Origin of the sequence: Nocardia brasiliensis, assembly GCF_042691675.1 — a bacterium.
GTDB classification, from domain to species: Bacteria; Actinomycetota; Actinomycetes; order Mycobacteriales; family Mycobacteriaceae; genus Nocardia; species Nocardia brasiliensis_D.
Genome location: NZ_CP170507.1, coordinates 1,252,503 through 1,367,845 on the forward strand (window position 1 = coordinate 1,252,503; position 115,343 = coordinate 1,367,845).

A 115,343-nucleotide genomic window follows, 5' to 3' on the forward strand; every position below is an offset into this window, starting at 1 on the left:
CAGGACTACGCCGAGACCGAACAGCTCTAGGCCGCTGGGGTAGGCACCCCGGCACGGCCTCACACAAGGAGAACAAACAATGCCCAAGCCCAAGAAGGGTGCTCGCTTCGGCGGGTCGGCGTCGCACCAGAAGGCGATCTTCGCCAATCTGGCGACGGCGCTCTTCGAGCACGGTCGTATTTCGACCACCGAGGCCAAGGCCAAGGCGCTGCGCCCCTACGCGGAGAAGCTGGTCACCAAGGCGAAGGGCGGCACCCTTGCCGACCGTCGCGAGGTGCTCAAGGTGATCCGTAACAAGGACGTCGTGCACGAGCTTTTCGCCACGATCGGCCCCTCGTTCGAGGGTCGCGAAGGTGGCTACACCCGCATCACCAAGACGCTGCCCCGCAAGGGTGACAACGCGCCGATGGCGATCATCGAGCTGGTTCGCGAGAAGACCGTGACCAACGAGGCCGATCGCGCTCGCCGTGTTGCCGCGTCCAAGAAGACCGATCCGGCTCCGGCCGCTGAGGTTGTCGAGGCGGAGGCGCCGGAAGGCGCCGCTGACGAGGCTGTTGCCGAGACCGCCGAGGCCGAGGCCCCGGCTGCCGACGAAAAGGCCGGCGAAGCCAAGGCCTGACGTTCGCGTCGGAGTTCGTGAACGAGCCCGCCGCCCGCTATGCGGGTCGGCGGGTTTGTTCGTTGACCAGGAGATGAGTTGTGACGGTGGAGGATTCGGTGGGTTCAGCTGAGCAGACGGCTGCGGCGCCGTCCGTACCCGCCCGCGCGTCGGTCCGGGTCCGGCTCGACATCAGTTACGACGGAACAGATTTCACCGGCTGGGCGCGCCAGCCCGGGTTGCGCACCGTGCAGGGCGTGTTGGAGGACTCGCTGAGCAAGGTGTTCCGTGAACCGGTTCAGCTGACCGTCGCGGGCCGCACCGACGCCGGCGTGCATGCCGAAGGCCAAGTCGCCCACTTCGATACGGTCGCGGAGGTCGACCCGGGCAAGGTGGTGCATCGGATGGCGCGCTTCCTGCCGAGGGATGTGCGCATCAAGGATGTTCGCGTCGCTCCGCCCGAATTCGACGCTCGCTTCTCGGCGATTCGCCGGCACTATGTGTACCGGCTGACCACCGCCCCCTACGGCGCCGAGCCGTTGCGGGCGCGCAGCATCGTCGCCTGCCGCCATGACGTCGATGTCGACGCTATGCGTGCGGCATCGCGAAAACTGTTGGGTCTGCACAACTTCGCGGCCTTTTGTCGTCGCCGGGAGGGCGCGACGACCGTTCGTGAACTCCAGCGATTCGACTGGGAACGGGATGGTGATCTGCTCACCGCTCAGGTCAGCGCGGACGCCTTCTGCTGGTCGATGGTCCGCAGCCTGGTCGGTGCCGTCCTGGCCGTGGGGGAGGGCCGACGCACCCCGGAGTGGGCCGGCAGCCTGCTGAACGACACCGAACGCTCCAGCTCGGTCACCGTGGCCCCCGCGCACGGTCTGAGCCTGATCGCCGTCGACTATCCGGCCGACGCGGACCTCGCTGCTCGTAATGCGCAGACCAGGGAAGTGCGTACCGTGCCAGTCGGCGAAGGATGTTGCGGGGGCTGAACTTTCGTTCTCGGCGAAGTGCTCCCGCGCTGTCCGACGCGCGGTCGGGTGCAGCGCGGGAGCGATCGCTTCAGTTGGAAGATCCGGCTTCGATCGTCTTCTGGGATGATCCACCGGCGATTTCGATGCGGCGCGGCTTGGCCCGTTCGGCGATCGGGATCGTCACGGACAGCACGCCGTTGTTGTATGCGGCGCTGATCTTTTCGGCGTCGACGTTGTCGCCGAGGCTCACCTGGCGCATGTAGTTGCCGGTGAAGCGCTCGGAGGCAATCCATTGGACGCCTTCCTCGCTGGGCGCGCTGCGCTGCGCGCGCAGTGTCAGGGTGCCGTTGTCGACGCTGACGTCGACCGAGCCGGGATCGACCCCGGGGAGGTCGGCGTTGAGCACGTAGTGGTCACCCGCCTTGAACAGATCCATGGGCATGAATCGCGGCGCACGTGCGGATCCAACAGCTTCGCCGAGCAGCTGGCGCGCGACGGTGTCGATGTCATGGAATGGATCGAACCTCAGCACAGCAATCACCTCCATTTCACTAGTGGCGACGCCTGCCACCGCGGTAGGCGCCGGTAGCTGTGCACCAACAAATTTAGCACTCTCGGGTCGAGAGTGCTAACACTTTCGCGGAGATTTTCCGCCATGAATCGGCCCGGAATACCGGTCGCCGCACGAAGGTTCGCAGTGTCATGACATTCGATGCGCTCGGACGGTTCGGTGTATGGCGGGAGTACCTCGGGTTCAGCCCGCAGGACGCCCGCGAGCTGGAGGAATTGGGTTACGGCACGCTGTGGCTCGGCGCTTCGCCGCCCGCGGATCTGTCGACCGTCGAGCCGTTGCTCGAGGCGACCGAGTCGATCTCGGTGGCGACCAGCATCGTGAACATCTGGGCCGCGCCTGCCAAGCAGGTCGCCGAATCGTTCCACCGGATCGAGGCGCGATTCCCGGGGCGCTTCCTGCTCGGAATCGGCGCGGGCCACCCGGAGCACACCGGCGCGTACCGCAAGCCCTACGACGCCCTCGTCGAGTACCTGGACGAGTTGGATGCCGCGCAGGTTCCGGTGGCGCGCCGGGCGGTGGCCGCGCTCGGTCCCCGGGTACTGAAGCTGGCCGCGGCGCGGTCCGCCGGTGCGCTGCCCTATTTCGTGCCCGCCACGCATACCGAGCAGGCCCGCGCGACGATCGGACCGGACGCGTTGCTCGCGACCGAACACAAGGTCGTGCTGACCGACGATGTGCGGCAAGCGCGTTCGGTCGCGGCGGACAAGGCCGCGTTCTACCTCGGCCTGACGAACTATGTGTCGAACCTGCGCAGGCTCGGCTTCACCGACGACGAACTCGCGTTGCCCGCCAGCGACCGGGTGCTCGACGCCGTGGTCGCGCACGGTACGCCCGAGCAAGTCGCCGCACAGCTCACCGCGCACTTGGCCGCCGGGGGTGACCACGTGGCGGTGCAGATGCTCGGTGACGACTATCTTGCCGATCTGCGCACCCTGGCTCCGCTGCTGAACCCCCGCGGCTGAAGCCGGAAACCATCGTCCTAAGGGAACGTTAGAAAGGGTCTCGGACGGTTCCGTCGGGCTTGTGACTGCAGACACACTCGATCTCAGCTGACGCGCTGACGCGTCGAAGAAGGAGATCTTGTGACTACGACACAGCCCGCGAGTGAGCGCCGGGTCGTCGCGAACGTGCTTCGCGGATCCATCGGTAACCTCGTCGAGTGGTACGACTGGTACGTCTATGCCGCTTTCAGCGTTTACTTCGCGAAAACGTTCTTTCCCGCCGATGACCCGACCGCGCAGTTGCTGTCCACCGCAGCGGTTTTCGCGGTCGGGTTCCTCATGCGCCCGATCGGCGGCTGGATGCTGGGCCGCTACGCCGACAAGTACGGGCGTCGTTCCGCACTGACCCTGTCGGTGACGGTGATGGCCGGTGGCTCGCTGCTGATCGCCGTTACCCCCGGCTATCAGACGATCGGCATCGCGGCACCGATCCTGTTGTTGCTGGCCCGGCTGCTGCAAGGACTCTCGGTCGGCGGCGAATACGCCACCAGCGCAACGTATTTGTCCGAGGTGGCCTCCACCGGCAAGCGCGGGTTCTACTCGAGCTTCCAGTACGTGACCCTGGTCGCGGGTCAGCTCGTCGCGCTCGGCGTGCAGATCGTCCTGCAGCAGTTCCTCACCAGTGCGGAAATGAACAACTGGGGCTGGCGCATTCCGTTCGTGATCGGCGCGGGTGGCGCGCTTGTCGTGATGTGGTTGCGGCGCAGCATGGACGAGTCGGAGCAGTTCAAGGCCGCCGCCGCGGATCCGGAAAACCGGGTCTTCATCGGCGACGGGATTTCCGAGCACGCCTACCAGCTCGGCAAGGACAAGGCCGCCGAAGCCACCGCCGCCAAGCGGGGCGAGCCCAAGCCGCCGCCCGCCCGTGGTTCGCTGCGGATGCTGCTGCAGTACCCGCGGGAATGCCTGCTGGTGATGGGTCTGACGCTGGGTGGAACGGTCGCGTTCTACACCTACACGACCTACATGCAGAAGTTCATGATCAACACCTCCGGCATCTCCAAGGGCACCGTCGCCTGGATCAACTTCATCGCGCTGCTGGTGTTCGTGATCTTCCAGCCGCTGGCGGGTGCGTTGTCCGACCGGATCGGGCGGCGCAAGCTGCTCATCTTCTTCGGTGTCGCGGGCACGCTGCTGACCGTGCCGATCATGACGGTCCTCGGTAACACCAAGAACCCCATCGCCGCGTGGGCACTGATGATGACCGCGCTGGTCATCATTACCGGTTACACCTCGATCAACGCGATCGTGAAGGCCGAGCTGTTCCCGACCAAGATCCGTGCGCTCGGCGTCGGTCTGCCCTACGCGCTGACCGTCGCCATCTTCGGCGGCACCGCGGAAACGATCGCGCTGGCACTGAAGAAGGCCGGCCATGAATCGGTGTACTTCTGGTACGTCGCCGGATGTATCGCCATCTCGCTGACCACCTACTTCTTCATGCGGGAGACTTCGACTTCGTCGACCATCGAAGCCGAACTCTCCGCCGCCTCCGACGCCGATACTGGGGTCGACGCCGGGGCGACCGAGCCGGACCGTCCGTTGGCCACCGTGCGTGACTGACAGCCCGGCACACGCGCCGATCCACCCGTTATGGGAGGATCGGCGCGTGCGGCTTGCGGTGGTCGAAGATGACGACGGCGTTGGCGACGCGCTGGTGGAGGCGCTCAACGCTCGGGGCTACCGAGCGGAGCGCAAACGACGCGGCGCGGATCTCCTTACGTCGCACCGTGGTTACGACGCGGTGATCCTCGATCTCGGCCTGCCCGACGGCGACGGCCTGCACGTGCTTCGGCAGTTGCGCGAGGTGAGTCAGGTGCCGGTACTCATCCTGACCGCCCGCAGCGACGAGCGTTCGATCGTCCGGGGATTGCGCGGTGGCGCCGACGACTATCTGGTGAAACCGCCCCGCATCGCGGAATTGATGGCCCGGCTGGAGACCGTCACCCGGCGCGCGGCCGCCGCGGCGCAACCCGCGCAGGCGGTAGTGGAAACCGGGGACGTGCGGGTGGATCTTCAGGCGCGCGTCGTCGAGGTGGGCGGCGAGCCGATCACGTTGACGCAGAAGGAATTCGAACTGGTGGAGGCGCTGGTCGAGCGGCCCGGCGCCGCGGTGAGCCGCCAGCAGCTGATGGACCGGATCTGGGGCGACGCGTTCGTCGCGGTGTCGCGATCGCTGGACGTGCACATGACCGGGTTGCGCGCCAAGCTGAAACGGCCGGGACTGATCACGACTATTCGCGGATACGGGTACCGGTGGGGACAGTGACCAGGGACGTGCCATGCGGCGCCGCCTACTCATCGCGCTGACCGTTTTCGCCGCGATCGCGGTACTGGCGTTCGCGGTTCCGCTTTCGCTGACGGTCGCGACCAGCCGGACCCAGCAACTGGTGCTCGACCGGTCCGGCGACGCGGACCGGTTCGCGAACCTCGCCGCCGCGGCGTCGGCGACCGGAGACAGTCGCGCGCTGTCCGACGAGGTGGTCCGCTATCACGAGCTCTACGGCGAGGACGTGCTCGTGGTCGATGCCAAGGGAGCGACAACCGCCAATGGCGGTGCGAGTCTCGCCGATCCGGGTATCCGTGGCGCGGTGGCCGCGGCGCGGCGCAATCAGCGTCCACAGGCGGTGCGGCAGCTGACACCGTGGGGTGCGCCGACCATGCTCATCGCGCGGCCGGTCGGCACCGGGGTGCAGGTCAACGGCGCGGTGGTGATCCAGGCATCGACCGCCCGTGCGCGCGCCGACATCGCGCGGACCTGGGCGTTGATCGTGCTCGGCGGCGCGATAGCGATGGCGCTGTTCACCTTGCTCGCATTGACCTTGAGTCGCTGGGTGCTGCGGCCGCTCGCGGCCCTCTCGCACGCGGTCGCCGATCTCACCGCGACACTGCCCAAGCCGCGCGCCGAGCCGGTGACCGCGAAGCACCCCGCGTCGATCGCGCGGCGGCACGGTGGCCCACCCGAAATGCGGGCCGTCGCGGAATCTTTCGACGCCATGGCGGTTGCCGTAGCCGATTCGGTGGACGCGCAACGGCAACTCGTCGCCGACACCGCGCACGCCATGCGGAACCCGCTGGCAGCCTTGACGATTCGGCTCGATTCGCTGGAGCCCGCGATACCGGGCAACGCGGCCACCACCTTCCGTGGCGCCAGCGCCGAAGTCGAACGGTTGACCGCGCTGCTGGACGGCCTGCTCACCCTCGCCGTCGCCGAAACCCCCGCCGCGTTCGACGCGGCGCGCCTTGCCGAGGCCGAGAACCACTGCGACGCAGTTCAAGTGGTGGCCGACCGCTATGACGCGTGGTGTTCGGCCTACGAGTCGGCGGGGCAGGAATTGCGTATTACGCCGTCGACCGCGCACGCCGACGTCGCTGTCTCGGCCGATGTGCTCGCGCAGATACTGGATGTGCCGCTGAGCAATTCGTCCCGCTACGCCGGGTCCGGCGCGCGGACCGTGGTCACCGTGACCGCCGAGCCGGACTGGGTCACCGTCACCGTCCAGGACAACGGCACCGGCGTGCGCGCCGACGAGATCGATCGTCTCACCACTCGTTTCTTCCGCGGCTCGACCGCCGTCAGCGGCGGTTCCGGCCTCGGCCTGCCCATTGCCGCGGCCCTCGCGCAAGCCCGCGGCGGCACGCTCACCGTCGAACCGGTCCACCCGCACGGCCTCACCGTTCGTATCCGGCTGCCCGCGGCGGTGCGCGAATGACGGATCGGTGGAACTGGCCGAGGCCGGCGGTAGTCGGTGCTCGTGCTGCGTCGGGTCGGTCGGAGATGGCGATGATGGGACGGCGGGGGTTTCTCGCGCTGACCGGGATGGCGGCTGCGGCGGGTATCGCCGGGTGCGGACCGAGTGGGGGCGGGCCGCTGGTGCGGCTGGCGTCGGGGGAGGTCGGCGGTTTCTACCACGCCTTCGCGGGGTTGCTGTCCGCCGCCGCGGCGAAGACGGGGGATGTGCGGATCGAGCGGGTGACGACGTCGGGGTCGCAGGAGAACCTGGCGATGTTGGCGCACGGCGAGGTAGACGCGGCGCTGGCACTGTCGGATTCGGTGGGCGACACGACCGATCGGGTGCTCGCACTCGGCCGGGTGTACGAGAACTACCTACAACTGGTGGTGCGGTCGGACAGTCGAATCGGGAGTGTCGCGGAGTTGCGGGGGACCCGGGTGAACTTGGGTGCCGCCGGATCCGGAGCCGCGGTGACCGGCCACCGGATCTTGCGGGTGGCCGGCTTGGATCCCGAACAAGACGTGGAGATTTCGCATCGGCCGCTACGCGAGGCGGTGGCGGCATTGCTGGCCGGTGCGGCGGACGCGTTGCTCTGGGCCGGTGGCGTTCCGACGAGTGTGCTCGAGGTGCCGCAGCGCATGCGGCTGGTGGATATGGGTGAGCTGGCCGTGCCCATGCGGGAGCGGTTCGGTCCGGTCTACGACCGGGTGGAGATCCCGGCCGACGCCTATCCCGGTGGCGTCGCCGTACATACCATCGGCGTGGCGAACCTCCTGCTCGCCGCCGCGTCCATGCCGCCGGAGACCGCCGCATCGATCGTCGAGCTACTGGTGTACAAGGCCGATTCGCTGGTACCCACCGAGGCCGCGGGCACCCAATTCCTGGACGGCCGCTCGCTCATCGGCACCGCTCCGGTCCCACTGCACCCCGGCGCCGCCGACGTCTACCGCCGCTGGCACGGCTAGCCGCCCTCGTTACGGGCGATCAGGAGCGGACGAGGCGGGCGATGGCGTCGGTGGCCTCTTTGATCTTGGCTTCGGCCTCGGGCCCGCCCGCTACCGCGGCGTCCACCACGCAATGGCTGATGTGGTCTTCGAGCAACCCCATCGCCACCGCCTGCAGGGCCTTGGTCATGGCGGAGACCTGGGTGAGGATGTCGATGCAGTACTTCTCTTCCTCCACCATCCGCTGCAGCCCGCGCGCCTGACCCTCGATGCGGCGCAGGCGCTTGAGGTAGTCGTCCTTTGCGGTGATGTAGCCGTGCGCGGCATGATCGTGCGCGGCGTGGTCATGGGCAGTGGGTGTCACCGGGTGTCTCCTCGCTGGCTGCCGGTCTGCGGGCGGACCGGAATTCATACCCCCCTAGGGTACAGTTTTCCGGCGGACTTGTCAGTTCAGCGCCTGATCGCCGGGAGTTTCGGTACCCGTTGATCATCGGGGGCGCCGGGACGGGAGAATTGGTGCATGAGTTCGCATGCCAGGCCCGCGCTCGCCGTCATCGGCGGCAGCGGCTTCTACGATTTCTTCGACAACGAGGCGACGCACGTCGAGGTGGAGACTCCCTACGGCGCGCCGAGTGCGCCGATCGCGGTCGGTGAGGTCGAGGGCCGTCCGGTCGCCTTCGTGCCGCGGCACGGCAAGAGCCACGAGTTCGCCCCGCACACCCTGCCGTACCGGGCCAACCTGTGGGCGCTGCGCTCGCTGGGGGTGCGCCGGGTGTTCGCGCCGTGCGCGGTGGGCAGCCTGCGCGGCGACTGGGGCCCCGGCACCGTGGTGGTGCCGGACCAACTGGTGGACCGCACCTCCGGGCGGCCGCAGACCTATTTCGACGGCGGCGGCGTGCACGTCTCGTTCGCCGACCCGTACTGCGACGACCTCCGCACCGCCACCATCAAGTCCGCGAACGACGCGCTGCCGATGAAGGGCGCGGGCACGATGGTCGTCGTGCAGGGTCCGCGGTTCTCCACCAGGGCCGAGAGCCGCTGGTTCGCCGGGCAGGGCTGGGACCTGGTGAACATGACCGGGCACCCGGAGGCCGTGCTCGCCAGGGAACTCGAGATGTGCTACGCCGCAGTCGCTTTGGTAACCGACCTGGACGCGGGCTTGGAGGAGGGTGCTGGCGTGCACGCGATCGACGTCTTCGCCGAGTTCAAACGCAACCTGGCGCCCTTCAAGGAACTGATCCGCCGCTCGGTGGCCGCGGTCACCGAGACCGACACCTGCGATCGGTGCCGCGTCCATACCGGAGTGTCGCTGCCTTTCGAGCTACCCTGACCCATGCGGGGTGCCGAACAAGGGTGCGGTGAATGAGAGTGCTGGTCACCGGCGCGGCCGGTTTTCTCGGAACACACGTGAGCAAGGCCGTGGCTGCCGCGGGGCACGAGGTGGTCGGGCTCGATTTGATGCTCGACGCTGTGCACGGCGCGGACGCGGAGCCGCCGGCGGGTGTTTCGCGGGTGGACGTGCGGGATGCCGACGCCGTCGAGCCGCTGCTGGCGGGCGTCGACGTCGTCTGTCATCTCGCCGCGGTCACCGCGGGCACGGGCCCGGCCGACTTCGCGACACACAACGATCTGGGCACCGCGGTGCTGCTCGGCGCGATGGAGCGGGCCAAGGTGCGTCGCCTGGTGCTCGCGTCGTCGATCAGCGTGTACGGCGAAGGCCGCTATCGCAGCGTGCGCGGTGGACCGTTCTTTCCAGGGCTGCGCAGGCGCGCGGACCTGGACCGCGGCATGTTCGACCATCGGGCGCCACGCACCGGCGAGGTACTGACCTGGGAGCCGGTGGGTGAGGACGCGCCGCTGCGTCCGCGCGGAAGCTACGGCGCGAGCAAGGTGGCGCAGGAAAACTACGCCTTCGCCTGGGGTTTGCACGTCGGTGGCGCGGTGACCGCGCTGCGGATGAACCAGGTCTACGGCGTAGGCGCGCGAGCGGGCATGGTGGGACAGGTGCGCGCCGCGCTGGACGAGGGACGTGCTCCGCACGTCTTCGAGGACGGCGGCCAGGTGCGGGATTTCGTGCATGTGCGCGATGCCGCGGCGGCCGTGCTCGCGGCGATCGAGCGGGCGCTGCCGGGTTTCGTTCCGCTGAATATCGGTTCCGGCCGGCCGATCACGCTGTGGGAGGTCGCCTCGATCATGGCCAAGGCGCGCGGCGGTCCCGCGCCGGTGGTCACCGGGCAGTACCGGATCGGCGATGTGCGGCATTTTGTCGCCGATATCGAACGGGCCAGGCGGACTCTGGGTTTCACCGCGACGGTGCCGCCTGCCCAGGGGTTGGCCGAGGTCGCTCCGAGTCCGGCACAGGTCACGGCGGGCGGCTGAGGCGATCTTGGCAGTCAACCGGCTTGCGGACGCTCGATGATATCCAGTTGGACCAAGGCGAATTCGGGTGTCGGCGCGCCGGTGGTCCCGCCGGGCAGCGGTGATGCCTCCAGGTCGGCGACGAGCCAGTCGCCCACGTCGGTGGCCAGCCGTACTCCGGTCAGCGTCACGCGCTCGGCGCCGGATCGAAGGTCGTTGCGGGCAGCGATGATGCGATCCCGGTCGGTCGGATGCGGCACGGTGCGCTCGTCGGTGCCCCGGCCCCAGCGCAGCCCGGGCACGGGTTCGGTGACCCAGCGGATCAGCCGCACCTGGGCGAGGTCGACGATGGCGAGATAGAGGTTGGGCTGTGCGCCGCGGAGCAGGTCCAGAGTTGCCGCCTCGAACGATTTACGTTGGGGCGCAACGCTCTCGGTGACGTCGACGGCCAGGCCGAGCCACCGATACCGGTTCTCGTCGGGGTTGCGGGCGGCCAGCAGCAGCGTGCGCGGGCCGGTGTGGGCGCGCACTGTCGCCGTGTCGAGCCACCGGTCGCCGGGCGTGGATCTGGCCAGTGTGGCGACGAGGTCGAGGGCGCCGTCGAATCGTTCGATCAGCTCGAACGATTCCGCGCCGATCCACACGATGCGCCCGTGTTCGAAATGCGGTCCGAGGTCGTGTGGGAGTGCCTCGATCCGTCGGGCGCGGGCGTCGACGGCGAACGTGGCGACACCGACCGGCGGCGGCGGTTCACCGGTGCCGACCCAGAGCCGGACGGCGTGCACACGGTTGTCCGGGCCGCGTAGCGGAACCGCCAGGATGCGCTGGCCCGACCAGTTGTGCCGGGACTGCGGCAACTCCTGGTCGATGACCGAGCCGCTGTTGTATGCCGCGGCGACGAGCGGCTGTAACCGCGGGGAGACCGCGCGCTGGAACGACTTCCATTCCCGTGGCGCCGTCCCGACCGCGAGCAGTGACCAGGTGTCGGCGTGACCGAGCGTCTCGATCAGCAGCCAGCGTCCGAGTATCACAAATCCCCCCTCCCCGAGTCGAACACTATGCCACGGTCAGGCTGATAGCCAGTGCATATCGTGCCTGACCCGGCTGTGCGGCCGCGAAAGGGGGTGCTGCTTACGTGATCAGCGGGCGAAGGCGGCGGCGTGCGCCCGCGCCCACTGCTCGAAGGTGCGCGGCGCGCGGCCGGTGACCTCGCGCACGGTCGGATACAGCGTCTCCTCGTCCAGCGTGCCGTCGGCGAAGAAGCTCAGAAAGGCGTCGACGTAGTGCTGCGGCATGGTTGCCGCCAGCTCGGCCTTGGTCTCCTCGGTGGTGAGTCCCTCGGCGACCAGCGGCCGGTCCGATATCGCGGCGAGGACGGCGATCTGATCGGCGGGCAGCAGTGCCTGCGGGCCGGTCAGTTCGAGGATCCGGCCGTCGAGGTCGCCGTCGGTGAGTGCCTTCGCGGCGACGGCCGCGATATCGGCCGGATCGATCGCGCCGACCCGGACCTCGGGGAACTGCACCCGCACCACGTCGCCGACGGCGAGCTGGGGGAGCCAGCGCAGCGCGTTCGACATGAACGATCGCGGCCGCAGGAACGTCCACGCCAGTTCGGATTCGCGTACCGCCCGTTCGGACAGGGTCATGTAGCGGGAGACGGCGTTGTCCAGGTTCTGCAGTGCCGCCGAAGCGCTCGACAGCAGCGCAACCCGCTGTACCCCGGCCTTTTTCGCGCGATCCAGCAGATCGGCCTGGTTGTCGTAGCCCGGCAGCAAGAACAGGGCGTGTACGCCGTCGAGGGCGTCGGCCATGGTCTCCGGCCGGTTCAGATCGCCGGTCACCGCCTCGACACCGGCCGGCAGCGTGGCCGTCGATGGGTCGCGCACCAGCGCGCGCACCTGCTCGCCCGCCTCGCTCAGCGTTGTCACCAGTTCGCCGCCGATATTGCCGGTGGCGCCGGTTACCAAGATCATTTCATCTCCTTCGGACCGACCCGCATTATGCTCAACGCGGTGGACACTCAGTTGCGGCTCGAGGTCATTGTGGCCAGTGTGCGTCCGGAGCGGTTCGCGCCGGTGGTTGCCGACTGGTTCCTGCGCACATTACGCGCGCATAGCGAATTCGACACGGGCGTCATAGATTTGGCCGACACGCACCTACCGACCGACCTCACGGACACCCCTGAGGCAGCGGCCTATCGGGCCCGGTTGGCCGCGGCGGACGCGTTCGTCGCGATCACCTCCGAATACAACCACGGGTATCCGGCCGCGCTGAAGACCGCGTTCGACACCGCTAAACATGAATGGCGCGCAAAGCCGATCGGTTTCGTCTCCTACGGCGGCCTCTCCGGCGGCCTGCGGGCCGTGGAGCAATTGCGTCAGGTGGTGGCCGAGATCCACATGGTCTCGGTCCGCGAAACCGTCAGCTTCCACCAGGCCAAGAAGCAATTCGACGCCGCGGGCGAAACCCGCGACGGCGCCGCCATCGACGCCGCCGCCCGCATGCTCCGCCAACTGGCCTGGTGGGCAAGAACTCTGCGCGCGGCCCGCACCACCGACCCCTACCCCGGCTAGCCGGCGCTTCCGGCCATGGCGCCGCGGCGGCCGCGGGGGTGGCCGATGTAGGTGGCTTCGCGGGGGATGGAGACGAGGGTGAGGTCGACCTGGGCGGTGCCGGTGCGCAGGATGACGTGGTTGCCGATGGCCGCGGGCTGGTGGATGGACAGGTCGGGGCGGGTTGCGGGCCAGCCCATCGGGTCGCCGGTGACGTAGATCGTGGTGACGCCCGCGTGTGGAGCGGGGGCGAGGACGCCGTCCACCACGGTCGCGGTGAAACCCGCGTCGGACTGGTGGGTTTCGACGGCGAGGGTCAGTCGCTCGGGATTGCCGATGGTGGTGACCAGGTTCTCCCAGGCGTGCGCCCGGTCGGTGCGGATCAGGACGCGTTCGCCGACCGCCAGCGCACGGAACACCAATTGCTGTGCGAGATAAAGTTCTCCGGCCACGTACACAGTCGAGATGCCGGTGCCGACGATGCGGACCGCGACGCCATTGCCCTCGTCGTCCGAGCCGATCAGCTGACCACAGCCGGAGGAGGGCAGGTGCAGCGCGTCGATCACGTCGATCGGGTATTCGCTCATCGGGACGGTGGCGTCCACGCCGGGGACGGCGAGCGGCAGGTGTGCGAGCAGCCCGTCGCGGTGCCGGCCGTTCATCGACACCATGCCGGCGAGCTTGCTGCGTTCCGGCAGCTCCCGCGCGGTCAGTCGCCAGGCGGCGCCGATGCTCACCGATTCCGCCGAGCTGCCCGGCCGCAGCCGCACCGCCACCGTGGTGCCGCGCGAGGGAGCCACCCACAGCTGAGCGAGCAGGTCCGAGCCGAGCCGCTTCGGATCCACCGCCATGCCGATGTTCACGCTGTTGCCGACTTCGGCGTAGCGCCACCGATGTTCGAGGGTGCGCGGATCGAAGCCGCTGGTGATCTGCAGGACCGCCTTGCGGATTTCCGGCGCGGTCAGGATGCGGGCGTTGCAGTCGGCGTCCTCGAGCGCACGCATGATGCGCTGGGTCGCGATGGTCACCGCGCGCGAGGCGCCCGCCGCGCCGCCGCCGCGCCGGGCGGCGGCCTCCGGACAGGCGACCGCGTCGAAGCTGATCGCCAACCACACGGTGCGGTGCGCGGTGGCGGGCAGCGGCCCGAGCAGCGATTCGTAGATCTTGCCCGCCGGGGTACCGGACCTGCTGCGGTGTCCGTGGCTGATGATGTCGATGCCGCTGAGCAGAATGTCGTGCTGGTTCAGGCACTTCGCCAGTTCCGGCAGCGGAAGCAGATGGGAGGCGTGCACGGTATTGCGGGCGATCCTGGTCAGCCCGCCGGGTGCGGCGAGTACTTCGACCACGGTGACCACCCGGCTGCCGTCCCAGTACAGTCCGAGCGAGCGTCCGTCGGTGCCGCGGTAGTCGACGGTCTGGCCGATCTCGTAATGCCGTTTGGTGAGGTAGCGCCACCAGGTGGCGATCCAGTCGAGTACCGTGCGTTTGGCGATCGGGATCAGCGGAATCAACGCGACGACGATGCCCACGCCCAGCGCGGGCAATGCCTGCAATCCGGCGAGTAACGCGGCCACCCCCGCGGTAAACCCGATGACCTGCGCAATCAGCAGATTCTGCAGCGAGATTCGCCCAAGAAGCGGGCGTGGTCCCGCCCCGGCAGGTTCCGCCATCGTCGTCCCCCAAGTACCCGGTGTCGGCCCATAATAGTGGCCGAGCTGAACAAGAGTCCTCGGGAACTGTACTGTGTTGCGCGAACGTGAGCACTGTTCGGGGGAGGAATAATGCCTTCAAAACCCACCACTCGGTGGCAGGTGAGCGGCTACCGCTTTCTGGTTCGTCGGATGGAGCATGCCCTGGTCCGCCGGGATGTGCGGATGCTGCACGACCCGATGCGCTCACAGTCGCGTGCCTACGCGGCCGGGCTGGTGCTGGCCCTTGTCGTCCTCGCCGGCTGCGGCATTCTCGCGCTACTGCGCCCGCAGGACAAAATCGGCAGCGCCAAGATCCTGATCGGTAAGGAATCCGGTGCCGTCTACGTGCGGCTCGATGATGTCGTCCACCCCACGCTGAATCTCGCCTCGGCCCGGCTGGCGGCGGGTGACGCGTCCAAGCCCGCGATCGTCAAGGAATCTGAACTCGGTAAGAAAGCGCGCGGTCAGTTGATCGGCATTCCCGGTGCGCCCGGTGCGCTGAATTTCGATAAGGCGGGCAAGGGGCGGACCTGGACCGTGTGCGATTCATTGAAAACGGACGGCAGCGATGATCGCACGACCTCCGTATTGATCGGCGACCTCGATCTCAGCGACAAGGCGTCGACGATGGGCAAAGACAAGGCGCTGCTGGTGAAGGGTAAGGAGTCGGCTTACCTGGTGTGGAACAACACGCGCGCCCGGGTGGACATGAACGACCCGAAAGTCACCGGCCCGTTGAATATCCGTGGCGCGACGCCGCGGCCGATCAGCGAAGGGCTGCTGAACGCCATCCCCGAGGTGACGCCGATCGTGCCGCCGAAGATCGATGACCCGGGCGGGATGCCGCCCAATTACTCGATCAACAATCTGAAGATCGGCACGGTGGTCCAGGGTTCCGGCAAAGCCGACCGCAATTTCGTGATCCTGCGCGACGGACTGCAGCCCATCAATCCGCTGACCGCCGACATTATTCGCGCTTCGCAGCGAAACCCGGACCACGGCGCGACGATCGGCGATTTCGAATCGAACCAAGCTCCGCCTACGAAGACATTGAAGGTCGATTCCTATCCGGTCACCGCGCCGACGATCGTTCAGGCAAACTCTCGTCCGGTGAGTTGCTTGTCCTGGAAGCCGATCGCCGGGACGGCAGGCAATTCCGACGTCGCCGTGCGCGCGGAATTGTCCGTGATCGACGCCAGCGACCTGCCGATGCCGAGCAGCGCCAAGCTGGTTCCGCTCGCGCAGGCCGACGGCAAGGGCGACAACGTCGACTCGGTCTACTTCAAACCGGGCTCCGGCGCCTTCGTCCAGACCACCGGCATCGAACCGGACAGCCGCCGCAAGGACAGCATGTTCTACGTCTCCGACACCGGCGTCCGCTACGGCATCAAGAACGATGAAGCGGCGAAAGCCCTTGGCATGGACAAGGAGTCGGGCGTTACTCCCGAGTCCGCGCCGTGGCCTATCGTCGGGCTGCTCGCCGGTGGACCCACCATGGGCCGCGAGGAAGCCATGGTCGCCCACGACGGCATCGCCCCCGATCCGAACCCGGCCAAACAGCCGGTGGCCGCGAAGTAATCGGTTACCGGCCCTCCGCGCCAACGACATCGGCGGTACCTGGCTTGTCCGTCGCGTGTAGTGCGGCGACCTCGGCGCGCAACGAGCGGACCTCCTCGACCAGCACGCCGATCTCCCGGTCGGTGCGGTCGGCATTCTCCTCGGCGGTTTTCAGCTGGTCGATGACCCAGCTGGTCGTGGTGCCGATGGCGAAGGAGATCAGGCCGATGCCGAAGGTCATCAGCACCAGGGAGATCAGCCTGCCTTCCGTGGTGACCGGGTAGACGTCGCCGTAGCCGACCGTGGTCACCGACACCGCCGACCACCAGAGAGCGTCGCCGAAATGCAGCACCTTGGTGCCTTCCGCGCCGTATTCGGCGTCGAAGAAGGCCAGGCTGCACAGGAACAGCACCAGCACCGAACTACTGCCGACGAACACCGAAAGCCGGGCACGGTGGGTCAAGGTGTGCCGGTTGAGTGTGCCGAGCACCAGCACCGCCGCCCGCACCAGCCGCAACGGGCGAAACGGCGGGATGAGCACGATCAGTAATTCCATCGGATGGGTGCGCACGAAATCCCAACGCCGCGTGGATAATCCGAGCCGGATCAGGAAGTCGGCCACGAACACGGCCCAGATCGCCACATCGATCCGGCCGAGCCAGGCATCCAACTGCGGTGAGGCGCCGGTATCGAGCACGAACCAGGCGTAGACACCCAGGAAGAGAATGGCGAGCACCACCATCGGCCCGCCGGTCGCCCGCTCCCATGCCTCGCGGCGACTCGGCTGCCGCGTATCGGCGGTAGTGCCGGGGGCTTGTTCTAGTTGTGCCATGGGAACTACCTGCGTCGATCGTGTGGGGCACCCTATGTACCGCAGCCTGCCGTGCAGACGCTACATGCCTCATCGTCGAGACTCGGTCCGACCAGGGGAAACCGGCGGCGTCGTTGCCACGGCCCTTCGTTCACATGTCGTCGCCGGATACGCCGAATCGGCGGCGGATCGGGAAGGACGCGAGCATGCCGAGGATGAGCAATAGTGCGACGGTGCCGCTGCCGATGAGAGCGATATTGCGGGCTCGGTGATCCGGCGGTACAGGTGGCGCGGGCACCGCGAGTTGCACGCTGTGCGGGCTGGTCGGCTGCTTCGGCGGCAGTGTGGGCGCTATTTCATTGGTCAACGCGGCGACCGGGTCCACTGCGCCGTAGCCGACATAGGGATTCCATCCTTCGGCGGGCGCGTGCGCGGTGGCTTCGATGCGCTTGATCACTTCCAGCGCACTCAGTTCCGGGAAGCGGGCGCGGACCAACGCGACCACCCCTGCGACATACGGCGCGGCGAAACTGGTGCCCTTCAAGGGGGTAACGCCATTTTGTTGGTTGACGAACCCGTTGATGGTGCCGGTGCCGCGGGCATCGAGCGACACGATGTCTTCACCGGGCGCTGCCACACCTAGCCACGGTCCGGGCACAGAGAAAGCCGATGGTTGCCCGTTCCGGTCGATAGAGCCCACGGTGAGGACATAGTCGTCGTAACGCGCGGGGGTGACATTGGTGGTCAGGTTCTTCCACAGGTCGTCGTTGGGTTTGAGTGGATCGATACCCGGGTTGCCTGCCTGGCAGCCCTGTTCTTTATTACCTGCCGCGACTACCACGACGGCGTTTCGCTCGAGCGTGGCATATCGCAATGCGGCACCGAGCGGCCCGTCGGCGGGGTTGTAGGAACCTGATATACACAAGACCAGCGAGATATTGATTACCGTCGCCCCCCGGTCCGCCGCCCGGCGGACCGCCGACGCCAATGCGTCGATATTGCCGTATCCGTCCGGCTGATCCTCGGGCCGCTGCTCCCGCGATCTGCCCGCCATCTGGAACATTTTGCTCGTCTGCCGGATAGAGATGACTCGGGCATCCGGTGCTACACCCGAAAACCCCTGACCCTCAACCGGTTTGGCGGCAACGATGCCCGCGACGACGGTGCCGTGTGCGTCACAGTCGCTAGTGCCGTCGCCGCCCTCGGCCACGTAGTCGCCGCCTGCCTCGAGGTCGGGAAGCCGGGGATGCGGCGAAACCCCGGTGTCGATGACCGCGACCACTTGCCCCGCACCGCGCGAGAATTCCCAGGCGCGAGGCAGATCCAGGGCACGCTGCGGCGGCGGAATCGCTGGACCTTCGCCACCCTGCTGAGTGCTCACACACGCTGTGTTGGACTTCTGCTCGGTTTTGTCCGGCGGCGCCGCCGGGTCTCCCGGCGGTAGCAAACCCGGATTGACGGGCGGAGGACGATCCGCGTACGCGACGCCGTGGTCGAGTCCGAGCCCCAGTGAGGCGCTCACACCCAACGCCACGGCCGCCGCCACGACGCGCGAGCTCGCGTTCACAGCCCGCGGACGAGGGAGTAGAGGCTGACCACCCAGAACACCAGGGGGAGAACGGCGGCGACGAACGCGTACTCGAGCAGTTCGACGCCGCGGCGCATGGGCGGGGTCGCGGACTGGTTGGGGATGATGATGCCGAGGATCAGTGCGGCGATCAGGATGACCATCGCGGTGCCGAAGACCGCGAGCGGCTGGTCCATCGCGAAACCGGCCCCTACCAACATGATCAGCACGATGCCCGCGCCGCCCGCGATGAGCACGACGGCCTGCTCGGCGCCCGCGTAGGTGCGGCTGCGGAACATCAGCACCGCCGCGCAGACCAGGGCGAGTGCGATGCCCTGCCAGTACGGGCCTTCGGCCTTCGGGTCGGTGGCGGCGAGCGCGCCGACGACGGTGACCAGGGTGGTCGCGGCGACCAGGCCGGCCAGGTACATGCGGGCCCGCTCGGACTTCACCCGCAGCGCCTCCATGGTGGGCAGTGCGCGGTGATCGTCGGGGTCGTCTTCGGTCGGGTCGATCGGGGTGCCGGGTGACGGCACCGGCGGCAGTGGCAGTTTGGCCAGCAGCATCGAGATCCGCGGTGCGAGTGCGAGACCGGCGAGTCCGAGCGCCGCGGCGCCCGCGCCGATCGCCCGTTCCGGCTGCGCGGTGAGCAGCCCGACCATGGCGGCGGGCACCGCGTACACGGCGAGGGTGGCCGCGCCGATGAACAGCGCGAGCCCGACGCCGCTGACCCGCCACGCCAAAACCGCGGCGGCCCCGACCAATACGGAGCCGAGTAGAATGTGTGCCCAGCCGTAATGGTCGGGTACATACAGCATGCCCGCGGTGAACGCGGGTGGCAGCGCGCAGCCGCCGAGCACCAGCGCCGTCGAGGTGTCGCCGTACATCCGGCTGAGCACCATGGCGGCGACCACCAGCAGGATCGTCACGGCCAGCGCGACCGAGCCGCTGACCCAATACGGCACCGCGTCGGGGGAGAGCAGCAGGCCGAGACAGCCGACGAGCATGGTGATCGCGGCGAGTACCGAACCGGTAATCCGCGCGACCTTAGGGGTCCAGCTGCGATAATGGTCGGTGTCGGCGATCGCGACGTTGTACATGATGTCGTCGAACAGCGGCGTGGGCGCGGTGTGCGAGGCGCTCTCCAACATGAGCAGCTCGCCATCGCGGACACCGTGTTCGCCGAGGCTCAGCGAATTGGAGAACGGCGGATGACCGATCCGCGCCAACACCCACTCGGCGGGCTCGAAGCGCTCGCCCTCGTTGTCGAAATCATTGGTGCGGCTGTGCTGTGCGACCATGTCGACGACGCTGGGAATCACCAAGGCGACTGGCACGTCGACCGGAATTGCCATATCTACCTGGGTGTGTTTGGCAAGAATGGTCACCCGGGCGAGATCCGGTGCACGGACTATGCCGTGCGCGGAATTTTCATCGATGTGGTCGAGTCGCGCGTGCGTCAAGCTTCCCCCAACGGTCTTCTACCTCGTATTTTCGCAAACCCGAGAGCCGGTGTCGAGTTTGCGAACCCACGGTCCGGGCAGCAGAATGCTGGTCGAACTGTACGACATGTCGGCTGTGGGCTCTACACTGAGGCCGAAACTCGGCTGCCGCCTCCATCGGGCGCCAGAATCACAGCTGTCGAAGAGGGGGATTCTCGCCGATGAGGGAGCGAAGCGAGCGAATCATGTGCCGCCGTGGCGTGCGCATTCCGGAGCCGAGCGTCAGTGAGGCGCGAGAATGAGTACTGTCCGGTTCCAGCGGCGCGCGCGGCGCGAGATGCCGCGCTCGCCCGGCGGTGAGGTGACGCTGCAGCCGCCGCCCGAGATTCCCCGGGTGACACCCGGCAATCTGCTGATGAAGCTGATGCCGGTCGTGATGATCATCGGCATGGTCGGCATGATGGCGCTGCTGTTCACCCAGGGCAGTGGCATCGCGTCGAATCCGATGACCATGATGTTCCCGCTCATGATGATGTTCTCGATGGTCGGCATGTTCGCGGGCCAGGGCGGCGGCAAGGGGGCCAAAGCCGCTGAGGCGAACGAGGATCGCAAGGACTATCTGCGCTACCTGGATCAGGTGCGCCGGGACGTCGACGAAACGGCCAAGCAGCAGCGCGCCTCGGTCGAATGGAGCCACCCCGAGCCGGGCCTGATCTGGATGCTCGCGGGCACCAGTCGCATGTGGGAGCGCCGGGCCGGCGACAAGGACTTCTGCCACGCCCGCATCGGCATCGGCGGTCAGCGGCTGGCGACCCGGCTGGTCGCGCCGGAGACCGGACCGGTGGAAGAGCTGGAGCCGATCGCGGCCGTCTCGCTGCGCCGCTTCGTGCGGGCGCACTCGACCGTGCCCGACCTGCCGACCGCGATCGCGGTCAAGGGCTTCGCGACCATCGCGCTGGACGGCGACCGCGTCGAAGCCAGGGACATGACCCGCGCGATGCTGTTGCAGCTGTGCATGTTCCAGGCGCCGGACCAGGTGCTCGTCGCGGTGGTCTGCGGTCCGGACACCGCGCGGGAATGGGAGTGGACCAAGTGGCTCCCGCACACTCAGCACCCCGACGCCCAGGACGGCATCGGCACCCAGCGCATGTTCTACGGCTCGATCCGGGAAGCCATGGCCGGTCTGCAGCCGCTGCTCGGCAACCGGGTCCGGTACTCGCGCAACCAGCCGGCCAACGCGAACATGGTGCACATCGTCATCATCGTCGACGGCGGCCTGCTCGAGGCCGAGGACGATCAGCTGCGCGAATCCGGCTACGAGGGCGTCACCATCATCGACCTGTGCGGGTACGCACCGCGGTTGGCGGTGTCGCGCGGCATCAAGATGATCGTGGAGAACGGCGAGTGCGTCGGCCGTGGCGCGACCGGCAACCAGGAACGGTTCGCGCTGATCGACCGGATCAGCCCGCAACAGGCGCAGCAGGTGGCCCGCAGGCTCGCACCGTATCGCGCGGCGACCCAGCGCAGCAGTGACGTGGAAACCGATGACTCCGAGGTCATTTCGACGTGGAGTCAGCTGATGGGACTCGGCGACATCGGCACGTTCAACCCCGAGCATGCGTGGCGGCCGCGGTACGGCCGGGAGCGGCTGCGGGTGCCGTTCGGTGTCGGCGCCGACGGACTTCCGGTCGAACTCGATATCAAGGAAGCCGCCGAGAACGGCATGGGCCCGCACGGCCTGTGTATCGGTGCCACCGGCTCCGGTAAGTCCGAGTTCCTGCGCACGCTGGTGCTCAGCCTGCTCGCCACCCATTCACCGGACCAGCTCAACTTGGTGCTCGTCGACTTCAAGGGTGGCGCGACCTTCCTCGGACTCGACAGCGTGCCGCACGTTGCCGCCGTCATCACCAACCTCGAGGAAGAAGCCGACCTCGTCGACCGCATGAAGGACGCGCTGGCCGGTGAGATGAACCGCCGCCAAGAGGTGCTGCGCGCCGCGGGCAACTTCGCCAATGTCTCCGAATACGAGAAGGCCCGCGCGGCGGGCGCCGACCTCGACCCGCTGCCCGCGCTGTTCGTGGTGCTCGACGAGTTCTCCGAACTGCTCACCCAGCACCCGGATTTCGCGGAACTGTTCGTGATGATCGGCCGACTCGGCCGCTCGCTGCACGTGCACCTGCTGCTCGCTTCGCAGCGCCTGGAAGAGGGCAAGCTGAAGGGCCTGGAGAGCCACCTGTCCTACCGGATCGGTCTGAAGACCTTCTCCGCCAACGAATCCCGCCAGGTGCTCGGTGTGCCCGACGCCTACAACCTGCCGAACAACCCCGGCGGCGGCTACCTGAAGTCGGACTCCGGCGAGATCGTCCGGTTCCAGGCCTCCTATGTCTCCGGCCCGTACGTCGGCGGCGGCTCGCAGCGCGACATGACCGTCGCCACCCAGTCCGGCGAGATCGACATCAAGGCACGGCCCTTCACCGCGACCCACGTGGACTTCCGCGCGGTCGACCGGGTGCCGCTGCCTGCCGAACCCAGCCAGGCCGAGCAGCAGAGCGACGACAGCGAGCAGGTCTCCAACCTGAACATGCTGGTCTCCCGGATCAACGGCCACGGTCGTCCCGCGCACGAGATCTGGCTGCCACCGCTGGACGAGGCGCCGACGCTCGACCAGCTCATCCCGCGCTCGATCCTCACCGGCGAGTACTCCGCGGTGGCCACGTTGCGCGCGCCGATCGGCATCGTCGACCGCCCGTACGACCAGCGACGCGATCCGATGGTCGTCGACCTGTCCGGTGCCCGCGGCAACGTCGCGGTCGTCGGCGGCCCGCAGTCCGGCAAGTCGACCGCGCTGCGCATGTTGATCATGGCTATGTCGCTGACGCACACCGCCGAACAGGTGCAGTTCTACTGCCTCGACTTCGGTGGCGGCACGCTGATGAGTCTGCAGGGACTGCCGCATGTCGGTTCCGTCGCAAGCCGTTTGGACGCGGACCAGGTCCGGCGCACCGTCGCCGAGATGACCACGATCGTGCGGCAGCGCGAGGCGCGGTTCCGGCAGCTCGGCATCGAGTCGATGGCCGAGTTCCGTCGGCTCCGCGCGGTGGATCCGTCCAGCAGCCCGGCCGCGACCGGTGCGCACGAGGATCCGTTCGGCGACGTGTTTCTGGTGATCGACGGCTTCAGCTCCATTCGTCAGGACTTCGAGCTGCTCGAACAAGCGATCATGAACCTCGCCGTGCAGGGTCTGTCGTACGGCGTGCACGTCGTGATCGCACTGAACAGGTGGGCGGAGGCGCGGCCCGCGCTGAAGGATCAGATCGCCACCAGAATCGAACTGCGCCTCGGTGATCCGATGGATTCCGACCTCGGCCGCAAGTTCGCCGCAATGGTCCCGCAGGGTCGCCCCGGCCGCGGTATGACGCCGGAGTGCCTGCACATGCTGACCGGTCTGCCGCGCATCGACGGCAGTTCGGATCCGACCGATCTCGGCCAGGCCGTCGGCGATGCGGTGGCGGCCATCGCACGGCTGACCCCCGGTCGCCCGGCGCCGCCGGTGCGCATGCTGCCCGAACAGCTGCCGCGCGAGCAACTGCTCTACCTGGCAGGCAACTGGCCCTCCCAGGTCGACCAGTCGACGAAGTGCATGCGAATCCCGATCGGTATCAACGAATCCGAGTTGGCTCCGGTCTATCTCGACTTCGTCGAAAGCCCGCATTTCATCATCATCGGCGACACCGAGTCGGGCAAGACGACGCTGCTGCGCTCCATCATCGAGGGCATCGCCGCGTCGAATACCACCGACCAGGCGCGGATCATCATGGGCGACTACCGACGCTCGATGCTCGGCACGGTGCCGGAGGGATACCTCGCCGGTTACGGCTCGACGGCACCCCAATTCACCCAGAACATGGCCGACCTCGCCGCGTACGTCGACAAGCGGACGCCGGGAACGGACGTGACGCCGCAGCAACTGCGCGATCGTTCCTGGTGGAGCGGTCCCGAGCTGTATGTCATCGTCGATGACTACGATCTGGTGGCGACATCGAGCGGCAATCCGGTCCAGGCGTTGCTGGAACACCTGCCGCACGCCCGCGATCTCGGCTTCCATCTGATCATCGCCCGGCGCTCCGGTGGCGCGGGTCGCGCCATGTTCGAGGCCACGCTGGCCAGGATGAAGGATCTCGGATCGGCCGGTCTGATCATGAGCTGCAACCGGGAAGAGGGTGCGCTGATGGGTACGACCCGACCGAGCCCGATGCCGCCCGGCCGCGGCACGTACGTCACCCGCAACGGTGAGGGTCTGATTCAGACGGCCTGGATGCCGCAGTCCTGATGTCCACCGTCGAACTGGTGGTCACCGAAACGCGCATCTGGGCGCGTGGCGCGACGACGCACTGGGACGTGCCGCCTTCGATCGTGTTGGGCAGCAACGGGTTCGATCTGGTGGTCGGGGAGTCGCTGACGCCGCCGACCCAGGTGAGTTCGGTGGTGCAGTACGTGCCCGCCGAGGCTGTGGCGTTGCTGCCGCGGGTGCCGTCCGTCGTCGAGGCGCTGGTCGCCGTCTTCGCCGCCGTGCTGGAGAACCTTCGGGTCGCCGCACCGTGCGATCGGATCACGATGATCTGTCCGACCGAATGGGGTGCGGCCCGCCGGACAGTGCTGGAGCAGGCGGCTCGGCGCTTCACCGGAGAGGTCGCGTTCGAGGAGCTTGCGGTGCGGGCCGTCGCGTCGGACGAGGGCACCAGCCATAGCCGTCGCACGCTGGTGCTGGAGTTCGGCGCGCTCACCACCACCGCCACCGCGGTCATCCGCAGTCATCAGGGTGTGCACATCGAATCCTGCGAGCACGCGCCAACTCTCGCGCTCGACGAGATCCTGCCGGAGTCGCGTGGCCGCGCCGACCTGTGCGCCCTGATCGACCGGCTGCTCGACGGGCAACCCGCCGACCTGGCGCAAACCGTCTGCGTCACCGACCCGGCGAAACTCGACCTGCTCCGCGCGGTCGTTCAGCAGCGCTGCGGCGCGGGCGTCGCGTTGCGGGCGCTCACCGGTCCCGACCTCATTCGCGGCCGCCAGACGGAGCCGATCCATCGGCCGGATTCACCGGCCACCCTGCCGCAGAACGAATGGATGCGGCCGCTGCGCGAGCGCGCCGCCGCCCAGCAGTCCGGCCGCGACGGCACCCGTTATGTGGGTGTGGCCGTTGCCGCGCTGGTCGTGGTGGCGGCGGCTGTCGTCGGTGCCGTCGTGTTCCTGAACCGATCCGGGGACAGTCCGACCGCCGCGCCGACCACCACATCGGTGCCGACCAGCGCTGTCGCTGAACCGCCCACCGTCGCCCCGACCACTACCGCCACCGCGGGCCCGGAAACGGTCGGTCGCGTCCGCTTCCAAGTTCCGGACGGTTGGCACCTCACCTCGACGCCCGATCCGAACAACAGGTCTCGGATCGACCTGTCCCCGAACGACGGTGCCCGCCTACGCGTCACAGTGACGCAAACGCCGGTCGCCGCGGGTGCAGGCTACGAACAGGTCGCGGCAAAGCTGGAGGCCCAGATCAACCAACGCCCCGCGGGCGTGATGAGCGAGCTGAAACGCGACGTCGTCTACGGTGGCCGCTCCACCCTGGCCTACACCGAGCGTCCCGGCGACGGATCCACCGTCCGCTGGCATGTGCTGGTGGAGCACGGAATCCAGGTCAGCGTCGGTTGTCAGTACGCGGGCGATAATTGGCAGTCTTTGTCGGTGACGTGCGAGAAATTCGGCAGTTCGGTCCGCGTAATTCCGTGAATCACGGTGCGGCGGCATCACATAATTCGGGCCCCCGGCGAAGTCGCCGGGGGCCCGAATTGGCCGAGACAGGATCTCAGAAAAGGCCTGCGAGGCTGGTATCGGTGCTCTGCAGATCCGAGTTGCCGGTGCTGACGGCCCGACCGGCGGTCTCCAGCGTGGCGTTCAGCTGGGTAACGCTGGTGTTCCACTGCGACTGGAGCTGGGCGAACGCTTCGTTGGCGTCACCCTTCCAGTGATTGGTCACGAAGTCGGTGACCTGCTTGTGGAAATCCTCGAGCATGCTCGTGATGTTCCGAGCTTCTTGCACGATGGACTGGGCGCCAGCTTCGACCGCGCCGAAGTTAGAGGAAATTGTGCTTGGGTCATTTGCTACCATCTGGAGCTCCTCCTTGGTATCTGGTGATTCGGCAGGTCGATCAGGGGAGGTTCAGGCTGGAAGCCTGCTGTGTGACCTGCTGGGCAAACTGCTCGTCCTGAGCCGCGAATGCCTGACCGGCCTTGGTCAGCTTGTCGGCAGTCTGGTCCAGCGTGTCGTTCAGCTTGCGCGCCTGGGCGAAGTAGTTGTCCATGAGCGAGTCGAACGCGGCCCGGGCCTGGCCCTTCCAGGTCGCGGTGGTGTCATCAGACTTCGCGTTCAGCGCGGTGATCGAATTCTGCAGGGCGTTGTGACGATCCCGGCAATTTTTTGCGAACTCCGCGATGAGGGTTTCACTCGCTTCGAGCTGTCCTGCCATTTCGGCTCCTTCTCGGTTTCCCGTCTCGGCCAACGGCAGAAGCCCCCAGTTGGCCTGTACATCTGATTGGACGCTCGCTAGGTCTGATCGGTTCCATCCGACTCGAGAAAATTTGGATCTCCCCCAACGGAGATCAGACCCCAGCATCCTTTGCCATGCTCGTACGTGCTGTCGGGGCCGACTGTGGGCCGCTCGTCAGGCACGGACGTGGTCATCTTGGCATGCTTGCAACGCCAGCGCTCGGCTCCCCTCCTTCCCCCTGCTCGCTGATGTCTTGATTGGCGAGTGGGCTGGCTGCGTATACCTTACCCAACCACTATGGCTGCCGCTACAGCAGATCGCAGGCATATCGCTAGGAAAGCGGGTGGTCTCGGCAGCAGTGCGCTACTGGCTGTTGGCGAGCAGTGCGTACTGCGCGGCGGCACGTTGCTGGGCGTCCAACAGTTGGGTGCTCCACACATAGCCGACGTAGTTGCGATACCGGACGGCGCAAACGAAGTCTTTGACGTATCTGGTTGTCGGCCGCTCAGCGCATTTACTGTCCGGCACGTTCAATGGCGCCTGGCCGGTGTCCGGGGCCTCGAGAATCGTCGACCAGAGCAGCTGTGCCGACGTGGCGTCCCGTGATCGGATAAGGATGGCGCCCTCGAGGTTCGGAGTAATTCCCTTGCCGAAGCTCTGTGCAATTCCTCTGGTGTAGCTGTTTGTCGTCGCCGAGTAAGCGTCCGAGAAGACAAAACGTTCGCCGTCGGCGTAGCGAATCCTCGCCGCCGCGCGGTCGGTCTGCCAGTGCAGGAATCCTTGCAGTTCGTATGTCGCGAGCCCGCCGACGGCGGGGACAGCGAGCTGTGCCGGATTGAGAACTCGGCGCAGCACGTCCTCGGGGTCGATATCCAAGCGCAGAACCTGTTCGGCCGACAGCGGCGGGAGTGTGTCTAGCATCGGCAGTTGTGCTGTGTAGACCTTCTCGACAAGGGCGATCAGGTCGGCGAGGTCCGGCTGGGCAGTGGAGATGAAGATGTTGACCACATAATGGCCGTGCGCGATGACCGAACCGATCGTCGGTGTTCCGGGTCGCCAATGAGAATGCGCCCGTGGGTATTTCGGAAGCCGCACGCGCTCGTTCTGGTCCGGGGCCACGGCGAAATCGACGTCTTCGAATTCGGTCGCTGCCCGCTCGGCGGCCGCGGGGTCCGGAAACTGCAGGACGGTCACTGTACTGAGTGTCGAGTCCGGTGGCACGGCGACGGCGGGCTCCGGCAGGAAATCACTACTGCCGGAGGCAAACCCGAACAATAGCTGGTTTCGCGCCGCGATCGAGACGGTCTGCTCTGCCAGGACGTTCTTGACGTCGTCGGGTTCGGTGATCTCCTGAACGCCGGTGCCGTAGCGCAACTCGGGGTCGATATCGACGCCGGTCACGACGTGGTCGGCCAGGCGCGAGACGGCCAGCGAGGTCCCTCTGCGCAGCGAGTGGGAATAGTCGAAGAAGGAGGTCAGCGGTTCTGTGGAGTACTTGCCGACATCGAGGGTGCGCACATCTATCTCGTTCGGCTTCGGTGCGCCGGTCACCGACGAACCGCACCCGGTGATGGCGAGCAGCGCGACGGCGGCTGCGGCGAGGCGCGTGCTTCTGGTGACCATATTGCTCACCTCGCCTTCGCCAGAATCGCGTACTGCGCCGAGATCCGTTGGTGTACATCGATCAGCTGATGCGACCACACCTCCGCCGTGTAGCGGTCGAACGACACTACGCAATGAAATCTGGGGACGAACAGATTCTTCACGCGAAGCTCACGGCAGCGTGCGTCGGGAAGATTCTTCGGTGCGTCTATTCGGCGATAAACCCGGCTCAGCGCGCCGTGGCTGTCCCGAATAAGTTGTGCGCCCGCGGAATTCGCAGCACGGTAGAGATGACCCGCGTAGTTCGCCATCCAGTCGACACCGGCATCGCCGAACAGCTTCTTGTCGCGCACCGGATCATTGGACAGGTGGAGCGCGCCGTCGGCGTCGTAGCGGCCGGGCGGGTTGCGCCAAGCGTCTTCGTTCGGCCGCGGAAGTGAGCGGCCGAACATGCCGTCAGGGTCGAGGGAAATATCGGTCAGCTTGTCCGGCGGCGTCGGGCGGAACGCACGCAGCCGGGCCGCGATCGCATCGAGGCTCTTTTCCGCGAGCTCTGCCATGGCAGGAAGGTCGACGGTGCCGACCGCCTTTTTGGCTGCATCCTTGATCGCGGTGTAGATGACGTACTGCCCGCTGGCCTGGAACGAGTACAGCTCCTGCGTCCCTGGTTTCCAGGATGCGAGCGCGTCTCGATGTTTACCGATGTCAACCGGTTCACTCAGCCCCTTTTCCCTGGCGACGGTCTGTGCGAGAGCAGCTGCGGCCAGCGTGGCGGCCTGCTGGTCGGCAAACAACAGCACGGTGTTCTCGAGGCTGGTGGCGATCAAAATATCGGTCTCGGAATACCCGAGGCTGTAGAAACCCGCGGTGAAGCCCGGTGAATTCTTCCGGAAAGTGTCACCGGAAATCCCGATGGTATATACGGTTTCGATGAATCCCCGGATTGCGTTGGTATCGGAGCCGGACTGGATGGTGAACCGGGGATCGATGTCCATCGGCAACGGGACAAAGCTCGCGAGGCGCTGGCCCTCGGTGAGTCGCGCGCGGTCGAGTCCCGGCTTGCCGATCTCCCGCGGTGTCGTCGCGTAGCTGCCGACGTCGAGCTGGCTGATATCGACTGCTGGCGTGGAATCCGATGCTGCGGAGTCGGACCCGCATCCGGCCGTGCTCACCGACAGTACGGCCAGCGTGGCGGCCAGTGTCCGCAAAGATCTCCGCATCGTCCCTCCATCGACCGGCGAGCAGGAGGGCGAGCCATCGAACCGGTAATCCCCCCGGCATACGTTCACGCGCTGGTCAGGGCCGCGGCGGTGACGTATCGGCAACATAGCACCCGGAACCGCCGACCCGCGACACTGTTCGGCCTACCTCACCCGCTTCTGTAAGAGCGGTACCAGCTTGCCGAGCAGTATCTGCTCCGAGGCGGGGGTCCAATTGCGGAGGGCGGCAACAACTTCGGGATCGTCGACCGGGATGACGGTGGCCCGAGTGCCCGCGACCTGATAGGGCAGGCCACGCAGCCCCCCGCCGCCCGCGTCCTCGTCGCTGCGCACCGCGAGGACGTAGCTGTCGGCCGCGACCTCCATCGAGCCCGCCGAGGGCAGCGCGCGCAGCGACGGCTCGTCACCCTGCCTGAGGTAGTTGAGGTTGTAGACGAAACCCAGGTTTTCGAAGAACTTCGTCTGCTCGGTGCCGCCGAGGAAGATCGCCAGCTGCTTGTTCCGTGGCACGTCCACCACGGTGACGGTCTTTCCGCGGAAGGCCGGATTGGCGGATCGGGCCTGCTCGATAGACGGCACGGAGCTCACGGCGGCGGCGGTAGTACTGGCCACGGGCGTGTCGGTGTTGGCGGATTCGTTGCCACCGAGTGCCCAGATCCCGAGCCCCGCCGCGAGGGCGACAACTACCGCGCCGACACCAGCCCCGACGACCCAGCGTTTGCGGGAGCCGGATGCCGCGGGCGCCACCGAGACCCCCACGCGCGGATCGGTATTCGGCCGTGGATCGACGATCTGAACGGGATAGGTAGGCGAGGTATTGGTCCGCACGGGGTTGTGACCCGGGGTGAGCGCGCTCGCGGCAGCGTCGGTGAATTCGCGGCAGGTGTTGAAACGTTCGGTGGGATTTTTCGCCATTGCCCTGGCGAACACCTGGTCGATGGCCTGGGGCAGGCCGGGATCGACCGCGGTGGCCAGCGGCGGGGGTTCGTGTAGGTGGCCCATCATGACCAGCGCGGGTTGTGTTGCCGGGTAGGGATTCCGGCCGGTGAGGAGCTTGAAGAAGGCGCAGGCCAAGCTGTAGATGTCGGCCCGGTGATCGAGGTGACCGCCGACGAGTTGCTCGGGCGGGGCGTAGGCGATGGTGGCGACGAAGCTGCCGGTCTGGGTGAGTTCGGTGGTGTCGTCGTTGGATTTGGCGACGCCGAAATCGGTGAGCAGGACGCGTTCGTCGTCGCCCTCGGTGGAGGAGAGCAGGAAATTGGCGGGTTTGACGTCGCGGTGCAGCAAGCCTTTTCGGTGCGCGTAGTCGAGACCTTTGCCGACTTCGGTCGTAATACGCAGCGCGCGTAGCGGATTCATCGAATGACGATCGCGAGCCAGTTCCGCGGCGGCGTCGGTGCCGTCGACATACTGCATGGCGATCCACAGTCGGCCGTCTTCTTCGCCGCGGTTGTACACCGAGACGATGTTCGGATGGTCAAGGCCGGCAGCGAGATTGGCCTCGCGTTCGAAGCGGGTGCGGAACTCGTGGTCGTTGCTCAGTTCGCCGCTGAGCACCTTCAACGCGTCCATCCGCGGCAGACTCGGATGTTTGGCCAGGTAGACCGTCCCCATGCCGCCGGCCCCGAGCACTCGCTGGATGCGGTACCCGCCCACGATGGTGCCGGGGCTTATCGCCATGATCCACAATCTCCTGAGTCCGTCGTCCCCACGCGGCAGCATACTGGACTGTTCGAGGTGGGCGAGCTGCGTCGCATTACCGACTGTTCGCGAAGATTGCGTACTGCGCGGCGGCGCGTTGGTGCACGTCGAGCAACTGGTTTCCGGTCACGAAACCGGCGAACTGCCGGTAAGCGACGGCACAGGTGAATCGTTTGATGCCGAAGTCGAGGGGTTCGCGCTTGTTCTCGACGCAGGCCGAATCCGGAACGTTCGGGGGCGGATCGGTATCGCGCGATACCGGCGCGGGCATAAGCCGTTCGGCGACAATACGCTTCGCCGCCGCCGAGTCGGGTGTACGGGCCACGATAGTGCCGTCCGAAACGGCGAATCGGTCCGCATTCATCGCGCTGAAGCGCGGTGTTGCGACGCTCAGGTCATCGGCGTGCTGCACAATGCCGCGCACCCGGTAGAGCGCTTGACTGCCGATGTCCGGTCGTTCGAACTTGTTCGGGTTCAACGCGCGGCTCAGCAGCTGGTCGGGATCCCACGGCAGCTGATACAGCTCTTCTTCGGTGACGGGTTTCAGCTGGTCCAGGACGGGAAGCTGGGTGTCGTACGACTTTTCGGCCAGTGCGGTCAGCGCGTTCAAGTCGGGTCCGTTGGTCGAGACGAGGAAGGCGACGACGTAGGGCCCGTGGGCGAGGGTGACGCGCAGAAACGGCAAGCCCGGACGCCAATGTGCGTGGGCGGCCGGGTACTTCGGTAGCGGCACCGGTTGGTTCTGATCGCGGTACGCGGCGAAATCGGCTTCGTAGAACTCGGCCGCGGCCGCGACCGCGCGTTCCGTGTCGGGAAACTGCATGACGATTGTCGAGATGGTCGTCGAGTTCTTCACTATCTTGCTCGGCCACCCGGTCGTGAGGAGCGACGTTTTGTTATCGAAACCGGTTGTCCGCAAGCCGAACAGCAATTTGTTCCGCTCGGCGACCGGCTTCATGTCGCCTTCGTTGCCCAGCTCGGCGGGCAAGAGTCCGCGCGTGATCTCGAAGGGCAGCTGGCCATATCTCAAATGCGGGTCTATTTCGTAGGCGGGTACCACATAGTCCGCCAACCGCATTGCGGCGACATGCGGCATGCTGGTGAAATCGGGCTGGTAGTCGTCGTCGTGCGCATTGAGCGGCTCGGTGGGGTAGGACCCGGTATCGAGCTTGCGAATATCTACCTCGGCCGGTTGTGCGGTCCCGGACACGCTCGAACCGCACGCGGTGAGACCGACGGCCAGCAAGGCGACGATGGGTAGGACGAACGTGCGCTTCATCGGGTATTCACCAGCAATGTGTACTCGGCGGAAATCCGCTGTTGGGCGTCCAGCAACTGGTGCGACGCCGAGAACGCGGCGTAGCGGCCGTAGGCCACCGAGCAGTAGAAGCGGATCGCCAAGTTTCCTCGGCCGATGTACTCCTGGCAGTCGGCCGCGGGCAGATGCGCCGGAGATTCAACGCGCTTGAACCGCTTCGAGAGTCCACCGAGGTCCTTTTGCAGCGTCGACGCCGCGGCGGCATCGCGGGCTCGGTAGAGATCGACGCCGTTCGTCGCGTACCGATCGACGCCTGCCTTCTCGATGTCCCGGAGCGTGCCGGCCGGATTGTTGACGAAATGGAGCGCGGTACGGCCGTGGTAGGCGCCGGGCGGATTCAACCAGGCATCTTCCTTCGGTCGCGCGATGGTGCGCTCGAGCATGCCGTCCAGGTCGATCGGCAGGGTCATCAGCTGGTCGGGCGGGGTCGGATCGAACTTGGTGATGGACGGGACCACCGTGTCGAGGCTCTTCTCCACCAGCGCCACCAGTGCGGGCAGGTCGACCTTTTCGATGTAGATCTTCAAGTAGTCATAGATCCACGTATAGACGACGAATTTGCCGGTGGCGTACCAGGATCCGATGGACTGCTGATGTGGCTGCCAATGGGCGTGCGCCGCAGGGTACTTCGGTATCGCGACGGAAGTGTTCCGATCGCTGGCTTCGTAGTCGACCCGCTCCAGCGCCGCGGCAGCGGCCGCGGCCTTCTGCTCGTCCGGAAAGATCATGACCGCGTTCATCAGATCGATGCCACGGGCGTCCTTCTCGGTGCGGCCGTAGCTCTGGAAGCCCGCGACGAAGTCCGGTGCGGCCTCGGCGAACCGGTCCACGGCCATGATCTTGCCGAGGGAGTACTTCGGCTCGATGAACACCGTTGCTACGAACGCATTGCCGTGCACGAACCGGGGATCTATGTCCAGCGGCGCGGGCACGAAATTGCCCAGCCGCTCCGCCTCGATCATCCGGGCCTGCTCGAGGCTCTTCGCCGTGCCCAGTTGGCGCGGCTTCGTATCGTAATTTCCCACGTCGAGCAGGCTGAGGTCGACCGAAGGGGCCGGGGCATCCGTCCGCTCGTCCGAACCGCACGCGCCGCTGACGATCACCAGTGCCGCCGCCACGAGCACGGCATAGGCCGTCCGGAGCGGCGTCGGCTTCGCGCTGAGCTGCAACGTCCCTCCCCTTAACGGCTGTGGTTCCCGCGGAATCCTACGTCACCCCGGGACTCGGCACCGGACCGCAACTTTCGGGTCCAACCTCACAGACTGTTCGCCAGCAGGGCGTACTCGGCAGCCACCTTTTGCCGGATATCGGGTTCCTTGTCGCTGGTCACGACACCCACATACCGCTTGTACGTGACGTAGCACCGGAACCGGTACTCCCGCTCGGGATCTCCCTTGCTGTTGAGCCGCAGGCACTTGGCACCGGGAACGTCCCGCGGCGCGTCGAGCGGATCGTAGTGGGCGCCTTCGTTTTCCATCAGGCCCTCGGCCAGCCGCTGGGCGGCGGCGGTGTCGCGGGTGCGGACGACGTAACTATCGTCGGCGATGGCCTGTCGATCGACGCCCGCGTCCTGGACCAGTCGCAGGTGCGCGGCTTCGTCCTCGGCCCGATGCACCATGTGGTTGGCGCCGAAGATGGCGAAGGTGGCGGCGTCGGGGGTACGGCCCTTGCGGTCGGCGACGGCGACGCGGGCGAGCAGACCCTCGGGATCGACCCTCAGGTCTTCGATCTTGTCCTGCGGCGTCGCCTGGAACTTGTCCAGCTGGGCGAGCTGGGCGGCCAGCGACTTTTCGACCCAGTTCACCAGGTCGGCGCTGTCGGGGTTCGGACGTTGGATGAACAAGGAGATGACGAATTCCTTGTGCGCCATGAAGGTGCCGACGGTGGGAACGCCTGGGCGCCAATGGATATAGGCGTCGGGATACTTGGTCGACGCAAGTTTTTGATTCTCCGCCGAGACGGCGATGTCGACGTCTTCCAGCTCGCGGGCGGCGAGTTTCGCGCTCGCCTGATCGGGGAAGCGGAACAACGCGTTGGTGACCGCGGTGGCGTCGGGTGCCGGGTTGGTTTGGCCGGGCGGATCGGGCTTGTCGGCCCCGCTCGCGGCGTAACCGGTGATCAGCTTGCGGTTGTCGAACACCGACTTGGAGACCTTCGCGACGAAATCGAGGGCGTGCTCGGCACCGGCCACCACGGTGCTGCCGCGGCCGACGGCGAGGGACGGGTCGATCTGCACGGTCGGGACCACCGCGTCGGACATCCGCATGCCCTCGAGTAACGCGGCCTTGTCGCCGGGGTACTGGTCGTACTGGTGCCGGTCGACCGGATAGGTGCCGACTTCGAGTTTGCGTACGTCCACTTCGCCCGCGGTAGCCGTGCCCCGCACGCCGCCACATCCGGTCAGCAGACCGGCCATTGCGATACACGACGCGGCGAACGCGATGCGCGATGCCCGAAACATGACGGCCCTCGTTTCCTCCACCTGCTGTCACCGAAGTTACCGGACGGACGCAGGGGAGGGGGTCGATAGTCGAGGGGATTGCCATACCCTTGTCGGTGTGGCGATTACCCTGCACCGCACCCTCGATAGAGGCCGATACCTTTGATGGATCGGCAGGTCGAGGTGGTCTTCGGTACTCATGCGGTGGCGCGGGTCGCGGGGGCGGTCGTGGTTGTCGGGCATCGCGGGCGGGATCGGCCGACACCGGATTCACCTGCCGTGCTGGCGTTGGAATCGCTGGCCGAATTGATTCGCGAGGCGACCGAGCACGAGCCGAACGGGCCGGGGGCCCTGGTGGCGCGGGAGGCCACGCGATGGTTGATGAAGCACGCCGAGCAGATCAGTCCGGGCGAGCCGATCGACTTCGGAATTCTTTCCGCCGCGGAAAACGGTGGGGTGGCGATATTTCTGCACGGTGCGGTGACGGCGGTGCTGGCCGGGGACGGGCCGGTCGAGCGTTATCGGGGCAGTGACGCGGCGTTCACCGTCGACCGGGTGGCGAGCGTGCCGTCGCGTGCGGTCGCGTTGTTCGTCGACGACGCGACGGGCCGCATCCCCGAACTACCCGCGGAGCGCGGCATCGGCTGGCTGGTCGAAGGCATCGCGCAGGCGGGTGGCGCGATCGTCTGGTCCGACGGCGCACGCACCCGGGCACCGGCGGGCGGCGCCGTACGCGGCGGGACGCACCGGCGCGACGACGAGGCGCCGGTGCCGACCGCGCGCATCGACCACGATCCGCCGCCGGAACAGCAGCCGCACATCGGAAGTCGGGCCGCGACCGCGGCGCACGGTCCGGCGACGGCGCAGGACCCGCAGCACGCGCCAACCCAAGTGAGCGGCACCACCCCGGCCCCGCCGCCGGACCCGGACCTGCAGCGCCGGTTGGAAGCGACGGCGAAGGCCACGGCGCTCACCGTCAAGGTGATGGGATTCAAGTGCGCCCGAGCGCATCCCAGCGATCCACGCTCGGCCTTCTGCACGGTATGCGGCATGCCGGTGGACCAGACCCAGCCGCTGATCGAGGTGGTCCGCCCACCGCTCGGCACGTTGATCCTCGACGACGGCATGACCTACGTGCTCGCCGCGGACGCCGTGATCGGCCGCGACCCAGAACATTCCGATGCCGCGCAGCGCGGTCTCGTCCCGCTGCGGGTGGACGACTCTTCCGGCGGCATGTCCCGGGCCCACGCCGAGATCCACCTGTTGAATTGGGATGTGACAGTGGTGGATCGGGGCTCGACCAACGGCACCCGCACTCGACTGCCCGGCTACCGTGACTGGATTCGCCTGGCCCCCAACCAATCCATGGTTCTGGTCCCGGGCACCGAGATCATGCTCGGCAATCGCGTGCTCCGCTTCGAACACGCGGCCCCGCCACCGTTCGGCCGCTGAACCCGTTGCGGCTCAGGAATACCGCGACATACAGGTGTTCTCGCCGTGCAATACGCCCGCCCGGAACGCGTCCACCCTGGCGAAGCCGCTCGGAACGGTCTGGCCCGCCGCATCGCTGGCCGCCAGTCCGTCGGTGAGCAACCCGGACACCGCTTCGTCCAGATCGCCTGCGGCAAGACCGATATCGCCTTGCGAGGCGGGCCGGTTCGGCGTTGCGAGCTTGCCGGTGACCACGCCGGACAGGCAGGCCGCCCGCAGCCCGGCCTTGGGTCCGAGGAGTTGCTGGCCGTGGTTCTGCTGCACCGCGAGGGTGTAGCGGGAAATGAAGACGACATAGCCGTTGTAATCGCCGGTCACCTTCAACGGCAGCGGATCGTCGACATCCCAGTTGGAGGCACCGCGCTCGGCGAGGGCGGGAATGTCGGTGCCGATGGTGTTCTTGTCGGGGCAATAGCTGACCGGCTCGGTGCCGACGCCGCTGCGACAGGCGACCTCGGCGCCGGAGTAGTCGTAGGTCGGCAAGGGCTTGGTGGGCAGCAGCGCGGCGAGGGCCTTGCTGAGCTCGATCAGGTTTTCCTTGGTGATCGCGTATTCGCCCCGGCCTGGGTCGCCGGTGAAATCCTTCGGCAGATTGCCGCGCCGCTGATTGACCTCATCGATATCGATGCGCTTGCAACCCTTCGGGCCGTCGGTGAAGCCGACCTGCACCGCGGTGACCCGCTCGAAGGCGGAGCCGTGCACGCTTTCCGGATCGTCGGGGTCGGAATCGCGGATGGCCACCGTGGCCGCGAGGACGGTATTGAGGCCCTCGGAGGTGTTGATGGTGAAGTGCTTGGACTTGCCCTCGGCGACCGAGCGCATGAACGCGCCGGCGAAGCAATCGGCCTGCTGCTCCTTGACGATCACCGGATCCTTGGCGCCGACGAGCTTGGCCATGGTTTGCACCGCGTGCCCGTATTCGTGCGCGAGCACCATGACCACCGCCATTTTGCCGAAGGTTTTCGACATGGCGGGCAGCAGCACGGACCGGTCCCAGCCGATGGAGTTGTCCAATCGGCAGTAGGCGGCGTTCACCAGGTGAAAGGTGGTCTCCTTACAGAATTCGAGCGCCTCGCTGCGCGGTGCCTCGGCGCTCCAGGAGACGAGTTTTTCGACCGGCTGGAAATCGCCGCTCTGGAATTCCTTGCCGAATTCGCTGCGCCAATAGGTTTGGATGTCGTCGACGGCATTGAGCGCCAAGGTGTCCTCGGGGCCGCCGTCCCCATTGATGGCGGTGAGCGAACTGTCCTGGACACCCTCGCGCGGTCCGCTCGGGCCGCTGGTGGTGGGCAGGCCGGCCACCTTGAACGGGTCGTCGTAGATCGAGACGGCCCGACCGTCCACCAGCCGGGTACACCCCGCGACCAGCAACGCAACGATCAGCGCGGCGGTAATGATCGCCGTCGCACGGGCTTTCGGCAAGGCTCCCCCTCGTGGTCTCCCGGGTCTGCTGCACCAATTAGTTTGACCGGCTCGGTGTTCGGCGCTTCCGTTGCGGTGTGTTCTTTGTCCTCAATGGGGGCCTCCCGGGCAGGGGCGACCTGATAGGCCGGTATCGCGTTCACATCGGTCGCCGGATCGGGGCAAAAGGCGCGTCGGGGGCACCGCCGATGTCCGGGTGATGGAATAGTATCGCCCGCATGTCTTCACCGGGGGCGCAGACCATCACCGTGCGCCATGATGGAAACGAACGAGTCTTCGATTCGAGCCAGCAGGTCACCATGGGTCGTGCGCCGGAGGTGACGCTGTTCGTCGACAGCCCGCTCGTATCCCGGGTCCATGCGACGCTCGCTTGGCAGGGTAGCGCATGGGTGCTCAGCGATAACGGGAGCACCAACGGCGTGTTCGTGGACGCGCGCCGACTGGCCCAACCGGTGTCCATCGACCGGCCGACGCAGGTGCGGCTCGGCGACGCGATCAGCGGACCGCTACTACATCTGTTGCCCGCCAATCCGCAACCCCCGCAGCGCCCTTCGATGCGGCCGCCGCAGCAGGCGATGGCGGTTCAGCCGCCGATCGCGGGGCCGCGGCCCGGCCAGCAGTTCCAGCGCCCGGCGTACCCGCCGCCGCAGGATGTGGCGCCGCAGATCAACATCAACATGACCACCCGGGCCGACACCTCGAGCACGCCGCCGGTGCGCGCCAGGGCCTCGACCGCGCCGATCGCCAGGGCCGACCGGTTGCCCGCGGGCGGCCTGGCGATCGGCCGCACCAGCGACAATCAGATCGTCGTCAACGATCCGCTGGCCTCGCGCAAGCACGCGCGCCTCGTCGCCGCCACCGAGGGGCTGACCATCGAGGACCTCGGCTCCGCGAACGGCACCTTCGTCAACGGCCATCGCCAGCAGCGGGCGGTGCTGCGCGAACGCGACATCATCACGATCGGCAATATCGACTTCGTCGTCCAGCAAGGCACTTTGGTGCTGCGGCAGAAGCCGGTGGCCGAGCAGGGCCTGGCGGTGCACGGGGTCGGGTTCACCGTCGAGGGCAACAAACAGCTGCTCGTCGATGTCAACATGCAGGCCAGCCGGGGCACGCTGACCGCGCTGATCGGTCCGTCCGGTGCGGGCAAGTCGACGCTGTCCCGGTTGATCGCGGGCACCACCCGGCCGTCCGGCGGCGTGGTCACCTTCGAGGGCCGCAATCTGCACGCCGAGTACGAGGCGTTGCGCTCCCGGATCGGCATGGTGCCGCAGGACGACGTGCTGCACCGGCAGCTCACCGTGCGTCAGGCGCTCGGCTACGCGGCCGAGCTGCGACTGCCGCCGGACAACAGCAAGGCCGACCGGCAGGCGGTGATCGACGGTGTGCTGAAAGAACTTTCCCTCACCGAGCACGCGGACACCAGGGTGGACCGGCTCTCCGGCGGTCAGCGCAAGCGGGCCTCGGTGGCGCTCGAGCTGCTGACCGGTCCGTCGCTGCTGATCCTGGACGAGCCGACCTCCGGTCTCGATCCGGCGCTGGACCGGCAGGTGATGGTGATGCTGCGGGAACTGGCCGACGCGGGCCGGGTGGTAATCGTGGTGACCCACTCGGTCGCGCATTTGGACATGTGTGACCAGGTGCTGTTGCTCGCGCCCGGCGGCAAGACCGCCTACTGCGGCAATCCGGCCGGTGTCGGCGCCGCACTCGGCACCAGCGACTGGGCCGAGATCTTCGCCGACGTCGCCGCCAATCCGGATCAGGCGTTCGCCGCCTATCGATCGAGGCAGGCGTTCGCGCCGCCCCCGCCACCTCCGCCGCCGCAGCAATACGGCCCGGCGGGCTCGCCACCGCAATCCAGTGGCGGCAAACAGTTCTCGACGCTGTCCCGCAGGCAGGTCCGGCTGATCCTGGCAGACCGCGGCTACCTCTCGTTCCTCATCGTGATGCCGTTCATTCTCGGCGCGCTGTCCCTGGTCGTGCCTGGTAAGGACGGTTTCCAGCGGGGCGCGTTGAAGGCGTTGCCGGACGGCACCTTTGTGCCGACGGGTGGCGGGGAGACCCAGCAGCTGCTGGTGGTCCTGATCCTCGGCGCCTGCTTCATGGGCTCCACGCTCACCGTGCGCGACCTGGTCGGCGAGCGCACCATTTTCCAGCGGGAACGCGCGGTCGGGCTGCTGCCGTCGGCGTATCTGCTGGCGAAGATCGCGGTGTTCAGCATTACCGCGCTGCTGCAGTCGGCGGTGCTGGTCGGCATCGTGCTCGCGGGCAAGAAGCGGCCGGGCGAGGGTGCGGTGCTGGCCTCCGGCAGCGCGGAGCTGTACATCGACATCGCGTTGACCGCGGTGTGCTGCGTCGTTGTCGGCCTGCTGCTTTCGTCGCTGGCGAAGTCGAACGAGCAGGTGATGCCATTGCTCGTGGTCGCCATCATGTGCCAGCTGGTGATGGCGGGCGGGTTGATCCCGGTCACCGGCCGGGTGGTGCTCGAGCAGGTGTCCTGGTTGTTCCCGGCGCGCTGGGGTTATGCGGCCGGGGCGTCGACGGTGAACATTCGTGAAGTGTTCCTCAACGCGCAGCCGGATACGTTGTGGCAGCACACGCCGGGCATCTGGGCCTTGGATATCGGGATGCTGCTGTTGATCACCCTGGTGCTCGCCATCATCACCTGGCGGCGGTTGCGACTGAAGAAGTCGGTCGCGTGATGCGGCTCGGCGGGTCGCCATTTTCCGGCTACTACCGGGGGCTCCGGACAACAACAAGCATCTCGGCCGCGCACCAGGCACACTTATGCCTGTGACGGTGCGAGTAGGGGCAGTACATCTCGGTTGGGATGTGGTGTCCGTGGCGGCGGGTGGTGGAGGCACACCCATCCGCCCGGTTCAGGTGGAGGGCATGTGGACGCCGCCGGCGTACCTGCTGGCGGATTCGTCGGGTCGGTTGCATACCGCGGGCGTGGACCGGCAGCGACCGGACCTGGGCATGGCGATCGCCGATGTGCGCGACATCCTCGGCCACCCACAGATCGTGGTGGCCGGGGCGACCTGGCCTGCCGAATTGGTGTTCCGGGCGCGGATGTACAACCCGCTCGCGGCGATCGGCAAGCATCTGCGCGGCAAGCCGGACCTGGTGGCGCTGCCGTTCCCGGACGGCTGGCCGGACGAGAAGGTCGAGGTGTACGCCGCGCTGGTGGAACAGCTCGACGTGACCGTCGAGCCGCTGCCGGAGAGCGTCGCGTTGTCGGGGTATGTGCGTGCGCTGGGGTTGGTCCATCCGCCGGATCAGGCCAGACCGCACGGCATCGGCGCTACGGGGGTCTATTCCGATGGTCGAACTGTGCTGGTGGTCGCGGTGCACGGCGACGACGAACAGCCGACCGAGTCGGTCGATGTGCCGGTGACCGTGGAGTCGATGCGGGATGCCCGGTCGGCGGACAACGTGGTGATCGAGGTGATGGCCGCGGCCCGCTCGATCGGTGCGGACACCTCGACGGTGCTGCTGTCGGGCAATGTGTGCTTCAACGACGCGCTGCGGCTGGCCTTCCAGAACCATCTCGGCCACCGGTTGCAGGTCGCCGATCATCCGATGCACGCACTCGTGCTCGGAGCGGCACACCTGCTGGTGACCGATACCGAATCGAGCGAGCCGGAACCCGCCGGTCGGCACGCCGAGCCCGCGCAACCGCGTGTCGATCCCACGCAATATCAGGATCCCGGGCCGCAGTATCGCGACCCGGCCGGGCACTACCGGGCGGAATCCGCACCACCGCAGGCGGCTCCCGGGCAACGTCAGGCCGGTGCCGCGCATCGGCAGGCCGAATCGGCACAGCGCCAAGCGGAGTCTTCTCAGCGCCGAACGGACCTCCCTCAACCCCATATGGATGCGTCGCGGGCAGTGCCACCCGTGCAGTACGGGCCTGGCTATCCGACGCAGGCCGAGGAGCAGACCACCAGGATCACCCACGACGAGGTGCCGCGCGGGCTGCCACCGAATCTCGCCGAGCTGGGTAGCCGGTTCACCCGGCCACCGGGTCAGCCCGCCGGCGACCAGGGTGCTCGGCCGCCGGTCGGTCCCGGTGGTCCGCCGCAGGGTGGTCCACTGCCCGGCCCGGTGCCGCCCGGCGCGCGGACGTATCAAGCCCCGCAGTCCGATCCCGAGCCGGGCCGCCACGGGCAATGGCGGGAACCCGGCGCCGAGTCGGACGAGGACGAGGACCGGCCGCGCAAGGGCAAATTATGGAACAAGATGAAGGACAATCTGTTCGGCGCGCACACGGTTGTCGGCGCGATGGCGCTGGCCGCGGTCGCGCTGCCGACCGGCGGTGATCGGGTCGAGCTGACCGCGGCCGAGGTGGCGCTGACGGCCGCACCGGGACCGTCCGCCTCGACTGCGGAACCGGTCGCGTGCCCGCTGACGCCATACGTGACCAACGAGGTCCGGCCGGGCATCTCGTCGGCGCGCGGACACGCGCCGGGCGGTGCGCGAAACGACCGCGGGATCATCGACCCGGACTGCGGGCAACCGGGCATCGACACGCTGCGCTATCTGCTGCCCGGCCCACGCGGTGCCATCGATCCGGGGCCACCGATCGAGATCTGAGGCGATTTCGGTTCGCCCATTGCGGACTGGTATCGTGGCTCGTTGGCGTGCGGATGACCGGGCAACCGGTTGTGCAATCGAACCCCGGGTCTCCACCGGCCGCCGGGAGCTTCGACCACATGCCTGGCCGGCAACACCGACGACAGACAGGGAAGCACTGTGCCTACGTACAGCCCCAAGGCGGGTGACGTGACCCGTAAGTGGTACGTCATCGACGCCACTGACGTAGTCCTCGGCCGTCTCGCCGTTCAAGCAGCGAACCTGCTGCGCGGCAAGACCAAGCCGACCTACGCACCGAACTTCGATGGTGGCGACTTCGTCATCATCATCAACGCCGACAAGGTTGCCATCAGCGGCAACAAGAAGGCGGACAAGCTGATCCACCACCACAGCGGGCACCCGGGCGGCCTCAAGTCGCGCACTGTCGGTCAGGTGTTGGAGAGCCGTCCGGACCGGCTCGTGGAGAAGGCCGTCAAGGGCATGATCCCGAAGAACAAGCTCGGCAACGCGATCGCGGGCAAGCTGAAGGTCTACGCAGGCCCGAACCACCCGCACGCCGCTCAGCAGCCCATCCCGTTCGAGATCAAGCAGGTGGCCCAGTGACCGCTCCCGAGGAATTCAACTCCGAAGCCGTCGTCGAGGAATTCGACGTCGCCGAGGTTGTCGAGGACGGCGAAGGCTACGAAGAGGCCGAGGTCGCCGCTGAGACCTTCGCCCCCGTCCTGATCGACCGCCCGGTGCAGACCGTCGGCCGTCGTAAGGAAGCCGTCGTCCGCGTGCGCATGGTGCCGGGCTCCGGCAACTTCGTGCTCAACGGCCGCACCATCGAGGACTACTTCCCGAACAAGGTGCACCAGCAGCTGGTCAAGTCGCCGCTGGTGACCGTCGAGCGGGCCGAGTCATTCGACATCGTCGCCCTGCTGCACGGCGGCGGCCCGTCGGGTCAGGCGGGCGCCCTGCGTCTGGCCATCGCCCGCGCGCTGATCGAGGTCACTCCCGACGACCGCCCCGCCCTGAAGCGGGCCGGCTTCCTGACGCGTGACCCGCGTGCCGTCGAGCGTAAGAAGTACGGCCTGAAGAAGGCCCGTAAGGCGCCGCAGTACTCGAAGCGCTGATTTTGGCATCGTCGACCGCCGCGATCCGGCACCCTGGAGGTGCCGGGGCCAGCGGTGGTGTCGGGCTCGGAGGCGCCAGCTCGCGTAACCACGCAGAGCTCGGCGCCACCGCTGAATCCAACACTGTACGGTCGGCGCGGCAGCTATCCGAGAGCAGGCTTCCAGCAACGGCTGGTCGCCTGCTCTCGCGCTGTATCCACCGATGAGGGGCTGAGGTATGGAACGTTTGTTCGGCACCGACGGAATCCGCGGGCTTGCCAACGAGTCATTGAGTCCGGAACTGGCGCTACGGGTTTCGGGTGCGGCCGCACAGATCTTGAGTAGCGGCAAGGAGCGTCCCCTCGCGGTCGTCGGCCGCGATCCGCGGGCCAGTGGCGAGATGCTCGAGGCCGCGGTGACCGCGGGGCTGACCGCGGCCGGGGTGAACGTGCTGCAGGTCGGTGTACTGCCGACCCCCGCCGTCGCCTACCTCACCGGGCTCTACGACGCCTGCTTCGGCGTGATGATCTCCGCCTCGCATAATCCCATGCCGGACAACGGCATCAAGATCTTCGCCGCGGGCGGGCACAAACTCGACGACGCCATCGAAGACCGCATCGAGGCGCTGATCGCCGAGGACGTGCCGCTGCGACCGACCGGCGCGAGCATCGGGCGGGTCGTCAACGCGTCCGGCGCGCGGGACCACGGGCTCGTCATTCCGGACCAGTACAGCGTCGCGGGCACCCATGAGCGGTACGTCGAGCACCTGGTGGAGGCCACCGGGCAGGACCTGTCCGGGCTGACCGTGGTGCTCGACTGCGCGCACGGCGCGGCCGCCGAGGTCGGGCCCGCCGCCTTCCGCGAGGCGGGTGCCACGGTGATCGCCATCAATGCCGAGCCGGACGGCCTCAACATCAATGATGGTTGCGGCTCAACGCATTTGGATCAGGTGCAGCGGGCGGTGCGGGAGCACGGCGCGGATCTCGGGCTCGCCCTGGACGGCGACGCCGACCGGTGTCTCGCGGTCGATGCCGACGGCAAGATCGTCGACGGTGACGTCATCCTGGCGATCCTCGCCCTCGATCTGCACGAGGCGGGCGAACTGGCGAAGAACACCGTGGTCGGCACCGTGATGAGCAACCTCGGCCTGCATATCGCCATGCGCGAAGCCGGAATCGCGTTGCGCACCACCGCCGTCGGCGACCGCTACGTGCTGGAGGAAATCCGCCGCGGCGGCTTCACGCTGGGCGGTGAACAGTCCGGGCACGTCATCTTCCCGAAGTTCGGCACCACCGGCGACGGCATCCTCACCGGCTTGAAACTGATGGCCCGGATGTCGCGGACTCGGCGTACGCTCGCCGATCTGGGCGCGGTAATGCGAACCGTGCCACAGGTTTTGGTGAATGTGCCGGTCAGTGACAAAGCCTTGGTCGCCGCGGCGCCGGAGGTTCGCGATGCCGTCCTGGAAGCCGAACGCATTCTCGGTGACTCTGGCCGAGTTCTATTGCGCCCCAGTGGTACCGAACAGTTGGTCCGCGTGATGGTCGAGGCGACCGATCCCGCGCAGGCGCGCCAGCTCGCCGACGATCTCGCCAAGCGCGTCGCCTCGGTCTGATCGGCGCCAGGCCGGCTGACTGTGGCCGACGCCGAGCAGGACGTGCCGTTCGTCAGGTGGTTTCGGTGAGCTTGCCGAAATCCATGTGCCAGCGACGAGTGGCCTGGACGGTGTCGAGCATGCGGCGGTCGTGGGTGACCAGCAGCAGTGTGCCGGTGAAGGATTCGACGGCCTGCTCGAGTTGTTCGATGGCGGGCAGGTCGAGATGGTTGGTCGGCTCGTCGAGGACGAGCAGGTTCACGCCGCGAGCCTGGAGCAGGGCGAGGGCGGCGCGGGTGCGTTCGCCAGGGGACAGAGTTTCGCAGGCGCGCAACGCATGCGAGCCGCGCAGCCCGAACTTGGCGAGCAGGGTGCGCACTTCGGCGTCCGGCCAGTCCGGCAGCTGCGCGCCGAATGTGTCGGCCAGCGACGTGGTTCCGCGGAACAAGCCGCGGGCCTGATCGACCTCGCCGATCTCGACGCCGGAGCCGAGCATGGCGGTTCCGGTGTCCGGCTGGAGCTTTCCGAGCAGCAGCGCGAGCAGCGTCGATTTGCCGGAGCCGTTCGCACCGGTCAACACGATCCGGTCGGCATAGTCGACCTGGATGGTGACCGGGCCGAGGGTGAAATCACCCCGCGTGACAGTGGCATCGGACAGCGTGGCCACCACCGATCCGCTGCGCGACGCGGCACCGATGGTCATCCGCAGCTCCCACTCCTTGCGCGGCTCTTCGACCACGTCCAGGCGTTCGATGCGCCGTTGCGTCTGGCGGGCCTTGGCGGCCTGCTTCTCGGTGGATTCGGCGCGCATCTTGCGGCCCGCCTTGTCCGAGTCGACCTTCTTCGGGTCGCGCGCCTTACGGCGGGCGTTGCGCACACCGTGTTCGAGCCAGTTGCGCTGCATCTGCGCCCGCGCCTCCAGGCCCGCCTTGGTGTCGGCGAACTCCTCGTAGGCTTCGCGCGCGTGCTGGCGGGCGATTTCGCGTTCCATCAGATACGCCTCGTAGCCGCCGTCGTAGGTGCCGACCTGCTGCTGTGCCAGGTCCAGCTCGACGATGCGATTCACGGTGCGGGCCAGGAACTCTCGGTCATGGCTGATCACCACCAGCGGCACCCGGACGCCGGTGACGAACTGCTCCAGCCGGGCCAGGCCGTCCAGGTCCAGATCGTTGGTCGGTTCGTCCAGCAGGAGGATGTCGAAGCGGGACAACAACACCGACGCCAGTCCCGCCCGTGCCGCCTGGCCGCCGGACAGGCCGGTCATCGGGGTGTCGAGGCCGTTCGGCAGGCTGTCGAGCAGGCCGAGATCGGCCGCCGTCTGTTCGGCTCGCTGGTCCAGGTCCGCGCCGCCGAGTGCTAACCAACGCTCCAGTGCCGGTGAATAATCGTCGTCGTTGCCGTCCGCGAGGCGCTCCGCCGCGGCATCCATTGCCCGCTGGGCGGCGGCCACACCCGTTCGGCGACCGAGGAATTCGAGTACCGTCTCGCCGGGCACCCGCTCGGGTTCCTGTGCCAGGTAGCCGATGGTGGCATCGGGTGGGCTCAGCGTGATGCCGCCGGTCGGTGTGCGTCGGTCGGCGAGCATGCGCAGCAGTGTCGACTTGCCCGCGCCGTTCGCGCCGACCAGGCCGATCACGTCACCCGGGGCGAGGGTGAGATCCAGGTCGGTGAACAGGGTGCGTTCGCCGTGCCCTGCGGACAGGCCGCGCGCATGCAAAGTAGTGCTCACTGTCCCAAGTGTGCCGTGTTCAGGAGCGCGCCCCGCACCCGGTCGGCGTCCGGCGAGCGTTCTCGGGGTTGCACCCTGAGCCGGGGCCCGGGGAAATCAGGGTCGAGATCGGTCGCCGGAGCGATGCGCCGCCGGGCCCGGATCGGCACAGTGGAGTTCGAAGAGATCATCACAAGAGAGGGAAGACCATGACCGCACCCACCCGCCGTTTCGCCCGCTCCACCCACGACAAGTGGATCGCCGGAGTCTGTGGCGGCATCGCCGAATACCTCGGCTGGAACGCCAATGTCGTCCGCCTGCTTTTCGTGGTTTCCTGCCTGCTGCCCGGGCCGCAGTTCATCCTGTACCTGGTGCTGTGGTTGCTCATGCCGAAGAAGTGAGGCCAAGGGGGCTGCGTAGTGCACCTGGGGATGTCAGGATGGAGCGAAAGGGTTTGTTCGCGCGTCCACGCACGAACGGCACCACGAGTCCTGCTGAGGAGGAGTAATGATCACCTCGGGCGAACTGCCGGGTTTGGATTTACCCGGTATCGACGCGTCCTCGTCACTGGACGGCCTGGGTGCGATCGAACTGCACCATCCCACCCAGGACATCGACGGTGACGGCACCCTCGACACCATCACCACCACCGGTGAAGACGCCATGCAGGTCTGGACCGACTACGACCACGACGGCCTCGCCGACCATGTCACCGTCGTCGAAAAGGACGGCGACTACGCCGCGTGGGAGTTCCACCGGCACCCCGATGGGACCTCGGAGTGGGTTCGCACCGACCACGGGAAGATCGGCAGGTAGATCGCCCGGCGGGCCGGTTGTCCCGGCCGGGGTCGCCCAAGGGATGTTGCCCGCGTACGCCTCGGGCTGGATTCGATGGAACCGAACGTCATCGTGCCGCGTCGAAGGAAGTATGGGGACACCCGGCGTCGGCCTGAGTCCGGGGCATCGTACGAGGTAGGGACGGAGGCGATCGCGTGGCCGGATCCGAGTTGGTCGGCGTCGAGACCGGGGAGTTGGGGCGGCTCGCCAGCGATTTGAGCGCATCCGGGCAGGCCGTCCGGGACCGCGCAAAGGACGTGGCGGACAACATGTTCGGCCCCGCCGATGCGGGCGAGAACTACGCCGAACACGGCCGCAAGATTCAGACCGGGCTGGAGACGATCTACAAGTGGCTCGGGAACTGGTCGGAAGCGACGCTGGCGACCGGTGACGTGGTGGGGGCTGCGGTGGTGCAGTACTCGAATACCGATCGAGAGACATCGTTCGATATCGCGAAGCTCGACGATGGCAGTAAGGCGTAGGGGGCGCGGCGATGACTTTTGAAGTCCCCGCGTCTGCGCCCGTGCGCGAGTATTTGGATATCGGGTCGCGGAGCCTGCTCTACTTCGAAAAGTTCGAACCACGGTTCAAGCGGGCATTCGGAGAGGTCGCCGGGGTGTCGACCTATGAGCAGCTGCACAAGCGTTTCTACGAGCAGAACGGGCTGAACGAGGACAAGCTGCGAACTCTCGCGGCGAAGCTCCAGATGGTACTGCAAGACGCGGGCGCTCAGCTGGACGTGCAGCGCGGACAGGCGAAGGCGCTCGCGGGAGTTTGGCAAGGTGCGGCGGGCGAGGCGGCCACCACCATGGTGACGCAGCAGGTCGACCGTGCTGGGGTGGATTGGAAAGCCACGGGGGAGGCTTGGCGGGCGATCGCCGCGGCGGGGGACGGGTTGCGGTCCGCGGTGAAGATCAAGGCCGAAGTGGTGCGCTCCATCCTGGAGAACGGGGCGGCCGTCAAGATTGCCGAAAAGACGCCGGAAGACGTCGATGACATCATTTCCGGCGCGAGTATCGCGGTCAGCAATGGTTGGCAAGACGATAGCCTGCACAGCAAGCTCGGCCGGATCTTTCCGGATCTGACCGGCGGAGCCGATGCCTGGACCGCGAGCAATATTCTCGGGATTCTGCCGGGATCGGATTATCAGCAGCATGTCCAGGCGCGTTGTCAGCATTGGCTGGACAACGTATTCAAACCCGACTATCTCGCCAAGGTGCAGAAGTTCACCGAGGCGTGCGATCTGACCGATGGGGCGGTCAAGCAGGTCTACGAGCCGATTATCACTGCGCTGGGGCAGGTTTCGGTTGCGCCCTATCCGCGGCCGGTGGGGGTTCCGGTGCAGGGGCAGCCGAGGAATGACGGGACGCCACAGGACGGTGGGGTGCCCGTGCAGCCTGGCGATCCGTCGACGCCTACGGCTCCGGCGGGGACTTCGCCTTCGTCACCGGTGACGCCGTCTGCTCCGGCAACGCCCTCGACGCCGGTGGAGCCCTCGACGCCTACCGCTCCGGCGGGCACGTCACCGGTTACGCCGTCGTCACCGGTTACGCCGTCGACACCGGCAGCTCCATCGCCGTCGACCCCGTCGACGCCCACCACGCCGTTGCTATCGCCGTCGACCGTGCCGTCGACCGTGCCGTCTACACCGGCGGTCCCGACCGTACCTGTGCCGAATACGTCGTCGTTGGAGGGCTTGCCCGCCCTGAGTCAGGTGGCGAATCAGTTGTCGCCGTTGGCCACCGGGATCGGTCAGGCAGTCGAGGCGGGGATCAGCTCGCTTACCGGGCTCATCAAAGATGGCGTCGACGACGCGATGAAGATGGTCGAGGACATCGTCGATCCGACGCAGGCCGACAAGGACGGCGACGGCACACCGGGCGACCCGAAGGACGGCAAGCCCACAGCCGAATTCGACCTTGCCGGTAAGCATCTGAAATTCGAGATGGGGCCGGACGACCAGCTGAAGCTGACGATGTCCGAAGGCGACGGCAAGCCGCAAGAGTTCAGCCTGCGACTGGACGAGAACGGGCTACCGGTGATCACCGCGAACGAACCGAAGGACGACGCGCCGCCCGCGGCACCCGGTGGCGCTCCGGCACCTGCCGACCCGGCGCCGACCGCGCCGGAGAAGCAAGAGCCGGTCGAGAAGCCCCGTGCGACCGAGGAGAACCCCGGCCAATCCGCCGGACCGACCGGTACACCGCCGAAGATGCGGCGCGAGGAAGACGGCGAGCACATGCCCAAACGCCTGCCGGGCGAACAGAATCCGGACGCACCGTTCGACAGCGGCGCGGAATTGGCCGAAGCAGGTCCGCTGGGCGATCTGGCCGAGGCGGGCCCGCTGTGAGCACAGTGCTCGGGGATAGTGGCCGAGCCTGCGGACGAGGCAGTGGTGGAATGAGCGCAGTTCGCGGTGGGGTGGAACGGCGGAGTGCGGCCAGGGACTGATGTCCCAGTGCAGCACGTGCGGATCGGAGAGAATCGACATCGTGAGTTACGCCGAGGAGATCGAGCGCGCAGCGGAGGAATGCCGCCGCCGCGCATCGCTGCTGCTGGACGAACTCGAGCAGATCAACCGGAGAACCGCGGACACCAGCCGCGAACTCGCCGCCCAGTCCGCCGCCGAGATGCGCGAGTTCTGGTCCACCCACGCCGCGGAACTGGAACGAGCGCGCGCCGAGGCCGAAGAAAAAGAGCGCCTCGAAACCGAAGCCCGAGAACAGCGCGAAGCCATCGCCCGCTCAATAGCCACCCGCAAAGCAAACCGCGACGTCCTCCCCATCGACCAGGAAGACGAAGAAGCCGCCTTCTACCAACGCGAAACCTGGCTGATCTAGCCGGTCGGCTGTCGCGCAGGGGCGCGGAGGTGTTGGAGCGCGGGGTGACGTTGGTGACTGGCGACGCGGCGTTCCTAACCCGCACAACACGATCGGCTACTCGCCGAAATCGCTGAGGGCTTGGTGATCGGTGAGTTTCACCGGGAACCACGGCGCGGAAACGCCAATTTCCTCGCGAAACCGACTCGTCGCCGCGCTGGCCGACGGTGTCGACGCGGACTTGCGGAGCGGGTCAGAGGCCTTGGACCATGTCGGCGTGTCAGCGCGGAGTGTCCCTAGGGTGGCGCGATGTAGCCGCCGACGGAGAGCTTTGATCTAGAGGTCGGCTGCTGCGCAAGCTCGCAGACCGGCTGTTCTACCCGGGGATCGGTCACGGTGCGCGGGTCGCAGTGGGTCTGCAGCAGGTCAGCGTGTCAGCCGGAGGTCGCTGTATGAAGTTGCGTCGCTATCGGCGGAGCAGGCCTGCGAGCTGGCCGATCTTCAGCTTCGGTGCCGGTGTCTCTTCCTTGGCTTCCGGATCGATGACCACCGTGTGCGGGATGTCCGCGGTCGGGTCGGCGAAGAGTCGGTAGGTCTTGTCGCCGACCACGGTGGCGAGCAGGTAGCCCGCGAGTAGGGCTCGGGTGGTGCGGGCGGTCTTGGATTCGTGCTTGCCCGCGCCGACGGCGGCGAGCACGCGGCGGCCCTCGATGATGCCGTTGTGCGAGGCGCTGTCGATGGCGCGGAACACGCTGGGGCCGCCCCACGCGGTAGCGAGCGGGATGGCGTTGGAGCTGACGGAGGCGAGGTCGGTGGCGCCTGCCAGGATCAGCGCGGGTGTGTCGAGGTCGGGGGCCAGGGTTTCGGCGGACGGGGCGGTGGGTGCCGGGAACAGCGCGGCGACGGCGGCGACCGGCCGCTGGGTCGCGGCGATGACGGCGGCGCCCGCACCCATGCCGTGGCCGACCAGCGCGAGTCGGTCGGGGTGCACGCTGATCGCGCCGTCACCGAGGCGAACACCGGTGCAGATGTCCAAGGTGGTGAGCAGGTCGGTGGCCAGGCCGAGGTGTGACGGGATCGGGCCGCGCTCGGTGTCGGGTGCGGCGACCACGATGCCCCAGGACGCGAGGTGCTCGAGTAGGCCGCGATAGTTGGCGGCGCCGGTCAGCCAGCCGTGCCCGAACGCGACGGCGGGCAGGTTGAGCCCCGATTCGGGCGTGAACACCACCCCCGGCTGGCCCGCGATCGCCAAATTGCCGCGCAGCACCCGATGGGGGCCGCGGCTGGTCAGGGTGCTCAGGAGCGATTTCACAGACGCCGACACGACGAGAACGTTATCCGATAAGTACTCTGGTGAGCCATGTGCGGAATCGTGGGGTACGTCGGATACCGGGACGCGCTCGGCGTTGTCGTTGACGCGTTGCGCCGCATGGAATATCGCGGCTACGACTCCGCTGGTGTGGCGATCGTCGACGGCGCGGGCGCGCTGGCAGTGGAACGCAAGGCGGGCAAGCTGGCCAATCTGGAGGCCGAACTCGCCGAAATCGGCGTGGCGAGCTTCGCGGGCACGACCGGAATGGGCCACACGCGGTGGGCGACGCACGGCGCGCCGACCGACCGCAACGCCCATCCGCATCGCGATCACAGCGGCAAGGTCGCCGTGGTGCACAACGGGATCATCGAGAACTTCGCCCCGCTGCGCCGGGAGTTGGAGGACGCGGGCGTCGAGCTGAGCAGCGACACCGACACCGAGGTCGCCGTGCACCTGGTGGCTCGCGCCTACGCCGAGGGGCCGACCGCGGGCGACTTCGCGGCAAGTGCGCTCGCGGTGCTTCGTCGGCTGGAGGGGGCGTTCACGCTGGTCTTCACCCATGCCGACCATCCGGACATGATCGTCGCGGCGCGTCGCTCGACGCCGCTGGTGGTCGGCGTCGGCAAGGGCGAGATGTTCATCGCCTCGGACGTCACCGCGTTCATCGAGCACACCCGCGAGGCCGTCGAACTCGGGCAGGACCAAGCCGTGGTGATCACCGCGGACACTTACACGGTCACCGATTTCGCGGGCGACGACGCGGCGGCGCGTACCCGTCCGTTCACCATCGACTGGGATCTGGCCGCCGCCGAAAAGGGTGGCCACGACTACTTCATGCTCAAGGAGATCGAGGAGCAGCCTGCCGGTGTGGCGGACACCTTGATCGGGCACTTCAGCCACGACCAGGACGGTGCGGGGCGGATCGTGCTGGACGAGCAGCGGCTCGCCGATCAGGAACTGCGCGACTTCGACAAGGTCTTCGTCGTCGCCTGCGGCAGTTCCTACCATGCGGGCCTGCTCGCCAAGTACGCGATCGAGCACTGGACCAGGCTGCCCGTCGAGGTCGAACTGGCCAGCGAATTCCGTTACCGCGACCCGGTTTTGGATCGGTCCACGTTGGTGGTGGCGATTTCGCAGTCGGGGGAGACGGCCGACACGCTCGAGGCTGTGCGCCACGCCAAGGAGCAGAAGGCGCGCGTCCTGGCGATCTGTAATACCAATGGCGCGCAGATTCCGCGCGAGTCCGACGCCGTGCTCTACACCAGGACCGGTCCGGAAATCGGCGTCGCCTCCACCAAGGCGTTCCTGGCTCAGGTGACCGCGAATTATCTGGTCGGTCTCGCCCTGGCGCAGGCGCGCGGCACCAAATACCCCGACGAGGTGGCCCGCGAGTTCGCCGAGCTCGAGGCGATGCCGAAGCTGGTCGCACGAGTGCTCGAGACCGGTCCGCAGGTCCGCGCCCTCGCACGCGAGCTGGCACATGTCCAAACGGTCCTGTTTCTCGGCCGCCACGTCGGCTACCCGGTGGCGCTGGAGGGTGCGCTCAAGCTCAAGGAGCTGGCGTACATGCACGCCGAGGGCTTCGCGGCGGGCGAGCTCAAACACGGCCCGATCGCGTTGATCGAAGAGGGCCTGCCGGTGATCGTGGTGATGCCGTCCCCCAAGGGCCGCGCAGTGCTGCACTCCAAGCTGCTCAGCAACATTCGCGAGATCCAGGCCCGCGGCGCGCGCACCATCGTGATCGCCGAGGAAGGCGACGACACGGTCCGCCCCTTCGCCGACGACCTAATCGAAATCCCCTCCGCCCCCACCCTATTCCAGCCCCTACTCTCCACCGTCCCCCTCCAAATCTTCGCCGCCGAAGTAGCCCAAGCCCGCGGCTACGACGTAGACAAGCCCCGCAACCTCGCCAAGTCCGTCACCGTCGAATAGCCCCCGCCCAGCCCCCGCTGAGCTGACGAGCGGGACATGGTTGAGGCGAAGTGCGAGTAGCGGCTCGGTGGTGTCCCGTTCGGCGGGGGCGTTGACGGCGGTGCCGTCGAGTGGGACGTGGTTGAGGCGGAGTGCGAGTAGCGGCTCGGTGGTGTCCCGTTGGGCGCGGAGCCATTCTCTGCGGAGCTGGCGAGTGGGACGTGGTTGAGGCGGAGTGCGAAAAGCCGCTCGGCACTGGCCCGCTCGGCGGGGCCGCTATGTGCTGAGTTGGCGAGCGGGACATGGTTGAGGCGAAGTTCGAGTAATGGCTTGGTGGTGTCCCGTTGGGCGGGCTGGTAGCCGCCGGATCTGGGGGAAGGGACGTAGTTGAGGGGAAGTGCGAGTAGCCGCTCGGTGGTGTCCCGTTGGGCGCCAGCCATTCTCTGCGGAGCTGGCGAGCGGGACGTGGTTGAGGCGGAGTGCGAGTAACGGCTCGGCGGTGTCCCGTTCGGCGAGGGGCGTTGACGGCGGTGCCGTCGAGTGGGACGTGGTTGAGGGGAAGTGCGAGTAGCGGCCCGGTGGTGTCCCGTTCGGCGAGGGGCGTTGGCGGCGGTGCCGTCGAGTGGGACGTGGTTGAGGGGAAGTGCGAGTGGCGGCTCGGTGGTGTCCCGTTCGGCGAGGGGCGTTGGCGGCGGTGCCGTTGAGTGGGACGTGGTTGAGGCGGAGTGCGAGTGGCGGCTCGGTGGTGTCCCGTTCGGCGAGGGGCGTTGGCGGCGGTGCCGTTGAGTGGGACGTGGTTGAGGGGAAGTGCGAGTGGCGGCTCGGTGGTGTCCCGTTGGGGGGGCAGGTATCTGCCGGACCTGGGGAGTGGGACGTGGTTGAGGGGAAGTGGGGGAGAGGCTTGCGTGGGGGGTCGCTCGTGGGCACGGAGCCCGGCGGTGATGGGTGGTCGCCGCCGGGTGGGGTGTGAGGGTTAGGGGTGGGCGGGGGCTGGTTGGGGTTTGGTTGGGGTGGTGGGGGATTGGGTGGAGGAGCGGCGTTCGAGGGTGCCGGACCAGGCGGCCAGGACTAGGGCTAGGACGACCAGGGCTACGCCGACCCAGTTGGGGGCGGTGTAGCCGAAGCCTGCGGCGATGACCGCGCCGCCTAGCCAGGCGGCGATGGCGTTGCCGAGGTTGAAGGCGCCGATGTTGACGGCGGAGGCCAAGGTCGGTGTGCCGGCGGCTTGGTCGAGGACGCGCTTTTGCAGGGGTGGGACGGTGGCGAAGCCGAGGGCGCCGATGAGGACGACGGTGATCGCTGCGGTGATCTTGTTGTGTGCGGTGAGGGTGAACAGGGCCAGCACCACGGCGAGGCCGCCGAGGCTGAGGTAGAGCATCGGCATCAGGTGGCCGTCGGCGAACTTGCCGCCGATCAGGTTGCCGGCGAAGAAGCCGAGGCCGAACAACACGAGCAGCCAGGTGACCGAACTGTCCGCGAAACCGGTGACCTCGGTCATCATCGGCGCGAGATAGGTGATCGCCGCGAACACGCCGCCGAAGCCGAGCACGGTCATCGCCATCGCGAGCAGCACCTGCGGGTTCCGGAAAACAGCCAATTCGGTGCGTAGGCGGGCATCCCGCGGGGCGGGCTGCTCGGGCACCAGCAGGGCGACACCGATCAGGCCGATCAGACCGACCAGGGCGACGATCAGGAAGGTGAGCCGCCAGCCGAACTGCTGGCCGAGCAGGGTGCCGAACGGTACGCCGACCATGGTGGCGACGGTGAGGCCGGTGAACATGATCGCGATCGCACCGGCGCGTCGATCCGGGCTCACCACGGCTCCCGCGACGACCGCGCCGATGCCGAAGAACGCGCCATGGGCCAGCGAGGCCACGATCCGCCCGGTCAGCATCAACGCGAAAGTGGGTGCGACAGCGGACAATACGTTGCCTGCCACGAGGAGCAGCAGCATGCCGAGGAGCATCCGCTTGCGGGAGACCCGGGTGCCGAGCCCGGTCATCAGCGGCGCACCGACCACGACGCCGAGCGCGTACCCGGTGACCAGCATGCCCGCAGTGGGGATGGACACCGCGTAGGTGTCGGCGATGTCGGGGAGCAACCCGACGACGACGAATTCGGTGGTGCCGATTCCGAATGCCCCGAGTGTCAGGGCGAGGAGAGCGAGCGGCATGAGGAGAGCCTCCACGTTATGTTTGCGCCTGAGCCTTACGAGCGCCAACAATAATTGCAAACGCTTTATAATTGCAAGCGCAGGCTATTGCGCGCGTCATCTATCCTGGAAGGACAATCCCTACGCGGAAGGAACGCCATGACCGCGGATGCCGCGCTGACCGGCCTGGCCGATGGCTGGTACGCACTGTCACTGCTGCACGATCGGATCGAGGCGCACATCGAACGGGCCCTGCAATCCGGCCACGACCTGAGCGTCCGCGAATACTCGCTGTTGGTCGTGCTCAGCCGTCAGCACGACGGCCCCGGTGGCCACCTACGGATGAACCAGGTCGCCGAAGCCGTGGTCCTGAGCCAGAGCGCCACCACCCGCCTGGTCACCCGAATGGAAGACCGCGGCCTACTCCAGCGCTACCTGTGCCCCGACGACCGCCGCGGCATCTACACCGACGTCACCCCACCCGGCCTGACTCTCCTGGAACAGGCCCGCCCCACCCACGACGCTGCCCTCTCCAGCGCCCTCGGCCAAGCCGCCGCCGACCCAGAACTGGCCCCCCTGGTAGCCGCCGTAGAAGCCCTCAACACCAGCTCGGCCCGCAGCCCCCGCACCCGCCAATACCGCCCGGTCTAACACCGCACGGGACACCACCGAGCCCCTTCTCGCACTTCGCCGCAGCGGTGTCCCGTTCGCGCAGGCGGCCGTCGGCTTGCCGGTCCGGCCTAGCTGTCGGGCGGACGCCAGCGAGTCGCTTCTCGCGCTTTGGCGCAGCGGTGTCCAGTTCGCGCAGGGGGCCGCGGGCTTACCGGCTCGGTCTAGCCATCGAGCGGGACATGACCGAGTCCCTTCTCGCGCTTTGGCGCAGCGATGTCCCATTCGCACAGGGGGCCGTGGGCTTACCGGCCCGGTCTAGCCATCGAGCGGGACATGACCGAGTCGCTTCTCGCACTTTGCCGCAGCGATGTCCCGTTCGCTTAGGCCGTGGTCGCTTACCGGCTCGGTCTAGCTGTCGGGCGGGACGCCACCGAGTCGCTTCTCGCACTTTGGCGCAGCGATGTCCCGGTCGCTTAGGCCTCCGTCGCTAGTGGCGGGATGGACTTGACGGTGTGTTTCTCGGTGGGGTCGGTGGACCGCTACTGGACGGTGATGGTGCCGCGCATTTCTGGGTGGAGAGAGCAGAGGTAGCGGTAGGTGCCGGGGACGGTGAAGGTGTAGCTCCAGTCGCCCTTGTCGATGATGGGGCTGTTGAGGCCCATGGCCTTGTCGCCGATGCCTTGCACGTTGTGTGGGGCCTTGTCGGTGAAGTGCCAGGTGATGGTGTCGCCGGTTTTGATGGTGACCTCGGCGGGGGAGAATTTCATGTCGCTGACATCGACGGTGACGGCGGCGGGCTCGGGGTCGCCCGCGGGCTGGGAGGTCGGGGTCGTCGGGCGCTTCGTGGTCGTCGCCGCGGGCCCGGAGTCACCACCGCCGCAGCCGGCCAGCAGTGCGGCTGCCAGCACGAACCCGGTGACGACCGACAGGGACCTGGCACGGCGTTTGACCATTGGCATGATGGCCAAGCGTAGTCTGCTGTCGTTGCGGGCCTGCGCGGCGTCATCGCGCCGACGCGAGCCCGGCGGCGACGGACGAGCAGTACCGGACAACCCAGTGGAGGATCGCCCATGTCCACGCAGCGGGGTTATTTCACCGCCGACGAAGTGCGCGCGGCCGAGGCCGAGCTGTTCACCCGGGTCCCGGACGGCGTCCCCATGCAGCGTGCGGCGTACGGGCTGGCCACCGTCGTCGCGGGCGAGCTGCGAGCGCGCACCGGAGGTCTCGCGGGGCGCTCGGTGACCCTGCTCGTCGGGTCCGGCGACAACGGTGGCGACGCACTGTGGGCCGGGTCGATGCTGCGCCGCCGCGGTGTCGCGGTGACCGCGGTGCTGCTCAACCCGGCTCGTGCCCACGCGAAAGGGCTTGCGGCGCTGCGCAGGGCGGGCGGACGCGTGCGCGAGGCGGGCGGCGGCGGGCGACAGGCGGGCGGCGGCGGGCGCGAGGACATCGGTGATCCCGACTTGGTGATCGACGGCATCGTCGGCATTTCCGGTCGTGGCGCGTTACGTCCGAATGCCGCCGAACTCGTTGCGGCACTGGAAGTCCCGATCGTTGCCGCAGATTTGCCGAGTGGCGTCGATCCGGATACCGGCGCGATCACCGGCCCCGCCGTCCGCGCGGATGTCACCGTCGCGTTCGGCGCGTACAAGCCCGTACACGCCCTCGCCGCGCCGCACTGCGGTCGAATCGAACTGGTGCCCATCGGGTTACAGCTGCCGGAGCCGAATCTGGCCGCGCTGGAACCCGCTTCGATCGGCGCGGACTGGCCGGTGCCGAATGCGACCGACGACAAGTACACCCAGGGCGTCACCGGTGTCTGTGCGGGGAGCGCCGACTATCCGGGCGCGGCGGTGCTGTGCACCGGCGCGGCTGTCGCGGCCACCTCGGGCATGGTCCGATACGCCGGAACCGGCGCCGCCGATGTGCTCGCCCACTTTCCCGAAGTGATTGCCACCGAGCATGTCTCGGAGGTCGGCCGAGTCCAGGCGTGGGTGTTCGGTCCCGGCGCGGGCACCGACGCCGACGCTCGCAAACGGCTGGTCGAGATCCTCGCCACCGACCTGCCCGTCGTCGTCGACGCGGACGGGCTCACCATGCTCGCCGCCGATCCCGACCTGGTACGCGGCCGTTCGGCACCGACCGTATTGACCCCGCACGCAGGCGAATTCGCCCGACTCACCGGAGCGGAGGCCGGTCCGGACCGGGTAGCGGCGGTCCGCTCCCTCGCCGAGGACTGGCGGCTCACCGTCCTGCTGAAGGGCCGCGCCACCCTCGTCGCCACCCCCGGTGCACCGGTACTGGTCAACGAAGCGGGCGCGTCCTGGGCTGCCACCGCGGGGGCGGGCGATGTGCTGTCCGGCATCATCGGCGCCCTTCTGGCCGCCGGTCACGCCCCGGTCTGGGCCGCCGCGGCCGCCGCGCGAGCGCACTCGCTCGCGGCGAACCTGGCCGCCCACGAAGGCCACCCCGAAGCCGCACCCATCTCCGCAACTCCACTGCTCGACCACATCCGTCCGGCCGTCCGCACGCTTCGCGCACTCGCCCGCCGCGACTTCTGATGCGGATCCGGCCATCGGGTCATGTGCTCGCACGCCGAGCTGTGTCGCGGGACACCGCCGCGTCAACGCGCTGCCACCACGACATCACCCCGCCAATAGACTTCAGCAAAGGCAACCAACTGACTTCGACAGCACATGGGTAACTCGTCGGGTACGGGCTGACTCGCAGCCCACCGCGGCACGGCCGACCGCCGACGCCACTATCGTGGCACCTGGGTCTGGCCCGAATACCCGGAGAGGCGGGGCTAGCGTGAAGGCGCAAGTGGAGACGGTCGTCGATTTGACCGCCATCGCCCACAACGTGCGGATCCTGCGCGAACACGCGGGCGACGCCGCGGTGATGGCGGTGGTCAAAGCCGACGGCTACAACCACGGAGCCGTCGAGGTCGGCAAGGCGGCGCTGGCCGCGGGTGCCGCCGAACTGGGTGTCACCACGATCCCCGAGGCCGTGCTGCTGCGCGAGGCCGGGATCACCGCGCCGATCCTGACCTGGCTCAACAACTCCGACGCCGATTACGCCGCCGCGCTCACCGCCGACATCGAGATCGGCGTTTCCTCGCTCGCCCAGCTGCGGGCGGTGGAGGCGGCGGTCAGGAGCACCGGCCGCACCGCCACGATCAGCCTCAAGGTGGATACCGGTCTGCACCGCAACGGTCTCACGCCGGTCGAATATCCGCAGGCACTCGCGGCGCTGCGGACCCTGGTCGACGAGCAGGCGGTGCGCTTTCGGGCGCTCTTCTCCCACCTCGCCTGCGCCGACGAACCCGAGCATCCGACCAACGACGTGCAGCGCGACCGCTTCCTGGAAGCCATCGCCACCGCCAAGGAGCACGGCCTGGAACCGGAACTGGTGCACCTGTCCAACTCGCCCGCTACGCTGACCCGTCCCGACCTAGCCTTCGATATGGTCCGGCCCGGCATCGCGGTCTACGGGCTCACCCCGGTCCCCGACATCGACGACTTCGGACTGCGCCCGGCGATGACCTTCCAAGCTCGCGTCGCCCTGGTCAAGCAGGTGGCGGCGGGCGAAGGCGTCTCCTACGGTCACACCTGGATCGCCCCGCACGACACCACGGTCGCGCTCATCCCGGCGGGCTATGCCGACGGTGTATTCCGTTCGCTGAGTGGACGATTCGACGTATGGCTCGGCGGAGCGCGCCGCCCCAACGTCGGCCGGGTATGCATGGACCAGTTCGTCGTCGACCTCGGCGACAACGCCGCCGATGTCCGCGCGGGCGACCCGGCCATCCTGTTCGGCGCGGGTCCGGACGAACCTCGCGCCCAGGACTGGGCGGACCGGCTCGACACCATTCACTACGAGGTGGTCTGCTCGCCGCGCGGCAGAGCGGTCCGCCGCTACGTAGGCGGTGCCGGATGAGACGCAGGCGGGTCACCGCGGTCCGTGGCGGCCTCGCCACCGCGGGCGTGGTCGGTGCCATGGCCGGGGTGCACGCCCTACGCCGCGCCGGCGCCCGTGTGCTCTGGCCCGCCCGCCGTGACGAATACCGGGACGAGAACTTCGATCTCATCGATCAGGACCGCTCCGGCGCCGTGCTCACCGACGACGGTGTGCGCCTGGCCACCCGCGAATGCGGCCCCTCGAACGCGCCGGTCACCGTGATCTTCGTGCACGGCTTCTGTAACACCATGGAGTCCTTCCACTTTCAGCGCCGCGACCTCGAAAAGCGCTGGGGCGCAAGCGCGCGCCTGGTCCTGTTCGACCTGCGCGGCCACGGCCGCTCCGGCACGCCGGAGACGGACAGCTGCACCGTCGCCCAACTCGGCCGCGACCTTGCCGCGGTGATCACGGCGAGCGCGCCGACGGGCCGGGTGGTGCTGGTCGGCCATTCTCTCGGCGGCATGGCGGTGCTCGCCGCCGCGGCACAGTTCCCGGAGCTGTTCGCGGCCCGCGTGATCGGGATAGCGCTGTTCGCCACGGCCGCCGCCGAGGTCACCGCCACGGGCATCACGCAGCTACTGCGCAATCCGGTAATCGATCGGGTCCGGATGGCCGTGCTCGCCGCGCCCGCGCTGGCCCAGGCGGGACGAACCACGGCGCGGCAACTGATCTCGCCGATCCTGCATGTCAGCTCGTTTCACGGCCCGGTGAGCCCCACCCTGTCCCGGTTCACCACCATGATGATCGACCGGACGCCGGTCGAGACCGTCGTGAAGTTCCTGAAAGCCATCGAGCTGCACGATGAATCGGCCGCACTGCCCACCCTGGCGCACCTGCCCGCGCTGGTGATCGGCGGCACGCACGATTTGGTGATCCCGTTCCGCAATTCCCGGGTACTGGCCAGGCAGCTGCCGAACAGTGAGCTGATCCGCTTCGAGGGCGCCGCGCACATGCCGCACCTGCAGTTCCCGGATATCGTCAACGACGCGCTCGACCGATTGCTCGCGCGCACCGGCGTGATCGAACGCACCCAAGCACCCGCCTCGGAGGTGACCAGTGGCTGAGCGGCAGCAGCGGATTCTGCCCACCGTCGCCGACACCGAGGCACTCGGCCGCGAGCTCGCCGCCGGGCTCGGCGCCGGGGATCTGGTCGTGCTCGACGGTCCGCTCGGCGCGGGCAAGACCGCGCTCACCAGGGGCATCGCCGAAGGGCTCGGCGTGCAAGGCCGGGTCAGCTCGCCGACGTTCATCATCGCCCGCCAGCATCGGGCGGGCGAGCGCGCAGGCGCGGTGCCGTTGGTGCACGTGGACGCCTACCGGCTCGGCGGCGACCTGGACGAGCTGGACGCCCTCGACCTGGACACCGATCTGCATCAAGCGGTGGTCGTGGTGGAGTGGGGCCGTGGGGTGGTGGAACACCTGACCGATCGTCACCTGCGGGTGCTGCTGTCGCGTGAACCCGATTCGGAGGTACGCACCGCCGAATGGGAATGGGTGGATTAACTACCAGGTAGCTCCGCACCGACGGCAGCTACCAACCGGTATCGTTGGGTCAATCATGCTGGTATTAAGTGTCGACACCGCGACACCCGCCGTGACAGCGGGATTGGTGGAACTGGAGCAGGCCGCGGGTGTGGCCACCGCCGCCGGCGACGGCTTGCCGGTCGGGCGGAACGGCACTGCCACGACGCGCACCGTCGCCTCGCGTGTGCGGGTCGACCCGCGCGCGCACGCCGAGGTGCTCACCCCGCAGATCCTCGAATGTCTCACCGAGGCAAACCGTTCCAGGACCGACATCGCCGCGATCGTGGTCGGCATCGGGCCGGGCCCGTTCACCGGGTTGCGCGTCGGCATGGCGACCGCCGCGGCGTTCGGTGACGCGCTGGGTATTCCGGTTTACGGCGTGTGCAGTCTCGACGCGATCGCCGCCGACGCGGTGTCCGACCTCACGCCGGGTAGTGAACTGCTCGTGGTCACCGACGCGCGCCGCCGCGAGGTCTACTGGGCGCGCTACCGCGACGGCGTGCGCGTCGCGGGGCCGGACGTGGCCAAGCCGAGCGATGTGGATATGGCACAGGCCACGGTGATCGCCGGATCCGCCTCGCACGTCGACTTCTTCGACCTACCCGTGCTGCCGGTGGAGACGCCGTCGCCCGCCGGGCTGGTCCAGGCGGCCGCGGCCGAAGTACTCGCGCGCACGGTGCCGGACGCGCTGGTACCGCTGTACCTGCGCAGGCCCGACGCCGTCGAGAAGAGCTACCGCGCCCTCGACCGGACGGGAGCGTGAGCCGGTGAGTATCCGAATCGAGCCGATGGTCACCGCCGACATCGAGCGCTGCGTCGAGCTCGAGCAGTTGCTGTTCCCCGAGGACGATCCCTGGCACGCCGTGGCGTTCCAGTCGGAGCTCGCCGCGCCGCACAATCGCTACATCACCGCGCGCGCCGACGACGGGCGAATGGTCGGCTACGCCGGGGTCGCGCTGCTGGGTGATGACGAACACCCCGAGGCCGAGGTGCACACCATCGGTGTCGACCCCACCTGTCTGCGCGCGGGCATCGGCACGCTGCTGCTGGAGGCGCTGCTCGACGAGGCGGGCAAACGGGGTGGACCGGTGTTCCTCGAGGTGCGCACCGACAACACGCCCGCGATCGCGTTGTACGCCAAGCACGGCTTCCACATCATCGGGTTGCGCAAGAACTACTACCATCCCAGCGGCGCGGACGCCTACACCATGCGCAGGCCCGCGCTGAGCGCGCTGCCTCTCCCGGACGAGGTCCTCTCGTGATCATCATGGGCATCGAAAGTTCCTGCGACGAAACCGGAGTCGGCATCGTGCGCAGGCACGCCGACGGCAGCTGCGAACTGCTCGCCGACGAGGTCGCCTCCAGCGTCGACCAGCACGCGCGGTTCGGTGGCGTGGTGCCCGAGATCGCGTCGCGGGCGCACCTGGAGGCGATCGTGCCCGCCATGCGCCGCGCGCTCGCCGCGGCGGGCATCGCCAAGCCGGATGCGCTGTCGGTGACGATCGGCCCGGGCCTGGCCGGTGCGTTGCTGGTCGGTGTCGCGGCCGCGAAAGCTTATGCGGCGGCATGGGATGTGCCGTTCTACGCGCTGAATCATCTCGGCGGGCACGTGGCGGTGGACACCCTGGAGCACGGCCCGATGCCGCCGTGCGTCGCGCTGCTCGTTTCCGGTGGGCACACCCATCTGTTGCACGTCACCGATCTGGCGGAGCCGATCGTCGAGTTGGGCAGCACCGTCGATGACGCGGCGGGTGAGGCCTTCGACAAGGTGGCGCGGCTGCTCGGGCTCGGGTTCCCCGGCGGTCCCGCGTTGGATGCCGCCGCGGCCAAGGGTGATTCGCGCGCGATCGCGTTCCCGCGCGGCATGACCGGGCCGCGGGACGCGCGCTACGACTTCTCCTTCTCCGGACTCAAGACGGCCGTCGCCCGCTATGTCGAGTCCGCACAGCGCAGCGGCCTGACCGCCGAGGACCTGCCCATCCCCGACATCGCCGCGTCCTTCCAGGAGGCGGTCGCCGACGTGCTCACCATGAAGGCGGTGCGTGCGGCCCAAGACGTCGGCGTGGACACCCTGGTGCTGGGCGGCGGCGCAACAGCCAACTCCCGAATCCGATCGATGGCCGAAGAGCGCTGCGCCGCAGCCGGTTTGACCCTCCGAGTACCCAAGCCCCGGCTGTGCACCGACAACGGCGTAATGATCGCCGCCCTCGGCGCCCACGTCATCGCAGGCGGCGCCAAACCCTCCCCCCTGACCGTCGCCACCGACCCCGGCCTCCCCGTCTCGATCAGCCGAGTCGGCTGAACACCCGAGCACCCGGCCACCGGCGCCACCCTCCACCCCACCGCCCGCTGGGTCCCGGCAGCCACTGGTAGACCGCCGAACGGGACATGGCCGCGCGATCGGCCGAGTGGACGCTCCGTCATGTCCCGCTCACCGATACCGCTGGCAGCGAACGGGACGTGGCTGTGGCGTCGGCCGAGTAGGCGCTCCGTCGTGTCCCGTTCGGTTTCCCGCGCGTCATCGGCGCCGCTCGGCCGCGCTGCTCGCTGGTCCCCGACACCCACTGGTAAACCGCCGGACGGGACATGGCCGGGCCATCGGCCGAGTGGACGCTCCGTCATGTCCCGCTCACCGATACCGCTGGCAGCGAACGGGACGTGGCTGCGGCATTGGCCGAGTAGGCGCTCCGTCGTGTCCCGCTCGGTTTCCCGCCGCGCTACTGGTGCCGCCCTCGGCCGTGCTGCCCGTTGGGTTCCGGGCAGCCACTGGTAGACCGCCGGACGGGACATGGCCGGGCCATCGGCCGAGTGGACGCTCCGTCATGTCCCGCTCACCGATACCGCTGGCAGCGAACGGGACGTGGCTGCGGCATTGGCCGAGTAGGCGCTCCGTCGTGTCCCGCTCGGTTTCCCGCCGCGCTACTGGTGCCGCCCTCGGCCGTGCTGCCCGTTGGGTTCCGGGCAGCCACTGGTAGACCGCCGGACGGGGCATGGCCGTGCCATCGGCCGAGTGGGCCCTCTGTCATGTCCCGCTCACCGATACCGCTGGCAGCGAACGGGACGTGGCTGTGGCGTCGGCCGAGTGGGCCCTCCGTCGTGTCCCGCTCGGTCTCCCGCCGCGCTCGCCGCCGCCCTCGGCCGTGCTGCCCGTTGGGTTCCGGGCAGCCACTGGTAGACCGCCGAGCGGGACATGGCCGTGCCATCGGCCGAGTGGGCCCTCCGTCATGTCCCGCTTTGCGTATGCCGCTGGCGGCGAACGGGTCTCACATGGTCTGCGTTCTCGGCATGACCGGACTCCGGTCGTGCGCGCCACAGCGCACTCCTTGTATGCCTGCACACTCCTCGTGGCAGCTGCACACCCAATACACCGGGTGTGCAGTCGTCACAGTGGGTGTGCGGCTTACGCACGCCATGCCAGCTGACATGGCTGCGGCATCGAGCGAGTAGGCGCTCCGTCATGTCGTTCTCCCGTTGCGTCACCGGCGCCGCCCTCCGCTGCGCTGCTCACTGGTCCCCGGCACCCACTGGTAAACCGCCGAACGGGACATGGCCGTGCCATCGGCCGAGTGGACGCTCCGTCGTGTCCCACTCACCTATGCCGCTGGCAGCGAATGGGACGTGGCTGCGGCATTGGCCGAGTAGGCGCTCCGTCGTGTCCCGCTCGGTTTCCCGTCGCGTCACCGGTGCCGCCCTCGGCCGTGCTGCCCGCTGGGTTCCGGGCAGCCACTGGTAGAACGTCGAACGGGGCATGGCCGTGCCGTCGGCCGAGTGGGCCCTCCGTCATGTCCCGCTCACCTTTACCGCTGGCAGCGAACGGGACGTGGCTGCGCGATCGGCCGAGTGGACGCTCCGTCGTGTCCCACTCACCTATGCCGCTGGCAGCGAATGGGGCATGGCTGCGGCATTGGCCGAGTAGGTCCTCCGTCGTGTCCCGCTCGGTTTCCCGTCGCGTCACCGGTGCCGCCCTCGGCCGTGCTGCCCGCTGGGTTCCGGGCAGCCACTGGTAGAACGTCGAACGGGGCATGGCCGTGCCATCGGCCGAGTGGGCCCTCCGTCATGTCCCGCTCACCTTTACCGCTGGCAGCGAACGGGACGTGGCTGCGCGATCGGCCGAGTGGACGCTCCGTCGTGTCCCGCTCACCGATACCGCTGGCAGCGAATGGGGCATGGCTGCGGCATCCTTTACCGCTGGCAGCGAACGGGACGTGGCTGCGCGATCGGTCGAGTGGGCCCTCTGTCGTGTCCCGCTCACCTTTACCGCTGGCAGCGAACGGGACGTGGCTGCGCGATGGGTCGAGTGGACTCTCTGTCATGTCCCACTCGCACTTATCGCTGGCAGCGAACGGGGCATCGCTGCGGCATCGGTCGAGTGGACCCTCCGTCATGTCCCGCTCACCTATACCGCTAGCAGCGAACGGGGCATGGCTGCGGCATCGGCGGAGTAGACCCTCGGTCGTGTCCCGCTCGTTCTCCGGCCGCGCTACCGGCGCCGCCCTCGGCCCAGCCGGGTTCCCGGCAGCCACTGGTAGACCGCCGAGCGGGACATGGCTGTGCCATCGGTCGAGTGGACCCTCCGTCATGTCCCGCTCACCTATACCGCTAGCAGCGAACGGGGCATGGCTGCGGCATTGGCTGAGTGGGCCCTCCGTCGTGTCCCGCTATGCGTATGCCGCTGGCGGCCAACGGGACTCACACGGACTGCGTTCGGCCTCGGCAATGATCGGAGTCTGGTCGTGTGCGCCCACAACCACCCCTTGCGCGCGGCACACCCCTTGCGGCAGTTGCACACTCAGTACGCTGGGTGTGCAGCTGCCGCAAAGGGTGTGCGCTCCGTACGGGCGCGGGCTGCTGCCGAGCGTTCGTTGGGCGCTGTGCCGCTGCGCGCTGTGTTGCTGCTGAGCGGTCAGCTGGGCTCGATGGTTGGACCTCAGCCGATGGTCGGACCTCGGCCGTGAGTGAGACCTCACTCGTGAGTAAGACCTCGGCCGCGAGTAAGACCTCGGCCGCGAGTGGGCCCTCGGCCGTGAGTGGGCCCTCGGCCGTGAGTGGGCCCTCGGCCGTGAGTGGGCCCTCGGCCGTGAGTGGGCCCTCGGCCGTGAGTGGGCCCTCGGCCGTGAGTGGGCCCTTGGCTGTGAGTGGGCCCTCGGCTGTGAGTGGGCCCTCGGCTGTGAGTGGGCCCTCGGCTGTGAGTGGGCCCTCGGCTGTGAGTGGGGCCCTCGGCCGTAAGTCGGGCCCTCGGATGTGACTGGGACCTTCGCCGTGAGTGGACCTCGGCCGTGAGTGGACCTCGGCCGTAAGTGGACCTCGGCCGTGAGCGGGACCTTCGCCGTGAGTGAAACCTCAGCCGTAAGTGGGGCCCTTGGCCGTAAGTGGGCACCTCAGCCGAATCGTTGAGCGGGTCAGTCGGATTCGCCGGTCGGGCCGGGGTTCGTTCCGCCGGGAAGCACTGCGCCCGAGTTGTGGCGGGGTGGGATCGGGAGGTGGGATTGGGCGGGTGTTTGGGTTGGCGTGGGTTTCTGTCCGGGTTTCGGGGGTTGGGTGCCGGGCTTGTCCTTGTCCTGGCCGGACGAACCTGCTTGTGGGCCGACGGAATTGCCGAACAGCGGGCCGAGCAGCTCTGGGAACGGGATTACCGGGAGGTTCGGGTCCGGGCGGAGGGTGGGCTGGGTCGGCGGCGTGGCCGGGGTCGGTGCGGGGGTGGGCGACGGTTGACCGCGGTCCTGGGTGATCGACGGAAGGCTGCCGCCGGGCGGGCGATTGGTGCTCTCCTGGTTCCGTCCGCCGGACGAGGCGCCCGCTCCGGTCGGCGGTACGGGGTTCACCGGCGGCGGCGGAATTTGCGACGCACTGCTCGTGGTGCCCGCGGGGGAGACCTCGTCGTCGGAGGTGGGCGCGAATGTCTTCACGCCGTACCCGATGATCAGCCCGACCACCACGATCGCCCCGGCCAGCGTGCCGACCACCTTGGTGAACGTGCCGACCGGCGCGTCGGTGCCGAGCGCGGCCACCGGGAACACCGACGGCTGCACCGAATCGGCAACCAGCGCGGCGCCTTTCGCGATCACGGCGTCCGGGTCTTCCACGGTGAACACCGGAATGTCCAGTTGGGCACCGAGGGTGTCGACGACGGCGGGAATGTTGGCGCCGCCGCCGATCACCGTCACCGCTTCGGGGAATTTCGGTGCCCTGGCGAAAACGGCCGCGGTGAACACGGCCGTCTCGCGCAGCAGATCGGCGATCAGCTCCTCGAAATCGGCCCTGGTCAGTTTGAGCGGTTGGCCCGCGACGTGGTCGATGGTGACGGCGGGCGCGATGGACAGGTGTTCCTTGGCCGCGCGGCCGCGGTTGGTCAGCATGCCGCGGTTGGGACGGGTGCCGCGCCGGGCGTAGTGCAGGTCGACGAGGTGGTGATAGATGAGGTCGTCGATGGCGTTGCCGCTGATCGCGATCGTGCGCTCGGACCGGAGCACGGTGCCGTCGGCCTGGTCGGCGACGGTGACGGTGAGTCCGGTCGCGCCGAGGTCGACGATGGCGACGGTGTCGTAGCGGTCGAGCAGGCCGGTGTGCCGCAGGTAGGTGAGCGCCGCGGTGCCCTCCGGGACCAGTCGCAGTTCCCGCTGTTTGCCGGTGGCCGCGCGGATCGCCTGCGCCTGTTCCTTGCTGCGGTAGGCGACGGCGACGCTGGTGGGCGGACGACTCGTGGGCGATTCGAGGTTGCGCGGCTGCGCGCCGGCGAAGCGGGCGCCGACGGGGTAGCTCACGTCGTGCGTCAGCTGCGTCGTGGGCAGCTGGTTGGTCATCAGCTCGATCGAGGACGCGACGAGGTCGCCGAGGTCGGAGTGGGCCGCGTCGGCGGACACGACGCGGTAGTCGAAGCTCTGCGCGCCGTTCGACGCGGTGGCGACAAGCGCCGAGCACACGACCTCGGACCCGGCCGAAATGCCGAGGGATGTTCGCATGTTCATTCACCTCCCTTCGAGCGGATGGTCATCTGCGGCCCCGAGCTCTCGCAAGCGCTCTGTGTCGCCGACCATCTCGAATGGACTGCCGAATCGCCTTGGGTCGACGCACGATCCGGACTCGAAACCCGATCGGGCCCGTTGTCCTGATGGTCGCGGGGACCCGGCGATGGATCACGTGTGGCTAGCTCTCTGGTGCAGCTTCTCGGTGAGACGTTGTTCGGTGACGCTGGTGTGTTCGCTGACGCTGGGTGTTCGATGACGCCGGTGTTCGGATCACGCTGAGTTCTTCGGTGATGCCGAGCGTTGTGACGACGTACGTTCTGTGACAACCCCTGGTCTCCGACTGCACTGGTTCGTGACGAACACAGCGGTCGGACAGCGACCGTCGTCAATAGTGTCACAATCCGTTATCCGAACGTTACAGTTTTCCCGATCTCTTGAAAACCCCTCCGGGCGTGCGTTGGGCGTGTCGGCCACCACTGACGTTCGTGGCGATCTGAAATTGGCACATCCCGGCCTTGAGCGCTGGCACTCTCATGTATAGAGTGCTAGTCGGCACTGGTGATGTGCGCGGGCCGGGCTTTCGTCCGGCCGAGCGGCTGTGCTTGTGCCAGGCAGTTCGACTACTGGGCAGGGGTCCCGGCACCCGCGACGACGGGGCTATGCGCAGGGTCTACATCGCGACCAATACCGATGGTCCGGAACAACAGTTCCGGACGACATCCCCTGAAAGTGGAGGGCTCAACGTGGCGAGCGTGAACATCAAGCCGCTCGAGGACAAGATCCTCGTCCAGGCCAACGAGGCCGAGACGACGACGGCCTCCGGCCTGGTCATCCCCGACACGGCGAAGGAAAAGCCGCAGGAGGGCACCGTCATCGCCGTCGGCGAAGGACGCGTCACCGACAAGGGTGACCGCATCCCGGTCGACGTCAAGGAGGGTGACACCGTCATCTACAGCAAGTACGGCGGCACCGAGATCAAGTACCAGGGCGAGGAATACCTCATCCTGTCGGCGCGCGACGTGCTGGCCGTCGTCACCAAGTGACCGCGCTCCGCGCGGTCGTCCCGGCGAAAGCCGGGAGCACAACGTGGGTTTCGCACTCACGTGGCCGCGCTCCCCGGCGATAGCCGGGATCGAGTCGTAACGACACTGCCCCGGTTCCCCTGAGCGGGGACCGGGGCAATGTCGTTTCCAGCCTGGAATCCAAGGAATAGGACTTATGGCAAAGCAGATCGAGTTCGACGAGAAGGCTCGTCGGGCTCTGGAACGCGGAGTCGACAAGCTCGCCGACGCCGTCAAGGTCACCCTCGGCCCGCGCGGCCGCCACGTCGTGCTCGCGAAGGCCTTCGGCGGCCCGACCGTGACCAATGACGGTGTCACCATCGCGCGCGATATCGACCTGGAAGATCCCTTCGAGAACCTGGGCGCGCAGCTGGTCAAGAGCGTCGCCACCAAGACCAACGACGTCGCGGGCGATGGCACGACCACCGCGACCGTGCTGGCCCAGGCAATGGTCCGCGCGGGCCTGAAGAACGTCGCCGCCGGCGCGAATCCGATCTCGCTCGGCCTCGGCATCGCCAAGGCCGCCGACGCGGTCTCCGAGGCGCTGCTCGCCGCGGCCACCCCGGTGTCCGGCGAGAAGGCGATCGCGCAGGTCGCCACCGTCTCCTCGCGCGACGAGGAGATCGGCGAGATGGTCGGCAAGGCGCTGACCACCGTCGGCAAGGACGGCGTCGTCACCGTCGAGGAATCCTCGACGCTGCAGACCGAGCTCGTGGTCACCGAGGGCGTGCAGTTCGACAAGGGCTACCTCTCGCCCTACTTCGTCACCGACACCGACAGCCAGCAGGCCGTGCTGGAGGACGCGTACATCCTGCTGCACCGCGAGAAGATCAGCTCGCTGCCGGACTTCCTGCCGCTGCTGGAGAAGATCGCCGAATCCGGCAAGCCGGTGCTGATCATCGCCGAGGACGTCGAGGGCGAGGCGCTGTCCACGCTGGTGGTCAACTCGATCCGCAAGACGATCAAGGCCGTCGCGGTGAAGGCGCCGTTCTTCGGTGACCGTCGCAAGGCGTTCCTGGACGACCTGGCCGTGGTCACCGCGGGCACCGTGATCAACCCCGACCTGGGCATCACGCTGCGCGAGGCGGGCCTGGACGTGCTGGGCAAGGCGCGCCGGGTGGTCGTCAGCAAGGACGACACCACGATCATCGACGGTGCCGGCACCGCCGAGGACATCGCGGCCCGTGGCGCGCAGCTGCGGCGCGAGATCGAGGCCACCGACTCCGACTGGGATCGCGAGAAGCTCGAGGAGCGACTGGCGAAGCTGGCCGGCGGCGTCGCGGTGATCAAGGTCGGCGCGGCCACCGAGACCGCGCTCAAGGAGCGCAAGTACCGGGTCGAGGACGCGGTCAGCGCGGCGAAGGCCGCCGTCGAGGAGGGCATCGTGCCCGGCGGTGGCTCCGCGCTGGTGCAGGCGGCCGCCAAGCTCATCGAGCTGCGCGACTCGCTGTCCGGTGACGAGGCGGTCGGTGTCGACGTGGTGCGGACCGCACTGTCGGCGCCGCTGTTCTGGATCGCCACCAACGCGGGCGTGGACGGCTCCGTGGTGGTCAGCAAGGTCGCCGAGGGCAAGGAAGGCTTCAACGCCGCCACCCTCACCTACGGTGACCTGCTGACCGACGGTGTCGTCGACCCGGTGAAGGTGACCCGCTCCGCCGTCGTGAACGCGGCGTCGGTGGCGCGGATGATCCTCACCACCGAGAGTGCGATTGTGGAGAAGCCCGCCGAAGAGGCGCCCGACCACAGCCACCACGGGCACAGCCACTGAGCTAGGCCCGGAAACCAGAGAAGGCCCTCGGACGTCGAGTCCGGGGGCCTTCGTTTTTCCTAACTCAGGAAGCTACGGGGGGTTGCTCAGCGGCGATGGCCGCGAGCAGTTGGGTGCGCAGGCTGGCGGGCGGCTCGGTCGCCGTCACGGTGGCGAGCGCCGCGAGCGCCTCCCTCGTCTGCCTTATCTCCTGGATGAACTCCGCACGTAGCGCGGGGTCTTCGGTGTCGAGCAGTTCTTGCACCTCATGGTGGTCTACGTCGTCGATCGATCCGAGCGCGACGGTGTGCGCGAGATCGACCTGGCGTTCGTTCATCTCACGTCACCCCCAAACTTCTTTTGAGTCGTGTCAATCCGTCCCGAATTCGGGACTTAACGGTCGGTAACCCTACGCCGAGGTAGTGCGCGACCTCCGCGTAGGTTCGCCCGCCGTAGTAGGCGAGCGAGATGGCTTCTCGCTGGGTCTCGGTCAAGGTCGCGAGCCCTTCGAGGACGGCCTGTTGTTCGAGCCTTCGCTCTACCTCTTCGGTTACTTCATCGAATTCGTTACCGAGGACCCTTATTCCGTAGGCGACTTCGCGTTGGGTGTGTGCCTGCTCGGCGCGAACCCGGTCGACGGCGCGCCGGTGGGCGAGCGTCATCAGCCACGTCACGGCCGACCCCTTGTCGGCGTCGAAACTGGCTGCGGTGCGCCAGATCTGCAGGTAGACCTCCTGCGTCGTCTCCTCCGCGTAGCCGGGGTCGTGTAGGACGCGCAGCACCAGACCGAAGACGCGCGCGGACGTCCGGTCGTATAGCTCGGCAAAGGCTTCCTGGTCGGCCTCGCCGCACCGACGTAGCAGGGCGGCGAGTTCGATGCTTTCGGCGGCGCGGGCCGTAACCGCAGAATCCACACCGGGTGGGAAGGCTTCTCTTCGGAACGAGTCGCCCTCTGCGGCCGGCTGCCGCGTTGTCACAACGCTCCATTCTGTGTCATCGGTCACTACCGTAGCGTGCCGCTATGACCTCCCTTCGGCTGGGGTGTCGGCAAAGCGCCTGTGGCCCAGCGACTTTGCGGAAAACTTTCGACACGCCGGGTGTCTCTACCAGAGACACGCCGTGACACGCCGATAGTCAACGCGATACGCAGGGCTCCACAGGATGTGCGGCGTCGGGTGGTCGCCGCCGCAGGCGGGGCGGTGGTGACCGCGTATCGCCTGCCGGTTGTTTGCTAGGGATTCGGCGCGCCGGGCCTCATGGATGGGAAGAATTTCAATTACACGGCCATTCGCCGCCGATTGCGCCGGGCGTGCATCTCGCGTTCGGTCTCGGACATGCCGCCCCAGATGCCGTAAGGCTCGCTGACTTTGAGGGCGTGGCTGCGGCACTGCATCAGTACCGGGCAGGCCCGGCAGATCTCTTTGGCGCGCATCTCTCGCGCGGTACGGGCTCGGCCACGTTCGCCGTCGGGATGGAAGAACACGGCGGAATCCTGCCCGCGGCAGGACCCTCGCATCTGCCAATCCCAGACGTCGGCGTTCGGTCCGGGGAGGTGGGTCGGCATGGGCATGGTGAACTCCTCGTGGTGCGAGCTCGTCAGCGTTGTCGAGCAGTTGTTCTGCGAAGTGTGGTAGGCCACGGCGCTGTGTCGGCGGGTGCCCCTGTGCTCGCCCGTTGCGGTCGCTGCAATTTCGCGCGGCGCCGACCGTGGCGATGAGCTACGTTAGGTCCAGCCGCGAAATTCCGTCAATAGTTCGGCGCAGCAGTTTCCCAAATCTTAGGCTGCGAAATTTAACCTCTGAGCTGTTTACTTTTCGCATTGGTTCCGGCGATACTGATCGGTTGACCAGTGGCCGATGGCTCGTCGCTGCGCCGGTTCGGGACGTATTTCCGCTGGTAGCAGCCCATTTTGGGGTCAGAGTTCCGATCAGAGCCTGCCCGGCGCCCGGTGGGGGCGATCACAGCGACGCACAGTGGCATGTGGAGCGAGCAGATCACAGATGGCGCAAACAGGGCGCTGAGGTAAATTGCGCGAAACGCGTGTGAATTCCGATCGCGAGCGCTCGGGGATTGCCGGGACGAGATTTACCTGATGGAAACATCGCATAGTCAGCAGAAATGCTGTGCGGTTGCCAGTTGGTCGGGTCAGGTCTTTCTCCCGGCCATCTCCGCAGTGGGGTCCGAGATAGAGTTCGGCCGTGTTCGCGCCTGCTCCGACCGAAGATCCCCGACTCGAGATACTCGCCGAGAGCGCGTTCGGCTCGAGCCCGGGTTACGCCGCTGCCCAGTTGCCGATCGCCCCCGATGCGCTGGGTTCTTGGTATCGGGCGGTGATTCTCGGCGGCCAGGGGCATTTTGCTGCGGCCCGCGCCGAATTGCGCATTGTCCGTGTCCGCGGCACCGATCCGGTGCTGCTCGCGCTGGCCGCCAGCACCGAAGGTTCACTGCTCCGCCAACTCGGCTGGCACGCCCGCGCGTCGGCCTTCGATGGGCGGGCCGCCGCCCTCCTCACGACGAGGTCGATGGGAGATGGTGCGGTCGGCCCCGCCTCCGGGCGCCCCGGCTACCCCTTCGCGCGCAGCGACGCCATCTGTGACGCGCTGACCGGCCTGGCCGCCGACGCGCTCGGCGTCGGACAGCCCGCGCTGGCCCGGCGGCTGCTGCGCCGCAGCGAGGTCGTGGTGCCGGACGCCGAGATCGGCTGGCGGCCGGCCATCCGCAGGCACTGGGTCTGTGCCGAAACCGCCCTCGCCGCAGGCATATTCGGTTCCGCCGAGACCTACGCGGCGGCGGCGCTCGAGCTCGCCGAGCGCGGCCCTTCGGTGCGGCATCTGGTCAAGTCCAGGCTCTTGGTCGCCGCGGCGGCCGCGGCGGCGGGCGAGCACGACCGGTCCCGCGCGCTGGCGGAGCAGGTCGCCGAACAGTGCCGCGAACACGGCCTGCTGCCGTTGCGCTGGGCGAGCGCGATGCTGCGCGCGGGCCTGGCCGTCGAGGGCGCGGCGGCCGAGGCGGACGCCTGCGCCGCGGCCATCGTCCGACGTGGCGGGCGGTTCCGGCCGATGACGGCGGCCTGAGCGGCTGCCGCACCATCGCTCGGCGTTAAGTCGCGCTACATCAGGTTGGACGGGGTCTGTGGTTCCCAGGACGACCGTGTTGGCTTGTTCCGCTCGCTGTATCGCTATTGTTAGATCCGTTCCGCCACTTCGGCGGAAGCACTGGTCATCACCGACCGTGCCACTTGTAACGCCAGGAATCTCTCTGACGATGACGAACACGGGCGAAGAGTTGGACCTCGCCGTCACTGCGGCCGCGCAGGGCGACAGATCCGCTTTAGCTCAGGTACTGGAGATGATCCGCCCGCTAGTGGTGCGTTATTGCCGCGCGCGGATCGGAGCCGCGGAGCGTGGGCAGCTCTCCGCGGATGACGTTGCGCAGGAGGTCTGTTTGGCCGTGATGACCGCCTTGCCCAGGTATCAAGACCAGGGCAGGCCCTTCATGGCCTTCGTTTACGGAATCGCTTCGCACAAGGTCGCCGACGCTCATCGCAATGCCGCCCGTAACAAGGCGGAGGCAATGGCCGAAGTACCAGATGTCATATCCACCGACCATGGTCCGGAACAACGAGCTCTCGAATCGGAGACGAGCAGGCAGATGAACCGTCTGCTCGCGACACTCCCCGAAAAACATCGAGAGATCTTGATCCTGCGATTGGTCATGGGTTTGTCAGCCGAAGAAACCGCAGTCGCCGTGGGCAGTACGGCGGGCGCGATACGGGTGGCCCAGCACAGGGCGCTCGCGAAACTCAAGTCTCAAGTGGCGAGGGCAGGTGAAATGTATGGCTAGGGATGGCGAGCGCGGTCGGGGTGACTGGAAAGCGCGGCTTGGATCGCGAAACAGCGGTCCCTACGCCGACGCGTCCGGAGACACCGGCCCGGTCGATATCGCCGCGGTACGCCGCGACGATGCGTTGATCGACGCCATCGCAAGCGATGGCCCGGTACGGACCGACAGCGCGGAGGAATATCAGCTCGCGACCATGCTCGCGGACTGGCGGGCCGAACTCATCGCGCCGCCGATGACCGCGGCGCCGGATCTGGACGCGATCGTTGCCGCGGTCAATCAGGAGATCGGCGCCCGCCAGGCGCGGATCGGAGCGCATGGCAGCAACCGACTACGGCTGGTTCGCCCGATCGCGGGGACCGCGGCGGCACTCGCCCTGGTCTTCGGCGGTATGACGGCATTCTCGTACAACTCCGAGCCCGGCGATCCGCTCTGGCGGGTCAAAGAGGTCGTGTTCAGCGAGCAGGCGCAGACCACTGTGGTGCAACGTGCCAATACCGATCTGGACGAAGCGGGGAAGCTGATCGCCCAGAATCCGGTGCTGGCCAAGGAGCGCCTGGAGCAGGCGAAGGTGAACGCCGCGCAGGTCGACAGCCCGGAGAAGCACGACAAGCTGATGGTGGAGTGGAAGCGGCTCGTCGATCGACTGCGCGCCATGGGCTACGGCGACTTGGCCGATCAGCTGGATCAGGGCACCTCGAAGCCGTCCGATCCGTCGGGCAGCACCAGCGCGACGCCGAAGCCGATTCCGCCGGTCATCGGTGACACGACCAAGCCGCCGGTGGAGCAGACCAAGCCCGGTGAGCCGTCCGATCGGCCGACCGGCCCCGTCGATCCGACTACGCCGAACGACCGGCCGACCCAACCGCCGGTGACGACGCCGCCACCGACGGCCGAGCCGACCACCGAACCGCCGGCGCCGACCACCGTGTCGAAGCCGACGGTGGTCGAGCCGACCGGTGACAACGGCGGCGCGGCGACCCCGAGTCGGGTACCGACACAAGGAAATCCGGGCACCACGTTCGTCATCCCCACCGGGTCCGGCGCCGCGGGGAACACCAGCTAGCCGGTAGCGGTACCAGCAACCGACAAGAAAACCGCACACCAGACATGAACCGATTGCCAACCGGCGGTCGGTTTTCTGTCTGTAGGGGTGTCACCGTCGCTGCGCGGGTGCGTCGGAAATCTGCGGGTGCGTCGAAGGTCACAATGCGACACGCGACCGCCGGAGGGGCCGCGTCAGCGGTTCGGGACGAGCCTCAGTTGTCGAATCCGTCGAATCCGTCGCCGTGGAAGGCCTCGTTCATCGAGGCATCCGCGTATCCCCGGCAGTAATCCCAGGTGACGTACGCTTCCGGCGTCGGATCATAGGCGGGCTCGTGCGGGCGCACGGTGCCGTCCACCAACAGTTGAAGCAGGTTGGCGCGCAACATGTCCCAGTCGTGGTAGTGGTCCTGCCGACAGTCTTCGCAACTGACCACGAGTCCGCGGATACCGCGGTGCGCTAGTAGTGCCTCGTAGACCGCGAGATCGGCGAGATCTTCCTCGACCGCAAGGCGCTCATGGGGATCCAGCGGCTCACCGGGCTCGATGGCGTCGAGCGCGGCGGACGGGTCGGAGGGATCTCCGGCGAACGGATCCGGCGGCAAGCCAGGTGGTAGATGGTCACGCACATCCCCACGGTACGCAGAACAGGGTGGTCTGCGCCAGCTATGTAGGCCGCAAGTTTCGCCGGTGGGCTCACTTCGCCGGTGAGTTAGCGGGACAGATACCATGGTGTCAGGCCCCGGCGAGCACCCGACACGATTCCCGGAGCCACCAGTCCATCCCATCAGCTGCGTGCGACGCCGGTGACCCCGGCGCCGGTCGCTGTCGACGTCCAGGAGGGGTCGATCCGAATGAGTAATCCCGTACCGGGCGAACGCACCGCTGTCCGCCCTCCTACGGGTGGTGACGATCCCAATAAGATCGCCATGCTCGGCCTCACATTCGACGATGTGCTGTTGCTGCCCGCCGCCTCGGATCTCATCCCCAGTTCGGTGGAAACCTCGAGCCAGTTGACCAGGGAGATCCGTCTGCGGACCCCGCTGGTCAGTTCGGCGATGGACACGGTGACCGAGGCCAGGATGGCCATCTCCATGGCCAGGGCCGGCGGCATGGGCGTGCTGCACCGCAACCTGTCCGGCGCCGACCAGGCCGCCCAGGTGGAGACGGTGAAGCGGTCCGAGGCGGGCATGGTGACCGATCCGGTGACCTGTCGGCCCTCCGACACCCTCGCCGAGGTCGACGCCATGTGCGCCCGGTTCCGCATCTCCGGCCTGCCGGTGGTAGACGAGACCGGTTCCCTTGTGGGCATCATCACCAACCGCGACATGCGCTTCGAGGTCGACCAGAACCGCCGGGTCGAAGAGGTGATGACCAAGGCACCGTTGATCACCGCTCAGGAGGGCGTGACCGCGGAGGCCGCGCTCGGCCTGCTGCGCAGGCACAAGATAGAGAAGCTGCCGATCGTCGACGGCAACGGCAGGCTCCGCGGTCTGATCACCGTCAAGGACTTCGTCAAGACCGATCAGTACCCGAACGCCACCAAGGACCGCGACGGCCGCCTGCTGGTCGGCGCCGCCGTCGGTGTCGGCGACGATGCCTGGTCACGGGCCATGACGCTGTCCGACGCGGGGGTGGACGTGCTTGTCGTCGACACCGCGCACGGGCATCAGGCGCAGGTGCTGCAGATGGTCACCAAGATCAAGGCCGAGGTCGGCGACCGGATCCAGATCGTCGGCGGCAATGTGGCCACCCGGGCCGGTGCGGCCGCGCTGGTCGAAGCGGGCGCGGACGCGGTGAAGGTCGGCGTCGGTCCCGGCTCCATCTGCACCACTCGCGTGGTCGCCGGTGTCGGCGCGCCGCAGATCACCGCCATCCTCGAGGCCGTCGCCGCGTGCAAGCCCGCCGGTGTCCCGGTGATCGCCGACGGCGGCATCCAGTTCTCCGGCGATATCGCCAAGGCGATCGCCGCGGGCGCGTCCACCGTCATGCTCGGCTCGCTGCTGGCCGGCACCGCCGAATCGCCGGGTGAGCTGATCCTGGTGGGCGGCAAGCAGTTCAAGAGCTACCGCGGCATGGGATCGCTCGGCGCGATGCAGGGGCGCGGCCAGGCCAAATCCTTCTCGAAGGATCGCTACTTCCAGGACGACGTGCTGGCCGAGGACAAGCTGGTGCCCGAGGGCATCGAGGGCCGGGTCCCGTTCCGCGGACCGGTCAACCAGGTCATCCACCAGCTCGTCGGCGGCCTGCGCGCGGCCATGGGCTACACCGGCTCGCAATCCATCGCGCATCTGCAAGAGGCACAGTTCGTGCAGATCACCGCGGCCGGACTCAAGGAGAGCCACCCGCACGACATCACGATGACCGTCGAGGCCCCTAACTACACTGGTCGCGGCTAGCCCGCTTGATGTTCGTGTACTGAACCGGTCGGTCGGTGCATGATTGAGCTTGCTGCGGCTGTGTTGTTACCGAAAGGCTGTGTCGACAGAGCGGGCGTTGAACAAAGCTGCGAGCCTGAGCCTCGTCCGGTCGCCCACAAGGCGGCCGCCGGAGGTGCGAGTTTCGCGAGCGCCGTTCACGGTCCATCTCGCGGCTGAGCGGACGAAGTGCATGTGCCGAAGGCGCGGGTCTCGTCCGCTCAGCCGCGAGACATCCGGGGGCCGCGAACACGCCGTGCCGAAGGCGCGGCACATTGGACACAGCCGCGAACACGCGGCGCCGAAGGCGCCGCAAATCAGACAAGGAGAATTCGCGTGCGCGACATGGTCGAGATCGGCATGGGCCGGACCGCCCGGCGTACCTACGAGCTGGACGATGTCGACATCGTTCCCTCGCGCCGGACCCGCTCGTCGAAGCAGGTGTCGCTGTCCTGGCAGCTCGACGCCTACCGCTTCGAGATCCCGTTCCTGACGCACCCGACGGATGCGCTGGTGTCGCCGGAGTTCGCCATCGAGCTCGGTCGGCTCGGCGGGCTCGGTGTCATCAACGGTGAAGGCCTGTGGGCCAGGCACGCCGATGTTGCCGCGAAGATCGATCAGTTGCTCGAACTCGTCGGCAAGGGCGGCTACGAGCGGGCCGTCTCGCTGCTGCAGGAACTGCACGCCGCCCCGATGCAGCCGGAGCTGCTCGCTGCCGCCGTCGCGCAGGTGCGTGCGGCCGGCGTGACCGTCGCGGTGCGGGTGAGCCCGCAGAACGCCCGCGCGTTGACGCCCGCGCTGGTGCAGGCCGGTGTCGACCTGCTGGTCGTGCACGGCACCATCATCTCCGCCGAGCATGTCGGCGACGGTGAGCCGTTGAACCTCAAGACCTTCATCGCCGAGCTCGACGTGCCCGTGGTGGCGGGCGGGGTCAGCGATCACCGGACCGCGCTGCACCTGATGCGTACCGGCGCGGCCGGTGTCATCGTCGGCTACGGTTCCTTCCCCGGCGCGACCACCACCCGCGAGGTGCTCGGCATCGGGGTGCCGATGGCCACCGCCATCGCCGACGCCGCCGCGGCGCGACGCGATTACCTGGACGAGACCGGCGGGCGCTACGTGCACGTCATCGCGGACGGCGATATCGAGACCTCCGGTCAACTCGCCAAGGCCATCGCCTGTGGTGCCGATGCCGCGATGCTCGGTGTGCCGCTGGCCCTGGCCGCCGAGGCGCCCGGACGGGGCTGGTACTGGCCGTCGGCCGCCGCGCATCCCTCGGTGCCGCGCGGTTCGCTGCTCGGTGTCGAGTGGGAGCTGGAGGAGGGCACCGGTGACTCGGTGCGCCCGAGCCTGGAGCAGGTGTTGTTCGGTCCCTCGGACGACCCGTTCGGCTCGCTGAATCTGGTTGGCGGCCTGCGCCGTTCGATGGCGAAGGCGGGCTACTCCGATCTCAAGGAGTTCCAGAAGGTCGGGCTCAGCGTTCGCGCGTGAGTTTCACCGCGCGTGTGACGGGGTGACCCGTTCGCGCAGGAACTGCCGGATGGCGGTGTTCACCGGCTCCGGGTGCGTCATGGTGACCGCGAGCCGGGCACCGGCGATTTCGACGTAGGTCGAGGCGGTGAGGCCCTGGGTCAGCTGTTTGGCCCGGTCCGGCGGGATGCCGCTGTCGGTGGCGTGGATCACCAAGGCGGGACAGGTGATTTCGGACAACCGCTCCAGTACCGAATCCCGGCTGAGCAGGCACCCCGCCGCGACCTCGATGGTGCGGCAGTCGCGCAGCAGCCAGCGGGTGGTCCAGATCGTGCGGTGCCAGTTGTCGTCGCCGATCAGCCAGGACGCCAACTGATTTGCGGCCTGCTGGCGGGAGCCGTCGTCGTACCACTGCTCCAGGAACTGCTGGGTGGCGTCGGACTGCTCGGGTGTCGGGCCGTTGGCTTCGGTGCTGATCAGGATCAACGCCGACACCCGTTCCGGCGCGATGAGCGCCGTGCGCAGCGCGGTGAAGCCGCCTTGCGCGGTGCCGCCGACCACGGCCCGCTCGGCGCCGAGGTGGTCCAGCACGGTCAGCGCGTCGCGGGCCGCGGTCCAATAGGTGAACGGCAGCCCCTCGTCTCTGGTGCGTCCGTGCCCGCGCGCGTCCCACGAGACGATCCGGAATTCCGGTGCCAGCGCGGCCATCTGAGCCGCGAACATGGTCCGGTCCATGAAGAATTCGTGTGCTAGCAGCACCACCGGGCCGCTCCCGCCGCTGTCCTCGTAGTGGATGTCGGCGTCGATCGCGCGGGCGAATGGCACGAGCACGAGGATAACCAGCGGTGCGTGGCCGAGTGGGGCGATTTGCTGGCTCGCCTCTTTGCTTGCTGGAGCTGGGCTCCTCGGTGCTGCTGTGCCGATGGTTCGCTCGCAAAGTCCGCTCACTAAACTGTGCGGGTGGCAGAAACACAGAGACCGGTCCTCGTCGTCGACTTCGGCGCCCAGTACGCCCAGCTGATCGCCCGGCGGGTCCGCGAATCGAGTGTTTTCTCCGAGGTGATTCCGCATACCACCACGGTCGAGGAGATCGCCGAGAAGCAGCCGCTCGCGGTCATCCTGTCCGGCGGCCCGTCCAGCGTGTATGCCGACGGCGCACCGCAATTGGACGCGCGGCTGTTCGATCTCGGCATACCCGTCTTCGGCATCTGCTACGGCTTCCAGGCGATGGCGCAGGCGCTGGGCGGCACGGTCTCGCACACCGGCACCCGCGAATACGGCCGCACCGAACTGAACATCGACGGCGGCGTGCTGCACGGCGGGCTGCCCACCATCCAGCCGGTCTGGATGAGCCATGGCGACGCGGTCACCGACGCGCCGGAGGGCTTCGAAGTCACCGGCACCACCGCGGGTGCGCCGGTCGCCGCGTTCGAGGACCGGGCGCGACGCCTGGCCGGCGTGCAGTACCACCCCGAGGTGCTGCACTCGCCGCACGGGCAGCAGGTGCTCAGCCGCTTCCTGCACGAGATCGCGGGCATCCGCGCCACCTGGACGCCGGCCAATATCGCCGAGTCGCTGATCACCTCGGTGCGTGAGCAGATCGGCGACGGGCACGCGATCTGCGGTCTGTCCGGTGGCGTCGACTCCGCGGTCGCCGCCGCGCTGGTGCAGCGGGCCATCGGAGATCGGCTGACCTGTGTGTTCGTCGACCACGGCCTGTTGCGGGCCGGGGAGCGTGAGCAGGTGCAGCAGGACTTCGTCGCCGCGACCGGCGCCAAGCTGGTGACCGTTGACGCGGTCGAGAAGTTCCTCGGCGAGCTGAAGGGCGTCACCGACCCCGAGGAGAAGCGCAAGACCATCGGGCGCGAGTTCATCCGGTCGTTCGAGGACGCGGTCTCCGAGGTGGTGATCGAGCAGGGCGGCGGCGCGGCGCCGAAGGTGGAATTCCTGGTGCAGGGCACGCTATACCCGGACGTCGTCGAATCCGGCGGCGGCAGCGGCACCGCGAACATCAAGAGCCATCACAACGTCGGCGGCCTGCCGGACGACCTGGAATTCGAATTGGTCGAGCCGCTGCGCCTGCTGTTCAAGGACGAGGTGCGGGCCGTCGGCCGGGAGCTGGGGCTGCCCGAGGAACTCGTCGCCCGTCAGCCGTTCCCCGGGCCCGGCCTTGCCATCCGGATCGTCGGCGAGGTCACCGAGGATCGGCTGGCCACGCTGCGTCAGGCCGACGCCATCGCGCGCGAGGAGCTCACCGCGGCCGGGCTGGATCGGCAGATCTGGCAGTGCCCGGTGGTGCTGCTGGCGGACGTGCGCAGCGTCGGCGTGCAGGGTGACGGCCGCACCTACGGCCACCCGATCGTGTTGCGGCCGGTCTCGAGTGAGGACGCGATGACCGCCGATTGGACCCGGCTGCCCTATGAGGTGCTCGAGCGGATCTCCACTCGGATCACCAACGAGGTGGCGGAGGTCAACCGGGTCGTCCTCGATGTGACCAGCAAGCCGCCGGGCACCATCGAATGGGAGTGAATCCCTGACAGAGCGAATAAGAATGGCCCGTCCACGTGGACGGGCCATTCTTGTCGGTCGATCAGTGGTGTTTGCGCGGAGAGACCACCAGCACGATGCCGATGATGATGGCGGCGAGCACCACGATCCAGCCGATCGGGATCGCGCTGGTCGTCGGCCACGACTCGGGGCCGATGAAGGCCCACGCGCTCACGCCGAGGGCCAGCAGCCCGACGATGAGCAACGAGGCGGAGGGGCCGCGACGGGTCTCGGTCTGCTCGAATTTGTCAGCCACGGTGCACCTCCGCGCCGCCGGCTCGGACATCGATGTTCAAATCCAATACGGGTCCATTCGGTCTGTTCGGTCCGCTGAGTCCTTCGACACACTTGGCCTCGCCCATGGTCGCTGTGCAATGGGTGTTCACCGTCATGTCCGCGGGCAACCAGACCTGAACGTCGCCCATCCGGACGTCGATATCGACGGTGCGACTGTCGGTCAAGTTCAACTGCCGCAGGTCGAGTGTGCCCGCGCCCATATTGACCGTGTATTGCGTATCCAATTGGTCGACCGAGGTCGGCGTCCAGGCGTGCTCGCCCATCGCGGCGCGGTCGAAGTCGACCGGGCCGATCGCCGAGGCGAGCAGGACGAAACCGGCCAGCGGAGCGGTCAGCACCAGCAGCCCGTAACCGCGGCGCAGGAATGCGCCGAGCACCAGGCCGAGGCCGATCACCGCCAGCGCGACCGCCGCGATCCGGCCCGGCGTCATCCACTCGACACCCGAGCCCGCCATCGCGCCCGCACCCGCGGCGGCGAGGATGGCCAGGCCGATGACCACCGGGGTCAGCCGGGAGCGCCTGCGCTTCGGCGGGGGCGCGACGACGGGGCGGACCGGGGTCGGTTCGGGCAGGTCCCAAGCGAGCGGGGCTACGCCGAGCGGATCCCAGGACGGTGGGGTCGGACGGTTGAATGTGGCGGTGTGCGCCAGTGCGGCGGACGGGCCTGTGCCGGAGAGGGATTGCGGGGTGTTGCCCGGTCCGGTGTCCTTGCTGAGTGACAGCGTGTCGGCTGGGCCGGAGGTGGTGGGGCGGTCGAGTCGCGCCGGGCCCTGCGGTGTGGTGCCGCGCGTGTCGAGCACCTCGGTGGTGTGGGCACCCTTGTCGAGCAAGCCGGTGTCGGTCGCGCTGTATTCGTCTGAGGCGTCACCGTTTTCGGGTCGTGCCGAGTTATCGCGGTTGGCCGGGTTCTGGCCTGCGGCATCCCCCTTGTGCAACAGGACGGTGTCCGCGTCGGCCGCTGTCGGATCGGAAACCTGATGCGGCGGCACGGTTTCGGCGTCGTTCGGCTCGACCGGCGTTTGCGGGACGTAAGCGTCCGGCAGCTTCGTGTATGGCGTGTACACGCTGGTCGGCGGCACATAGATATCGCCTGCGGGGCGCTGCGCGCCGGGCGGGAAGACCGCGCCGGGGTAGCCCGTCGCCATGATCCCGCCGTCCGCGATGAATCCGCTGAACTCACTGGTGGTGCCCGGCGGTGGCTCCGGATTGCGTAGGTGCAGCATCCACCAGCCCGCCAGCATCAAAGCCATGCTGATCAGGCCCGAGCCGCCGAGACCGACGCCGACCGGACCCATCGTGCTCACCGCGATGGCGAGCGCGACGATCAACACGATCGTCTTGGTCTGCGACTGCGAGCTGTGTCCCTTGCCGACCAGCGACTCGGCCGCCGAAGCCTGATCACCGGAGGCACTGAACAGCAGCCACGCCAGCAGATAGAGCACGACGCCGGACCCGCCGAAGATCGCGGACACCACGAACGCCACCCGCACCAGCACCGGATCGACGTTGTAGCGCTGCGCGAACCCGGCCGCCACGCCCGCGATCGGCCCCTGCCGAGGCAACCGCACCGGACGCGTGCGCCACATCTGCTGGAGCTGATCCCCGAAGCTCGTTTTCGTCATGGTTCCCATACTGTGCCTGACCAGCGCATCCGCGCATCGGGGAGAACCCTGAAGATTTTCCTGAACCTTTTGGACCCGCCCGGTCCGAGGCATCCGCCGACCGAACGGCGCAAGATCAGGGTGATTCCGGATAGCTAGCTGTCGCCGGGTCGTGCCACTATCGAATACATGTACCCGTCTGCGCCCTCGTTCGACACTCGGGGGTTCGATGCCACGCGGGGATTCGACACCACGCGTGGTTTCGGCCCGGCGCCGGTGTTCGACCCCGGGCGGCCGCCGCATGCGCGGATGGCGCGGCGCTCGGGCGGGCGGATCGTCGGCGGGGTGGCGGGCGGTATCGCCGATCACCTCGGGGTCGACGTGTTCAAGGTGCGGATGGCGTTCGTGCTGCTGTCCGCGGCCGGGGCGGGCATCGTCGCCTATGGATTGTTGTGGATCTTCACGCCGGGTGGCTCCGATGTCGTGAAGCCGTCCGGATCCGAACGGCGCCAGGCGACCGGACTCGCCTTGCTCGGGCTCGGCCTGGCCGTCGGCGTGTCCTGGCTGTTCAGCGGGACCGCGGCGAGTGTGATCGGGCCCATCGTCGTGGTGGCCATCGGTGCGGCGCTGGTCTGGCGGGAGTACGACGCCGACGGCCCGCGGTCGCTACTCGGCCTGCCCGCCCGCCCCTCGGTAGTGACGTGGGCGCGCATCGTCGCGGGCGGCACGCTGATCGTGGCCGGGCTCGGCGTGGTGGTACTGGCCAGGATCGATCTGAGCTCGCTCGGGTCCGCGCTGATCGCGGTGGCCGTCACGCTGGTCGGGGCGGGGCTGCTGACGGTGCCGCTGTGGTTGCGCATGATGCGGGCACTGAACGCCGAGCGGTCCGCCCGCATTCGCAACGAGGAACGCGAGGAGATCGCCTCGCACCTGCACGATTCGGTGCTGCAGACGCTGGCCCTGATCCAGCGCCAGGCCGACGACCCGCAGGAGGTGGCGCGGCTGGCCCGCAGCCAGGAGCGGGAACTGCGCAAGTGGTTGTTCGAGGATTCCGGTCCCGCGCAATCGAGTCTGGCCGCCGCGCTGCGCACCATCGCGGGCGAGGTGGAAGACCAGCACGGTGTGAAGGTCACCCCGGTGACCGTCGGCGACGTGTCGATGGACATCGGAGACACCGGGTCCGGCCTGCCGAAGGAGCATTTCACCGCGCTGCTCGGCGCCAGCAGGGAGGCGTTGGTCAACGCCGCCAAACACGCGGGAGTCCCGGAGATCGACCTGTTCGCCGAGACGGAACCGCACCAGGTGAGCATCTTCGTCCGCGACCGCGGCGCCGGTTTCGACACCGCCGCCGTGCCGCAGGATCGGCAGGGTCTGGCGAAATCCATTCGCGGCCGGATCGAACGCCGCGGCGGCCAGGTGGAGATCCTGTCCAAGCCCGGTCGCGGCACCGAGGTGCGAATCACCATGCCGCGCACGGACTCCGGTGGTCCGGAGGACGAGGAGCAGTCCGTTGAGGCGCCGACCGTTGGCGCCGAACAGGTGCCAGAGCCAGTTCATCCCGGGCAGTGACCAGGTTTCGCAAACGCTTCCGTAGCGCGAGCAGAACGGCGCGGTCAATGGGAATGAGCAACTGGACAGTTGATTTCGTGAGGACATGGGTAACTCGTCGGGCACGCCCAGAACTAGACTCGGCACCGGCCGTCGGCCCGCGGACAATACTGCCGTGGCTGCTACGACCGGCAAGATACGCGGAGAGGCGGATTAGTGGCTGTGCGGGTCTTTCTCGTTGATGATCACGCAGTGTTCCGGTCCGGTGTGCGGGCGGAGTTGAGTCGCGAGACCGATATGGAAGTCGTCGGCGAAGCCGGCGGAGTGGCCGAGGCGATCGCGGGCATCAAGGCAACGCGTCCCGATGTGGTGCTGCTCGACGTGCACATGCCCGACGGTGGCGGAGTCGCGGTGCTCGCGGGCATCGAGGACGGGCCGGTGTGCCTGGCGTTGAGCGTGTCCGATGCCGCCGAGGATGTGATCGCGGTGATCCGGGCGGGTGCCAGAGGCTATGTGACCAAGACGATTTCGGGCTCCGAACTGGCCGACGGCATCCGTCGGGTGTCCGCAGGCGACGCGGTGTTCAGTCCGCGCCTCGCCGGTTTCGTGCTCGATTCGTTCACCGGCAAATCGCAGGTGCCGGAGCCGCCGCTGGACCCGGAACTGGATTCGCTGACCCCACGCGAACTCGAGGTGCTGCGGCTGCTCGCCCGCGGCTACACCTACCGTGAAATCGCCGAAACCCTGTTCATCTCGGTGAAAACCGTGGAAACGCACGCGTCCAACGTGCTGCGCAAAACCCAGCAGTCCAACCGCAACGCGCTGACCCGCTGGGCCCACCGCCGCCGCATCGACTGACCGCGCGGCCGGGCTTACATCACGGCGATGATGATCGCGATGATGATGATCAGGCCGATCAGCAGGCCGACGGCGATCGCCAGCGGCGCGTTGCTCGCCTGCGGTGGCTTGGTCCGCTGCGGGGCAGGGGCCGACGTGGCGGCCGCCGGGGCGCGGTGCGGTCGAGGCAGCGGGGTCGAGTGCGGACTGCGCAGCCCCGACGCCGAATTCCGGGCCGCCCACGCCGGAATCGTGCCGTCCTCGGTGCGCACCGGCGCACCCAGAATGTAGGGTCCGGTGCCGGGACCGAAAGCCGCGGTGAGGATTTCGTCCCTGGCCTCGGCCATCGTCGGCCGCCGCTGCGGTGCGGGTTCCATCATGTGCAGCAGCGCCTCGGTGAGCATCCCGCTGCGCGTCGGCGGAATGATCTGCGCCATCGCCGCGCGGTGCACCAGCACATCGCTGTCCTCGTCGAGACCGAACGGCGGTTGCCCCTCGATCGCCGTGTACAGCGTCGCGCCCAGGGAGAATACGTCGCTGGCCTTGGTCGGCTGCGCGCCGCGCGCCACCTCCGGCGGCAGGTAGGCCGGGGTCCCGGTGATCACGCCGTCGGGCTCGTCGGAGTGTTCACCCGCGCCGCGCGAGATGCCGAAGTCGCTGAGCTTGGCCATGCCGACGATCGGACCACGGTCGGCGACAAGGATATTGCCCGGTTTGATGTCGCGGTGCACGATGCCCGCCGCGTGCGCGGCGGCCAGCGCGTCGGCGACCTGCGCGCCGATCTGCGCCACCTCGATCGGGGGCAGGCTGTCGACCAGCGCGAGCGCCTTGGCCACGCTGCGGGAAGGTAAGTGCTCCATCACCAGCCAGGGCTCGCCCGCCTCCAGCACCACGTCGTACACGGCGATCGCGTGCTCGTGCGAGAGCTTGGCCGCGACCCGGCCCTCGTGGATGATCTGGTTGCGGATCTCGTTGGCCTCTTCTTCGTCGAGTCCGACCGTCGAGATGACCTGCTTGATGGCGACATCCCGGTCGAGCAGCCGGTCGTGCGCGAGCCACACCGCGCCCATGCCACCGCCACCCGCCTTCGACTGCAGACGGTAGCGGCCGGCAACAAGATAGTCCGGGCCGACGATGGGACGAGCGCGTTCGGTCACGGGTGCGAGGGTAGCGGAAAATGGGGTTAGCTGGCCTGATTCGCGGGGGCGGCGTACCGGGTTTCGCTGACGCGAACGGGCCGACGGAGGTGCCACCGCCGCGGCCGTGATCCGCGGGGCACGCCGCATCACGATTCGCTCGCGAAATGGCGGCCAGCTGGATGGGCTCTTGACGGAACTCGGGGGTCGGTTTCTACTGAGCTTGTATCGAACGTATATTCGATACGAATCGATAGCTGAATCGGTGCTGCTCTCCGGTCCATCGTGGGAAGTAGGTGGTAGAGATGGGTTCGGATGCGAAATCGCAGGAGGGGGCACAACCGCATGCAACCTCGCTCGGAGTAGCTCGGGAGAGTCCGCCGACCCTGGCTGAGCTGCGCAGAAGGATGGCGGCGATACCCGGTCGCGGTGCGGCGGCGGCCGAGCGGATGCCGCTCGACACCGAACTGAGCCGGGAGTCGCTGGTGGTGCCGCCCGCGCTCGCGGAGCTGTTGCCGGGCGGTGGCCTGCCCAAGGGGTCCGTCGTGGCTTACACGGGGGCGAGGTCGTTGCTCGCCGGACTGCTTGCCGCGGTGACCGCAGACGGCGGGCATGCCGCCGTGGTCGGCGTGCCCCGGCTCGGCCTGCTCGCCGCGGTGGAGATGGGTGCCCAACTGGAGCGGCTGGCCGTGATCGCCGACCCCGGCCCGGATCCGGTGGAGGTGGCCGCGGTATTGCTCGACGGGCTCGACCTGGTCGTGCTCGGCCTCGGTGGCGCCGCCGTCGCACCCGCCCGCACCAGGGTGATCGCCGCCCGCGCGCGCAACAAAGGCGCCACCCTCGTGGTCACCGACGGCCGCTGGCCCGGCGCCGCCCTGCAGCTCGAGGCCCGCATCGCCGGTTACGCGGGCCTCGGGCACGGCCGCGGCCGCCTGCGCTCGCTCGGCCTCGAGGTCGAAGTGCGGGGCAAGGCGGGCCCACCCCGTCGCGGCCGCCTCGACCTGCGCTCGGCCGCCGGCCGCGTCGAATGGGTACGGCGCGAAGCGGTTACCCGCGCCGCCGCACCGGCCGATGCCAGGGAGGCGGCGTCGTGACCGGAGCACCGTGATTCTCCCCGGCAAAGGGAAAGGGGCAGCCCGGGTTCTGGCGTTGTGGTGTCCGGATTGGCCCGCGGTGGCCGCCGCCGCGATGGCGCGGTTGCCCGCGACTCAGCCGGTGGCGGTGCTCTTCGCGAACCGGGTGATCGCTTGTTCGGCGATCGCGCGGGCCGACGGGGTGCGGCGCGGGCTGAAGCGGCGAGAAGCGCAAGGGCGGTGTCCGGAGTTGTTTCTCGCACACGCGGATCCGGATCGGGACGCGCGGCTGTTCGAGCCGGTGGTCGCGGCCGTCGATGCGACGGTCCCGGGGGTGGAGGTGCTGCGGCCTGGGCTGTTGGTGCTCGGGGCCCGTGGCGCTGCCCGGTTTTTCGGTTCCGAGGAGGAAGCGGCCGAACGGCTCGTCGACGCGGCGGCAGCCGCCGGGGTGGAGGCGCAGATCGGCATCGCCGATGAGTTGTCCACGGCGGTGATCGCCGCCCGGCGTGGTGCGATCGTGCCCGCCGGGGCGGGGGCGCGGTTTCTCGCGCCGATGCCGGTGCGTGAGCTCGCGGTCGAGCCGAGCCTGGCCGCGCCGGAGCGCGCCGATCTGGTGGATCTGTTGCACCGCTTGGGCTTACGTCGGATCGGCGATTTCGCCGCACTGTCTCCCGCCGAGGTCGCCTCGCGCTTCGGCGCCGACGCCGTGCTGGCGCACCGCTGTGCGCGGGCGCAACCCGAGCGCCCGCCCGCCGCGCGGCAGCCACCCAAGGATCTGACGGTGGAGTACCGCTGCGACCCGCCGATCGAGCGGGTCGATGCCGCCGCCTTCGCGGGCCGCATGCTCGCCACCCAGTTGCATGCCGAACTGTCCAGTGCCGGGCTGGCCTGCACCCGATTATCGATCTTCGCGGAAACCGATGCGGGAGAGGAACTTTCCCGGATCTGGCGGTGCGCGGAACCGCTGACGCCGGACGATACCGCGGACCGGGTGCGCTGGCAGCTGGACGGCTGGCTCACCCGGCGCGACCGGCCCACCGCGCCGATCACCCTGCTGCGGCTGGCACCCGTCGAGGTGGTGGCGGCGGGTGCGTTGCAGCTCGGGCTGTGGGGCGGCGTCGGCGAGGAGGACGAGCGGGCCCGGCGCGCACTGATCCGGGTACAGGGTCTGCTCGGCGGCGAAGCGGTGCGGATCGGCGTGCTCAGCGGCGGGCGCGGGCCCGCCGAGCGCATCACCATGGTCGCGCTGGGTGACGAACCGGTGCCCGCCGCCGACCCGGCCTTGCCCTGGCCGGGCAGGCTGCCCGAACCGGCTCCCGCCCTGCTCCTGCTGAACCGGCCGTCGGTGCGCTTGGAAGCCGCCGACGGCACCCCGATCCGGGTCACCGAACGCGCCCTGTTCAGTGCCGATCCGTCCCGCTTGCACTGGGGCAGCAAGCAGTGGCGATTGACCGGCTGGGCCGGCCCGTGGCCGGTGGACGAACGCTGGTGGGTGCCGGATTCGACCGAAAAAGACGACACCGCAAACACTTTCACCGCTCGCGCGCAAGTCCAGCTGGACGGCGAGCCATCTGACGTCCGGGTCCTACTGCTCGTCTATTACGACGAGACCTGGCGCGCCGAGGGGCTTTACGACTGATCAGGCAGGCCGCGACCACACCGTCGCCATCGTGAAGGGCTGCCCGCGCAGTTCCGCCCACTTCGGCTTGGCGTCGAGCCAGCTGTCGTCGATCAGCATCTCGGTGAGCTCGGCGAGTACCCAGCCCGCATCCAGTGCCGCCGTCACGTGCTCACTGAGCAGGTGCAGATGCGTGCTGATCGCCAGCGGTTCGCCCCCGGCGGGCGTGTAGTGCGTCGGCATCCCGGTCATCATCATGAATTGCGGGTGAAAGCTGACCAGGACGCACAGCGCGCCGGGCGCGGCCAGCCGCCACGCCTCGGCGTAGAACGGCGCCAACTCGGGCAGATGCTCATCGATCAGCGAGGCGATCACCAGGTCGTAGGCCCCGGCGGCCAGTCCGGTGTCGCGTACGTCCGCCTGGGTGAGTGTGCTGTGTGCCCCGCGTTCCTCGGCCCGCTTCAGCATCCCCGCGCTCACATCGACCCCGTCGATCCGGGAAACCCCCTGCGCACGCAGCCAGGCCCCGGTTCGGCCCGTCCCGCAGCCCAGGTCGGCGGCGCGTCGCACCCGCGACCAGGCCGGGTGCCGCAACCGCGCCAGCAGTGCGAGGTCCATCTCGTCCATGACGGTTTGCTCGTACGTCGGTGCCCATCCGTCGTATCCGGTGGCCACATCGACGGTGCGATAGTTGCGGCGGTCGTAGTCCGCGAATGATGGCATGCGCGGAGTATGTCGCGGCACAACAGGATTCGCCAGCCGATTTCCTTCGGCCACGCTTGCGTAGAGGCCGGTTCGGTTGCGCGGTTCTCGCCGAATCGTGAGCTCGAGCAACGTCGCCCGGACGCGGGGTGTGGTGCCCGGCTCACGTGATCCGTGTGACAACCGACCGGTCGGTGCGTGACAGCCCCAGTATTCTCGGAGATCGTGGATCTCACAGTGACCCGAGTTGCGTTCGGTGACGTGCGGATCGCCTACCGGGACTCGGGGGCGCGCACGGGTACCGGCGTGCCCGTGGTCCTGGTGCACGGCATGGGCGGGGACGGGCACACCTGGGATCGGTTCGCACGGACCCTGGTGCAGGCGGGGCGCCGGGTGATCATTCCCGATCTGCGCGGACACGGCCGCAGCTCGCACACCGATTCGTACCGGTTCGCCGAGTTCGGCGCTGACGTGCTGAAGCTGTGCGAACGACTGGAACTGCCCGCGGTGGATCTGGTCGGCCATTCGCTGGGCGGCTACGCGGTCTCCTGCGTCGCGCAGGAGCGGCCGGACCTGGTGCGTCGCCTGGTCATCGAGGAATGTCCGTTGCCATTGCAGTCCGGCGCCGAGGAACTGCGGCTGACCCGCCGCTTCCCGACCGTGCCGGAACTCTGGCACGCCACCAGCAGCCTGGTCCGGCATCCGCGCGCGGTGCTCGCCTTCGACCGGTCCATGACCAGGACAGCACTCGAACAGTTCCGCAAGCCGAACCCGGAGTGGTGGGACCGGCTCCCCGACATCGCCGCGCCGACGCTGGTGCTGCGCGGCGGCCCGGGCGGCATGGTCGACCCGGACAAGCTGGCGCTCATGCACGCCGCCATCCCCGACTGCACGGTCACCGCCTTCGCCTGCGGCCACAGCATCCACCGCGACCGCTACCGGCAGTTCGCCGCCGCCGTCCACCCGTTCCTCGCCGCGGGCACGGCACCGACTGTGCACGGCGATGCGGCGGTCAGCTCCGCGCCTTGCGCGTGAGTGGCGCGGGTCATGAGTGAGCGCATCGTGGTACAGCGTGTCTCAGGCGTGGCGGGGCCGAGCGTCAGCGCGGTGTGGTCATGAGTGAGGGCATCGTGATGCGGCGTGCCTTGCGCGGGACGGGGCCGAGCGTCAGCGCGGTGTGGTCATGAGTGCGCAGCGTGTCTCGCGCATGGCGGAGTCGAGGTGGGTCATGAGTGAGGGCATCGTGATGCAGCGTGTCTCGCGCGGGACGGGGCCGAGCGTCAGCGCGGTGTGGTCATGAGTGCGCAGCGTGTCTCGCGCATGGCGGAGTCGAGGTGGGTCATGAGTGAGGGCGTCGTGATGCAGCGGGTCTTGCGCGTGGCGGAGTCGAGTGTCAGCGCGGTGTGGTCGTGAGTCCGCAGCGTGTCTCGCGCATGGCGGAGTCGAGGTGGGTCATGAGCGCGCGCAGCGTGTTTCGCGCGTGGCGGAGTCGAGTGTCAGCGCGGTGTGGTCATGAGTGAGCGCATCGTGATGCGGCGCACCTCGCGCGGGACGGGGCTGAGCGAGGTGTGGTCATGAGTGGGTTCGAGGGGATGCTGTGTTCCGCCGCGGCGATGGATACTCCGTTGCCGGGCACCGCCACCCATGTGACCGGCTGGTTGTGTGTCGAGCAGCCGGGTGCGTGGGGGCGTGACGTGATCGGCGACGAGGTGCTGGGTCCGGAGATCACACCCGAGCTGGCGGCGCGGACCGCCGCCGCGCGGGTGCGTCCGACACTGATCCGCCGCCCGGGCCGCAACGAATTCACGGGCACGCGAACGGTTTTGATTGCCAGCTCGCGTCCCGCGGGCTCCTGGTGTGAGCGCTTCGAGATCACCGACCTGAAGCAGCTGCTCGACCTCGACCTGCATCTGTTGAACGGACCGCCGCCGGGAATCGGTGTGCCAGTGCATGATCCGCTGGTCCTGGTCTGCGCGCACGGCAAACGCGACCAGTGCTGCGCACTGCTCGGCCGCCCGATCGCCGCCGAACTCGCGACGAAATACCCTGGGCAAGTGTGGGAGTGCTCGCACACCGGCGGCCACCGTTTCGCACCCGCCCTGGTACTGCTGCCGTCCGGACTCACCTACGGCAGGCTCGACGCCGCGGCCGCCGAAGAGATGGTCGAAGCCGCCCGCCGCGGCGAGGTCTCGATGACCGGTCTGCGCGGCCGCAGCTGCTACCCGCCGATCGAGCAACTCGCGGAACTAGCGGTACGCGAACACATTTCCGCCCCCACCGACGCCCTAACCGTCACCCCCGACACCACCCTCACCCCCACCAACCCGACCCTCGCCGGCGCCGCCATCGTCACCCACCGCGACGGCCGCCGCTGGCGCGTAACCGCCCGCACCCTCGCTTACCCCGCCCGCCAGGCCAGCTGCAACGCCACCCCCAAACCCGTAACAGCCCTAACCCTCGACACCCTCCACCCCCTACCCACCTGACCGCTCCGAACGGGACACCACGGAGCGTCTACTCGACCGACGCCGCCCCCACGTCCCGTTCGCTGCCAACGGCATACGCCGGGCGGGACATGATGGAGCGTCTACTCGGCCGATGCCGCGCTCATGTCCCGTTCGCTGCCAGCGGCATGGGTGAGTGGGACATGATGGAGCGTCTACTCGGCCGATGCCGCGCTCATGTCCCGTTCGCTGCCAGCGGCATGGGTGAGTGGGACATGATGGAGCGCCTAGTCGGCCGATGCCGCGCTCATGTCCCGTCCGCTGCCAGCGGCATGGTGAGTGGGACATGGCGGAGCGCCCACTCGACCGATGCCGCCCCCATGTCCCGTTCGCTGCCAACGCATACGCCGGACGGGACATGATGGAGCGCCTACTCGGCCGATGGCGCAGCCGTGTCCCGTTCGGCGGTTACCAGTGGGTGCCGGGGACCCAGCGGGCGGCGCGGCGGAGGGCGGTGCCGGTGACGCGGCGGGCGGCTGAGCGGGGGCGGGGTTGGGGTTGGGTAATGAGTTCTGTGGGGTCTTCGGTGTTTTGCACCGGTTCGCCCTTGGCGGCGGGGGAGTCCGGTAGGGCGCGGTAGTAGCGGTGCAGGATGCGGTCGCGGAACTTGGGAGTGAGCAGGGCGCCGTATTCGGCGAAGGTGCCGAGCGGGACGTCGATGCGCTTGGGGCGTTCGGTCAGCGCGCGCACGATCGTCGCGGCCGCCCACTCGGGGGATTCGGACGGTCCCTGGGCGCCGCTCGGGGTGATCATCGGAGTGCGCACCAGCGGCATGTGGATGGTGGTGAAGGTGACACCGTCGGCCATCGTCTCGACCGAGGCCACCTCGGCGAACTTGTCCAGTGCGGCCTTGCTGGCCAGGTAGGCGGCGAAGCGCGGCGTCGCCACCTGCACGCCCGCGCTGCTGATGTTGACGATGTGGCCGAACTTGCGCTCCCGCATCTGCGGCAACAGGGCGAGCGTCATCCGCAGCGCGCCGAAGTAGTTGACCGCCATGGTGCGTTCGAAGTCGTGCAGCCGGTCGGTGGAGCGGTGGATGGCGCGGCGGATGGATCGGCCCGCGTTGTTCACCAGCATGTCGACGTGGCCGTGCTCGTCGAGGATGGTCTTCACGGCATGGTCCACCGAGTCGGAATCGGTAACGTCACACTGGTATCCGTAGGCGATGCCGCCCTCGGCCCTGATCTCCTCGACCACGCTCGCAAGTTCGTCGGCGCGGCGCGCGAGCAGGAACACGGTGGCGCCCTTGCCCGCCACGGCGATCGCCGCCGCCTTGCCGATGCCGGAGGAGGCGCCGGTGATGAGGACATGCCGCCCGGCAATGTCGCGCTTGCGACGGCTGCGCCGGGTTTCGCGCGGGCCGGCGGCGTCAGCTGATGCGTCGGTCATCGCTGCTCCTTTGCAGGGTTCGGTTGGCATGAACTTACTCTGAAGTAAGTTTACTCGCCAAGTGGCACTGGTCACTTTCCGGGGCCGGGGTCGAGGTGGTGAACACGGGTCGAACAACCTCTCGAAATCAATCGAACATATGTGCGATACTCGGCGCATGGCGGACGATCGGATGGCGGACATCTTTGCCGCGGTGCGGCTCGGTGGCGGGGACCAAGCGGCGGCGCGACAAGCGCTGGAGAAGTTGTGGGACGAGATCGGTGAGGGCGGTGATCCCTTGCACCGCTGCGTGATTGCGCATCACCTCGCCGATCTACAGGACGCCGCCGCCGACGCGCTGCTCTGGGATCGGCGGGCGCTCGCCGCGGTGTTCGGCCCCGGCATCCCGCTCGACGAAGGACTGCGCAGCTTCCTCCCGTCGCTGTACCTCAACCTGGCCGACAGTCATCGTCGAGTCGGCGACTTCGAGGCCGCCCGCATGCAGCTCGCCATTGCCCGCGGGCACCTCGACGTCCTTGCCGACGACGCCTACGGCGCGCTCATCCGTAGCCGGCTCGACCAGGTCGAAACGGCGCTCACCGAAGGCTCGACGCAACCCCTGCCGAGCAACTGAGCCCGCGGAGGTGATGGACGATGGGGTGGAGCAATGGGCCGCCTACCTGGGCGGAGCTGGAGCGGGTGCTGTCGGGGCGCCCCGGCCGGACCGATCCGGACGCGATGTATCCCGGCGACGGCGGCGACAGCCCGGCCTGGTCGCGCAAGCGCGGCGAGTACCTGGCCGAAACCGCGCCACCCGCCGACGGGCCGACGGTGCCGTACGCGGAGTTGCACGCGCACTCGGCCTACAGCTTCCTGGACGGCGCGAGCCAACCGGAGGAGCTGGTGGAGGAGGCCGTACGGCTGGGGCTGGAGGCAATCGCGCTCACCGATCACGACGGCTTCTACGGCACCGTGCGCTTCGCGGAGGCGGCCAGGGAATTGGGGATGCCGACGGTCTTCGGCGCCGAACTGTCGCTGGGTACTCGGCCCGCTGAAGGAACTCCGGCTACCGGGAGGCGCTCGCGCCGCGCGGCCGAGCGGCGCACCGGCGCGGCAGCGCTGGACGCACTCGCCGCGGCGAAGTCGGAGAACCCGGAGTTCGCTGGGCAGCAAGGAGATTCGATCGATCAACGACGCAATGGCCACGCCGACGCACCGGATTCCATGCCGCGCACCGGCTCGCCAGATCCTGCCGGACCGCACCTACTGATCCTGGCTCGCGGCCAAGAGGGTTACCGCCGACTGTCGCGGGAAATCGCGGCCGCGCACCTGGCCGCGGGGGAGAAGGGCATTCTCCGCTACGACCTCGACGCGCTCACCGCGGCGGCCGACGGGCAGTGGCAGATCCTCACCGGCTGCCGGAAGGGGCACCTACGTCAAGCGCTCGAACACGACTTGCGTTCGGGCAGTACCCGTCTCGTGCGGTCCGAGGCCGCGCTGCGCGATCTGACGGAGCGGTTCGGCACCGACCGGGTGAGCGTGGAACTCACCCATCACGGCATCCCGGAGGACGACGAACGCAACGCCCACCTCATCGCCCTGGCCGACCGGCTCGGCCTGCCCGTACTCGCTACCACCGGAGCGCATTTCGCCGCGCCGGGCCAGCGTCGCCGCGCCATGGCGCTCGCGGCGATCAGGGCCAGGCAGAGTTTGGACGAGATCGCCGGTTGGCTGGCCCCCACCGGCGGCGCGCACCTGCGTTCTGGCGCGGAGATGGCGCGGCTGTTCGCCGATTGCCCGCAGGCGGTGGACAACGCGGTCGCGCTGGCCCGGGAATGCGCCTTCGATCTGAAGCTGATCGCGCCGAAGCTGCCGCCGTTCGACGTGCCCGCCGGACACGACGAGAAGTCCTGGTTGCGCGAAATCACCCTCGCCGGCGCCGCGGCCCGCTACGGCCCGCCGGAGCGAAACCCGCAGGCGTACCAGCAGATCGAGCACGAACTCGCGGTGATCAACAAACTGGAATTCCCCGGCTACTTCCTGGTGGTGCACGACATCGTCGCCTTCTGCCGGGACAACGACATCCTGTGCCAGGGCCGGGGTTCGGCGGCCAACTCGGCCGTCTGCTACGCGATCGGCATCACCAACGTCGACCCGGTCACCAACAACCTGCTGTTCGAACGCTTCCTCTCGCCCGCGCGCGACGGACCGCCCGATATCGATGTCGACATCGAATCCGATCGCCGCGAGGAGGCCATCCAGCACGTCTACACCAAGTACGGTCGCGCGTACGCCGCCCAGGTGGCCAATGTGATCACCTACCGCGGCAAGTCCGCGGTGCGCGATGCCGCACGCGCACTGGGCTTTTCGCCCGGCCAGCAGGACGCATGGAGCAAACAGGTGAGCCGATGGACCGGTGTCGGCGCCGAGACCGGCACCGACATCCCCGCCGAGGTGCTGCAGCTCGCGTCCGAAATCGAAGGCCTGCCAAGGCATCTCGGTATCCACTCCGGTGGCATGGTGATCTGTGACCGCCCCATCGCCGACGTCTGCCCGGTGGAATGGGCGCGCATGCCCGGCCGCAGCGTGCTGCAGTGGGACAAGGACGATTGCGCGGCCATCAAGCTGGTGAAGTTCGACCTGCTCGGCCTCGGCATGCTCTCCGCGCTGCACTACATGATCGACCTGGTGCGCGAGCACACCGGCGAGATCGTCGAGCTGCACAAGCTCGATCTGCGCGAAGCCGGTGTCTACGAGATGCTTTCGCGGGCCGACTCGGTGGGTGTGTTCCAGGTGGAGTCACGGGCGCAGATGGCCACGCTGCCCCGGTTGAAACCGCGGGAGTTCTACGACCTGGTGGTGGAGGTGGCGCTGATCCGGCCCGGGCCCATCCAAGGCGGTTCGGTGCATCCTTATATCCGGCGCCGCAACAAGCTCGAGAAATGGGAGTACGACCATCCGGCGCTGGAGAACGCGCTGGAACGCACGCTCGGCGTGCCGCTGTTCCAGGAGCAGCTCATGCAGATGGCCGTCGACGTCGCGGGCTTCACCGCCGCCGAGGCCGATCAGCTGCGCCGTGCCATGGGTTCCAAACGTTCCCCGGAACGCATGGAACGCCTCAAAGAGCGCCTTTACCAAGGCATGCGGGACCTGCACGGCATCACCGGCGAGGTCGCCGACCGCATCTACGAAAAGCTCTATGCCTTCGCGAATTTCGGCTTCCCGGAAAGCCATTCGCAGAGCTTCGCCTCGATCGTGTTCTATTCCGCGTGGTTCAAGCTGCACTACCCGGCGGCGTTCTGCGCCGGTCTGCTGCGCGCCCAGCCGATGGGTTTCTACTCCCCGCAATCCCTGGTCGCCGACGCCCGCAGGCACGGGGTGCGGGTGCACGGCCCCGACATCAATGCCAGCCGCGCCGAACCCACCCTCGAGCACGAGGGCACCGAGGTGCGCCTCGGCTTGGCCTCGATCCGGCATATCGGCACCGATCTCGCCGAAAAGATCGTCGCGGCAAGGGATCAGGGGCCATACACCTCCTTCCTCGACCTGACCGGCCGGGTGGAACTCACTGTCGCCCAAGCGGAATCGCTCGCCACCGCGGGTGCTCTCGGTAGCCTCGGCCACTCCCGCCGCGAAGCCCTGTGGGCCGCGGGCGCCGCCGCGGGCGAACGCCCGGACCGCCTGCCCGGCACCGGCGCCGCCACCACCGCCCCCGTCCTGCCCGGCATGAGCGACCTCGAACTGGCCGCCGCCGACGTCTGGGCCACCGGCGTCTCCCCGGGCAGCTACCCCACCCAGTTCCTGCGGCCGCGGCTCGACGCTCTCGGCGTCATTCCCGCCGCCGGTCTGCTCGCGGTGCCCGACGGTTCGCGAGTGCTGGTGGGCGGGGCGGTAACCCACCGTCAACGTCCCGCCACGGCCGCGGGCGTCACCTTCCTCAATCTGGAAGACGAAACCGGCATGGTGAACATCGTCTGCTCGGTCGGGCTGTGGACCCGCTATCGCCGCCTGGCGCAGAGCGCCCCCGCGCTGCTGATCCGCGGCCGCGTGCAGAACGCCGAGGGCGCGGTCAGCGTCGTCGCCGAACATCTGCAACGCCTGGACCTGCGCGTCGACTCGAAATCACGCGACTTCCGCTGACGGCCGCCCACAGTTTTAAAGAAGTGTTAGAAGGGCTCTAGAGAACCGTTGGGTCGGGCCGTTCGCGCAGTTGAAGGGGCTACTGTGCGAATCATGCGGAAGCTTGCTGTGCTGTGCGTCGGTCTGCTCGGTCTGACCCTGCTCGTCGGCTGCGGTGCCGACGACGACGCGAAGAGGGCCACGCCACCGGACAAGCCGACGTCCTACGCCACCGTGGCGCCCGCGCCCGCGTCCGCGCCGCCGGGCCTGCGCGACCAGCAGGGCCCCATGCGCAAGGACAACACCGGCAGTGAAACGGTCACGGCGCGTAAGGAAGTCGTCACCGGCAGCGTCGAGATCACCGCGGGCAAGCCGATCGAGGCGGCGGCCGAGATCGCCGACCGGGTGCGCGAGGTCGGCGGCCGGATCGACAACCGGACCGAACAGCCGGGCACCGACGACACCGATCCCAGCGCCACCCTCACCGTCCGGGTGCCCGCGGACAAGGTCGACGCGTTCATCGACGGCCTCGGCGGCATCGGCCGCATCACCCGGGTGAGCACCAATCGGGACGACGTGACGATGCAGTGGGAAGACCTGGACGCCAGGATCAAGGCGCTGCAAGCCTCCGTCGACCGGCTGCGTGGACTCATCGCGAGCGCCACGAACACCGCCGACCTGATCAACGCCGAGCAGGCACTGTCCAGCCGCCAGGGCGAACTCGACAGCCTGACCGCGCAGAAGCGCCACCTCGACGACGACGTCGCGCTGTCCACCCTCACTATCGACATCACCACCGAGACCACGAAGGCCGAGGAGGACCGCGCCGACAGCTTCTGGGAAGGGATCGTCGCGGGCTGGGATTCGCTGGTCGAGTGGCTGAAGGACGCCGTCGTGTTCACCGGCAAGGCGCTGCCGTGGCTCGGCTTCCTGGTGGTGCTCGCCGCCGCGGTCTGGGGCCTCGTCCGGCTGCTGCTGCGCCGGGGAAAGCGTGGCGCGGCGGCTCCCGCGAAATCGACACCGGTGCCCGGCACCACGGACGCTGCCTCGAAAGATGCTGGGACGGCGAAGGTTACCGAACCTGCGGGCAGTACGGCGACCGAAGAGAAGAGCCCCGACAACCGTCCGGGCGACCAAACCGAAAAGCCGTAAAAGTCGCCGCGCGCCTCTTGCCGCGCCGCGCCCGATTCTGCAGGCAATTTTGTGCGCGGCCCGCGAATTCGTGCGCGGCGATCACACTCCGCCGGGGAAGCCGAGTTGGCGCCAGGCTTCGTAGACGGTGACGGCGGCGGCGTTGGAGAGGTTCATCGAGCGGCGGCCGGGGAGCATGGGGATGCGTAGGTGGGTGGTGACGTGGGGGTCGGCGAGCACCGCGGCGGGCAGTCCGGTTGGTTCGGTGCCGAAGAGCAGCACGTCGCCTTCGCGGTAGTCCACTGCGGTGTAGTGGGTGGTGGCTTGCGTGGTGAACGCGAAAACCCGCTCCGGACGCACCGCCTCCCACGCCGCCGCGAGATTCTTGTGCACCGTCACCGAGGCCAGGTCGTGGTAATCCAACCCGGCCCGGCGCAACTTCGCCTCCGAAAGGTCGAACCCCAACGGCTCGACCAGATGCAGCTCACACCCGGTCCCGGCGACCAATCGGATCGCATTGCCGGTATTACCGGGGATCGCGGGCTCATGAAACATCAGACGGAACACAACGGTCAGTCAATCAGGCGCTTGCACGGCTGTTTCGCCGACCTGCCCGACCTCTCCGCGAGACCGGAGCCGACGCGTATGAAAGCCCGTGGGCAGGGGCTGGCTAGTCGGGTAGTAGCCGAAGCGGTGTGCGATGGCGTGTTCGAACGGTGCTGAAGTGTCGCCGATCCAAGGTTGCCACCTCGGCCACGTCGAATCGTTCGGCAACGGCAATGAGCGGGCCTGTGTCGCAAACGATCACTCGGCTTGCCTGCCGCGTTCCGCACGCAGGATTTCCTCCGACTTTGCGGCGAGATCGGACTCGGCATGCATCAAGCCCGCAAAGGAGAGACGCCTGCGCACCGTCGAGGTCGACACCGCAAAACCGTGGGCGCGGCAACGTTGCGGCGTCCCTGAACCGGGCTAGTTCGCCGGACGCTCCGGCAGCGCGCACACGCCGCCTTCGGCCATGCCGGTCGGGCGGACGCCGAGGCCCTGGTTGAGGCGGGCGCGTTGGTTTTCCCAGGCGATGGTGGCCGCCAGTTCGGCGAGTTGGGCTTTCGAGAGGTGGGTCAGCAGTTCGGCGCGTAGGTCGGCGAGGTCGACCGCGGGTGTGCTTGACATCGCTTCGGCGAAGGCGATGACGAGTTTTTGCAGGTCGGTGTAGGCGTCGCTGGTCCGGAAGCGTGGCAGGTCGAGCAGCTGTTGCTCGGTGAGGCCGGACGACTTCGCCAGCGCCGAGCCGATGTCCAGACAGAACTCGCAGTTCACCAGGCCCGCGGTTTTCAGTTCGGCCAGTTCTTTGAGCTTCGGGTCCAACCGGTTGCTGAATATCAGAGCCGTCTCGTAAATCATTGTGCTGAACAGGATCTGTGGTCGCCGGACGAGCCAGCCGACCAGGTCGGATCTGTTCCGCTTGGCCTGCCGCACCGCCTGGAGATAGTGCCGAATCCGTGTCAACGCTCGCATTACCCCGCCCTCCTGTGTCGGATGATTCGACTCTACATTCAAACTACGCCCTGTAGTAGAGTTTTCGCGCAACATCGAAACCGCTTGTGCCGCAGGCAGCCTGATCCTCGATTTACGCTTAGGATGCGCGGATGGGCAGTACATCGCACAACCCGCCAGACTCACAGCCGCCCGCACCGGGCTTCGCGCACGCGACCTCGGCGACCGGCAACAGGATCATTCACATCTCCGGCCAGGTCGGCACCGACGCGTCGGGGCGAGTCGTCGACGGGGGCCTGACCGCCCAGACAACCCAGGCCATGATCAACCTGGGCCGCGCGCTGGAGGCGGCGGGCGGTAAGCCCGCCGACCTCGTCAGCGTTCGGTTCTATGTGGTGGATTGGGACCCGTCGAAATTCGAGGCACTCGGTGCGGGCGGTGCCGCCGCCCGCGCGCACTACGAGTTCCCGGAAACCGCGGTCACCCTCGTCGGCGTGGCCGCCTTGTTCACCCCGGAACACCTCATCGAGGTCGAGGGCGTCGCCGTCGTCGACTGAGCCCGTCGACAGCGCGGCCTGCGCGGCGTCTGTCAGAATCGGGGGGTGACCGATGCCGAGACCTCCACCGCGGACCAGCGGGCCGGCCAGTTCCTGCGCCAGCACCTGCCGATGGTGCTGGTGACGCTGGTCATCGTGGTGGCGATCGTGTTCGTCGCGCAGGACCGGTGGCGCCGCGGCGCGCTGTTCTTCGGCGGGGCGACCTTGCTGGCCGCGGCGTTCCGACTGTGCCTGCCGACCGCGCGGGTCGGGCTCCTCGCGGTGCGCAGCAAGCCCTTCGATGTGGGCGCGCTGACGCTGCTCGGCTCCGCCATCGTGTTCATCGCCGCGACCATCAACACCCTCGGCGTCGGATAGTCACTCCCGCCCGCACCCATCCGACCTCGTGCGCGCGAACTCGGAGAGTGCGTTGGCGCGCAACGTGAAGGTCTCAGGCTGGTTCGGCGATCAGGGTGGGGCGACCGGATCGGCTGCTGTACAAGGCGCGGGCCTCGCTCGGGGTGATCGTCTCGAGCTTGGCGGGCGGCTGCGCGTTGATGTGCTCCTTCAAGATCTGACCGGCCATCGGCGCGATGAACGGGGCGGCGAGCAGCAGCCCGAACGAGTTGAATCTGGTGAACCCCCAGACCAGCACCTTCGCGGGCAGCCGGATCGCGAGATCCACGATGCGGGGGCGGTCGAACCGGCCGAGCTTACGCATCCACTTCGGCAGCGTCGCGACCGAGGCCAGGGAAAGTAGCCTGCTGCCAACGGCATACGAAAGTCCGGCACCGTTGCGCGGTGAGGTCCACAGCAGATGGTGCATGCCTTCCTCGGCTCGCTCGGAGGTGCACAGGCGCGGGCGAACCTCGGCGAAGTACTCGCGCACCTCGGCGCGCGAGCGCGGTACGTCCTCCGGCTTGCAGGTCTGCAGCTCGGCGGCGATCGCGCACTCGTGCCAGTACCGCGTCTCCTCTTCCGGTGTCAGCGGGCCCGGCCCGAACACCTCGTACGCCTTGAGCACCGAATGCCAGCCGGTGATGTGGATCCACAGCTGGGTCTCGGGGCTGTTCGCGCTGTAGCGGTTTCCGCTGATCGGTTCGATGCCGGTCATCGGCGCGTGGATCCGCATGAGATGTTCGGCCGCCTGGATGGCGGTGCGCCCGTCGGCGATCGCGGCGATCAGGAAGTAGGAGAAGGTGTGGTCGAGGCGCTTGCGCGGGTCGCTGTAGATGCCGCGCGAGTCGGCGACGGCCGCGGTGAGGAACGGGTCGAAGTGCTCGAGCACCACCGCCCGCTGGAACCCGATGACCGCGGTGGGCGCGGTCCAGATCTTCCAACTCGGTGAATCGGGGCCGAAGAACCCGTAGTCGTCCCGGCGCAGGGTGGTCGGATCGAACTGCATCACGTGCTCCTTTGCGGTGATCGCCCCGGCACCGGGGATGAATACAACGCAACCGTAGCAATTGCGAACGGTGAATACAACGGGTGCGTAGCATTTGTGCTCGTAAGGATTCGCCGGTCCCGGTCGGATGCTGTCAGGATGGACCGCATGGAGGTGAGGCAGTGACGACATCGCGCACCGCGCCGGATCGGCCGCGACGGCGCTACGCGCCACGCCTACCCCCGGAACAGCGGCGAGCCCAACTTCTCGACGCCGCCTTCGCGGTGCTGAGCCGAATGGAACTGCACGAGCTGAGCATGGAGGCGGTTGCCCAGGAGGCGGGCGTGGGTAAGCCGGTGCTCTACACCGTCTTCAGGACCCGCGCCGACCTTGTCGCGGCGCTGCTGGAACGGGAACGCGAGCGCGGTCTGGAACAGGTCGCCGCGACCCTGCCGACCGACCTGATGGGCGCCGACCCGGTCGTCGCGGCGTCGGCCACCGTCGAAGCGTTCGTCGGTGTGGCGCTGGAGAATCCGACCCGCTGGCGACTGATCCTCGCCGGACCGGGCAACGCCCCCGACGAATACCGTGAGGCACTGCGGAATTCCCGAGCGGGCATCTTCGACCAGGCCGAAGCGCTGGTCCGGATGGGCACCGCACTCGATCCCCGTTGGGCAGGAGTGGATTCCGCGCTGCTCACCAATTCGCTGCTACAGGTCGCCGAGATGCTCGGCCGACTGGCCGTCAGCGAACCCGACGAGTACCCCCGCGAACGCCTCCAGGGTTTCGTCCACGCCATCGTCGGCCTGCTGGTCGGCACGCCCCCCTCGAAACCTCCTGCGGCGTAACGCAGTCCGAGCTGAACGCCGCCGCGCACTTATCATCACCACGCGCACGGAATCGCTGGCAATTAGCAGCGCTGCACGCAATTACCAGCGCTGCACGCAATTACCAGCGCTGCACGCAATTACCAGCGCTGCACGCAATTACCAGCGCTGCACGCAATTACCAGCGCTGCACGCAAACCGGTGCGCGGCAGTCGGATCCGCGCGCGACGCGGGTTCAGCTGGCGGGCTGACGGCTCTGCTGAGCGAGTCGCATCGTTTCGGTGAGCAGCTTCGACACCGCGGCGGCCTCGGTGAGGAATCCGTCGTGGCCGTCGCGGGAATGCACGATTTCCAGTCCGTCGCAGCCCGGCAGTCCGTCGGCGAGTTCCTGCTGCGTGCGCAGCGGGTACAGCCGGTCGGAGTCGACGCCGCCGACCACGCACGGCACCGGCGTGGCGGCGAGCGCGGCCTGCACGCCGCCGCGCCCCCGGCCGATGTCGTGCCGGTTCATCGCCTCGGTCAGTAGCACGTAGGTGGCCGGATCGAAACGGCTGCACAGCTTTTCGGCCTGGTGGTCCAGGTAGCTCTGCACCGCGTACCGGCCGCCGCGCCACGGATCCTCGGCCCCCTGCGCGCTGTTCTCGAAGCGATGGTCCAGCTCGTCCTCGGTGCGATAGGTCAGGTGCGCGATCCGCCGGGCGATGCCCATGCCGGTCATCGGGGCCCGGTCGGTGTCGTGGTAATCGCCGCCCTGCCAGTCCGGATCGGCCTTGATCGCCGCGATCTGGGTGGTCTGGGTGCCGATCTGGTCGGCGGTGGCGCGGGCGCCGACGGCGAGCACCAGTGCCGAACCGACCCGATCCGGCATGCCGACCATCCACTCCAGCACCCGCATGCCGCCCATCGATCCGCCGACCACGGCGGCCAGCCGCTCGATACCGAGCCGGTCCATCAGCGCGGCCTCGGCCGCCACCTGATCGCGGATGGAGATCTCCGGAAACCGTGCACCCCAGGGCTTTCCGTCGGGCGCGAGGGACGACGGGCCAGTGCTGCCCTTGCAGCCGCCGAGCACGTTCGTCGCGATCACACACCACTCGTCGGTGTCGAGCGGACAACCGGGTCCGACCATCCCGTCCCACCACCCGGGCAGCGGATGGATGTCGTCCGGGTGGCCGACCACGTGCGAGTCGCCGGTCAGCGCATGCTCGACCAGCACCACATTGTCCAGCGTGGGGGAGAGCTCTCCCCAGCGCTGCACGGCGAGGTGGACCTGCGGAATGACCGCGCCGCTCTCCAGCCGCACGTCACCGATCGGGATGATGCCGAGCCGCCCGTCCGAGGGCGGCAGGACCACCCCGGACGAACGGGCGCAACTCGGTTCGCTACTCACCTTCACGTCGCCGCCGCCGCGAAACCGGCATGCAGATCGGCGAGGATGTCATCGATTCCCTCGATGCCCACCGCAAGGCGGACCAGGCCCGGAGTGACGCCCGCGACGAGTTGCTCGTCCGGCGTCAGCTGCGAATGTGTGGTCGACGCGGGGTGAATCACGAGGGAGCGCACATCACCGATGTTAGCCACATGGCTGTGCAGGACTAATCCGTCCACGAACTTCTTGCCCGCATCGACGCCGCCGCGCAGTTCGAAGGCCACGATCGCGCCCGCGCCCTTCGGTGCGAGTCGCTGCCCGCGTTCGTACCACGGCGACGACGGCAGGCCCGCGTAGCTGACCGATTCCACGTCCGGGTGGGTGGTCAGGAATTCGGCCACCGCCTTGGCATTGGCGACGTGCCGCTCGACCCGCAGGCTCAGCGTCTCGATGCCCTGGCTGATCAGGAACGCGTTGAACGGCGACACCGCGGAGCCCAGGTCGCGCAGCAGTTGCACGCGCGCCTTGAGCGCGAAGGCGGGCGCGCCGAGATCGGCGAACACCGCGCCGTGGTAGCTCGGATCCGGGGTGGTGAAGCCGGGGAAGCGCGGCTGTCCCTGCGCGTCGGTCACCGTCCAGTCGAAATTACCGCCGTCGACGATCACCCCGGCCACCGCCGAGCCGTGCCCGCCGAGGTATTTGGTCGCCGAGTGCACGACGATGTCGGCGCCGTGCGCCAGCGGCTGGATCAGGTACGGGGTCGCGACGGTGTTGTCCACGATCAGCGGCAGCCCGGCCGCGTGCGCGATGGCGGCGATGCCGGGGATGTCGAAGATGGCGCTGCTCGGGTTGGCGATTGTCTCGCCGTAGAACGCCTTGGTGTTCGGCCGGATCGCGGCGCGCCACTGCGCCAGGTCGTCGGGGTCGTCGACGAAGGACACCTCGATGCCGAGCTTGGGCAGCGAGTAGTGGAAGAGGTTGTAGGTGCCGCCGTAGAGGTGCGGGCTGGACACGATGTGATCGCCGGCCGAGGCCAGGTTCAGGATCGCGAAGGTCTCCGCGGCCTGCCCCGAGGCCAGCAGCAGCGCGGCGACACCGCCTTCGAGCGCGGCGACCCGCTGCTCCACCACGTCCTGGGTGGGATTCATGATCCGGGTGTAGATGTTGCCCGGCTCGGCGAGCCCGAACAGCGCCGCGGCGTGCTCGGTGTCGCGGAAGGCGTACGAGGTGGTCTGGTAGATGGGCAGGGCCCGGGCACCGGTGCTGCCGTCGGGTGCCTGTCCCGCGTGGACCTGCTTGGTCTCGAAAGACCACCGGGACGGATCGGCCGCGAGGATGGGGTCGGCCGCGGACAGAGTGGAGTCACTCATGTGGTTTTGCTCCAAAGAAAAGGTTGTTCGCCAGAACTAACGGGTCATCGGGATGTGGGCGAAGGACAACAACACATTTCGGGAACCTCCTGGAAAGCGCGCTTGCTCTCGACCTTCGAGAGCCCGGTCATCACCCGGAGCACCCCACCGCTGCTGGAGGGTTGCCGACCAGCGAGCCGGGGCTTGGCGCTGGCACTCATGACCTGACGGGCATCATAACCGGCGGTCGGTCATGCGCCGAAATCTCATCCGTTTTCGGTAGTCGGCCCGACGCAGCAGACACGCATGAACTCGTCGAATGTCGAGACGAAGGTCTGGCGTCCGGCCGCGGCCGCCGCCGTGAGGTCCTCATCGAACAAAGCGTCCGAGCGTTCCATGCCGAGATGCCCGATCAGCTGCCAGACGCCGAGGATCAAGCGCACCGGCAGGGCGTCCGGCTCGGTGCCGAGCCGTTCGGCGAGTACTTCGGCGATCGCGGTGTTCTGCCTGTCGGCGTGCTCGAGACTGCGCGCGCTGACCGCCTGGCTACTGCGCAGTATCCGCTGCATCTGCTGGAACTGCTGGAAGGACACGGGTGCCTCGGCCGGGGTGACCGCGGCCTTGTCGATGACCCGCAGGAACGCTTCGCGCAGCGATGCCAGCTCGTTGCCGGTTGGCGGCAAACTGCGCAGCGCCTCGGCAACGGCGATGCTGAAGTCCCGGATCGGACCGAGGACGATGTCTTCTTTGCTGTCGAAGTACCGGTTGATCGTGCGGGGCGAAATATCGGCGGCGTTGGCGATCTGTTCGACCGTCGTCGCGTCGAATCCCTGTGTGTCACAGAGGTTCAGGCCGACCTCGATGATCCGCAGTCGGGTCTGCTGCTTCTTACGTTCACGCAGACCGGGGGGTGGTCCCGCAGGTGTCGATGCGCTCGCAGGGTTCTCCGCTGCGGCACTCGCGCCCGTAGGCGTCGGTGACTCGAGCATGGTCACCACACTATCGCAACCCGGTCTCTTACTGTCTGCTACAGTCAAATGTCGTACTAAGACATTTTTCTCTTGACGACAAATGTCGTGACATGACAGGATGGCGACTTGTGTCGGATGAGGAGGAGAAAACGGTGACCGAGACTGCGAATGCGGTAGACGCTCCGGGAAGACAGGGCGGTTCGGCCCGCTGGTTCGCCCTGGCGGTGATTGCGTTGGCCCAGCTCATGGTGGTGCTGGATGCCACCATCGTGACCATTTCGCTGCCGTTCGCGCAGCACGACCTCGGGATCAGCGAGGGCAACAAGCAGTGGATGCTGACGGCGTACACGCTGATCTTCGGCGGCCTGCTACTACTCGGCGGCCGACTGGCCGACTACCTCGGGCGGCGGCGGATCTTCGTCATCGGCCTGATCGGTTTCGCCGCGGCGTCGGCACTTGCCGGTCTCGCGCAGAACGGTGCGGAGATGTTCGCCGGGCGTGCGCTCCAGGGCGCGTTCGCGGCGTTGCTCGCCCCCGCGGCGCTGTCGCTGCTGTCGGTGACGTTCACCGAACCCGGTGAACGGGCAACGGCATTCGGCGTGTTCGCGGGCATCTCCGCCGGTGGCGCCGCGCTCGGCCTGATCGCGGGCGGCGCGCTCACCGAGTACGCCTCGTGGCGCTGGTGCCTGCTGGTGAACACCCCGATCGCGCTGCTCGCTTTGCTCGGCGCGCTGGCCTGGGTAGTCAAGGATGTGCCTGCCCCGCGCACCGGTGGTTACGACGTGCCGGGCGCGATCACCGTGACCCTCGGCCTGATCGCGATCGTGTACGGCTTCAGCCGGGCCGCCGACGACGGCTGGCTCGCCGGCAGCACCATCGGCCTGCTGGTTGCCGGGACCGCGTTGCTGATCGCGTTCGTCGCGATCGAACGGCGCTCGGCCGATCCGCTGCTGCCGCTGCATATTCCGGGTGAGATAAACCGTGGCGGCGCGTTCCTCGCCGCGCTGCTCGTGCCGATCGCCATGTTCGCGATGTTCCTGTTCCTCAGCTACTACTTCCAGATCACCCTCGGCTACTCCTCGCTGAAGGCGGGCTTCGCGTTCCTGCCGTTCCCGGCCGGTATCGCGATCTCAGCTGGCATCACCAGCGCGCTGCTGCCGAAGATCGGCCCGCGTCCGCTGATGGTGGCCGGTGCGGTGCTCGGGGTGCTCGGTCTGGTGTGGCTGGCCCAGCTGGACTACGGCGACGGCTTCGCGACCAGCGTGTTGCCCGCGCAGGTGCTGATCGCACTCGGCATGGGTCCGCTGTTCGTCGGGATGCAGACCGTCGCGCTGCATCAGGTGGCGGAAGCGGATTCGGGCGTGGCCAGTGCGCTGCTCAATGCGGCGCAGCAGGTCGGCGGCGCGGTCGGCACGGCCCTGCTGACCACCATCTCGGTGCAGACGGCCAAGTCCTACGCGGAGAGCCATCCGACGATCGACAACCTGATCGCCCGCGCCTCGATCCACAGCTATGACGTGGCGTTCTACGTCGGCGCCGGGTTCTTCCTCGCCGCCGTGCCGGTGATCGCGCTGATGATCCGGGACCGGCCGGAGAACCTTATCGAGGGTTCCGAGGACGGGGCGCGCCCGGTGCACGTCGGGGTCTGAGTATCGACGTGACGACCTCCCGGTCCGCGTGTCGCCAGGGTTGCGGCACGCGGACCGCGGTCGTTACGGCGGCGACCTGCGAATTGCGCAACGACCTACCAGTCAGTAAGTTCGTGGGGTTTCTCACTCGGGGGGCTGCCCGCACACCACGATCGTCGGCAGCAGTACGCTTGTCTTGTTTGACCACACGTCTCGCGGACAACGCGGGGCATATACGTTGTCTGTTGGAACAGCTGGGGTCCGCTCACAAGCGTGTTCACCTGGCCGTGCAATGAGGGCACCATCCTAGGAGGACACGAAGATCCATGTCCAAAATCAAGGTTGAAGGTACCGTCGTCGAACTCGACGGCGACGAGATGACCCGGATCATCTGGCAGTTCATCAAGGACAAGCTGATCCATCCGTATCTCGATGTGAACCTCGAGTACTACGACCTGGGCATCGAATACCGGGACAAGACAGACGACCAGGTCACCATCGACGCGGCCGAGGCGATCAAGCGCCACGGTGTCGGCGTCAAGTGCGCCACGATCACCCCGGACGAGGCCCGCGTCAAGGAATTCGGCCTGAAGAAGATGTGGCGGTCGCCGAACGGCACCATCCGCAACATCCTGGGCGGCACCATCTTCCGTGCGCCGATCATCATCTCCAACGTTCCGCGCCTGGTGCCCGGCTGGACCAAGCCGATCATCATCGGCCGCCACGCGTTCGGCGACCAGTACCGCGCCACCGATTTCAAGGTGTACCAGGCGGGCACGGTCACCGTGACCTTCACGCCGGAGGACGGCAGCGAGCCGATCCAGCACGAGGTCGTGAAGATGCCCGAGGACGGCGGCGTCGTCATGGGGATGTACAACTTCAAGGACTCGATCATCGATTTCGCGCGGGCCTCGTTCAATTACGGCCTGCAGCAGAACTACCCGGTGTATCTCTCGACGAAGAACACCATCCTCAAGGCCTACGACGGCATGTTCAAGGACACCTTCCAGGACGTCTTCGACGCCGAGTTCAAGACCCAGTTCGACGCGGCGGGCCTGACCTACGAGCACCGCCTGATCGACGACATGGTCGCCTCCTCGATGAAGTGGGAGGGCGGTTACGTCTGGGCCTGTAAGAACTACGACGGCGATGTGCAGTCCGACACCGTCGCACAGGGCTTCGGTTCGCTCGGCTTGATGACGTCGGTGCTGCTGACCCCGGACGGCAAGACCTGTGAGGCGGAGGCCGCGCACGGCACCGTCACCCGGCACTACCGCCAGCACCAGCAGGGCAAGCCGACCTCGACCAACCCGATCGCGTCGATCTTCGCCTGGACGCGCGGGCTCGAGCACCGTGGCAAGCTGGACAACACCCCCGAGGTCATCGGCTTCGCGCAGACCCTCGAGGATGTCGTCATCAAGACCGTCGAGGGCGGTCAGATGACCAAGGACCTGGCCTCGCTCGTCGGCGGCGACCAGGGCTACCTGAGCACCGAGGAATTCCTCGGCGCGCTCGACGCGAACCTGGCCCGCGCCCTGCGCTGACCGGTGAATATCCCGGCGCTGGAAGAGAATCCGGCGCCGGGGGTGAACATACGGGCACCCGCACCACCTGGTGGTACGGGTGCCCGGACTGTTTTCCGGGTCAGGCGGCAACCGGGCTTTCGCGCAGCACCGAGATGGCCCGCGTGAGGTTGTCCGAGCCGTAACCGCGTTCGATACCCGCTTCGAACAGGTGCTGGAGCGGGTCGAGCAGATCGGTGCGAATGCCCTGGTCGCGACTGGCGGTGCGGAGCATCCGCAGCACGGTCGAAATGTCCGCGAGACCCACGAAGGTGGGCGCGAACTCGCCGGAGTCCGGATCGGCGGCGAGTGTCGGCAGCACGTCGAGCAGTTCGCGCAACCACGGCACCAGGAACGTGGCGGTGAAATCGCGGGCGGTGGTGTGCTCGCCGCCGATCATCGCCGCGGCTTGGAAGAAGCCGCTGAACAGGCCGTACATGCCCGCCAGCACCGCCATATCGTGTTGGGCCGCTACTCCGGCGTCCGCCCCGAGATACTTCGCCGCTCCCAATTCCGCGATCGTCGCACCGTGCTCGGCGTGCGCTTCCGGTGAGCCGCTGTACGGGAGGAGGGCGTCGGGCGTGCCCAATGTCGCGGGCATGCCGAGGATTCCGCCGTCCAAGAACCGGCCTTGCCGCGCGGCCACCCAGCTCGCGAGCTCGCGAGCCTCGTCCGGGCGGCCCGTCGAGACGTTCAGCACGGTGCGCCCGGCCAGTGCTTCGGGGACGGATTCGAGCAGCGCCGCAACGCCGGCGGTGTCGGCGATCGAGACGACGGTCAGCACGCTGGCGGTCAGCGCTTCGGCGAGCGAGTCAGCGCGCACAGCGCCCAACTCGTCCAGCTGTGGTGCCCGGCCCGGCGAACGATTCCACACCGTCGTCGGGTAGCCGCCGCGCAAATACACTTCGGCGATCGCCGCGCCCATGGTCCCGAGTCCCAGCACTGTCACCGGCGCGCGTTGCCCATTCGATGCTGCTGTGTGGCCGCTGGTCATACATTCCTCCATAGCTCGAGTTCGGTAGGTCGGGCGCCCGAAACTCAGTCTTCGCACTTCGATCGCTACGCACGAGTGGCAGGACTGACCATCAGCGAACGCTTCCTGCCATATGCTGGCGACCATGACCGGCCGCACCATCGCCATCGCCGTCACGCCGGGAGCCATGCATCCCTGGGACCTCTACGAGCTGGGCGTGGTCGCCTCGATTTTCGGCACCCCCCAACCCGATCTCGCCGAGCCCTGGTACGAGTTGCGGATCTGCTCGGTGCTGCCCGAGGTGACCGAGTCGTCCATCGGGCACGGCGCGTACCTGCGCGCCGAATACGGTGTGGCCGAGCTGGTGTCGGCCGACACCGTGTTCGTTCCCTCGGTCGCCTACGACTGCGTTGCCGCCGACCGCGAGGTGCCCCGAGAGTTGCTCGACGTGCTCATCGAGGCGAAGCGCCGGGGAGCGCGGATGGTCGCGCTGTGCACCGGTGCGTTCGTGCTCGCCGCCGCGGGCATCTTGGACGGGCGACGGATCGCCACGCACTGGGAGCACGCGGCCATCCTGGCCCGCCGCTATCCCGCCGTCGCGATCGACGGCACGGCGCTCTATGTCGATGACGGTGACATTCTCACCAGCGCGGGAATGACCGCGGCGCTCGATCTGTCGCTGCACCTGGTGCGCCGCGATTTCGGCGCCGCCGTCGCCAACCGGCTGGCCCGGCGATTGGTGGTCCCGCCACATCGCGCGGGCGATCAGGCCCAGTTCATCGATCTGTCGGTCCAGGCAAGGGCCGAGGCCGACCTCGGTCCCGCACTGGAATGGGCTGCCGCCCACCTCGATGAGCCACTCACCGTCGAGCTGCTCGCCGCCCGCGCCGCCATGAGTCCGCGCACTTTCCACCGGCGTCTGCGGCAATCGATCGGCGCCACGCCGAAGCAGTGGTTGCTGACCCAACGCCTGGCCCGCGCGCAAACCCTGCTGGAATCCACCGACTTCGGCATCGACCGGATCAGTCGGCTGTGCGGCCTCGGTACCGCCGCCAACCTACGCCGCCACTTCGCCGCCGTCGTGGGGGTCACGCCCGTCGAGTACCGCCGCACCTTCGAACAGCGCGAGGCGCCGCCCGCCGCCTGAGTCGGCCCGGATGACGCTGGCCACACCCGGTGGTTCAGGTGCTCGGGCCGTTGTGGGGTACGCGGTTGTTTCCAAACGGAAATTGCCAGGTCGCATGGCAGGCCCGTCCAGATTGCGCATTTTTACATTCTGACCTGCACGTTTTCTATACGGCATGGTGGCCCAACTCACGTTTACTCGGGAAGCGAAACCGGTCGGAGAGGCGTTTCATGAACATGTGACCACCCCACTCGCCACCCAGGTTCCCGCACGCCCCGAGGCTGAGCGGACGAGCTGGCATGTCCCGGCCATGCTCGCGCTGGCGCTCGGCGGATTCGGCATCGGCACAACAGAATTCGTCACCATGGGTTTGCTGCCGGACATCGCCCGCGCGATGGGCGTCTCCGAGCCGACCGCGGGACACGCGGTGTCCGCGTACGCGCTCGGTGTGGTGATCGGCGCGCCGGTCATCGCCGCCCTGTGTGCGCGGGTCTCCCGCAAGAAACTGCTCATCGCCCTGATGGCCGCGTTCACCCTGGGTAACGCGGCGACCGTGCTCGCGCCGACCTTCGGCACGCTGGTGCTCGCGCGGTTCGTCTCCGGCCTGCCGCACGGCGCGTACTTCGGCGTTGCCTCGCTGGCCGCCGCCACGCTGGCCCCGGTGGGGCAACGCGCGAAGGCGGTTGCCGCGGTTATGCTCGGGTTGAGCGCCGCCAATGTCGTCGGCGTTCCCAGCGCGACCTGGCTCGGCCAGCATCTCGGCTGGCGCGACGCCTACGTGGTTGTCGCGATCATCGGGCTGGCGACGGTAGCCGCCCTGATCAGGTACGTGCCCGAACTCACCGGCATCACGATGACCAATCCGATCACCGAGCTCGGCGCACTCCGCCGACCCCAGGTGCTGCTGACACTGCTGGTCGGCGCGGTCGGCTTCGGCGGCATGTTCGCCGTGTACACCTACATCACCACCACGCTCACCGGTGTCGCCGGGATGTCGCCCGGCCTGGTTCCAGTGGTGCTGATGCTGTTCGGTGTCGGCATGGTGGTCGGCAACATCGTCGGCGGGGTGCTGGCCGACCGCGGCGTGGATCGGGCGATCTATGCCTCGATGATCGGCATGGCCGTCATCCTCGCCGCATTTGTTGCGGCGGCGCACAATCCGTACACCGCCGCGATCGGGGCATTCCTGGTCGGCGCGACCGGTGCGTCGCTGGCGCCCGGATTGCAGACTCGGCTGATGGACGTGGCGCACGAGGCGCAGACGCTGGCCGCCGCGCTGAACCACGCCGCGTTGAACATCGCCAACGCCGCGGGCGCGTGGCTCGGCGGTGCCGTGATCGCGGCCGGGCTCGGCTATACCGCGCCCGCCATGGTCGGCGCGGGCTTGGCCGTCGTCGGTGTGTTGCTGTTCGCGATCACCGTCTGGGCGGCCCGCCGGGACGCC

The 115,343-nt window shown here is 68.0% G+C and carries 97 protein-coding genes and 1 riboswitch (2 of these 98 cut by a window edge); of the genes, 58 read left to right on the top strand and 39 right to left on the bottom strand.

Annotated features, from left to right (window positions below; translation table 11 throughout):
* From ACFK0J_RS05850 to truA, 3 genes are all read left to right on the top strand, one after another.
* Positions 1-30: the 3' portion of a DNA-directed RNA polymerase subunit alpha gene (locus ACFK0J_RS05850; RefSeq protein ID WP_014981770.1), read on the top strand. Its footprint begins 1,029 nt before the window's first position; the window shows 30 of its 1,059 coding nt (coding positions 1,030-1,059); its start codon lies beyond the left edge, outside the window; it ends in the stop codon at positions 28-30.
* Positions 31-79: 49 nt separating this feature from the next.
* Complete coding sequence (gene rplQ, locus ACFK0J_RS05855) at positions 80-619, top strand: 50S ribosomal protein L17 (protein WP_378737256.1); 540 nt, start codon at positions 80-82, stop codon at positions 617-619.
* 98 nt (positions 620-717) lie between these two features.
* Positions 718-1,587 (top strand): tRNA pseudouridine(38-40) synthase TruA, encoded by an 870-nt coding sequence (gene truA / locus ACFK0J_RS05860; RefSeq protein WP_378742652.1) that lies wholly within the window; start codon positions 718-720, stop codon positions 1,585-1,587.
* 70 nt (positions 1,588-1,657) lie between these two features.
* On the opposite strand, the gene ACFK0J_RS05865 is transcribed toward truA, so the two are convergent.
* Positions 1,658-2,101 carry an Hsp20/alpha crystallin family protein gene (locus tag ACFK0J_RS05865; protein WP_378742654.1) on the bottom strand — a complete coding sequence of 148 codons (444 nt, stop codon included), beginning with the start codon at positions 2,099-2,101 and terminating at the stop codon, positions 1,658-1,660.
* A gap of 170 nt (positions 2,102-2,271) precedes the next feature.
* Between ACFK0J_RS05865 and ACFK0J_RS05870 the strand changes: the two genes are divergently transcribed.
* From ACFK0J_RS05870 to ACFK0J_RS05890, 5 genes are all read left to right on the top strand, one after another.
* Positions 2,272-3,105: an LLM class F420-dependent oxidoreductase gene (locus tag ACFK0J_RS05870; protein WP_378737258.1), complete on the top strand. Its 834-nt coding sequence runs from the start codon at positions 2,272-2,274 to the stop codon at positions 3,103-3,105.
* A 120-nt stretch (positions 3,106-3,225) separates the two neighbouring features.
* Complete coding sequence (locus ACFK0J_RS05875; RefSeq protein ID WP_378737260.1) at positions 3,226-4,704, top strand: MFS transporter; 1,479 nt, start codon at positions 3,226-3,228, stop codon at positions 4,702-4,704.
* Positions 4,705-4,750: 46 nt separating this feature from the next.
* Positions 4,751-5,410 carry a response regulator transcription factor gene (locus ACFK0J_RS05880; protein WP_218473869.1) on the top strand — a complete coding sequence of 220 codons (660 nt, stop codon included), beginning with the start codon at positions 4,751-4,753 and terminating at the stop codon, positions 5,408-5,410.
* A 13-nt stretch (positions 5,411-5,423) separates the two neighbouring features.
* The gene (locus ACFK0J_RS05885) at positions 5,424-6,854 is read left to right on the top strand and encodes a sensor histidine kinase (protein WP_378737262.1); all 1,431 of its coding nucleotides are present in this window, start codon (positions 5,424-5,426) and stop codon (positions 6,852-6,854) included.
* Between the two features lie 71 nt (positions 6,855-6,925).
* Entirely contained in the window at positions 6,926-7,840 is a 915-nt protein-coding gene (locus ACFK0J_RS05890; protein ID WP_378737264.1) for a TAXI family TRAP transporter solute-binding subunit, read from the top strand.
* A gap of 19 nt (positions 7,841-7,859) precedes the next feature.
* On the opposite strand, the gene ACFK0J_RS05895 is transcribed toward ACFK0J_RS05890, so the two are convergent.
* Positions 7,860-8,183, bottom strand: coding sequence for a metal-sensitive transcriptional regulator (locus tag ACFK0J_RS05895; RefSeq protein WP_218473875.1), 324 nt, complete (start codon positions 8,181-8,183; stop codon positions 7,860-7,862).
* Between the two features lie 156 nt (positions 8,184-8,339).
* On the opposite strand from ACFK0J_RS05895, the gene ACFK0J_RS05900 reads away from it, so the two are divergent.
* Entirely contained in the window at positions 8,340-9,149 is an 810-nt protein-coding gene (locus tag ACFK0J_RS05900) for an S-methyl-5'-thioadenosine phosphorylase (RefSeq protein ID WP_378737266.1), read from the top strand.
* Between the two features lie 32 nt (positions 9,150-9,181).
* Positions 9,182-10,198 carry an NAD-dependent epimerase/dehydratase family protein gene (locus tag ACFK0J_RS05905; protein WP_378737268.1) on the top strand — a complete coding sequence of 339 codons (1,017 nt, stop codon included), beginning with the start codon at positions 9,182-9,184 and terminating at the stop codon, positions 10,196-10,198.
* A gap of 14 nt (positions 10,199-10,212) precedes the next feature.
* On the opposite strand, the gene ACFK0J_RS05910 is transcribed toward ACFK0J_RS05905, so the two are convergent.
* Both ACFK0J_RS05910 and ACFK0J_RS05915 read right to left on the bottom strand, forming a co-directional pair.
* Entirely contained in the window at positions 10,213-11,208 is a 996-nt protein-coding gene (locus ACFK0J_RS05910) for a GAF domain-containing protein (RefSeq protein ID WP_378737270.1), read from the bottom strand.
* Between the two features lie 108 nt (positions 11,209-11,316).
* A complete protein-coding gene (locus ACFK0J_RS05915) occupies positions 11,317-12,150 on the bottom strand; it encodes an NAD(P)H-binding protein (protein ID WP_378737272.1) in 834 nt (277 codons plus the stop codon).
* Between the two features lie 27 nt (positions 12,151-12,177).
* Here ACFK0J_RS05915 and ACFK0J_RS05920 point away from each other — a divergent pair, with 27 nt between their 5' ends.
* Complete coding sequence (locus ACFK0J_RS05920; RefSeq protein ID WP_378737274.1) at positions 12,178-12,750, top strand: NADPH-dependent FMN reductase; 573 nt, start codon at positions 12,178-12,180, stop codon at positions 12,748-12,750.
* On the opposite strand, the gene eccE is transcribed toward ACFK0J_RS05920, so the two are convergent.
* Positions 12,747-14,399, bottom strand: coding sequence for a type VII secretion protein EccE (gene eccE, locus ACFK0J_RS05925; RefSeq protein WP_378737276.1), 1,653 nt, complete (start codon positions 14,397-14,399; stop codon positions 12,747-12,749). The genes ACFK0J_RS05920 and eccE overlap by 4 nt on opposite strands.
* A gap of 111 nt (positions 14,400-14,510) precedes the next feature.
* Here eccE and eccB point away from each other — a divergent pair, with 111 nt between their 5' ends.
* Positions 14,511-15,998 (top strand): type VII secretion protein EccB, encoded by a 1,488-nt coding sequence (gene eccB / locus ACFK0J_RS05930; protein ID WP_378737278.1) that lies wholly within the window; start codon positions 14,511-14,513, stop codon positions 15,996-15,998.
* 4 nt (positions 15,999-16,002) lie between these two features.
* Here the strand turns inward: eccB and ACFK0J_RS05935 are convergent, their stop codons facing one another.
* The 3 genes from ACFK0J_RS05935 to eccD all read right to left on the bottom strand — a co-directional run bounded on the left by ACFK0J_RS05935 (position 16,003) and on the right by eccD (position 19,818).
* Positions 16,003-16,809: a potassium channel family protein gene (locus ACFK0J_RS05935; RefSeq protein ID WP_378737280.1), complete on the bottom strand. Its 807-nt coding sequence runs from the start codon at positions 16,807-16,809 to the stop codon at positions 16,003-16,005.
* Between the two features lie 130 nt (positions 16,810-16,939).
* Positions 16,940-18,310 (bottom strand): type VII secretion-associated serine protease mycosin, encoded by a 1,371-nt coding sequence (mycP, locus tag ACFK0J_RS05940; protein WP_378737282.1) that lies wholly within the window; start codon positions 18,308-18,310, stop codon positions 16,940-16,942.
* 41 nt (positions 18,311-18,351) lie between these two features.
* The gene (gene eccD / locus ACFK0J_RS05945) at positions 18,352-19,818 is read right to left on the bottom strand and encodes a type VII secretion integral membrane protein EccD (protein ID WP_378737284.1); all 1,467 of its coding nucleotides are present in this window, start codon (positions 19,816-19,818) and stop codon (positions 18,352-18,354) included.
* Positions 19,819-20,095: 277 nt separating this feature from the next.
* Between eccD and eccCa the strand changes: the two genes are divergently transcribed.
* Together eccCa and ACFK0J_RS05955 are read left to right on the top strand one after the other, a co-directional pair.
* Positions 20,096-24,127 carry a type VII secretion protein EccCa gene (gene eccCa / locus ACFK0J_RS05950; protein ID WP_378737286.1) on the top strand — a complete coding sequence of 1,344 codons (4,032 nt, stop codon included), beginning with the start codon at positions 20,096-20,098 and terminating at the stop codon, positions 24,125-24,127.
* The gene (locus ACFK0J_RS05955) at positions 24,127-25,584 is read left to right on the top strand and encodes a type VII secretion-associated protein (protein WP_378737288.1); all 1,458 of its coding nucleotides are present in this window, start codon (positions 24,127-24,129) and stop codon (positions 25,582-25,584) included. The genes eccCa and ACFK0J_RS05955 overlap by 1 nt, the downstream gene beginning before the upstream one ends.
* A gap of 76 nt (positions 25,585-25,660) precedes the next feature.
* Here the strand turns inward: ACFK0J_RS05955 and ACFK0J_RS05960 are convergent, their stop codons facing one another.
* From ACFK0J_RS05960 to ACFK0J_RS05995, 8 genes are all read right to left on the bottom strand, one after another.
* Complete coding sequence (locus tag ACFK0J_RS05960) at positions 25,661-25,963, bottom strand: WXG100 family type VII secretion target (protein ID WP_218473899.1); 303 nt, start codon at positions 25,961-25,963, stop codon at positions 25,661-25,663.
* 40 nt (positions 25,964-26,003) lie between these two features.
* Positions 26,004-26,321, bottom strand: a complete 318-nt coding sequence (locus tag ACFK0J_RS05965) for a WXG100 family type VII secretion target (protein WP_218473902.1) — start codon at positions 26,319-26,321, stop codon at positions 26,004-26,006.
* Between the two features lie 384 nt (positions 26,322-26,705).
* A complete protein-coding gene (locus ACFK0J_RS05970; RefSeq protein WP_378737290.1) occupies positions 26,706-27,965 on the bottom strand; it encodes a hypothetical protein in 1,260 nt (419 codons plus the stop codon).
* 5 nt (positions 27,966-27,970) lie between these two features.
* Positions 27,971-29,164 carry a hypothetical protein gene (locus ACFK0J_RS05975; RefSeq protein ID WP_378737292.1) on the bottom strand — a complete coding sequence of 398 codons (1,194 nt, stop codon included), beginning with the start codon at positions 29,162-29,164 and terminating at the stop codon, positions 27,971-27,973.
* Between the two features lie 144 nt (positions 29,165-29,308).
* Positions 29,309-30,844 (bottom strand): serine/threonine-protein kinase, encoded by a 1,536-nt coding sequence (locus ACFK0J_RS05980; RefSeq protein ID WP_378737294.1) that lies wholly within the window; start codon positions 30,842-30,844, stop codon positions 29,309-29,311.
* A gap of 76 nt (positions 30,845-30,920) precedes the next feature.
* Positions 30,921-32,144 carry a hypothetical protein gene (locus tag ACFK0J_RS05985; RefSeq protein WP_378737296.1) on the bottom strand — a complete coding sequence of 408 codons (1,224 nt, stop codon included), beginning with the start codon at positions 32,142-32,144 and terminating at the stop codon, positions 30,921-30,923.
* Complete coding sequence (locus ACFK0J_RS05990) at positions 32,141-33,352, bottom strand: hypothetical protein (RefSeq protein WP_378737298.1); 1,212 nt, start codon at positions 33,350-33,352, stop codon at positions 32,141-32,143. Before ACFK0J_RS05990 ends, ACFK0J_RS05985 begins: the two co-directional genes overlap by 4 nt.
* A gap of 86 nt (positions 33,353-33,438) precedes the next feature.
* Positions 33,439-34,644, bottom strand: coding sequence for a hypothetical protein (locus tag ACFK0J_RS05995; protein WP_378737300.1), 1,206 nt, complete (start codon positions 34,642-34,644; stop codon positions 33,439-33,441).
* Between the two features lie 144 nt (positions 34,645-34,788).
* Between ACFK0J_RS05995 and ACFK0J_RS06000 the strand changes: the two genes are divergently transcribed.
* A complete protein-coding gene (locus tag ACFK0J_RS06000) occupies positions 34,789-36,075 on the top strand; it encodes an FHA domain-containing protein (RefSeq protein WP_378737302.1) in 1,287 nt (428 codons plus the stop codon).
* 12 nt (positions 36,076-36,087) lie between these two features.
* On the opposite strand, the gene ACFK0J_RS06005 is transcribed toward ACFK0J_RS06000, so the two are convergent.
* The gene (locus ACFK0J_RS06005) at positions 36,088-37,536 is read right to left on the bottom strand and encodes a metallopeptidase (protein WP_378737304.1); all 1,449 of its coding nucleotides are present in this window, start codon (positions 37,534-37,536) and stop codon (positions 36,088-36,090) included.
* Between the two features lie 218 nt (positions 37,537-37,754).
* Between ACFK0J_RS06005 and ACFK0J_RS06010 the strand changes: the two genes are divergently transcribed.
* The 5 genes from ACFK0J_RS06010 (at position 37,755) to glmM (ending at position 44,841) form a co-directional block, all read left to right on the top strand.
* Positions 37,755-40,238, top strand: coding sequence for an FHA domain-containing protein (locus ACFK0J_RS06010; protein WP_378737306.1), 2,484 nt, complete (start codon positions 37,755-37,757; stop codon positions 40,236-40,238).
* 85 nt (positions 40,239-40,323) lie between these two features.
* Positions 40,324-42,132, top strand: a complete 1,809-nt coding sequence (locus ACFK0J_RS06015) for a hypothetical protein (RefSeq protein ID WP_378737308.1) — start codon at positions 40,324-40,326, stop codon at positions 42,130-42,132.
* Between the two features lie 159 nt (positions 42,133-42,291).
* On the top strand, positions 42,292-42,735 hold the full coding sequence (gene rplM / locus ACFK0J_RS06020; RefSeq protein WP_218474021.1) for a 50S ribosomal protein L13: 444 nt from the start codon (positions 42,292-42,294) through the stop codon (positions 42,733-42,735).
* Entirely contained in the window at positions 42,732-43,247 is a 516-nt protein-coding gene (gene rpsI / locus ACFK0J_RS06025) for a 30S ribosomal protein S9 (RefSeq protein WP_378737311.1), read from the top strand. Before rplM ends, rpsI begins: the two co-directional genes overlap by 4 nt.
* A gap of 217 nt (positions 43,248-43,464) precedes the next feature.
* Complete coding sequence (gene glmM, locus ACFK0J_RS06030) at positions 43,465-44,841, top strand: phosphoglucosamine mutase (protein ID WP_378737313.1); 1,377 nt, start codon at positions 43,465-43,467, stop codon at positions 44,839-44,841.
* Between the two features lie 52 nt (positions 44,842-44,893).
* On the opposite strand, the gene ACFK0J_RS06035 is transcribed toward glmM, so the two are convergent.
* Entirely contained in the window at positions 44,894-46,549 is a 1,656-nt protein-coding gene (locus tag ACFK0J_RS06035; RefSeq protein ID WP_378737315.1) for an ABC-F family ATP-binding cassette domain-containing protein, read from the bottom strand.
* 188 nt (positions 46,550-46,737) lie between these two features.
* On the opposite strand from ACFK0J_RS06035, the gene ACFK0J_RS06040 reads away from it, so the two are divergent.
* The 5 genes from ACFK0J_RS06040 to ACFK0J_RS06060 all read left to right on the top strand — a co-directional run bounded on the left by ACFK0J_RS06040 (position 46,738) and on the right by ACFK0J_RS06060 (position 50,205).
* Entirely contained in the window at positions 46,738-46,929 is a 192-nt protein-coding gene (locus tag ACFK0J_RS06040; protein ID WP_218474029.1) for a PspC domain-containing protein, read from the top strand.
* 106 nt (positions 46,930-47,035) lie between these two features.
* Positions 47,036-47,344, top strand: coding sequence for a DUF6802 family protein (locus tag ACFK0J_RS06045; protein WP_218474031.1), 309 nt, complete (start codon positions 47,036-47,038; stop codon positions 47,342-47,344).
* A 176-nt stretch (positions 47,345-47,520) separates the two neighbouring features.
* Complete coding sequence (locus tag ACFK0J_RS06050; protein WP_378737317.1) at positions 47,521-47,847, top strand: hypothetical protein; 327 nt, start codon at positions 47,521-47,523, stop codon at positions 47,845-47,847.
* A gap of 11 nt (positions 47,848-47,858) precedes the next feature.
* Positions 47,859-49,715, top strand: a complete 1,857-nt coding sequence (locus ACFK0J_RS06055) for a hypothetical protein (protein WP_378737319.1) — start codon at positions 47,859-47,861, stop codon at positions 49,713-49,715.
* A gap of 142 nt (positions 49,716-49,857) precedes the next feature.
* The gene (locus ACFK0J_RS06060) at positions 49,858-50,205 is read left to right on the top strand and encodes a hypothetical protein (protein WP_378737321.1); all 348 of its coding nucleotides are present in this window, start codon (positions 49,858-49,860) and stop codon (positions 50,203-50,205) included.
* A 445-nt stretch (positions 50,206-50,650) separates the two neighbouring features.
* On the opposite strand, the gene ACFK0J_RS06065 is transcribed toward ACFK0J_RS06060, so the two are convergent.
* Positions 50,651-51,508 carry a dienelactone hydrolase family protein gene (locus ACFK0J_RS06065; protein ID WP_378737323.1) on the bottom strand — a complete coding sequence of 286 codons (858 nt, stop codon included), beginning with the start codon at positions 51,506-51,508 and terminating at the stop codon, positions 50,651-50,653.
* Positions 51,509-51,544: 36 nt separating this feature from the next.
* On the opposite strand from ACFK0J_RS06065, the gene glmS reads away from it, so the two are divergent.
* Positions 51,545-53,428: a glutamine--fructose-6-phosphate transaminase (isomerizing) gene (gene glmS / locus ACFK0J_RS06070; RefSeq protein WP_378737325.1), complete on the top strand. Its 1,884-nt coding sequence runs from the start codon at positions 51,545-51,547 to the stop codon at positions 53,426-53,428.
* Between the two features lie 952 nt (positions 53,429-54,380).
* Here the strand turns inward: glmS and ACFK0J_RS06075 are convergent.
* Positions 54,381-55,580 (bottom strand): MFS transporter, encoded by a 1,200-nt coding sequence (locus tag ACFK0J_RS06075; RefSeq protein ID WP_378737327.1) that lies wholly within the window; start codon positions 55,578-55,580, stop codon positions 54,381-54,383.
* Positions 55,581-55,718: 138 nt separating this feature from the next.
* On the opposite strand from ACFK0J_RS06075, the gene ACFK0J_RS06080 reads away from it, so the two are divergent.
* Positions 55,719-56,210, top strand: a complete 492-nt coding sequence (locus ACFK0J_RS06080; protein WP_378737329.1) for a MarR family winged helix-turn-helix transcriptional regulator — start codon at positions 55,719-55,721, stop codon at positions 56,208-56,210.
* A 500-nt stretch (positions 56,211-56,710) separates the two neighbouring features.
* Here ACFK0J_RS06080 and ACFK0J_RS06085 read toward each other — a convergent pair whose 3' ends face one another.
* Positions 56,711-57,130, bottom strand: a complete 420-nt coding sequence (locus ACFK0J_RS06085; protein ID WP_378737331.1) for a cupredoxin family copper-binding protein — start codon at positions 57,128-57,130, stop codon at positions 56,711-56,713.
* 111 nt (positions 57,131-57,241) lie between these two features.
* Between ACFK0J_RS06085 and ACFK0J_RS06090 the strand changes: the two genes are divergently transcribed.
* The 7 genes from ACFK0J_RS06090 to tsaD all read left to right on the top strand — a co-directional run bounded on the left by ACFK0J_RS06090 (position 57,242) and on the right by tsaD (position 63,957).
* Entirely contained in the window at positions 57,242-58,732 is a 1,491-nt protein-coding gene (locus ACFK0J_RS06090) for an NAD(P)H-hydrate dehydratase (protein ID WP_378737333.1), read from the top strand.
* 202 nt (positions 58,733-58,934) lie between these two features.
* Positions 58,935-60,110, top strand: a complete 1,176-nt coding sequence (gene alr / locus ACFK0J_RS06095; protein ID WP_378742656.1) for an alanine racemase — start codon at positions 58,935-58,937, stop codon at positions 60,108-60,110.
* Positions 60,107-61,195, top strand: coding sequence for an alpha/beta fold hydrolase (locus tag ACFK0J_RS06100; protein ID WP_378737335.1), 1,089 nt, complete (start codon positions 60,107-60,109; stop codon positions 61,193-61,195). The genes alr and ACFK0J_RS06100 overlap by 4 nt, the downstream gene beginning before the upstream one ends.
* Positions 61,188-61,634: a tRNA (adenosine(37)-N6)-threonylcarbamoyltransferase complex ATPase subunit type 1 TsaE gene (tsaE, locus tag ACFK0J_RS06105; RefSeq protein ID WP_378737337.1), complete on the top strand. Its 447-nt coding sequence runs from the start codon at positions 61,188-61,190 to the stop codon at positions 61,632-61,634. The genes ACFK0J_RS06100 and tsaE overlap by 8 nt, the downstream gene beginning before the upstream one ends.
* A gap of 55 nt (positions 61,635-61,689) precedes the next feature.
* Entirely contained in the window at positions 61,690-62,418 is a 729-nt protein-coding gene (tsaB, locus tag ACFK0J_RS06110; protein ID WP_378737339.1) for a tRNA (adenosine(37)-N6)-threonylcarbamoyltransferase complex dimerization subunit type 1 TsaB, read from the top strand.
* Between the two features lie 4 nt (positions 62,419-62,422).
* On the top strand, positions 62,423-62,917 hold the full coding sequence (gene rimI / locus ACFK0J_RS06115; protein WP_218474050.1) for a ribosomal protein S18-alanine N-acetyltransferase: 495 nt from the start codon (positions 62,423-62,425) through the stop codon (positions 62,915-62,917).
* Complete coding sequence (gene tsaD / locus ACFK0J_RS06120) at positions 62,914-63,957, top strand: tRNA (adenosine(37)-N6)-threonylcarbamoyltransferase complex transferase subunit TsaD (protein ID WP_378737341.1); 1,044 nt, start codon at positions 62,914-62,916, stop codon at positions 63,955-63,957. Before rimI ends, tsaD begins: the two co-directional genes overlap by 4 nt.
* A gap of 3,097 nt (positions 63,958-67,054) precedes the next feature.
* Here tsaD and ACFK0J_RS06125 read toward each other — a convergent pair.
* Positions 67,055-68,614, bottom strand: coding sequence for an Hsp70 family protein (locus ACFK0J_RS06125; RefSeq protein ID WP_378737343.1), 1,560 nt, complete (start codon positions 68,612-68,614; stop codon positions 67,055-67,057).
* A 749-nt stretch (positions 68,615-69,363) separates the two neighbouring features.
* Between ACFK0J_RS06125 and groES the strand changes: the two genes are divergently transcribed.
* A complete protein-coding gene (gene groES / locus ACFK0J_RS06130) occupies positions 69,364-69,663 on the top strand; it encodes a co-chaperone GroES (protein WP_014981824.1) in 300 nt (99 codons plus the stop codon).
* Between the two features lie 175 nt (positions 69,664-69,838).
* Positions 69,839-71,449: a chaperonin GroEL gene (gene groL, locus ACFK0J_RS06135; RefSeq protein ID WP_378737345.1), complete on the top strand. Its 1,611-nt coding sequence runs from the start codon at positions 69,839-69,841 to the stop codon at positions 71,447-71,449.
* A gap of 64 nt (positions 71,450-71,513) precedes the next feature.
* Here groL and ACFK0J_RS06140 read toward each other — a convergent pair whose 3' ends face one another.
* From ACFK0J_RS06140 to ACFK0J_RS06150, 3 genes are all read right to left on the bottom strand, one after another.
* Positions 71,514-71,765 carry a hypothetical protein gene (locus tag ACFK0J_RS06140; protein ID WP_378737347.1) on the bottom strand — a complete coding sequence of 84 codons (252 nt, stop codon included), beginning with the start codon at positions 71,763-71,765 and terminating at the stop codon, positions 71,514-71,516.
* A 1-nt stretch (position 71,766) separates the two neighbouring features.
* The gene (locus ACFK0J_RS06145) at positions 71,767-72,342 is read right to left on the bottom strand and encodes a sigma-70 family RNA polymerase sigma factor (RefSeq protein ID WP_378737349.1); all 576 of its coding nucleotides are present in this window, start codon (positions 72,340-72,342) and stop codon (positions 71,767-71,769) included.
* A 362-nt stretch (positions 72,343-72,704) separates the two neighbouring features.
* A complete protein-coding gene (locus tag ACFK0J_RS06150) occupies positions 72,705-72,998 on the bottom strand; it encodes a WhiB family transcriptional regulator (RefSeq protein WP_014981828.1) in 294 nt (97 codons plus the stop codon).
* Positions 72,999-73,626: 628 nt separating this feature from the next.
* On the opposite strand from ACFK0J_RS06150, the gene ACFK0J_RS06155 reads away from it, so the two are divergent.
* The 3 genes from ACFK0J_RS06155 to ACFK0J_RS06165 all read left to right on the top strand — a co-directional run bounded on the left by ACFK0J_RS06155 (position 73,627) and on the right by ACFK0J_RS06165 (position 76,334).
* On the top strand, positions 73,627-74,502 hold the full coding sequence (locus ACFK0J_RS06155; protein WP_378737351.1) for a hypothetical protein: 876 nt from the start codon (positions 73,627-73,629) through the stop codon (positions 74,500-74,502).
* A 190-nt stretch (positions 74,503-74,692) separates the two neighbouring features.
* A complete protein-coding gene (locus ACFK0J_RS06160; RefSeq protein ID WP_218474064.1) occupies positions 74,693-75,271 on the top strand; it encodes a sigma-70 family RNA polymerase sigma factor in 579 nt (192 codons plus the stop codon).
* A complete protein-coding gene (locus ACFK0J_RS06165) occupies positions 75,264-76,334 on the top strand; it encodes an anti-sigma-D factor RsdA (protein WP_378737353.1) in 1,071 nt (356 codons plus the stop codon). Before ACFK0J_RS06160 ends, ACFK0J_RS06165 begins: the two co-directional genes overlap by 8 nt.
* 193 nt (positions 76,335-76,527) lie before the next feature.
* Here the strand turns inward: ACFK0J_RS06165 and ACFK0J_RS06170 are convergent, their stop codons facing one another.
* The gene (locus ACFK0J_RS06170; protein ID WP_022567296.1) at positions 76,528-76,941 is read right to left on the bottom strand and encodes a DUF5319 domain-containing protein; all 414 of its coding nucleotides are present in this window, start codon (positions 76,939-76,941) and stop codon (positions 76,528-76,530) included.
* A gap of 225 nt (positions 76,942-77,166) precedes the next feature.
* Between ACFK0J_RS06170 and guaB the strand changes: the two genes are divergently transcribed.
* Positions 77,167-78,711 (top strand): IMP dehydrogenase, encoded by a 1,545-nt coding sequence (gene guaB / locus ACFK0J_RS06175; RefSeq protein WP_378737355.1) that lies wholly within the window; start codon positions 77,167-77,169, stop codon positions 78,709-78,711.
* 354 nt (positions 78,712-79,065) lie between these two features.
* Positions 79,066-80,220 carry a GuaB3 family IMP dehydrogenase-related protein gene (locus ACFK0J_RS06180; protein ID WP_378737357.1) on the top strand — a complete coding sequence of 385 codons (1,155 nt, stop codon included), beginning with the start codon at positions 79,066-79,068 and terminating at the stop codon, positions 80,218-80,220.
* 3 nt (positions 80,221-80,223) lie between these two features.
* Here ACFK0J_RS06180 and ACFK0J_RS06185 read toward each other — a convergent pair whose 3' ends face one another.
* Positions 80,224-81,024 carry an alpha/beta fold hydrolase gene (locus ACFK0J_RS06185; RefSeq protein WP_378737359.1) on the bottom strand — a complete coding sequence of 267 codons (801 nt, stop codon included), beginning with the start codon at positions 81,022-81,024 and terminating at the stop codon, positions 80,224-80,226.
* Between the two features lie 129 nt (positions 81,025-81,153).
* Between ACFK0J_RS06185 and guaA the strand changes: the two genes are divergently transcribed.
* Positions 81,154-82,728: a glutamine-hydrolyzing GMP synthase gene (gene guaA, locus ACFK0J_RS06190; protein ID WP_378737361.1), complete on the top strand. Its 1,575-nt coding sequence runs from the start codon at positions 81,154-81,156 to the stop codon at positions 82,726-82,728.
* Positions 82,729-82,789: 61 nt separating this feature from the next.
* Here the strand turns inward: guaA and ACFK0J_RS06195 are convergent, their stop codons facing one another.
* Both ACFK0J_RS06195 and ACFK0J_RS06200 read right to left on the bottom strand, forming a co-directional pair.
* Positions 82,790-83,002 (bottom strand): hypothetical protein, encoded by a 213-nt coding sequence (locus tag ACFK0J_RS06195; RefSeq protein ID WP_378737363.1) that lies wholly within the window; start codon positions 83,000-83,002, stop codon positions 82,790-82,792.
* Positions 82,995-84,674 (bottom strand): PspC domain-containing protein, encoded by a 1,680-nt coding sequence (locus tag ACFK0J_RS06200; RefSeq protein WP_378737365.1) that lies wholly within the window; start codon positions 84,672-84,674, stop codon positions 82,995-82,997. Before ACFK0J_RS06200 ends, ACFK0J_RS06195 begins: the two co-directional genes overlap by 8 nt.
* Before the next feature lie 279 nt (positions 84,675-84,953).
* Between ACFK0J_RS06200 and ACFK0J_RS06205 the strand changes: the two genes are divergently transcribed.
* Both ACFK0J_RS06205 and ACFK0J_RS06210 read left to right on the top strand, forming a co-directional pair.
* Complete coding sequence (locus tag ACFK0J_RS06205) at positions 84,954-86,213, top strand: PspC domain-containing protein (RefSeq protein ID WP_378742658.1); 1,260 nt, start codon at positions 84,954-84,956, stop codon at positions 86,211-86,213.
* Positions 86,214-86,414: 201 nt separating this feature from the next.
* Positions 86,415-87,050: a response regulator transcription factor gene (locus ACFK0J_RS06210; RefSeq protein ID WP_218478197.1), complete on the top strand. Its 636-nt coding sequence runs from the start codon at positions 86,415-86,417 to the stop codon at positions 87,048-87,050.
* A 14-nt stretch (positions 87,051-87,064) separates the two neighbouring features.
* Here ACFK0J_RS06210 and ACFK0J_RS06215 read toward each other — a convergent pair whose 3' ends face one another.
* Positions 87,065-88,186, bottom strand: coding sequence for a serine/threonine-protein kinase (locus ACFK0J_RS06215; protein WP_378737367.1), 1,122 nt, complete (start codon positions 88,184-88,186; stop codon positions 87,065-87,067).
* Positions 88,187-88,470: 284 nt separating this feature from the next.
* Here ACFK0J_RS06215 and ACFK0J_RS06220 point away from each other — a divergent pair, with 284 nt between their 5' ends.
* On the top strand, positions 88,471-89,259 hold the full coding sequence (locus ACFK0J_RS06220) for a hypothetical protein (RefSeq protein WP_378737369.1): 789 nt from the start codon (positions 88,471-88,473) through the stop codon (positions 89,257-89,259).
* Positions 89,260-89,353: 94 nt separating this feature from the next.
* The gene (locus ACFK0J_RS06225) at positions 89,354-90,877 is read left to right on the top strand and encodes a DNA polymerase Y family protein (protein WP_378742660.1); all 1,524 of its coding nucleotides are present in this window, start codon (positions 89,354-89,356) and stop codon (positions 90,875-90,877) included.
* Here ACFK0J_RS06225 and ACFK0J_RS06230 read toward each other — a convergent pair whose 3' ends face one another.
* Positions 90,878-91,579, bottom strand: a complete 702-nt coding sequence (locus ACFK0J_RS06230; protein WP_378737371.1) for a class I SAM-dependent DNA methyltransferase — start codon at positions 91,577-91,579, stop codon at positions 90,878-90,880.
* Positions 91,580-91,783: 204 nt separating this feature from the next.
* Between ACFK0J_RS06230 and ACFK0J_RS06235 the strand changes: the two genes are divergently transcribed.
* Both ACFK0J_RS06235 and ACFK0J_RS06240 read left to right on the top strand, forming a co-directional pair.
* The gene (locus tag ACFK0J_RS06235) at positions 91,784-92,593 is read left to right on the top strand and encodes an alpha/beta fold hydrolase (protein WP_378737373.1); all 810 of its coding nucleotides are present in this window, start codon (positions 91,784-91,786) and stop codon (positions 92,591-92,593) included.
* A 539-nt stretch (positions 92,594-93,132) separates the two neighbouring features.
* Positions 93,133-94,044, top strand: coding sequence for a sucrase ferredoxin (locus ACFK0J_RS06240; RefSeq protein WP_378737375.1), 912 nt, complete (start codon positions 93,133-93,135; stop codon positions 94,042-94,044).
* A gap of 426 nt (positions 94,045-94,470) precedes the next feature.
* Here ACFK0J_RS06240 and ACFK0J_RS06245 read toward each other — a convergent pair whose 3' ends face one another.
* Positions 94,471-95,451, bottom strand: a complete 981-nt coding sequence (locus tag ACFK0J_RS06245; protein ID WP_378737377.1) for an SDR family NAD(P)-dependent oxidoreductase — start codon at positions 95,449-95,451, stop codon at positions 94,471-94,473.
* Between the two features lie 157 nt (positions 95,452-95,608).
* On the opposite strand from ACFK0J_RS06245, the gene ACFK0J_RS06250 reads away from it, so the two are divergent.
* The 3 genes from ACFK0J_RS06250 to ACFK0J_RS06260 all read left to right on the top strand — a co-directional run bounded on the left by ACFK0J_RS06250 (position 95,609) and on the right by ACFK0J_RS06260 (position 100,701).
* The gene (locus ACFK0J_RS06250) at positions 95,609-96,064 is read left to right on the top strand and encodes a hypothetical protein (RefSeq protein ID WP_378737379.1); all 456 of its coding nucleotides are present in this window, start codon (positions 95,609-95,611) and stop codon (positions 96,062-96,064) included.
* Positions 96,065-96,084: 20 nt separating this feature from the next.
* Entirely contained in the window at positions 96,085-99,570 is a 3,486-nt protein-coding gene (locus ACFK0J_RS06255) for an error-prone DNA polymerase (RefSeq protein WP_378737381.1), read from the top strand.
* Between the two features lie 93 nt (positions 99,571-99,663).
* Positions 99,664-100,701: a DUF4349 domain-containing protein gene (locus tag ACFK0J_RS06260; RefSeq protein ID WP_378737383.1), complete on the top strand. Its 1,038-nt coding sequence runs from the start codon at positions 99,664-99,666 to the stop codon at positions 100,699-100,701.
* An 81-nt stretch (positions 100,702-100,782) separates the two neighbouring features.
* Here ACFK0J_RS06260 and ACFK0J_RS06265 read toward each other — a convergent pair whose 3' ends face one another.
* Together ACFK0J_RS06265 and ACFK0J_RS06270 are read right to left on the bottom strand one after the other, a co-directional pair.
* Entirely contained in the window at positions 100,783-101,247 is a 465-nt protein-coding gene (locus ACFK0J_RS06265) for a tRNA (cytidine(34)-2'-O)-methyltransferase (protein WP_378737385.1), read from the bottom strand.
* Between the two features lie 402 nt (positions 101,248-101,649).
* Positions 101,650-102,195, bottom strand: a complete 546-nt coding sequence (locus ACFK0J_RS06270; protein ID WP_378737387.1) for a carboxymuconolactone decarboxylase family protein — start codon at positions 102,193-102,195, stop codon at positions 101,650-101,652.
* A gap of 131 nt (positions 102,196-102,326) precedes the next feature.
* On the opposite strand from ACFK0J_RS06270, the gene ACFK0J_RS06275 reads away from it, so the two are divergent.
* Positions 102,327-102,731, top strand: coding sequence for a RidA family protein (locus tag ACFK0J_RS06275; protein WP_378737389.1), 405 nt, complete (start codon positions 102,327-102,329; stop codon positions 102,729-102,731).
* Positions 102,732-102,842: 111 nt separating this feature from the next.
* Complete coding sequence (locus tag ACFK0J_RS06280) at positions 102,843-103,088, top strand: DUF3017 domain-containing protein (protein WP_378742662.1); 246 nt, start codon at positions 102,843-102,845, stop codon at positions 103,086-103,088.
* Between the two features lie 73 nt (positions 103,089-103,161).
* Here the strand turns inward: ACFK0J_RS06280 and ACFK0J_RS06285 are convergent, their stop codons facing one another.
* Positions 103,162-104,115 (bottom strand): oxygenase MpaB family protein, encoded by a 954-nt coding sequence (locus ACFK0J_RS06285; protein ID WP_378737391.1) that lies wholly within the window; start codon positions 104,113-104,115, stop codon positions 103,162-103,164.
* A gap of 161 nt (positions 104,116-104,276) precedes the next feature.
* On the opposite strand from ACFK0J_RS06285, the gene ACFK0J_RS06290 reads away from it, so the two are divergent.
* Positions 104,277-104,942: a TetR/AcrR family transcriptional regulator gene (locus ACFK0J_RS06290; RefSeq protein WP_378737393.1), complete on the top strand. Its 666-nt coding sequence runs from the start codon at positions 104,277-104,279 to the stop codon at positions 104,940-104,942.
* A gap of 214 nt (positions 104,943-105,156) precedes the next feature.
* On the opposite strand, the gene ACFK0J_RS06295 is transcribed toward ACFK0J_RS06290, so the two are convergent.
* The 3 genes from ACFK0J_RS06295 to ACFK0J_RS06305 all read right to left on the bottom strand — a co-directional run bounded on the left by ACFK0J_RS06295 (position 105,157) and on the right by ACFK0J_RS06305 (position 108,628).
* Entirely contained in the window at positions 105,157-106,275 is a 1,119-nt protein-coding gene (locus tag ACFK0J_RS06295; protein ID WP_378742664.1) for a homoserine O-acetyltransferase, read from the bottom strand.
* 38 nt (positions 106,276-106,313) lie between these two features.
* Positions 106,314-107,660, bottom strand: coding sequence for a bifunctional o-acetylhomoserine/o-acetylserine sulfhydrylase (locus ACFK0J_RS06300; RefSeq protein ID WP_378737395.1), 1,347 nt, complete (start codon positions 107,658-107,660; stop codon positions 106,314-106,316).
* Positions 107,661-107,753: 93 nt separating this feature from the next.
* A riboswitch (SAM riboswitch) is annotated at positions 107,754-107,864 on the bottom strand.
* 41 nt (positions 107,865-107,905) lie between these two features.
* Positions 107,906-108,628, bottom strand: a complete 723-nt coding sequence (locus ACFK0J_RS06305; protein ID WP_378737397.1) for a TetR family transcriptional regulator — start codon at positions 108,626-108,628, stop codon at positions 107,906-107,908.
* Positions 108,629-108,762: 134 nt separating this feature from the next.
* Between ACFK0J_RS06305 and ACFK0J_RS06310 the strand changes: the two genes are divergently transcribed.
* Together ACFK0J_RS06310 and ACFK0J_RS06315 are read left to right on the top strand one after the other, a co-directional pair.
* Positions 108,763-110,259 (top strand): MFS transporter, encoded by a 1,497-nt coding sequence (locus tag ACFK0J_RS06310; protein WP_378737399.1) that lies wholly within the window; start codon positions 108,763-108,765, stop codon positions 110,257-110,259.
* 305 nt (positions 110,260-110,564) lie between these two features.
* The gene (locus ACFK0J_RS06315; RefSeq protein ID WP_218474109.1) at positions 110,565-111,782 is read left to right on the top strand and encodes an NADP-dependent isocitrate dehydrogenase; all 1,218 of its coding nucleotides are present in this window, start codon (positions 110,565-110,567) and stop codon (positions 111,780-111,782) included.
* Positions 111,783-111,882: 100 nt separating this feature from the next.
* On the opposite strand, the gene ACFK0J_RS06320 is transcribed toward ACFK0J_RS06315, so the two are convergent.
* Positions 111,883-112,794 (bottom strand): NAD(P)-dependent oxidoreductase, encoded by a 912-nt coding sequence (locus ACFK0J_RS06320; RefSeq protein WP_378737401.1) that lies wholly within the window; start codon positions 112,792-112,794, stop codon positions 111,883-111,885.
* 124 nt (positions 112,795-112,918) lie between these two features.
* Between ACFK0J_RS06320 and ACFK0J_RS06325 the strand changes: the two genes are divergently transcribed.
* Together ACFK0J_RS06325 and ACFK0J_RS06330 are read left to right on the top strand one after the other, a co-directional pair.
* Complete coding sequence (locus ACFK0J_RS06325) at positions 112,919-113,920, top strand: GlxA family transcriptional regulator (RefSeq protein ID WP_378737403.1); 1,002 nt, start codon at positions 112,919-112,921, stop codon at positions 113,918-113,920.
* Positions 113,921-114,209: 289 nt separating this feature from the next.
* On the top strand, positions 114,210-115,343 hold the 5' portion of the coding sequence (locus ACFK0J_RS06330) for an MFS transporter (protein WP_378742666.1). 33 nt of this gene lie beyond the right edge of the window; only the first 1,134 of its 1,167 coding nucleotides appear in the window; the start codon lies at positions 114,210-114,212; its stop codon lies off the right edge, out of view.

What these genes read in the sequence shown, in the direction of transcription:
- ACFK0J_RS05890 (WP_378737264.1), top strand. Translation starts at nt 6,926, where the DNA reads ATGATGGGACGGCGGGGGTTTCTCGCGCTGACCGGGATGGCGGCTGCG.
- ACFK0J_RS06140 (WP_378737347.1), bottom strand. Translation starts at nt 71,765, where the DNA reads ATGAACGAACGCCAGGTCGATCTCGCGCACACCGTCGCGCTCGGATCG.
- guaB (WP_378737355.1), top strand. Translation starts at nt 77,167, where the DNA reads ATGAGTAATCCCGTACCGGGCGAACGCACCGCTGTCCGCCCTCCTACG.
- ACFK0J_RS05870 (WP_378737258.1), top strand. Translation starts at nt 2,272, where the DNA reads ATGACATTCGATGCGCTCGGACGGTTCGGTGTATGGCGGGAGTACCTC.
- ACFK0J_RS06200 (WP_378737365.1), bottom strand. Translation starts at nt 84,674, where the DNA reads ATGGGAACCATGACGAAAACGAGCTTCGGGGATCAGCTCCAGCAGATG.
- ACFK0J_RS05975 (WP_378737292.1), bottom strand. Translation starts at nt 29,164, where the DNA reads ATGCGGAGATCTTTGCGGACACTGGCCGCCACGCTGGCCGTACTGTCG.
- ACFK0J_RS06320 (WP_378737401.1), bottom strand. Translation starts at nt 112,794, where the DNA reads ATGACCAGCGGCCACACAGCAGCATCGAATGGGCAACGCGCGCCGGTG.
- ACFK0J_RS05985 (WP_378737296.1), bottom strand. Translation starts at nt 32,144, where the DNA reads ATGAAGCGCACGTTCGTCCTACCCATCGTCGCCTTGCTGGCCGTCGGT.
- ACFK0J_RS06165 (WP_378737353.1), top strand. Translation starts at nt 75,264, where the DNA reads ATGGCTAGGGATGGCGAGCGCGGTCGGGGTGACTGGAAAGCGCGGCTT.
- eccB (WP_378737278.1), top strand. Translation starts at nt 14,511, where the DNA reads ATGCCTTCAAAACCCACCACTCGGTGGCAGGTGAGCGGCTACCGCTTT.
- ACFK0J_RS06275 (WP_378737389.1), top strand. Translation starts at nt 102,327, where the DNA reads ATGGGCAGTACATCGCACAACCCGCCAGACTCACAGCCGCCCGCACCG.
- ACFK0J_RS06315 (WP_218474109.1), top strand. Translation starts at nt 110,565, where the DNA reads ATGTCCAAAATCAAGGTTGAAGGTACCGTCGTCGAACTCGACGGCGAC.
- ACFK0J_RS05915 (WP_378737272.1), bottom strand. Translation starts at nt 12,150, where the DNA reads ATGATCTTGGTAACCGGCGCCACCGGCAATATCGGCGGCGAACTGGTG.
- groL (WP_378737345.1), top strand. Translation starts at nt 69,839, where the DNA reads ATGGCAAAGCAGATCGAGTTCGACGAGAAGGCTCGTCGGGCTCTGGAA.
- ACFK0J_RS06010 (WP_378737306.1), top strand. Translation starts at nt 37,755, where the DNA reads ATGTCTTCACCGGGGGCGCAGACCATCACCGTGCGCCATGATGGAAAC.
- ACFK0J_RS06100 (WP_378737335.1), top strand. Translation starts at nt 60,107, where the DNA reads ATGAGACGCAGGCGGGTCACCGCGGTCCGTGGCGGCCTCGCCACCGCG.
- ACFK0J_RS06255 (WP_378737381.1), top strand. Translation starts at nt 96,085, where the DNA reads ATGGGGTGGAGCAATGGGCCGCCTACCTGGGCGGAGCTGGAGCGGGTG.
- ACFK0J_RS06090 (WP_378737333.1), top strand. Translation starts at nt 57,242, where the DNA reads ATGTCCACGCAGCGGGGTTATTTCACCGCCGACGAAGTGCGCGCGGCC.
- ACFK0J_RS06075 (WP_378737327.1), bottom strand. Translation starts at nt 55,580, where the DNA reads ATGCCGCTCGCTCTCCTCGCCCTGACACTCGGGGCATTCGGAATCGGC.
- glmS (WP_378737325.1), top strand. Translation starts at nt 51,545, where the DNA reads ATGTGCGGAATCGTGGGGTACGTCGGATACCGGGACGCGCTCGGCGTT.
- ACFK0J_RS06325 (WP_378737403.1), top strand. Translation starts at nt 112,919, where the DNA reads ATGACCGGCCGCACCATCGCCATCGCCGTCACGCCGGGAGCCATGCAT.
- ACFK0J_RS05970 (WP_378737290.1), bottom strand. Translation starts at nt 27,965, where the DNA reads ATGGTCACCAGAAGCACGCGCCTCGCCGCAGCCGCCGTCGCGCTGCTC.
- ACFK0J_RS05955 (WP_378737288.1), top strand. Translation starts at nt 24,127, where the DNA reads ATGTCCACCGTCGAACTGGTGGTCACCGAAACGCGCATCTGGGCGCGT.
- ACFK0J_RS06205 (WP_378742658.1), top strand. Translation starts at nt 84,954, where the DNA reads ATGGCGCGGCGCTCGGGCGGGCGGATCGTCGGCGGGGTGGCGGGCGGT.
- ACFK0J_RS06125 (WP_378737343.1), bottom strand. Translation starts at nt 68,614, where the DNA reads ATGCGAACATCCCTCGGCATTTCGGCCGGGTCCGAGGTCGTGTGCTCG.
- ACFK0J_RS06085 (WP_378737331.1), bottom strand. Translation starts at nt 57,130, where the DNA reads ATGCCAATGGTCAAACGCCGTGCCAGGTCCCTGTCGGTCGTCACCGGG.
- ACFK0J_RS05935 (WP_378737280.1), bottom strand. Translation starts at nt 16,809, where the DNA reads ATGGCACAACTAGAACAAGCCCCCGGCACTACCGCCGATACGCGGCAG.
- ACFK0J_RS06280 (WP_378742662.1), top strand. Translation starts at nt 102,843, where the DNA reads ATGGTGCTGGTGACGCTGGTCATCGTGGTGGCGATCGTGTTCGTCGCG.
- ACFK0J_RS05900 (WP_378737266.1), top strand. Translation starts at nt 8,340, where the DNA reads ATGAGTTCGCATGCCAGGCCCGCGCTCGCCGTCATCGGCGGCAGCGGC.
- ACFK0J_RS06245 (WP_378737377.1), bottom strand. Translation starts at nt 95,451, where the DNA reads ATGACCGACGCATCAGCTGACGCCGCCGGCCCGCGCGAAACCCGGCGC.
- ACFK0J_RS06080 (WP_378737329.1), top strand. Translation starts at nt 55,719, where the DNA reads ATGACCGCGGATGCCGCGCTGACCGGCCTGGCCGATGGCTGGTACGCA.
- ACFK0J_RS06305 (WP_378737397.1), bottom strand. Translation starts at nt 108,628, where the DNA reads ATGCTCGAGTCACCGACGCCTACGGGCGCGAGTGCCGCAGCGGAGAAC.
- ACFK0J_RS05980 (WP_378737294.1), bottom strand. Translation starts at nt 30,844, where the DNA reads ATGGCGATAAGCCCCGGCACCATCGTGGGCGGGTACCGCATCCAGCGA.
- ACFK0J_RS05960 (WP_218473899.1), bottom strand. Translation starts at nt 25,963, where the DNA reads ATGGTAGCAAATGACCCAAGCACAATTTCCTCTAACTTCGGCGCGGTC.
- ACFK0J_RS06055 (WP_378737319.1), top strand. Translation starts at nt 47,859, where the DNA reads ATGACTTTTGAAGTCCCCGCGTCTGCGCCCGTGCGCGAGTATTTGGAT.
- tsaB (WP_378737339.1), top strand. Translation starts at nt 61,690, where the DNA reads ATGCTGGTATTAAGTGTCGACACCGCGACACCCGCCGTGACAGCGGGA.
- ACFK0J_RS06270 (WP_378737387.1), bottom strand. Translation starts at nt 102,195, where the DNA reads ATGCGAGCGTTGACACGGATTCGGCACTATCTCCAGGCGGTGCGGCAG.
- ACFK0J_RS06225 (WP_378742660.1), top strand. Translation starts at nt 89,354, where the DNA reads ATGGCGCGGTTGCCCGCGACTCAGCCGGTGGCGGTGCTCTTCGCGAAC.
- ACFK0J_RS06240 (WP_378737375.1), top strand. Translation starts at nt 93,133, where the DNA reads ATGAGTGGGTTCGAGGGGATGCTGTGTTCCGCCGCGGCGATGGATACT.
- rplQ (WP_378737256.1), top strand. Translation starts at nt 80, where the DNA reads ATGCCCAAGCCCAAGAAGGGTGCTCGCTTCGGCGGGTCGGCGTCGCAC.
- ACFK0J_RS05995 (WP_378737300.1), bottom strand. Translation starts at nt 34,644, where the DNA reads ATGTTTCGGGCATCGCGCATCGCGTTCGCCGCGTCGTGTATCGCAATG.
- ACFK0J_RS06260 (WP_378737383.1), top strand. Translation starts at nt 99,664, where the DNA reads ATGCGGAAGCTTGCTGTGCTGTGCGTCGGTCTGCTCGGTCTGACCCTG.
- eccCa (WP_378737286.1), top strand. Translation starts at nt 20,096, where the DNA reads ATGAGTACTGTCCGGTTCCAGCGGCGCGCGCGGCGCGAGATGCCGCGC.
- ACFK0J_RS06045 (WP_218474031.1), top strand. Translation starts at nt 47,036, where the DNA reads ATGATCACCTCGGGCGAACTGCCGGGTTTGGATTTACCCGGTATCGAC.
- ACFK0J_RS05965 (WP_218473902.1), bottom strand. Translation starts at nt 26,321, where the DNA reads ATGGCAGGACAGCTCGAAGCGAGTGAAACCCTCATCGCGGAGTTCGCA.
- ACFK0J_RS06250 (WP_378737379.1), top strand. Translation starts at nt 95,609, where the DNA reads ATGGCGGACGATCGGATGGCGGACATCTTTGCCGCGGTGCGGCTCGGT.
- ACFK0J_RS05885 (WP_378737262.1), top strand. Translation starts at nt 5,424, where the DNA reads ATGCGGCGCCGCCTACTCATCGCGCTGACCGTTTTCGCCGCGATCGCG.
- ACFK0J_RS06000 (WP_378737302.1), top strand. Translation starts at nt 34,789, where the DNA reads ATGGATCGGCAGGTCGAGGTGGTCTTCGGTACTCATGCGGTGGCGCGG.
- ACFK0J_RS05905 (WP_378737268.1), top strand. Translation starts at nt 9,182, where the DNA reads ATGAGAGTGCTGGTCACCGGCGCGGCCGGTTTTCTCGGAACACACGTG.
- ACFK0J_RS06015 (WP_378737308.1), top strand. Translation starts at nt 40,324, where the DNA reads ATGCCTGTGACGGTGCGAGTAGGGGCAGTACATCTCGGTTGGGATGTG.
- ACFK0J_RS06040 (WP_218474029.1), top strand. Translation starts at nt 46,738, where the DNA reads ATGACCGCACCCACCCGCCGTTTCGCCCGCTCCACCCACGACAAGTGG.
- ACFK0J_RS06285 (WP_378737391.1), bottom strand. Translation starts at nt 104,115, where the DNA reads ATGCAGTTCGATCCGACCACCCTGCGCCGGGACGACTACGGGTTCTTC.
- ACFK0J_RS06150 (WP_014981828.1), bottom strand. Translation starts at nt 72,998, where the DNA reads ATGCCCATGCCGACCCACCTCCCCGGACCGAACGCCGACGTCTGGGAT.
- ACFK0J_RS05920 (WP_378737274.1), top strand. Translation starts at nt 12,178, where the DNA reads ATGCTCAACGCGGTGGACACTCAGTTGCGGCTCGAGGTCATTGTGGCC.
- glmM (WP_378737313.1), top strand. Translation starts at nt 43,465, where the DNA reads ATGGAACGTTTGTTCGGCACCGACGGAATCCGCGGGCTTGCCAACGAG.
- eccE (WP_378737276.1), bottom strand. Translation starts at nt 14,399, where the DNA reads ATGGCGGAACCTGCCGGGGCGGGACCACGCCCGCTTCTTGGGCGAATC.
- ACFK0J_RS06230 (WP_378737371.1), bottom strand. Translation starts at nt 91,579, where the DNA reads ATGCCATCATTCGCGGACTACGACCGCCGCAACTATCGCACCGTCGAT.
- ACFK0J_RS06160 (WP_218474064.1), top strand. Translation starts at nt 74,693, where the DNA reads ATGACGAACACGGGCGAAGAGTTGGACCTCGCCGTCACTGCGGCCGCG.
- ACFK0J_RS06300 (WP_378737395.1), bottom strand. Translation starts at nt 107,660, where the DNA reads ATGAGTGACTCCACTCTGTCCGCGGCCGACCCCATCCTCGCGGCCGAT.
- ACFK0J_RS06220 (WP_378737369.1), top strand. Translation starts at nt 88,471, where the DNA reads ATGGGTTCGGATGCGAAATCGCAGGAGGGGGCACAACCGCATGCAACC.